The sequence below is a fragment of the Brachybacterium sp. Marseille-Q7125 genome, from assembly GCF_023062615.1.
In the GTDB taxonomy this organism is placed as follows: domain Bacteria; phylum Actinomycetota; class Actinomycetes; order Actinomycetales; family Dermabacteraceae; genus Brachybacterium.
In genome coordinates this window covers 1-88,820 of the sequence record NZ_JALLAL010000004.1, presented here as the reverse complement: position 1 = coordinate 88,820, position 88,820 = coordinate 1, and the positions used below count along the sequence as shown (strand labels likewise).

The 88,820-nt window shown below is 70.8% G+C and carries 76 protein-coding genes, 1 tRNA gene and 2 pseudogenes; 38 read left to right on the top strand and 41 right to left on the bottom strand.

Translation table 11 applies throughout. From position 1 onward, the window contains the following. Positions 1-326: 326 nt before the first annotated feature. From MU407_RS02400 to MU407_RS02390, 3 genes are all read right to left on the bottom strand, one after another. The gene (locus MU407_RS02400) at positions 327-3,335 is read right to left on the bottom strand and encodes a glycoside hydrolase family 2 TIM barrel-domain containing protein (RefSeq protein WP_246955010.1); all 3,009 of its coding nucleotides are present in this window, start codon (positions 3,333-3,335) and stop codon (positions 327-329) included. A 153-nt stretch (positions 3,336-3,488) separates the two neighbouring features. Next, the gene (locus tag MU407_RS02395; RefSeq protein ID WP_246955008.1) at positions 3,489-4,715 is read right to left on the bottom strand and encodes an ATP-binding protein; all 1,227 of its coding nucleotides are present in this window, start codon (positions 4,713-4,715) and stop codon (positions 3,489-3,491) included. Further along, positions 4,639-5,052 (bottom strand): ATP-binding protein, encoded by a 414-nt coding sequence (locus MU407_RS02390; RefSeq protein ID WP_246955006.1) that lies wholly within the window; start codon positions 5,050-5,052, stop codon positions 4,639-4,641. The genes MU407_RS02395 and MU407_RS02390 overlap by 77 nt, the downstream gene beginning before the upstream one ends. 148 nt (positions 5,053-5,200) lie before the next feature. Here MU407_RS02390 and MU407_RS02385 point away from each other — a divergent pair, with 148 nt between their 5' ends. After that, complete coding sequence (locus MU407_RS02385; protein WP_233190566.1) at positions 5,201-6,793, top strand: DUF3375 domain-containing protein; 1,593 nt, start codon at positions 5,201-5,203, stop codon at positions 6,791-6,793. Here MU407_RS02385 and MU407_RS02380 read toward each other — a convergent pair. Continuing rightward, positions 6,763-7,170 (bottom strand): MGMT family protein, encoded by a 408-nt coding sequence (locus MU407_RS02380; RefSeq protein WP_348647996.1) that lies wholly within the window; start codon positions 7,168-7,170, stop codon positions 6,763-6,765. The two genes, MU407_RS02385 and MU407_RS02380, sit on opposite strands and share 31 nt — an antisense overlap. A 114-nt stretch (positions 7,171-7,284) precedes the next feature. Then, complete coding sequence (locus MU407_RS02375) at positions 7,285-8,130, bottom strand: hypothetical protein (RefSeq protein ID WP_246955005.1); 846 nt, start codon at positions 8,128-8,130, stop codon at positions 7,285-7,287. Positions 8,131-8,295: 165 nt separating this feature from the next. On the opposite strand from MU407_RS02375, the gene MU407_RS02370 reads away from it, so the two are divergent. From MU407_RS02370 to MU407_RS02335, 8 genes and pseudogenes are all read left to right on the top strand, one after another. Further along, a complete protein-coding gene (locus MU407_RS02370; RefSeq protein ID WP_246955003.1) occupies positions 8,296-8,991 on the top strand; it encodes a DUF4194 domain-containing protein in 696 nt (231 codons plus the stop codon). Between the two features lie 183 nt (positions 8,992-9,174). Then, complete coding sequence (locus MU407_RS02365; RefSeq protein ID WP_246955001.1) at positions 9,175-10,230, top strand: ABC transporter substrate-binding protein; 1,056 nt, start codon at positions 9,175-9,177, stop codon at positions 10,228-10,230. Positions 10,231-10,233: 3 nt separating this feature from the next. Then, on the top strand, positions 10,234-11,232 hold the full coding sequence (locus MU407_RS02360; protein WP_246954999.1) for an iron ABC transporter permease: 999 nt from the start codon (positions 10,234-10,236) through the stop codon (positions 11,230-11,232). Further along, entirely contained in the window at positions 11,229-12,245 is a 1,017-nt protein-coding gene (locus MU407_RS02355) for an iron ABC transporter permease (RefSeq protein ID WP_246954997.1), read from the top strand. The genes MU407_RS02360 and MU407_RS02355 overlap by 4 nt, the downstream gene beginning before the upstream one ends. Before the next feature lie 4 nt (positions 12,246-12,249). Beyond that, positions 12,250-14,199: an SIP domain-containing protein gene (locus MU407_RS02350; RefSeq protein WP_246954993.1), complete on the top strand. Its 1,950-nt coding sequence runs from the start codon at positions 12,250-12,252 to the stop codon at positions 14,197-14,199. A gap of 127 nt (positions 14,200-14,326) precedes the next feature. Next, positions 14,327-14,734, top strand: a pseudogene (locus tag MU407_RS02345) (alcohol dehydrogenase catalytic domain-containing protein); the annotation flags it as partial. A gap of 1,046 nt (positions 14,735-15,780) precedes the next feature. Further along, on the top strand, positions 15,781-19,170 hold the full coding sequence (locus MU407_RS02340) for an ATP-binding protein (RefSeq protein ID WP_246954992.1): 3,390 nt from the start codon (positions 15,781-15,783) through the stop codon (positions 19,168-19,170). 166 nt (positions 19,171-19,336) lie between these two features. Then, positions 19,337-19,846 (top strand): hypothetical protein, encoded by a 510-nt coding sequence (locus tag MU407_RS02335; RefSeq protein WP_246954990.1) that lies wholly within the window; start codon positions 19,337-19,339, stop codon positions 19,844-19,846. Here the strand turns inward: MU407_RS02335 and MU407_RS02330 are convergent. Further along, positions 19,809-21,287 carry a phosphotransferase gene (locus tag MU407_RS02330; protein ID WP_246954988.1) on the bottom strand — a complete coding sequence of 493 codons (1,479 nt, stop codon included), beginning with the start codon at positions 21,285-21,287 and terminating at the stop codon, positions 19,809-19,811. The two genes, MU407_RS02335 and MU407_RS02330, sit on opposite strands and share 38 nt — an antisense overlap. A 54-nt stretch (positions 21,288-21,341) precedes the next feature. Here MU407_RS02330 and MU407_RS14435 point away from each other — a divergent pair, with 54 nt between their 5' ends. Beyond that, positions 21,342-23,324, top strand: a complete 1,983-nt coding sequence (locus MU407_RS14435; RefSeq protein WP_246954986.1) for a hypothetical protein — start codon at positions 21,342-21,344, stop codon at positions 23,322-23,324. 42 nt (positions 23,325-23,366) lie between these two features. Here the strand turns inward: MU407_RS14435 and MU407_RS02320 are convergent, their stop codons facing one another. The 6 genes from MU407_RS02320 to MU407_RS02295 all read right to left on the bottom strand — a co-directional run bounded on the left by MU407_RS02320 (position 23,367) and on the right by MU407_RS02295 (position 30,867). Next, positions 23,367-23,987 carry a LytR C-terminal domain-containing protein gene (locus MU407_RS02320; RefSeq protein WP_246954984.1) on the bottom strand — a complete coding sequence of 207 codons (621 nt, stop codon included), beginning with the start codon at positions 23,985-23,987 and terminating at the stop codon, positions 23,367-23,369. Between the two features lies 1 nt (position 23,988). After that, positions 23,989-25,398, bottom strand: a complete 1,410-nt coding sequence (locus MU407_RS02315) for a beta-N-acetylhexosaminidase (protein WP_246954982.1) — start codon at positions 25,396-25,398, stop codon at positions 23,989-23,991. Positions 25,399-25,620: 222 nt separating this feature from the next. Continuing rightward, positions 25,621-26,862 (bottom strand): peptidoglycan-binding protein, encoded by a 1,242-nt coding sequence (locus tag MU407_RS02310; RefSeq protein ID WP_246954979.1) that lies wholly within the window; start codon positions 26,860-26,862, stop codon positions 25,621-25,623. Between the two features lie 494 nt (positions 26,863-27,356). Further along, positions 27,357-27,433: transfer RNA gene (locus MU407_RS02305), tRNA-Pro, on the bottom strand. A 67-nt stretch (positions 27,434-27,500) separates the two neighbouring features. Continuing rightward, positions 27,501-28,451, bottom strand: a complete 951-nt coding sequence (locus MU407_RS02300) for a metallophosphoesterase (protein WP_102234842.1) — start codon at positions 28,449-28,451, stop codon at positions 27,501-27,503. Between the two features lies 1 nt (position 28,452). Continuing rightward, positions 28,453-30,867 carry a transglycosylase domain-containing protein gene (locus MU407_RS02295; RefSeq protein WP_246954976.1) on the bottom strand — a complete coding sequence of 805 codons (2,415 nt, stop codon included), beginning with the start codon at positions 30,865-30,867 and terminating at the stop codon, positions 28,453-28,455. Positions 30,868-31,162: 295 nt separating this feature from the next. On the opposite strand from MU407_RS02295, the gene MU407_RS02290 reads away from it, so the two are divergent. The 4 genes from MU407_RS02290 to MU407_RS02275 are packed head-to-tail and all read left to right on the top strand — an operon-like array spanning position 31,163 to position 33,034. After that, a complete protein-coding gene (locus MU407_RS02290; protein WP_246954974.1) occupies positions 31,163-31,483 on the top strand; it encodes a WhiB family transcriptional regulator in 321 nt (106 codons plus the stop codon). A 40-nt stretch (positions 31,484-31,523) separates the two neighbouring features. Further along, complete coding sequence (locus tag MU407_RS02285; RefSeq protein WP_348647997.1) at positions 31,524-31,685, top strand: DUF4177 domain-containing protein; 162 nt, start codon at positions 31,524-31,526, stop codon at positions 31,683-31,685. A 3-nt stretch (positions 31,686-31,688) separates the two neighbouring features. Next, positions 31,689-32,213, top strand: coding sequence for a RidA family protein (locus MU407_RS02280; protein WP_246954970.1), 525 nt, complete (start codon positions 31,689-31,691; stop codon positions 32,211-32,213). Positions 32,214-32,218: 5 nt separating this feature from the next. Next, positions 32,219-33,034: an MBL fold metallo-hydrolase gene (locus MU407_RS02275; RefSeq protein ID WP_246954968.1), complete on the top strand. Its 816-nt coding sequence runs from the start codon at positions 32,219-32,221 to the stop codon at positions 33,032-33,034. A gap of 83 nt (positions 33,035-33,117) precedes the next feature. Here MU407_RS02275 and MU407_RS02270 read toward each other — a convergent pair whose 3' ends face one another. Beyond that, positions 33,118-33,795: a Crp/Fnr family transcriptional regulator gene (locus tag MU407_RS02270; protein ID WP_102234837.1), complete on the bottom strand. Its 678-nt coding sequence runs from the start codon at positions 33,793-33,795 to the stop codon at positions 33,118-33,120. 157 nt (positions 33,796-33,952) lie between these two features. Here MU407_RS02270 and nth point away from each other — a divergent pair, with 157 nt between their 5' ends. The 4 genes from nth to MU407_RS02250 all read left to right on the top strand — a co-directional run bounded on the left by nth (position 33,953) and on the right by MU407_RS02250 (position 36,925). Further along, a complete protein-coding gene (gene nth / locus MU407_RS02265; RefSeq protein WP_246954966.1) occupies positions 33,953-34,645 on the top strand; it encodes an endonuclease III in 693 nt (230 codons plus the stop codon). Then, positions 34,642-35,337: a CoA pyrophosphatase gene (locus MU407_RS02260; protein WP_246954963.1), complete on the top strand. Its 696-nt coding sequence runs from the start codon at positions 34,642-34,644 to the stop codon at positions 35,335-35,337. The genes nth and MU407_RS02260 overlap by 4 nt, the downstream gene beginning before the upstream one ends. A 136-nt stretch (positions 35,338-35,473) precedes the next feature. Next, positions 35,474-35,860 (top strand): cold shock domain-containing protein, encoded by a 387-nt coding sequence (locus MU407_RS02255; RefSeq protein ID WP_102234836.1) that lies wholly within the window; start codon positions 35,474-35,476, stop codon positions 35,858-35,860. A 3-nt stretch (positions 35,861-35,863) separates the two neighbouring features. Beyond that, positions 35,864-36,925 carry a DUF3027 domain-containing protein gene (locus MU407_RS02250; RefSeq protein ID WP_102234835.1) on the top strand — a complete coding sequence of 354 codons (1,062 nt, stop codon included), beginning with the start codon at positions 35,864-35,866 and terminating at the stop codon, positions 36,923-36,925. A gap of 38 nt (positions 36,926-36,963) precedes the next feature. Here the strand turns inward: MU407_RS02250 and MU407_RS02245 are convergent, their stop codons facing one another. The 9 genes from MU407_RS02245 to MU407_RS02205 form a co-directional block, all read right to left on the bottom strand. Beyond that, on the bottom strand, positions 36,964-38,142 hold the full coding sequence (locus tag MU407_RS02245; protein WP_246954961.1) for a DNA polymerase III subunit delta': 1,179 nt from the start codon (positions 38,140-38,142) through the stop codon (positions 36,964-36,966). Beyond that, on the bottom strand, positions 38,139-38,870 hold the full coding sequence (tmk, locus tag MU407_RS02240) for a dTMP kinase (protein ID WP_246954959.1): 732 nt from the start codon (positions 38,868-38,870) through the stop codon (positions 38,139-38,141). The genes MU407_RS02245 and tmk overlap by 4 nt, the downstream gene beginning before the upstream one ends. Further along, entirely contained in the window at positions 38,867-39,916 is a 1,050-nt protein-coding gene (locus MU407_RS02235) for a Gfo/Idh/MocA family oxidoreductase (RefSeq protein ID WP_246954957.1), read from the bottom strand. The genes tmk and MU407_RS02235 overlap by 4 nt, the downstream gene beginning before the upstream one ends. A gap of 198 nt (positions 39,917-40,114) precedes the next feature. After that, entirely contained in the window at positions 40,115-40,981 is an 867-nt protein-coding gene (locus MU407_RS02230) for a carbohydrate ABC transporter permease (protein ID WP_102234831.1), read from the bottom strand. Continuing rightward, positions 40,978-42,141: a sugar ABC transporter permease gene (locus tag MU407_RS02225; RefSeq protein WP_246954956.1), complete on the bottom strand. Its 1,164-nt coding sequence runs from the start codon at positions 42,139-42,141 to the stop codon at positions 40,978-40,980. Before MU407_RS02225 ends, MU407_RS02230 begins: the two co-directional genes overlap by 4 nt. Then, positions 42,138-43,487, bottom strand: a complete 1,350-nt coding sequence (locus MU407_RS02220) for an ABC transporter substrate-binding protein (protein ID WP_246954954.1) — start codon at positions 43,485-43,487, stop codon at positions 42,138-42,140. The genes MU407_RS02225 and MU407_RS02220 overlap by 4 nt, the downstream gene beginning before the upstream one ends. Before the next feature lie 198 nt (positions 43,488-43,685). Then, a complete protein-coding gene (gene topA / locus MU407_RS02215; protein ID WP_246954952.1) occupies positions 43,686-46,394 on the bottom strand; it encodes a type I DNA topoisomerase in 2,709 nt (902 codons plus the stop codon). Positions 46,395-46,494: 100 nt separating this feature from the next. After that, positions 46,495-47,451: a phosphatase PAP2 family protein gene (locus MU407_RS02210; RefSeq protein ID WP_233190562.1), complete on the bottom strand. Its 957-nt coding sequence runs from the start codon at positions 47,449-47,451 to the stop codon at positions 46,495-46,497. Next, positions 47,448-49,112: a methyltransferase gene (locus tag MU407_RS02205; RefSeq protein WP_246954950.1), complete on the bottom strand. Its 1,665-nt coding sequence runs from the start codon at positions 49,110-49,112 to the stop codon at positions 47,448-47,450. Before MU407_RS02205 ends, MU407_RS02210 begins: the two co-directional genes overlap by 4 nt. A gap of 94 nt (positions 49,113-49,206) precedes the next feature. On the opposite strand from MU407_RS02205, the gene MU407_RS02200 reads away from it, so the two are divergent. Then, complete coding sequence (locus tag MU407_RS02200) at positions 49,207-51,663, top strand: DEAD/DEAH box helicase (RefSeq protein ID WP_246954948.1); 2,457 nt, start codon at positions 49,207-49,209, stop codon at positions 51,661-51,663. A 113-nt stretch (positions 51,664-51,776) separates the two neighbouring features. On the opposite strand, the gene MU407_RS02195 is transcribed toward MU407_RS02200, so the two are convergent. The 7 genes from MU407_RS02195 to MU407_RS02165 form a co-directional block, all read right to left on the bottom strand. Then, positions 51,777-52,115, bottom strand: coding sequence for an Rv3654c family TadE-like protein (locus MU407_RS02195; protein WP_102234826.1), 339 nt, complete (start codon positions 52,113-52,115; stop codon positions 51,777-51,779). Beyond that, complete coding sequence (locus tag MU407_RS02190) at positions 52,112-52,522, bottom strand: TadE family type IV pilus minor pilin (RefSeq protein ID WP_102234825.1); 411 nt, start codon at positions 52,520-52,522, stop codon at positions 52,112-52,114. The genes MU407_RS02195 and MU407_RS02190 overlap by 4 nt, the downstream gene beginning before the upstream one ends. Next, a complete protein-coding gene (locus tag MU407_RS02185; RefSeq protein WP_233190561.1) occupies positions 52,522-52,728 on the bottom strand; it encodes a DUF4244 domain-containing protein in 207 nt (68 codons plus the stop codon). The genes MU407_RS02190 and MU407_RS02185 overlap by 1 nt, the downstream gene beginning before the upstream one ends. A 159-nt stretch (positions 52,729-52,887) precedes the next feature. After that, a complete protein-coding gene (locus tag MU407_RS02180) occupies positions 52,888-53,973 on the bottom strand; it encodes a type II secretion system F family protein (protein WP_102234824.1) in 1,086 nt (361 codons plus the stop codon). After that, positions 53,970-55,175, bottom strand: coding sequence for a TadA family conjugal transfer-associated ATPase (locus MU407_RS02175; RefSeq protein ID WP_246954947.1), 1,206 nt, complete (start codon positions 55,173-55,175; stop codon positions 53,970-53,972). Before MU407_RS02175 ends, MU407_RS02180 begins: the two co-directional genes overlap by 4 nt. Further along, on the bottom strand, positions 55,172-56,401 hold the full coding sequence (locus MU407_RS02170) for a hypothetical protein (protein ID WP_246954946.1): 1,230 nt from the start codon (positions 56,399-56,401) through the stop codon (positions 55,172-55,174). Before MU407_RS02170 ends, MU407_RS02175 begins: the two co-directional genes overlap by 4 nt. Before the next feature lie 425 nt (positions 56,402-56,826). Further along, positions 56,827-57,627 (bottom strand): exodeoxyribonuclease III, encoded by an 801-nt coding sequence (locus tag MU407_RS02165; RefSeq protein WP_246954945.1) that lies wholly within the window; start codon positions 57,625-57,627, stop codon positions 56,827-56,829. Between the two features lie 73 nt (positions 57,628-57,700). On the opposite strand from MU407_RS02165, the gene MU407_RS02160 reads away from it, so the two are divergent. Both MU407_RS02160 and MU407_RS02155 read left to right on the top strand, forming a co-directional pair. Next, the gene (locus MU407_RS02160) at positions 57,701-58,555 is read left to right on the top strand and encodes an SDR family oxidoreductase (RefSeq protein ID WP_246954944.1); all 855 of its coding nucleotides are present in this window, start codon (positions 57,701-57,703) and stop codon (positions 58,553-58,555) included. 23 nt (positions 58,556-58,578) lie between these two features. Beyond that, positions 58,579-59,172, top strand: coding sequence for an orotate phosphoribosyltransferase (locus MU407_RS02155; RefSeq protein WP_246954943.1), 594 nt, complete (start codon positions 58,579-58,581; stop codon positions 59,170-59,172). A gap of 48 nt (positions 59,173-59,220) precedes the next feature. Here the strand turns inward: MU407_RS02155 and MU407_RS02150 are convergent, their stop codons facing one another. Further along, positions 59,221-60,153 carry a neutral zinc metallopeptidase gene (locus MU407_RS02150; protein WP_246954942.1) on the bottom strand — a complete coding sequence of 311 codons (933 nt, stop codon included), beginning with the start codon at positions 60,151-60,153 and terminating at the stop codon, positions 59,221-59,223. A 112-nt stretch (positions 60,154-60,265) separates the two neighbouring features. Between MU407_RS02150 and MU407_RS02145 the strand changes: the two genes are divergently transcribed. Further along, positions 60,266-60,934 (top strand): DedA family protein, encoded by a 669-nt coding sequence (locus MU407_RS02145; RefSeq protein WP_246954941.1) that lies wholly within the window; start codon positions 60,266-60,268, stop codon positions 60,932-60,934. Between the two features lie 77 nt (positions 60,935-61,011). Continuing rightward, positions 61,012-61,623 (top strand): TrmH family RNA methyltransferase, encoded by a 612-nt coding sequence (locus tag MU407_RS02140; RefSeq protein ID WP_246955015.1) that lies wholly within the window; start codon positions 61,012-61,014, stop codon positions 61,621-61,623. Here MU407_RS02140 and MU407_RS02135 read toward each other — a convergent pair. Then, a pseudogene (locus tag MU407_RS02135) lies at positions 61,621-61,716 on the bottom strand (IS5/IS1182 family transposase); the annotation flags it as partial. The gene MU407_RS02140 and the pseudogene MU407_RS02135 sit on opposite strands and share 3 nt — an antisense overlap. 214 nt (positions 61,717-61,930) lie before the next feature. On the opposite strand from MU407_RS02135, the gene fbaA reads away from it, so the two are divergent. Continuing rightward, positions 61,931-62,959 carry a class II fructose-bisphosphate aldolase gene (gene fbaA, locus MU407_RS02130; protein ID WP_246954940.1) on the top strand — a complete coding sequence of 343 codons (1,029 nt, stop codon included), beginning with the start codon at positions 61,931-61,933 and terminating at the stop codon, positions 62,957-62,959. 278 nt (positions 62,960-63,237) lie between these two features. Here fbaA and MU407_RS02125 read toward each other — a convergent pair whose 3' ends face one another. The 7 genes from MU407_RS02125 to MU407_RS02095 form a co-directional block, all read right to left on the bottom strand. Further along, positions 63,238-63,921, bottom strand: coding sequence for a hypothetical protein (locus MU407_RS02125; protein ID WP_246954939.1), 684 nt, complete (start codon positions 63,919-63,921; stop codon positions 63,238-63,240). Between the two features lie 693 nt (positions 63,922-64,614). Beyond that, entirely contained in the window at positions 64,615-64,932 is a 318-nt protein-coding gene (locus MU407_RS02120) for a DUF2516 family protein (RefSeq protein ID WP_246954938.1), read from the bottom strand. A 122-nt stretch (positions 64,933-65,054) separates the two neighbouring features. Beyond that, positions 65,055-66,533 (bottom strand): FUSC family protein, encoded by a 1,479-nt coding sequence (locus MU407_RS02115; RefSeq protein ID WP_246954937.1) that lies wholly within the window; start codon positions 66,531-66,533, stop codon positions 65,055-65,057. Continuing rightward, on the bottom strand, positions 66,530-66,955 hold the full coding sequence (locus tag MU407_RS02110) for a hypothetical protein (protein WP_233190559.1): 426 nt from the start codon (positions 66,953-66,955) through the stop codon (positions 66,530-66,532). Before MU407_RS02110 ends, MU407_RS02115 begins: the two co-directional genes overlap by 4 nt. A 203-nt stretch (positions 66,956-67,158) precedes the next feature. Continuing rightward, entirely contained in the window at positions 67,159-68,370 is a 1,212-nt protein-coding gene (locus tag MU407_RS02105; RefSeq protein WP_246954936.1) for a glycine cleavage T C-terminal barrel domain-containing protein, read from the bottom strand. Further along, a complete protein-coding gene (locus MU407_RS02100; RefSeq protein ID WP_102234812.1) occupies positions 68,363-68,980 on the bottom strand; it encodes an FABP family protein in 618 nt (205 codons plus the stop codon). Before MU407_RS02100 ends, MU407_RS02105 begins: the two co-directional genes overlap by 8 nt. Before the next feature lie 194 nt (positions 68,981-69,174). Next, positions 69,175-69,924, bottom strand: coding sequence for a hypothetical protein (locus MU407_RS02095; RefSeq protein WP_102234811.1), 750 nt, complete (start codon positions 69,922-69,924; stop codon positions 69,175-69,177). A 174-nt stretch (positions 69,925-70,098) separates the two neighbouring features. Here MU407_RS02095 and mshD point away from each other — a divergent pair, with 174 nt between their 5' ends. From mshD to MU407_RS02045, 10 genes are all read left to right on the top strand, one after another. Continuing rightward, entirely contained in the window at positions 70,099-71,118 is a 1,020-nt protein-coding gene (mshD, locus tag MU407_RS02090; RefSeq protein WP_246954933.1) for a mycothiol synthase, read from the top strand. A 3-nt stretch (positions 71,119-71,121) separates the two neighbouring features. Further along, on the top strand, positions 71,122-72,066 hold the full coding sequence (locus MU407_RS02085) for an NUDIX hydrolase (RefSeq protein ID WP_102234809.1): 945 nt from the start codon (positions 71,122-71,124) through the stop codon (positions 72,064-72,066). Positions 72,067-72,202: 136 nt separating this feature from the next. Further along, positions 72,203-72,616 (top strand): DUF4190 domain-containing protein, encoded by a 414-nt coding sequence (locus tag MU407_RS02080; RefSeq protein ID WP_246954931.1) that lies wholly within the window; start codon positions 72,203-72,205, stop codon positions 72,614-72,616. Between the two features lie 355 nt (positions 72,617-72,971). After that, a complete protein-coding gene (gene pstS, locus MU407_RS02075) occupies positions 72,972-74,144 on the top strand; it encodes a phosphate ABC transporter substrate-binding protein PstS (protein ID WP_246954929.1) in 1,173 nt (390 codons plus the stop codon). 169 nt (positions 74,145-74,313) lie between these two features. After that, positions 74,314-75,225, top strand: coding sequence for a phosphate ABC transporter permease subunit PstC (gene pstC, locus MU407_RS02070; RefSeq protein ID WP_246955012.1), 912 nt, complete (start codon positions 74,314-74,316; stop codon positions 75,223-75,225). Positions 75,226-75,238: 13 nt separating this feature from the next. Next, positions 75,239-76,405, top strand: a complete 1,167-nt coding sequence (pstA, locus tag MU407_RS02065; RefSeq protein ID WP_246954928.1) for a phosphate ABC transporter permease PstA — start codon at positions 75,239-75,241, stop codon at positions 76,403-76,405. A gap of 31 nt (positions 76,406-76,436) precedes the next feature. Next, entirely contained in the window at positions 76,437-77,222 is a 786-nt protein-coding gene (pstB, locus tag MU407_RS02060; protein WP_246954927.1) for a phosphate ABC transporter ATP-binding protein PstB, read from the top strand. A gap of 569 nt (positions 77,223-77,791) precedes the next feature. Further along, the gene (locus MU407_RS02055; protein WP_233190582.1) at positions 77,792-78,595 is read left to right on the top strand and encodes an ABC transporter ATP-binding protein; all 804 of its coding nucleotides are present in this window, start codon (positions 77,792-77,794) and stop codon (positions 78,593-78,595) included. Then, a complete protein-coding gene (locus MU407_RS02050) occupies positions 78,592-79,944 on the top strand; it encodes an FtsX-like permease family protein (RefSeq protein WP_102234804.1) in 1,353 nt (450 codons plus the stop codon). The genes MU407_RS02055 and MU407_RS02050 overlap by 4 nt, the downstream gene beginning before the upstream one ends. Positions 79,945-79,990: 46 nt before the next feature. Next, positions 79,991-80,317 carry a rhodanese-like domain-containing protein gene (locus MU407_RS02045; RefSeq protein WP_102234803.1) on the top strand — a complete coding sequence of 109 codons (327 nt, stop codon included), beginning with the start codon at positions 79,991-79,993 and terminating at the stop codon, positions 80,315-80,317. Between the two features lie 125 nt (positions 80,318-80,442). Here MU407_RS02045 and MU407_RS02040 read toward each other — a convergent pair whose 3' ends face one another. Further along, positions 80,443-81,372 carry a type II CAAX endopeptidase family protein gene (locus tag MU407_RS02040; protein WP_233190557.1) on the bottom strand — a complete coding sequence of 310 codons (930 nt, stop codon included), beginning with the start codon at positions 81,370-81,372 and terminating at the stop codon, positions 80,443-80,445. Positions 81,373-81,476: 104 nt separating this feature from the next. Here MU407_RS02040 and MU407_RS02035 point away from each other — a divergent pair, with 104 nt between their 5' ends. After that, positions 81,477-82,199 (top strand): SDR family oxidoreductase, encoded by a 723-nt coding sequence (locus MU407_RS02035; protein WP_102234802.1) that lies wholly within the window; start codon positions 81,477-81,479, stop codon positions 82,197-82,199. 116 nt (positions 82,200-82,315) lie between these two features. Here the strand turns inward: MU407_RS02035 and ppdK are convergent, their stop codons facing one another. Then, entirely contained in the window at positions 82,316-85,027 is a 2,712-nt protein-coding gene (gene ppdK / locus MU407_RS02030; protein ID WP_246954926.1) for a pyruvate, phosphate dikinase, read from the bottom strand. Positions 85,028-85,165: 138 nt separating this feature from the next. Further along, positions 85,166-86,572: an adenylosuccinate lyase gene (gene purB, locus MU407_RS02025; RefSeq protein ID WP_246954925.1), complete on the bottom strand. Its 1,407-nt coding sequence runs from the start codon at positions 86,570-86,572 to the stop codon at positions 85,166-85,168. Between the two features lie 180 nt (positions 86,573-86,752). Between purB and MU407_RS02020 the strand changes: the two genes are divergently transcribed. Genes MU407_RS02020 through MU407_RS02010 form a run of 3 tightly spaced genes read left to right on the top strand, consistent with a single transcriptional unit; the run spans position 86,753 to position 88,733 of the window. Next, positions 86,753-87,118, top strand: a complete 366-nt coding sequence (locus MU407_RS02020; protein ID WP_102234799.1) for a GntR family transcriptional regulator — start codon at positions 86,753-86,755, stop codon at positions 87,116-87,118. Continuing rightward, a complete protein-coding gene (locus MU407_RS02015) occupies positions 87,115-87,945 on the top strand; it encodes an ABC transporter ATP-binding protein (RefSeq protein WP_246954924.1) in 831 nt (276 codons plus the stop codon). The genes MU407_RS02020 and MU407_RS02015 overlap by 4 nt, the downstream gene beginning before the upstream one ends. After that, positions 87,942-88,733: a hypothetical protein gene (locus tag MU407_RS02010; protein ID WP_246954923.1), complete on the top strand. Its 792-nt coding sequence runs from the start codon at positions 87,942-87,944 to the stop codon at positions 88,731-88,733. Before MU407_RS02015 ends, MU407_RS02010 begins: the two co-directional genes overlap by 4 nt. The last annotated feature ends 87 nt before the right edge of the window (positions 88,734-88,820 follow it).

Sequence of the window (88,820 nt, the reverse complement as noted above, 5' to 3'; positions counted from 1 at the left end):
CAGCGGTCAACGCGTGTCTCTCGACCGGGCGGCAACACCCCCCGGACCATGAATGGCAGGGCAACAAAGCCATACCCGGCCGAGCGACCAGACCCCCGACCATCGGGGGTGCTCACACGGTAACGGGGCTGGCCCCAGGGGTCCTGCTGCGGCGGAGCCGGTGGCGGGCTCTGCCCCGCGCCGCCCCACTGTCCCTGCTGCTGCGGATCCGAACCGTATCCCTGCGTCATGTGTCCCCTACGTCCTATGCGTCCTCAGGCGCCCCGACGACGCCCGGACCCAGGGTATCGGTGATGTCCACTCACCCTGGGCCCGGGGCGCGCCGTTCAGGACTCGAGCGGCCGCAGGTGCACTCGGAACGTCTCCTCGCGGGCGCTCAGCACGTACTGCGGCAGCGGCTCGGGACCGCAGGCTGCCGAGCCCACGCCCTGCAGCGCCGCCGAAAGCGTCACCCAGGTCAGGCCATCGGGCGTGAGCGAGCCATCATGCGCCGCCCGATCCAGCTCCGCGGTGGACCACGGCCGGGCAAGGAATCCCAGCCCATAGGGCGCCGTGATCTCCAGGCCGCCGCTGCCGCCGCTCAGGGTGGCCCGCACGGTCCCGGCCCGATTGCCGTTCTCCTGCGGGAAAACGTAGGGCACCTGGAAGTCCGCCAGGCTCGCCGACCAGGAGCCGAAGGTGGTGCCACCACCGGTATCCGGGTACGACTCATGCGGGCCATACCCCTCCCAGGCCACCTGGTCGGGGGCCGCGGGTAGCGCGAAGGACCAGCCGATGCGCGGCAGCGGCAGCGACTCGGGCCAGAAATCCACCGGGGTAACGGTCACGGTGAGAGCCACGCCCTCCGCATCCCCGCGCCAACGCTCCACGACATCCGCCCCGAGCTTCGAGCCGTCCAGGCCCACGCGGGAGCGCACCACCAGCTCCTCACCCTCGGCGCCGATGCTTACCAGGCGCCGACGAGCGTGGTCCAGGCCGATCCGCTTCCAGCGCGCCTCCAGCGGGTAGCGGGTGCGGGCACGCTCGTTGTCCACCGGGGCGCGGTACAGGTCCACCCCGGCGTGCTGGATCTCCTGCTCGTCCAGGCCCACCAGGCGCCCCAGATCATCGAAGCGCGCGGCGCCCACCCTCCAGGTGCCATCGGCCTCCTGCTGCGGCGCGATGCCCGTCGGCGCATCCCCGGCCACTTGGACCGCCAGGCGCTGCGCATCCACGTGGTCGGCGCTGACCACCAGGTGCCCGGCCGGCACGGGGCCCTCGGCCTCGCGCGTCACCAGGCGCACCGTCGTCACCGCCCCGTCGTGCCCCGGCAGTGGAATCTCCGCGTCCTGGCCGGGGGCGATGGCGGGCAGGTCGAGCGCCTGCCAGGTGCGCTGCGCATCCACCGAGACTTCCGCTCGCAGATGGGTGAGGTCCCGGAAGGCGTACCGGTTGCCGATCCTCGCGCGGCCTGGCTGCACCTCAAGGCGCACCGGGGAGTAGTGGTGCTTGGCATCCAGCAGCGCGGGGGAGGGGGTGCGGTCCGGCAGCACCAGCCCGTCGGCCACGAAGTTCGAATCATGCAGCCGCTCGCCAAAATCCCCGCCGTAGCCGTAGATCTTCCGACCTTCGGCGTCGGTGGTCACTAGGCCGTGATCGATCCACTCCCAGATGAAGCCGCCGTGCAGCGCCGGGTAGCGTTCGGTGAGCTCCATGTACTCCTTGAGCGAGCCCGCGCCGTTGCCCATCGCATGCGCGTACTCGATCCACAAGAACGGCTTGTGCATCGCCGGCGGATCCGCGAAATGCCCCTCCGGGACATCCAGGGCGAACCCCCGCAGCATCCCCGACAGCTTCTCCTGGTACTCCGCGCTGAGCTTGCGCTGCCCGATCTGCTCGGACTCCTCGATCGTGGAATACATCAGCGAGAACACGTCCACGTACTCCGCGGCGTAATCCTGCTCGTAGATCACCGGGCGGGTGGGATCGGTGCGCCGCACCGCAGCGACCATCTTCTCGGTCACCGGCCCGGAGGCCGCCTCATTGCCGATCGACCACATGACGATCGAGGGATGGTTGCGGTCGCGGCGCACGAACCGCTCCGACCGCTCCACCAGCGACTCTTCGAACAGGGGATTGCGGGCCGGGCCCTCGGCGGCGCCCGTCGGATCCTCACCCCAGGTCGAATCGGCGTGGAAGCCGTGGGTCTCGAAATCGCCCTCGCAGATCACATACAGCCCCACCTCATCGCACACCTCGAGGAACCGCTGATGCGGCGGGTAGTGGGAGGTGCGCACGGCATTGAGGTTGTGCTGCTTCATGAGCGCCGCATCGAGATCCTGGTTCTCCACGTGCTGGGTGCGGCCCACCACGGAATCGACCTCGTGCCGGTTCACGCCGCGGAACACGATCCGCTCGCCGTTGACGCGGAAGATGTCCCCGTCCACCTCGACGCGGCGGAAGCCCAGCTTCAGCGTGACCGTCTCCGTCTCGGTCGCGACGGTCGCCTCATACAGGTGCGGCACCTCCGCCGACCACGGCTGGACCTGCCCGACCTCGAACGGCTCCTCCGCGGTGGGCTGTTCGATGCCGAGCGCCGGGATGGAGATGGTGGCGGGGACGGGCTGCCCGTCGGCCCCATAGGCCGTGGCTCGCACGGTGCCGTGCCCGGTCGCGGGATCGAAGTCCGCGTCGGTCACCAGGTCATGGATGCCGCCGGTGGGGCGCAGCAGCAGGTCCACGCTGCGGAAGATCCCGGACATCCACCACATGTCCTGGTCCTCGACGTAGGTGTTGACCGACCACTGCACCACCCGCACCTCCAGCAGGTGCTCGCCGGGTGCGCTCAGCGCCTCGGTGACGTCGAACTCCTGGGTGAGGCGCGAGCCGGAGGTCACGCCGATCTCCGCGCCGTCGATCCAGATCTTCGCCGCCGAGTCGACGCCCTGGAAGCGCAGCAGCAGCCGGGCACCGTCGGTGAGCGCCTCCGCCCAGTCCGCGGGCACCTCGAGGGTGCGTGAGTAGTGCCCGGTGGGGTTCTCATCGGGCACATGCGGGACATCCCGCGGGATCGGGTAGATGACGTTCGTGTACTGCGGGGCGCCATGACCCTGCAGCTGCCACAGGCCCGGCACCTGGATCGTCGTCTCCTCGCCGAGGTCCGCGCCATCGGCCCGGGTGCCGTAGCGGAAAGCCCAGGTGCCATCGAGGTTCAACGCGGGAGCACTCGAGTGCAGGTGGGCGCGGCCGGGCAGACGATTGCGGCCCGCCGGCAGCTCCTCCCACCAGATGTCCGGGGCGGCAGTGGGGGTCTCGGGGGCGGTGGTAGCGGGATGGGCGGGATGCGGGGTGCTCATCGGCGAGTCGTCTCCTGGTCTGGGCGGTGCAGGTCCTTGCGGCCCCGCTGCGTCGGGTGTCAGTCGCAGCGAAGGACCGAGGGGTCCGTGAACGTTCCCGACCCAGGGTACCCGGGACGGGGGGCGTGGAGCAGCATCCTGTGGGCCGACGTGCTACGCGGGGTTCGTCAGCCGGTATGCCCGGCGTCGGCTGCGGGCCGGCGCCGTAGCCCGCACGTTTCCTGACTCGATGAGCGCATTGAGGTCCTTGATGATGGCGCTATAGGAGCAGCCGAGGGCTTCGGTGATCTCTGCAGCCTTCACAGGTGTCTCATGGTCGAGCAGTGCGAGGATCTGCTGCTGCCGCGACGTCCGATTGATTGCTACAGCTGGAACGCTGCGATCAGGATCTGGCGAGATCGGCCGCTTCGGGGGAGTTTGATCGGTGTCAGGCGAGGCATGAGCGTCGGCTAGAACGTACGAGGCCCCTCTGCGGTCCCCGACTTTCCGTGCGAGTCCGCGCGCAACAAGGTTTGTGAGCTCCTTGGTGGCGTCAGCCGGATGTACGCCCCACCCTTGCAGCGTCTGATTCCGTACCGATGCCCCGGTGCGCAAGACAGCGAGAGCTTGCAGCTGAGGAGGCGTGAGGCCGCCCTCCCCCAGTGAGGTGACCCAATCGAGCGCCTCGTCGGTGAGCAGCGCGTGGTGGGGAACCGTCACCTCAACTTTGCGCAGCGTGACGTTGAAACGCGGGGGCGACATCCCTGCGGCATTCAGGGAGCGCATGATGGTGGGGATCCCAGAGCCGCGGTTCTCAGCGACGAACAGCGATGAATCGGACAGGCGAGTTTCCGACAGGAGTTTTGCCAGAAGCGCATTACGGCTCGATGAGACGTCGGGGGCGCCGAAGTCGTCGGGGTCGACGGGCCCGTAGAGCCCGCCGGGGCTACGGACCACCAAGCGGTCCGCGAAGAGCTCGACCTGCACCTGAGTTCCGCGAGACATCGGTGAGTAGTCGCGGTGCATAAGGGCGTTGACGACCAGTTCGCGGACCACCTCGATGGGGTACTCGAGTCGGTCTTCCCGGAGAGAACCCTGCATGACAGAGGCCCGGGTCATGCTGCGGGTCAGTGCCGAGATCGCCTCAGCAGCCATGAGGGGAAGCGGCCCGTCGATCGACCTGTTGTCGAGGAAGCGCTCGCCGGAAGGGCCGAGCTCTCCGGCCGCTGTCCCCGGATAGACGACAACGGAGACGAAGAGCTGCGGGAAGAACTGCTGCGGGTACTGGCCAAAGGTGAGGAGGCCTGCGAGCGTCGGGAACAGCTCACCGTCGCGTGAGGCGATGATCCCCCTCTCCTGATCGGATGAAGGAGCCGTGGTGCCGGCCTCGCGTCGAGACATAGCAGGGCTTGTCCTCGAGAGGGACTTCTGGCACATCGAACCGGACGATCCGATGCTTCCCGTCGATCACCTCGATGTCGATCTCTCCCCGCAAGGGTGGCACGAGATCTGTCGACGCCATCCGTGATAGCGCATCGCGCAGCGCCTCGACATCTGCGTCGACAGGCCGAAGGTCGTTGTCGATGTCAAGCAAGAGAGTTCCGCCTCGGGCGTTGGCGAAAGCGCTGAGGGTCTCAACCGTCGACTTGGGCAGCCCGCCTGCGGCAGCCTTGAGCTCCACACGTGTGGTCTCGACTCCGCGACGACGGAGGTCGTCGACCAACTCCTGGGTTTCCACGCTGCCCGCCTCTCATGCCACGTCTCATGGCACGCTCATATCATCTTTCTTCCCTATGCGTGTTATGAGCGTGTTATGAGTGTAATGAGCTGTGCCTCTCCTCTGGGGCCACTGTGGATAACTCATGCCGCCGGTAGACTCCCTCCCCGTGACCTCGCCCCTGGACCCCGGCCCGCCTGCGCGCCGCCGCGACGCCGTCGCCGCGCGCAAGGAGGACTATGAGCAGCTGCGCCGCGCCTCCACGTGGCGTCTGCTCGCGGCAACCAAGGCCCCGGCCGTGCTCGCGATCCTGCAGGCCGTGTTCCCCGCGGGGGACCGGCGCCTGCCCCGCAGCGAGCTCGTCGCCCGCGTGGGCACCCACCTGGCGCTTCTGCATGACACCGACGCCGAGCATGCCGACGCAGTGCATGCGGACGCAGGGCATCCCGGCACCGAGCACGCGGACGCCGAGCACCCCGGCGACCCCCGTGAGCAGCCGGGGCGCTCCGGCCGCACCGCCGCGGAGTACGTCGATGCCTGGGTGCGCGAGGGCTACCTGACCCGGCGCGATGACCCGCAGCGCACCGAGACCACCTTCGAGCCCTCCCCCGCGACGATCGATGCGATCCAGTTCATCGCCTCGCTGCAGGAGCACCGCCCCACGACCACCGAGTCCCGCCTAGCCCTGGTGATCCAGCAGTTCGAGCGCCTGGCCCAGGAGACCGAGACCGACCGGGATGTGCGGCTGGCGGATCTGCAGCGCCGCCGCGAACGCATCGAGCAGGAGATCCGCGACCTCGCCGAGGGGGAGCTGCTGCTGCCCTCCACCGAGGCGAGCCTGGACACCCTGCGCGACATCCTGCAGATCGCCTCCGAGCTCTCCGGCGACTTCCTGCAGTATCGCGAGGACCTGCGCGCCGTGGACCTGCACCTGCGCGAGCAGATCCTCTCCCCGGAGGGGTCGCGCGGCGACATCCTCGAACAGCTCCTGGCCGGTGATGACCTGCTGGGCCAGTCCACCGTCGGCCGCACCTTCACCGCGTTCTTCCGCATGCTCAACGACCCGGTGCAGACCCGCACCGCCCAGGAGCTCGTGGACCGCCTGCTCGACCGCGACTTCGCCCGCTCCCTGCGCCGCGAGGAGCGCGAGCGCCTCGCCAATGTTTTCAGCGACCTGTACGAACCGGCGCAGGAGGTGCTGGACGTCAAGACCGAGCTGTACCGCTCGCTCGCCCGCTTCGTCCGCTCCCAGGACTTCCGCCAGCACCGGGTGCTGCTCGAGGCACTGCAGGAGGCGCAGGGCCTCGCACTCGCCCAGAAGGACGAGGTGCCCACCCGCGCCCCGTTCCCCCTGAAGCTGGACCTCTCGCGCGTGCAGCTGTCCTCCGTCTCCCAGCACCGTCTGAAGGACCCCACCGACCCCGGCGCCCCCGCCGAGGCCGAAGTGCATGACGCCACCACCCTCAGCGTCGAGGTGCTGCAGGATCTTGTGCGCACCAACGACATCGACATCGCCGGCCTCACCGGGGACGTCAACGCCGTGCGCGGCCGCAGCGGCCAGGCCAGCATCGGCGAGGTTCTGCGCGAGCACCCGGCCAGCCAGGGGCTCGCAAGCGTGATCGGCCTGATGTTCCTCGCCACCCAGCATGCGCAGCGCCGCGAGGGCTCCACCGAAGTGGTGACCTGGCACGAGCTCGACGGCACCGACTACGCGGCGCTCGTGCCCACCTATTACTTTCTCGAGGACCTGCCGGCCGCGTGAGGGCCTGCGGACTCGGGGGCTGAGGGCTCCGTAAGCTGCTCCAGGCGCGGTCGCGCAGCCTCACGCAGCGCCGTGAGGTCCGCGCCGAACTCCGCCATCCGGCATCCGCGCCCGCTTGGTGCGACGACGATCCCTTCCGCGCGCCAGTGCGGCAGCGCTCGCTCCAGCAGCGGATGATCCCCTTGGTGGTTCGTCACCCGCCACCACGGGACCGACGAGCCCCACTCTCGCAGGATCCGCCCCACCAGGCGCGGCCCCACCCCGACGATCGCTCCGATCTCCCCGTAGGCGGCGACGCGGCCGGGCGGGATCGCCTCCACCACCCGCAGGACGCGTTCGACGGTGAGGTCATCCATCCGGGTGCGCGGCGTGCTCATCGGCCCAGTGTCCCGCACCGGCCCCATATCGCTCATCGGGCCTACGGCCCGCGGACAGCAGACGGCCCGGACACCGTGGGGTGCCCGGGCCGCCTGTGGTGCGGATCAGTCAGCTCAGCGACGCGGCTCGTTGCCGTCGACGCCGTGGCCGTCGCCGTCCTGCAGGTAGCCGTCGCGCTGACGGTCATCCTGCTGGAGGCCGTCCTGCTGGTAGCCATCCTGCTGGAGGCCGTCCTGCTGGTAGCCATCCTGCTGGAGGCCGTCCTGCTGGTAGGCGTCGTGGTCGCGGCGGTCGCCGGGGCGGCCGAAGCCCTCATCGGCGTTCGCGGTCACGGAGCCGCGCTGGCCGTGCTCCTCGTGGCCGGTCAGGCTGTCCTGCGCGGGATGGGCGGCACGGCGACCGTGGCCCTCGGCGCGCGGTGCATCGGAGTCCACCCGGTTCTGAGCGGGGACCTCATGGTCCAGGCCGTCCTGCTGGTAGCCATCACGCTGGTCGTAGCCATCGTGCTGCTGGTGCTCATCGAGCTGCTCGTGACGGCCGTGCTGCTCGTACCGCTGGTCGCGGTGCGCGCCGTCCGGATCCAGACGATCCGCCTCGGCGCGACGATCCTGCAGCGCGGTGCGCTCCTCATCCACGGAGGCGCGCTCGCGATCGACCTCGTTGCGCTGACGCTCCGCCGCCAGCTGCTCCTGCTCGGCCTCCTTGGCCTTGCGCTCGGCGTCCAGGCGAGCCCGATCGGCCTCGATCTCCTGCTCCCGCACGGCCAGGTCGCGCTCGGCGATCTGGTGCTCCTGCTGCTGGGTCTCATCGCGGATCTGGGCCGCCCGACGGCGGTCCTCCTCCTGCTGCTTGGCCTTCTTCTTCGACGCGGCGACGCCCGCGGCGATCAGTGCGATCACGAGCAGGACCACGATCACCACGACGATGATCAGGACCCACGGGTTGCGGGAAAGGTTCACGGCAATCTCCTCGGGGTAGAGAGACCGCACCGGCGGTGCGGAGTGATCCAGATTACAGGGATGATTCCATCATCTGTCGGCCCGTGGTGGGGAATTCGACGCGACATTGCCGCGCGGTGCGCCCCGTCGGCCGCACCGATCCCGCCGGTAAGGTATGAGGCCGTGATGAGCTCTGCCCCCACCTCCGAGGCCGTCGAGGACACCGCCGATACCACCGACCTCGAGGCCTCCATCCCGCAGCCAGCCCTCGTGGATGAGTCCCGCCGCGTGCTCGTGCACCTACTCCAGGGTCCCTTCCTTGACGGGCGCCGCGACGGCGGCCGCTACGCCCAGCTGCTGCGCGACCGCACCGCGATCGAAGCGCGCCTCGCGGACCTCTTCCTCGAGCTGATCATCGACGACGATGCCCAGGTCGCTTTCGTGCGTCAGAGCGAGGAGGACCCCGACGCCCCCAAGCTGTTGCGCCGCCTGACCGGCATGAACCGTCTGGACTCGGTGCTGCTGCTCGTGTTGCGCCAGATGCTGCTCACCCAGTCCTCCCGCGGCCAGCGCACCGTCGTCTCCGAGGCGGAGATCCAGCAGGCGCTGGCCGCCTACCGCCGCACCACCTCCACCGACGAAGCCGGCTTCGCCAAGGAGGTGCGCGCCTCGATCACGAAGATCCAGCGTGCCGGGCTGCTGGACGAACAGGGCGATGACTACGAGGTCTCCCCGGTGCTGCGCCTCATGATCGGACCGGACACTGCGCGGGAGTTCATCGCCCTGTACCGGCAGGCCGGGGTCGACGGGCTCGAGGACCCTCGAGACGCCGAGGATCCGGAGGGTGCGGACAGCGAGGACGGGGCGGCCTTGACCGACTGATCCTCGGGGTGATCTGAGACGCATTCCCGTCGGGGTGCGGGGGCTGTGACCGGCACGCTTGTCCGGAGGGTCCGTGTCGGAGGCCGCGACGACCCTCTCGGCAATTGAGTAACACGAGTGTTGCGTAATAAGGTTAGGCTCGCCTTACCCCTGGACCGGGGGTACCGAGAGAAGGATCGCCCCATGTCGAGCTCGTTCACGCGCCGCTCCGTCGTGCTCACCGCCCTCGCGCTGCCTGCCCTCGCCGCCTGCAGCGGCGGCGACGTCGCCGGCACCGGCGCCTCCGATGCGGGCGGCAGCTCCGCCGCTGCCGACGCCTTCCCGGCGACCGTCGAGCATCTCTACGGCACCACCGAGAGCGCCGCGGAGCCCACCCGCATCGCGACCGTCTCCTGGGTCAACGCCGACACCGTCCTCGCGCTGGACATCGTGCCCGTCGGCCTGCCGCTGGTCGAGTGGGGCGGCAACGACAACCAGTCCACCGACTGGATTGACGCGAAGCTCGAGGAGCTCGGCGCCTCCTGGGGCGGCGAGAACGCCCCGACCACCTACTCCGAGGCCGACGGCGTCAACACCGACGAGATCGCCGCGCTGACCCCGGACCTGATCATCGCCGCCTACTCCGGCCTCACCGAGGAGGAGTACGCGACCCTCAGCAAGATCGCCCCCACCATCGGCCCGCTCGCCGCGAACTACACCGCCTCCTGGGAGGAGGTGCTGACCGCCGTCGGCACCGCCACCGGCCGCAGCGACGCCGCCGCCGAGCTCGCCGAGCAGCTCACCGCCGACCTCGCCGCCGTCGGCGAGGAGAACCCGGCCGTGGCCGGGTCGACCTTCATCGCCGCGAGCCTGTCCACCACGGACCACACCATCTCGATCTACTCCGGCGGCGACACCCGCCCGCGCTTTTTCACCGCGCTCGGCATGACCCAGGCCGAGGTCGTCACCGAGAACACCGCCGACGAGAACACCTTCTACTTCGACTGGTCCGCCGAGCGCGGCGACGAGCTCGTCTCCGACGTCCTGTACACCTGGGCCGCCGCAGGCGACACCGTCGAGACCTTCCAGGACGATCCGCTGTTCGCGCAGATCCCCGCGGTCGCCAGCGGCGCCCTCGTCCTCACCCCCGATGACCACCAGACCCTCTCGATCTCCGCGGCGAGCGTGCTGAGCCTGCCCTGGGCGCTCGAGAACGTGGTCCCTTCCGTGATCGAGGCCGCGCAGACGGCCCAGGCCTGAGCGGTGCCCTCCCGGCCCACCCTGCTCGCGACCGCCGGGGCTCTCGTGGCCCTGGCGGTCGCCTGCGTGCTCTCCCTGCTGGTGGGCGCCCGCACCGTCCCCCTCGACGCGGTTTGGCAGGCCGTGCTCGCCTTCGACCCGGGCAGCGCCGATCACGTAGTCCTCGCCAGCCGCCTGCAGCGCACCCTCGCCGGGCTCGCCGTCGGCGTGGCCTTGGCGCTCGCCGGCGCGGGGCTGCAGGGCATGACCCGCAACCCGCTGGCCGATCCCGGGATCCTCGGACTGAACTCGGGCGCGGCCGCGGCCGTGGCCACCGGCGTCTACCTCTTCTCCTTCTCGAGCGTCACCCAGTTCGTGGCGGCGGGCTTCATGGGCGCGGCCCTCGCGGCCGTGCTCGTCTACGCCCTGGCCGCCGCGAGCCGCACCGGCGCCACCCCGGTCACCCTCGCGATCGCCGGCGCCGCCGTCACCGCAGGCCTCGGCTCCCTCGTCCACGCCCTCGTGATCCTCGACCAGGGGGCGCTGGACAGGATGCGGCTGTGGCAGGTGGGCACCCTCGGCGCCCGCGACCTCGGGGACCTCGCGGCCGTCGCGCCCGCCCTCCTGATCGGGGCCCTGATCGTGCTCGGCGCCGCCCCGTCCCTGAACGCCCTCGCCCTCGGCGACGACGCCGCCGCCGGGCTCGGCGTCCACGTGGGCCGCACCCGGGTCGTGCTCGGCGTCGGCATCGTGCTGCTGGTCGGGGCGGCGGTCTCCCTCGCCGGACCGGTCGGCTTCCTCGGCCTCGTGGTCCCTCACGCGGTGCGCCTGCTCGTCGGGTCGGACCACCGCCGCCTGCTGCCGCTCTCGCTGCTGCTCGGACCCGTGGTGCTGCTGCTGGCCGATGTGGTCGGCCGCGTCATCGCCCCGCCCGCCGAGGTGCAGGTCGGCGTGATGACCGCGCTGCTCGGCGTGCCCGTCTTCCTCGTGCTGATCCGGACCCGGAAGCGGGTGGCCCTGTGACCTCGCGCCGCCTCCTCCTCCCGCTGCTGCTGGTCCTGGCCGTGGCGGGCCTCCTCACCGCCCGGGTGCTGCTGGGCACCCCCTTCGTCTACGCCGACCTCGCTGTGCGGGCCGTGCTCGGCGAGCAGATCCCCGGCGTCTCCTTCATCGTGATGGACGACCGCCTGCCTGCCGCGGTCGTCGGCGCCCTCGCCGGGGCGGCGCTGGGCCTATCCGGCACCGTCTTCCAGACCCTGCTGCGCAACCCCCTGGCCAGCCCCGACGTGATCGGCGTGACCCTCGGTTCCTCCGCCGCCGCGGTGCTGGCGATGGCCGTGCTGGACGCCCAGGGCATGGCGCTGTTCTGGTGGACGCTGCTGGGCGGCCTCGGCACCGCGCTGCTGGTGCTGTGGGTGGCGCGGGTGCACCGACCCGGCGGTCCGGGGGCCGGCGGCGCCGGGGCGGTCGACGACCGCTTCGTGCTGGTGGGCCTCGGGGTCGCCGCTGGCTTCACGGCAGTGATCCAGTACCTGCTCAGCCGGATGGAGTCCCAGCAGGCGGGGGATGCGATGCACTGGCTGGTCGGCTCCGTCGCCGGCGCCACCTGGCCGCGCGCCGCCGTGCTGGCCGGCTCTCTGGTGGTGCTCGTACCACTGCTCGCCGGGCTGGTGGGCAGGCTGCGGATCCTGCAGCTGGGGGACGAGACCGCCACCAGCCTCGGCCTGCCCGTGCCCGCCACCCGCATCGCGCTGGTGATCGTGGGGGTGCTGCTGAGCTCCTTCACCGTCGCGGTCGCCGGCCCGCTCGCCTTCGTCGCCTTCCTCGCGGGACCTCTCGCGCGGATGATCGCGGGCCGGCCCAGCTTCCTCCTCGCGGCGCTGCTCGGCGCCGTGCTCGTGCTCGCGGCCGACGTCGCGGGCCAGAACCTCTTCGGCCGGCACGAGATGCCGGCCGGCGTCATCACCGGAGCGCTCGGGGCGCCGTTCCTGCTGTGGATGCTCGTGCGCTCGAAGACCTCCGGAAGTGGAAGGTGATCCCGTGGCCCATCTGACCGCCCGGAACCTGCAGCTCGCCTACGAGCGGCGCGTCGTCGTCGAGGACCTCGACCTGACCCTCCCCGAGGGGAAGGTGACGATGATCGTCGGCGCGAACGGCTCGGGGAAGTCGACCCTGCTGCGGGGCCTGTCGCGCCTGCTGCCGCCCCGTCAGGGGTCGGTGCTGCTGGACGGCGCCGACATCCACTCCCTGCGCGGCAAGGAGCTCGCCCGCCGGCTCGGCCTGCTACCGCAGTCCCCGCTCGCGCCCGACGGGGTGACCGTGCGGGAGCTGGTCACCCGCGGCCGCTACCCTCACCAAGGCCTGTTCCCGCAGTGGAGCGACGAGGACGAGCAGGCGGTCGCCGAGGCGCTGGCACTGACCCGCACCGACGAGCTCGAGGGCCGTCTGCTCGACGAGCTCTCCGGCGGGCAGCGCCAGCGGGTGTGGATCGCCATGGCGCTCGCCCAGCGCACCGAGGTGCTGTTGCTGGACGAGCCGACCACCTATCTCGACGTCACCCACCAGCTCGAGGTGCTCGACGTGGTCAGCGAGCTGAACCGCACCCGCGGCACCACCGTCGCGATCGTGCTGCACGACCTCCAGCTCGCCGCCCGCTACGCCGATCATCTCGTCGCCGTGCATCGCGGCACCGTCCACTGCCAGGGCGCCCCGGCCGACGTGATCACCTCGGCCATGGTCAAGGAGGTCTTCGCCCTCAACGCCCTGATCGCCCCCGACCCGGTCACCGGCACCCCGATGGTGCTGCCGCTGGGCCGGGAGACCGCCCCCGACGCCGTCGCCTCCCGGGGCGCCGACGGCACCGACCCCGAATCCGCACGCCAGGCCGACGCCGGAACCGCCCCCGGCACGGCCGACGAGTCCGAGGAGGACCCCATGCCCGTCGCCACCGACCAGCACCGCACCGCCGCCCGCGCCTCGGAGGAGCCCGTGCTGGTCCCCGCGCTCGAGGGGAGTCCGCAGCTGGCCTTCACCCTCACGGTCGGCGCCCGCACCATGGTGGGCGAGAACCTCGTGCGCCTGACCCTGACCAGCCCCGAGTTGCGCCACCTCGGCGTGGGCGGGCCGCTGCTGGACGTGCGCATCAAGCTGATCATCCCGGGCCCCGAGGCGAGCGCGGACCACTTCGCCGCGCTGCGCCCCGACGCCGTCTCCGACCCCGACGCCTTCGCGGGCTGGTACCGCGACTGGCTGCAGGTCGACACCGCCGAGCGCGGCTGGATGCGCACCTACTCGATCCGCGAGATGCGCGGCGCGGGCCATCCCGGGAACCTGGGGGAGGACCCCGAGCTGGATATCGACATGGTCCTGCACCTCGAGGAGCCCGTCGTCCCCGGCTCCGGGGTCGCGGCCCGCTGGGCGGCCGCCGCCGAGGTGGGCGACACGATCACGATGCTCGGCCCGAACCGCCGCCTCGTCGGCCCCGACTACGGCGGGATCGAGTTCCGTCCCGGCACCGCCCGGCGCCTGCTGTTGGCCGGGGACGAGACGGCCCTGCCCGCGATCTGCGCGATCCTCGAGACGCTCCCCGCCGGCTTCACCGGCCACGCCTTCATCGAGGTGCCCGACGCCCGGGACAAGCAGCGCGTCCTCTCCCGATCCGACGTGGAGCTGACCTGGCTCGCCCGCGGCGACGCCCCGCACGGCACGCTGCTGGTCCCCGCGGTGCGGCGCCTCCTGGACGAGCGGCCGGAGCTGTGCCAGGACTGCTCCGTCGGCGTGCCTGCCGAGCCGGGCGAGTTCGAGGAGGTCGACATCGACCAGACGATCCTGTGGGAGACCACCGAGGGGCACGGCCCCTTCTACGCGTGGCTCGCCGGGGAGGCCGGGGTGATCACCACCCTGCGCCGCCACCTGGTCAAGGAGCTCGGCGTGGACCGCAAGCAGGTGAGCTTCATGGGCTACTGGCGCAAGGGGCGTGTCGAAGGCTGATCGACGTGCTGCGAGGGACGAGCGGGAGGAGATCAGCGGGTGGGCGGAGCCTGATCGACGTGCTGCGAGGGACGAGCGGGAGGAGATCAGCAGGAAGGCGCAGCCTGAGCCTGACACACTTGTCACCATGCGCGCCGTCGTCATCGAGAAGTTCGGTCTCCGTCCTGAGGTCCGCGACCTCTCCGCCCCGTCGGCTCCGCCGGGCGGCGTGGTGCTGGACGTGGAGGCGACGGGGCTGTGCCGCTCGGACCATCACGCCTTCGCCGGTCATGACGACTCGGTGACGCTCCCGCGCGTGCCCGGGCACGAGATGGTCGGCCGCGTCGCTGCGCTCGGGGAGGGCGTCCGGGCGGTGCGGGTCGGGGACCGGGTGACCACCCCCTTCGTCGAGGGATGCGGGCGCTGCCGCTGGTGCCGCCAGGGCGCCGCCCAGATCTGCCCGGACCAGACCCAGCCCGGCTTCACCCACGACGGCTCCTGGGCTGAGCAGGTCGTGATCCGCGCCGCCGACCACAACCTCGTGCCCGTCGGCGAGGGCGACGCGGACGGTCTGCGAGCCCTGGGGCGTTATCACGCGCAGTCGAGCATTCTCGCGGCCTGGTGAGTTGTTGGCCGACATGATGCCGATGTGTACATCTCCCCAGGATTCCATCGGGCCCATGTTCAATCGCCGACGTCACATATGTTTACCCGATCCCCTTATTGCTGCAGTTATTGAACGCAGAGCTTGCTAGCTTTTCTTCGGGTCGCCGCAAATGCGTCCGACTCGATTTTTCGGATGCGTACGACGTGCCTGTGACCCGGACGGCTTACCTCTGACCCCTCGCGGTGTCCTCATATGGGGGAGGGAATCGGCAGGCCATGGGGAGTGCTCCCCATGGAGGCTGGGCACCCTGGTGGGCACACTGAGCCCGGTTGGTGTGGTTCACGGCAGGTCGCCGCGAGCCGTCGAGGGGTGGAGGCACATGTTTGTAGACAGAGACGAACGGCCGCTGGGGCGGAGCCCATGGCGCACTGTGGTACCTGCAGGCGTCGTTCTCTTCCTGACCCTTACAGTCGGCTGCGCGCCGACAGCACCCGATGAGCGCAGTCCGACGCCGGACCCAGCGCTGCCGACCGGCACACCTGCGGAGGGGACCCTACTCCCGGAAGGCACCTCCGATATCGAGCTCACTGTGGGGGAGACGGTACAGGTGCGGTTGCCGGACGGCTCCGTCGGTGTCGGAGACCACTGGGGAGTTCTCGACACGTCGGATCCCTCGGTGGTGCGAGCCGACGTCGCGATTGGTAGCTCAGTGATCGGTTCACAGCCCAACCGCAGCGATGGCGGCACCGAACCGGTACAACAATTCGCCATCGAAGTGACGGGGCTCGAACCGGGAACGTCAACGGTCACAGTGCTGTACTGCACGCGAACCCGAGAGGTCAGCAAAGACTGCGATCAGTCACAGGGGACACTCGAGGGGCCGGTGGAACCTGTGGAGCTCAGCGTCACCGTGCGTTGAGCTGGTGATCATCGTCAGCGCTCGGGCGTGCCCTGGAAGCAGTATGCGTCGACGGTGACACCGGTACCCTGTCGGGGTGGAAAACGACGCGAGCACCCTCGACCTGCCTGGCATGACCGCCCCGGAGCAGGGATCCGATGCCCCCGCCGTCACGGACCCCGATCATCCGCACCCCGGCCAGTGGCGGCTCACCCATGTGCAGATCTCCAACTGGGGCACCTTCCACGGCACGCATGACCTGGACATCTCCACCAAGGGTTTCTTCCTCACTGGCGGTCCCGGCACCGGCAAGTCCACGCTTCTGGACGCGATCAGCGCGCTGCTGACCCCGCCGCGCACGCTCCAGTTCAATGCCGCCGCCTCCGACGCCGGCCCCCAGCGCTCGAAGTACCGCCGCACCGTCGCGAGCTACGTGCGCGGCGCCTGGGCCATGCACTACGACCCCGCCACCGGCGAGTTCAGCCAGGAGGTGCTGCGGGAGAAGACCACCCTGTCGGTCATCACCCTGCGCTATGGCGACGGCCAGGGCGGCACCGTGCAGCTGTCCCGCCTGCTGCTGCTGCACGCCGGGCATGCCGCCGACTCCGATGTGCGCTCCCTGTACGTCATCTCCCGCACCCCGCTGGACGTCACCGACCTGCGCCCCTTCGTCTCCACCCAGATCGAAGGCAAGGCCCTGGAGGCCGCGCACCCCGGCACCGAGACCTTCCGGCAGTTCCGGGAGTACCGGGCCGCGTTCTGCCAGGTGCTCGGGATCCCCGACGAGAAGGCCCTCGGGCTGCTGCACAAGATCCAGTCCGCCAAGGAGCTCGGGGACATCAACGCCCTGCTGCGCGACTACATGCTCGACCAGCCGCGCACCTTCGAGCTGGCCGACCAGGCGCTCGCGAACTTTCACAACCTCTCCGAGGTCCACGAAGCCCTCGTCACCGCCCGGGAGCAGCGCGACCTGCTGCGCGGATTGCGCCGCGACCACGACGACTGGAAGGCCATGCGCGAACGCGGCGGCGAGCTCGTGGACCGCCGTGAAGACATCGACGTATTCGCCGCTCAGCACCTCGTGCGCCTGCTGGGGGAGGAGACCGAGCGGCTCCAGCTCGAGCGCGACCGCCTGAGCGCCCAGCAGCGCCGCCTCACCCAGGACGTCAACGAGGCCCGCGCGGACCTCGCCCAGCTCAAGGAGCAGCGCCGCCGCGCCGGCGGCGGTGAGATCGACGACTGGAAGCAGCAGATCGCGGGCCTGGAGGTGGAGCGCGAGCGCCGCCGCGAGCGCGCCACCGAGTTCTCTGCCCAGCTGGCCACCGTGGAGCTGCGCACCCCCGCCGGTGAGGACATGTTCCTGGCCCTCCAACGGGAAGTCGCCGCCCTGCGGGAGACCCTCGAGACCGAGGAGAAGGGCTCCGATGCCTCCCGCTGGGAGGCCGAAGCTGCTGTGCGTGAGCTTGAGGCCCGCCTGGCACGCACCCGTGAGGAGCTCGCCTCCCTCACCCGCCGTGCCTCCAACCTCCATAGCGAGGACGTGGCGCTGCGCGACCACATCGCCGCCGAAGTGGGCATCGCCCCGACCGAGCTGCCCTTCGCCGCCGAACTGCTGCAGGTCCGCTCCGGGGAGGAGGAGTGGACCGCCGCCGCCGAGCAGGCGCTGCGGGGGCTCGCCCGGTCGATCCTCGTGCCCGACCGTGTGTACCGGCAGGTCGCGCAGGTCATCGACCGCACCAAGCTGCGTCGGCGCATCTCCTACAACCGCATCAATACCGACCTGCGCCGCCCCGCCAAGTCCGTGGACCCCCGCTCCCTGGCCGCGAAGCTCGAGGTCAAGGACGGAGAGTTCCACGCCTGGCTGACCGGCGAGATCGCTTCCCGCATGGACTACACGTGCGCGGAGAGCCTCGAGGAGTTCACCTCCCTCACCCGCGCCGTGCTGCGCTCCGGGCAGATCAAGCACTCCGCCTCCCGGCACGAGAAGAACGCCGACAACCGCATCAACGACCGCTCCCAGTGGGTGCTGGGCTTCGACAATCGTGCCAAGCGCACCGTGTTCGAGCAGGAGCGTACCCGCGCTGAGCAGGCCCTGTTCGAGGCCCAGGCCCGCCGCAAGGACGTCGAGACCGAGCGTCAGCGGCGCCGCGAGCGCCTCTACGCCCTGCAGGGCATTAGCACCGTCACGTGGGATGACATCGATGCCGCCTCAGTGGCGCGGCGCATCGCGAACCTGCGCGACATGGTGCGCGCCGCCGAGGACGGCTCCGCAGCGCTGACCGAGCTGGCCCGCCAGATCGAGGACGTCGAGCGCTCGATCGCCGAGAGCGACGAAGAGCTGCTGGAGGTGGTGCGCTCCGCTGGCAAGCTCGGCGAACAGGCCGAGCGTGCCGAGGAGCGCCTGGCCGCAGCCCGCGAGCGCGTGGCCGACTCCGAGCTCGCCCCCGAGGTGGAGGAGGAGCTCGCCGAACGCTTCGCCGCGATCGCCCCCACCCTCGTGCTCGGCACCATCGACCAGGTCACCAAGGACGCCTCCGCCACGCTGGATGCCGAGCTGATGGACCTCACCCGTCGGACCTCCCGTGCCGAGGAAGACATGCGCACCGCCATGCGGGAGTTCTCCCGCCGCTGGCCCGCCCAGGCCGGGGACACCACCCCCACCCTGGATGCCGCCGGGGACTACCTGTCGATCCTGCAGCGCATCGAGGAGGAGAAGCTGCCGGAGGTTGAGGACCGCTTCTTCGAGTTCTTCACCGGCAACACCCTGGGGGATGTGCAGGCGCTCGCCACCGCGATCGCCCGCGAGCCCGCCGAGATCAAGAAGCGCCTGCAGCGCATCAACGCCCTGCTCGCCCAGGTGGAGTTCCACGCCGGACGCTACCTGCAGCTGTCCATGCGGCCCGTGCACCTCGCGGCGTTGGACGAGTTCAAGCAGGCCCTCGAGGCGGCCGTCGCGGACACCGCGCTGAACGACATCTCCCGCGACCGGGAGCTGGCCGAGCAGCGCTTCGTGTCCCTGCGCCACCTCATGGATCTCATCGGCGCGGCCCGTACCCGCGAGGACCAGGTATCCCGCGTCATCCTCGATGTGCGCCGCCACGTCCACTTCCACGCCGAGGAGGTCGACGAGACCGGCGCCGTGGTCCACGCCCACGAATCCGGTGGCCCGCTCTCGGGTGGCCAGAACGAACGCCTGACCACCTTCTGCCTCGCCGCGGCGCTGCGCTACCAGTTGGCCGGCACCGGCCAGGAGGTCCCGCGATACGCCCCGATCATCATCGACGAGGCCTTCTCCAAGGGCGCCGGGAAGTTCATCACCGCCGCCATGGAGTCCTTCCGCCACTTCGGCTTCCAGGTCATCCTCGCCAACCCCGGCAAGAACCCGCAGGCCCTGGCGCCGTTCATCGGCGGCGTGGGCGTGGTCTCGATCGCCCAGGACCGCTACTCGCAGGTGGCGCCGGTGAAGTTCGTGCCCGTCCCCGAGTGAGCGGGCCCCACCGTCGGGCCTTGCCTCACCGGGACGTGGGGCCGATGGGGAGTTCTCCCCATCGGCAGCATCCACCGAGCTCGCTAGCCTGGTCGCCGACCGTGCTGGTCCCACGGTCACGAAGGACGGTGCGACCCTCGCGGTCGAGGGCGGAAGGAGCCAGGCTGTGACAGCTCTTCCCCGCCGCACTGAGGACACCATCCCCACGCAGGATGAGACCCACGCGCGTATCCGCGATCTGCTCGCCGACGTCGCCGAGGTGCTGCTAGACGTCCAGCCCGCCCTGCACCGTTTCGTCGATCACCAGCCCGAGCGCGACCGCCCCTCCGGCGGCTCCTGGCACGGACTGCAGACCCACTGCCACGTCAGCGCCCTGCTGGCCGCCGAGGGCGACCCCGAACCCGGCGAGCACGTGACCGATGAGCTGCTCGGCGCAGTCGCACGGTTCGCCGACGCCCACGCCATGGACCACCGGTCCTCTCAGGACGCGGTCGGGGTACGCGGCGCGACCTGGACCAGTATCGACGGGGACCTGCTGGAGGTCCAGGTGGGGGTGCGGGTGCTGCTGCGCGCGGTGAGCGCCCCGTTCCTGCCCGGCTCCCTCGCGGTGCCGACGACCACCAGCCCCGTCAGCGCGATCAGTCCGCTGACCCCGCCTCCGCGGCTCGTGCGCTGATCCGCTCGAGCGCCCCCAGCGGGATCGGCAGCCAGTCCGGCCGGTTCCGTGACTCGTACAGCGCCTCGTACACCGCCTTGTCCGCCTCGAGCGCCGCCAGCAGCACCAGCAGCGAGGTCTGCTCCTGCCGGGCCGCGGGGTCGGCACCGGTCACATAGCCCTCGAGGAACGCCTCGCGGGCGGCCTGCGCCCACGCTGTGGCATCCGTGCCGTGGTCGAGCGCGACCGCCCCGGCCACATAGTCCAGGCTGCGCAGCATGCCGGCGACGTCCCGCAGCGGCGTATCGGGCAGGTTCCGCTGGGTGAGGGGCCGCAGCGGCTCACCCTCGAAGTCCAGCAGCACCCAGCCGCGGCCCGGCACCTGCAGCACCTGCCCCAGGTGCAGATCACCGTGGATGCGCTGCATCGACGGCCAGCTCGCTTCCGCCGCATCCTGCAGCAGGGCCTCGAGCGCCGCGCGATGCTCCGCGACCTGCGGCACCTCCGCGGCCACCGTCTCGAGGCGCTCACGCATCTGGGCGAGCATGTCGCTGACATCCTCGGCCCCCGACTCCGCCGTGCCCAGCACGTGGGCCAGATCGTGATGCACCTCGGCGACCGTGCGCCCCAGCTCTCGGGCCGGGCCGGTGAAGTCCTCGCCCGTCCGGGCCAGCTGCAGCGCCACCCGCCAGGCATCCTCCACCCCCGGCAGGAACTCCTGGGCGAACAGCGCATGGGTGCGCAGCTGCCCGTGGCGCAGTGTCGCCGAGCCCAACATCGCGGGCACCCGCGTGCTGCCCACCGCACTGAGGGCCCCCTGCAGCAGCACATCGGGATTCTCCCCATCCTGCAGCACCCGGAACAGCTTGACGATCAGCGGCGATGCCCCGTCGGTCTCCACGATCATCGAGGAGTTGGACTGCTCTCCGGCCAGCAGACGCGAGCGCATGCGCCGTCCGAGCGGCAGCGGGGCCGACGGGTCCGTGCGATGTACGGCCAGCGACAGACCCGGCCCCAGCGCCCCCTCGCCGCCGACCAGCGGCGCCACCAGCGCTGCGCGGCCGTCCGTGTCCCGGCAGGCATCATCGGCGCGCAGCGGACCCCCGGGCACGGCGATGACTCCCACCTCGGAGCCGTCCTCCCGCGGCGGGGCCGGTGCATCGGGATGCCGCAGCACGAGCGGCACCTGGTAGAGCGCGCTGGACCCGCCCTCCAGCTGCACCTCGACCACCAGCTCGATCACCACGTGATCAGGGGCCACCCGCAGCGGCGCCCAGCCCGCCACCAGGACCGTCGGCGCACCGGCCCCCTTGTGGGCGTACCAGCGCTGCAGCGGCATCCACGCTGCGAGGTGATCGGTCAGCAGATCCAGCACGTCGGCGAAGTCCGGCAGCGCCGAGACATCCAGATCGGTGGCCGGCGGCGGGCTCGGCGGGGTGGAGGCGGGAGCAGTGGCGTCCATGCGCCCCACTGTACGGACCCCGCCGGGTTCCGGCGCGGCGGCTAGGCTGACCGGGTGCCTGAGCAGACTCCGCGACCCCTCGCGCGCGTGCGTTCCATCGCCCGCGTGCGCGTTGTGGACCGCATGCACCGGGTCGCCGCGGCGCTGGCGGTGCTGATGCTCGCGGCGGTCACCGCCCTGCCTGCCTCCGCCCTGGGCGAGGATGGGCCGTTCGAGCTGCCGCTCGCGGCGGAGACCGTGGCCATGACCCCCGGCGCAGTCACCCGCATCCCCCTGCTGTCCCTGGTCACTGACGACGCGGCGGAGGACCTCGATGCGGAGACCGCCCAGCTGACCATCCCCGCTGAGCTCGACGCCCCCACCCGGGAGCTCATGACGCTCGGCGATGACGCCACCACCCTGGCCATCGGCGGGGAGGGCACCTGGAGCGTGCAGGGCCATGAGCTGATCTTCACCCCGGAACAGGACGGCACGAACCCCAGCACCCCGATCGCCCTGACCATCGGCTCGGTCCACGGCAGCCGCTCCCTGCCGGGCACCCTCACCCCCGAGCTGCTGGAGCTGACCGAGGTCGCCTCGCGCGGCGCCGCGGACGCCCCGACCGCGATCGACCTGGAGGTCGACGTGCCGCCGGGCGGAGCGGTGCGGCTTGAGCTCGAGGGCCTGCCGGCCGGTTCCACCGTGCAGTCCGACGGCAGCCGCGCGACCGTCCCCGACCAGGGCATCTGGCAGCTCTCCGAGGACGGCACGACGATCAACCACACCCCCTTCACCCCCGGGCCGGGTCGCCAGCCGGACCCCATCCGCTACATCGTGGAGGACGCCGACGGGATCCCGCGTGCCGCCGGCCGCGTCACCCTCACCGTCCCGATCATCTCCGATCTGCACTGGTCCGCCCCCTTCGGAGAGGACATCCTGTTCGTCGTCGGCCAGGCGCAGCAGCACGTGGACCCCAGCACGCTGCGCCTGCAGCCTCTCGGTGGCCCGACCGTCACGCAGATGAACGAGGACGGCACCCGCGTACAGGTCGACGCGGAGGGCACCTGGGAGCTGGACCGCAAGGAGGCCACCGTCCGCTTCACCCCCCTGGACGAGAACGCGCGCGTCACCGCGCCGATGGGGATCGTCGGCGCCGACGAGGAGGGCAACAGCTCCGCCATCGCCCTGCTGAGCACCGCCTACCCCGTGCTCATGGACCGCACCCAGGCCGCTGCACCCGGCGAGGAGGTCACCTTCGACCTCTCCTCGGGAGTGCGTGATGTGCGCACCGACTCCTTCCACTTCGACCGGGAAACCCTCCCCGATGGCGCCGTGATCGCCGAGGGCGGCCGGGAGCTGCACATCGACGGGGAGGGCACCTGGCAGATCGACATCGAGGGCCGGGCGCTGCGGATGATCCCCGAGCCCGGGGTCGTCGGGCCCACGCATCGGGTGGGGATCCTGGCCAGCGGCGTATATGCCGCGAACCCCGTGCGCGCCGAAGCACAGGTGATCTTCACCGATGTGGTCGCGACGCTGCGCGATGACGAGGGTCGAACTGCGCCCGGGTCGCCGGTCACCGTGGATGTGCTCAGCAACGACACCGCGGGCTCGAGCGCGCAGCCGCTGCAGCCGGAGACCGTGCAGATCGCCTCGCTCGCAGCCACCAACATCGCCGAGCTCGACGACGGTGCCGGGCAGCGCCTGGTCATCCCCGGTGAAGGGGCGTTCACGGTGTCGCCGAACGGTGCGGTGACCTTCGAACCGGTCGAGGGGTTCACCGGGCGCACCACCCCCATCACCTATCTGGTGCGGGACAGCGCGGAGATCCCGGTGAGCGCCTCGCTGGTGGTGGATGTTGATCCCGAGCTGCTGGGCAGCGAGAGCTCCGGTTCGGAGGTCTCCGGCATCAACAGTCTGCTGGTGGGCCTGCTGCCCTCCGCCCCGGGCACCGCCCGCCTGTTCGGCACCATCGTCATGCTGCTGGTGTTCGGCGGGGCGGTGTCGCTGGCGATCGGCGTGCGGATGGAGACCGACCGCCGTGACTGGGAAGACTGAGCCGAGACGGGGACTGCGCCGACGCGGGGGATCGAGCCGGGCTCAGCAGCCCTCGGGGATCGCGACCGGCTCCTTGAGCGCGGCAGCGGCCTTCTTCGCCGCGGCCAGCTCCCGGTAGCCATCTCCCAGCAGGACCTCCACCGTCGCGCCCTCGGCCTTCTCGTCAAGCTTGAGCTCCGGGGTCACATCACCGGCCCGGAACTGGGCGGCCACCGCCGCTGCCGCGAGGTATCCCTCGGGGCCGTGCACGATGGTCACCGCCCCGGAGGCGCTGCCGGTGTTCCCGGGCTTATCGGTCGTGAAGCCGCGCTCGCCGAGCTCCTCGGTGACCGAGCCGGCGAGTCCGGAGCGGCTCGTGCCGTTGAGGACTCGCACCGTCACGTCAGCAGGGTCCGCCGGAGTGTCACCCTCCTGGGGGCAGACCAGCGCAGAATCCTCAGCGGTGGGGGAGGCGCCCACCGCGATCTCGCCCGGGTCTTCGGAGGGGCGGCGGAACTCGCCGAAGGCGTAGACCCCCACGAGCACCAGGGCGATCGCGAGCGCGGAGAACACCACCAGCTGCGTCACCCGCAGCCGCCGAGTGCGGCGCAGACGCTGGTCACGACGCCGAACATCGTCGGCGGATCGCCCATAGGGGTGGGCGTCCCGATGCGAGGAGCTCATCTCAGTCCAGCGGGCGGTACCGGATGCCGAAGGCGTCCAGGCGCGGCAGGTGGGCACGCAGCCGCTCGAGGAACTCCTCGTAGCTCTGCTGCGGGGAGCCCCAGGCTCGCTCCGCCACCGCACACATGCGCGGGAACGCCATGTACTGGACATCCTCCGCCGTGGGCAGGTATTCGCTCCACAGCTGACCCTGCAGGCCCAGCACGAGCTTCTGCTCATCATCGCTCAGCGGCTGGGGCGCGAAGTCCGTGGTGTAGATGTCCTTGAGCGTGGTCAGCCCGCCGATCGCCAGCGGTTCACCCTCCGGATCCGCCTGGTAGTGGTCCAGGTACAGGTGCTCATTGTTGGCGATGATGGTCTGGAAACCGCGCTCGGTGGAGGTCTTCAGGCCGTTGCCGTGACGCCAGTTCATGATGACGATGCCGTCCGGCAGCGGGGAGTCCAGCACCTCGTCCCAGGCGATGACCTTCTTGCCCTGCTCGCGCAGCACATCGGTGGCGAACTGGGTGAAGCGCCCCTGGATCTCGGAGACTCGGGTCATGCCCCACTCGTTCATGCGGGCACGGGCCTCGCTGGACCGCTCCCACTCCACGCGCGGGCACTCATCGCCGCCGATATGGAAGTACGGGGCGGGAAAGATCTCGCTGACCTGCGTGAGCACATCCCGCAGGAAGTCGAAGACCTGATCAGAGACCCCGAGCACGTGATCGGAGATGCCCCAGACCTCGCGCACCCCCACCTGACGCTCCGGGACGTTCCCCAGCTCCGGGTAGGCGGCGATCGCGGCCTGCATATGGCCCGGCAGATCCACCTCCGGCACGATCATCACGCCGCGGCGGCGGGCGTACTCCACGAGGTCCTTCAGCTCCTGCTGGGTGTAGGAGCCGCCGTGGCGCACCCCGTCGAACTCCCAGCTGTCCTCGTCCTCGCTCATATGGCCGACGAGGGTCTGCTCGCGCCAGCCGCCGACCTCGGTCAGCCGCGGGTAGCCCTTGATCTCGACCCGCCAGCCCTGGTCATCGGTCAGATGCAGGTGCAGGACGTTCAGGCGGTGCAGCGCCATCGCGTCGATCATCTTCTCGATCTCGGGGATCGCCATGAAGTGGCGCGAGACATCCAGGTGCATGCCGCGCCAGGCGTACTTCGGCTGGTCCGAGATGGTCACGCAGGGGATCGAGCCATGGGCGTCCGCGACGATCTGCGCGAAGGTGTTGCGGCCATCGGCCAGCGCCGCCTCGCTGCCCGCGCTCAGCGCAGCACCCCGTGGGGAGATCGACAGGCTGTACTCCGCCGGCGCTAGATCCTCGTTCACACCCACCGACAGCTCCGCCCAGGGGTCGGAGGTCTCCCAGACGCCCTCGGACCAGACGACGGAGCGGGGGAGGGGAACGAGGGCGATCGGATCAGGCATCAGTCTCTCCTGGGAACTGAGATCGGACGGATGTCTCCAGTCTGCCACGCCACTCAGGGCCGGACGTGCCGTCCCGGGGATGGACGAGGGCCCGGTCGGCGATACCGACCGGGCCCTCCACGTCGTCCTGCTCCTTCCCGGTGACGCGTCAGCGTCGAGCAGGTCGCCGTGGTCTGTGGTGTCTCCGGTGTATCAGCCGCGCAGGCGGGCCGGAGGCGAAACTCAGCGGTAGGTGACGAAGAAGTGCGGCTCGTTCCAGATCTGACGCTCGGACACGCCGTTCATCAGCGGGGCCGAGTCGATGAAGGTGTTGCCGCTGACATAGATCCCGATATGCCCGTAGTCGTTGCCGGAGAAGACCACGAGGTCTCCGGCCTGCGCCTCGGACTTGGGGATCACCCGGCCGTTGAAGGCGTAGCCCTTGGCATTCCGGCGGGGAATGGAGAAACCGGCGTCGTTGTACGCGCGGTACACCATCCCGGAGCAGTCCATACCGCCGCCGGGGGTCGTGCCACCCCAGGTGTAGCGGGAGCCGATGAGGTTGCGCGCCGCCGCGACGATCGCCTGACCGTCGAAGGACGACGGCGAGGACGGGCGGGAGCCCGACCGGCTGGAGCCGCTGCCGATGCGAGTGTTGCTGTCCAGAGCGCGCCAGGTCTCGGGGCCCACGACGGCGTCCACGCCGATGCCGGCGGCGGACTGCAGGGAGCGGACCGCGGACGCGGTGCCGCGGCCGAATACGCCGTCCACGGCGATGCTGGCGCCGCGCTGGTTGAGCTTGCTCTGCAGGGTGCGCACGGCATCCCCGCGGCTGCCCGGGCGCAGCTTGGGCTGCCCGGACGTGCTCGGGGTGCGGGGGGTCGAGGTGGACCCGCCGCCGATGCGGGCGTTGCCATCGAGCGCCCGCCACGTCTTGGGACCCACAACGGCGTCCACGCCGATGCCGGCGGCGGACTGCAGGGAGCGGACTGCAGACTCGGTGGCGCGGCCGAACACGCCGTCCACGGCGATGCTGGCGCCGCGCTGGTTGAGCTTGCTCTGCAGGGTGCGCACGGCCTGCCCGCGGCTGCCCGGGCGCAGCTTCGGCTGCGTGGAGGAGCTCGAGGAGCGGGTGCTCGGAGCGGACGATCCGGTCAGCGCGTTCCAGGTCCGCGGACCCACCACGCCGTCCACGCCGATGCGGGCGCTGCTCTGGTGGGAGCGCACGGCCCGGAGGGTGGCGCTGCCGAACACGCCGTCCACCGCGATGTTCGCGCCGGCGCTGTTGAGCTGCTTCTGCAGGTAGGTCACGGCGGCGCCACGGGAGCCGTAGCGCAGCTTGAGGGACACGAACTGAGAGGGGGCGGCGGCAGTGGGGGAGGCCGGAGCGGCGGAACGGCTGCCGATGGTCGTGGCAACCGGAGCCTGGGCCTGGGCGGACGGGGAGCCGACCACCGCGCCGGTGGTGGCGACGGCACCGATCACGGCGACGCCTCCCATCCCTCGGGCGGCGGGGGCGGCGAGCCCTCGGTAGTCGATGACAGCTGGGCCGGGCGCGCGGTGTGTACCCCGTGGTGCAGTGCGGAACATGATGCTCGGTGTCGCTTTCTCCGGCGCCTCGCTGTGGAAAGACGCGACGCGCGCATCCGTGCTCCTGCGCCCGTCACCCAGGGAAGTGGAGGAAGCGACCGAGGCGGTGACGGGGAAGGCGGCGACTCGGCGGATACCCCGATGGAGCTGGGGCACCGCGACTCACTGTAGGGGGGTATCCCGAAGGGCCCCTAGGGGCATTTGCCGTCCACGGGCCACGATTTGACCGAAGTTTTACTCCTAGAGGTCATTTCGCGGCGCGTCATCATCGACATATGAATGACGGCATGGTAGTTACATCGATGTTATTTCGGGGGCCATAAGGCGCCGCTGAGGAGTCCGCAGATGACGAAGGGCCCCGATCTGCTGTTGCAGATCGAGGCCCTCGATGGTCGGGGTGACAGGATTTGAACCTGCGACCTTACCGTCCCGAACGGCACGCGCTACCAAGCTGCGCCACACCCCGGGTGGGGAACCTGAACGGCTCACCGAGGAGCGATCCTAGCAGGATCCCCGGGGCGGCACCGACCCGATCACGGGGCCGAGGGGCGCAACGTGAGCAACGTCGCCTCCGGTGGTGTCATCAGGCGATAGTTCGAGTACGGGCTCGCCCCCATCCCGGCGCTCACGTGCAGGGGGACGCCCCGCCAGCGCGTCAGCCCGCGGGCCTGCGCCCGGGGCAGATCGCAGTTGGTGACGATCGCCCCGATGCCGGGCAGGCGCAGCTGTCCGCCATGGGTGTGCCCGGCCAGCATCAGATCCGCGCCATCGGCCACGAAGGCATCCAGCACCCGGCGGTACGGCGCGTGCGCCACGCCCAGGTGCAGCACGGCCCTGGGCTCGCGCGCGGACGCCGCAGCGTCCTCGGGCCCCGGGCCCGTCTTCGGCGCGGGCATCTCATCGCGCTCCAGGTGCGGATCATCCACCCCCACCAGGGTCACCTCGAGCTCATCCAGCACCAGGCGCGCACGGGTATTGGTCAGGTCCTTCCATCCATGCTCAGTCAGGCGCGCGGCGAGCTGATCGGTGGGCAGATCCGGCTCGGTGCGCTCGGTGAAGCCCTTCGGGCGCGGATCGCGCAACAGGTAGCGCGCCGGGTTCTTCGGCATCGGGGAGAACATGTCATTCGAGCCCATGACGAAGGCCCCGGGCCGACGCAGCAGCGGCGCGAGCGCCTCGGCGAGGACCGGCACCGCGGCGGCGGAGGCGATGTTGTCCCCGGTGTCGATCACCAGATCCGGCTGCAGCGTGGACAGGTGGGTGAGGAAATCCAGCTTGCGGCGCTGATCGGGCAGCAGATGGATATCGCTGATGTGGAGCAGTCGCAGCGGGCGGGCGCCGGGCGGCAGGATCCGCAGCTCTGCCTCACGCAGGGTGAAACGGTGGATCTCCACGTGGCGCGCCCAGACATGCGCCGCCGCGGCGGCGGTCAGGCCCAGCGCGCCGAGCGCAGCACCGGCTCCGACGGCGGGGTGGCGGCGCATATCAGCCCTGCCCGGAGGACTGGATGATCACGACCGTCTCGCCGTCGGACAGGCGCGTGCCCGCAGCGGGTTCGGTGCGGATCACGAAGCCGTCGCTCACGGTGTCGCTGGCCTCCTGCCGCACCTCGGGGCGCAGCCCCGCGGCTTCCGTCGCCGCGGTGGCCTCCTGGATCCGCATGCCCGCCACCTGCGGGACGACGCCCGGCTGCGCGGCCTCGCCCGCTGCGTTGTCCGTGGCTGCGGGAGCGGACGGGAACGGCTTGGCCGGGAGGTCGCGATGCACGTTCGTCATGTATTCCTGCCAGGTGGGCAGGGAGACGGTGTTGCCCCACACCTGGCCGCTCTGGAGCACCTGACCATCCACAGGGAAGCCCCCGGGGCGGATGTTGCTCTGCGGATGCCCGAACCACACGGCGGTGGACATCTGCCGGGTGAAGCCCACGTACCAGGTGTGGAACTGGGACCCGGAGGTACCAGTCTTGCCGCCGGCCGCATGGCCTTCGATGACGCGGCCCTTGCCTGTGGCCCGCGGATCCTCCAGGTCCTGCTGCAACACGTAGGCCATGGTGTCGGCGACCTTCTTATCGACCGCCTGGTGGCACTGCGCCCCGGTGATCTCCATCGGCTCCCCGTCACGGTCCATCACTTCAGTGATCGCCTGGGGGCGGCAGTAGGTGCCCTCCGCCGCGTAGGTCGCGTAGGCCGCGGCCATGTCCAGCGCGGAGATCCGCAGCTCGCCGAGCACCACCACGGAGGGCGCCAGCTCGGTCTTGTAGACGTCCTCGATGGACATCTCCCACGTGGCGGGGTCATAGGGGTTGAACGTCGCCGGGACCACACCGATGTTCCGGGCCGTCTCCGCGATATCGCACAGATCCAGCTGACGGGCCATGTTCGCGTAGGAGGTGTTGATCGAGAACTTCGTGGAGTCCAGGACGGACATCTGGGGTTGCAGCGTCACCGAGACGGCGTTGTCGGGGTCGTACCCGGGGCTCTCCCGCCACGCCCCGCTGGGTAGGCAGCGAGCGGGGAAGTTCGGCATCTTCTCGCGGCGGGTGCTCACCGTGTCAGCGATGCTGCGACCGCTCTCCAGCCAGGCCTGTAGCACGAAGGGCTTGAAGGTCGAGCCCACCGGGAAGCCGCTGGAGCCGCCGAGCTCCTGCGGCACGTTGTAGTTGATCGCAGTCTCACCGGGCTTGATGTCCTGGTGCGGGTTGAACGTCCGGTTCTGCGCCATCGTGAGGATCTTGCCGCTGCCGGGCTCGACGGTGACAATCGAATGGCCGAAGCCGCTGGGCGAGTCGCCCGGCAGCTTGCGCTGCAGGATGTCCACCGCCTGCTTCTGGATCGCCGGATCCAGCGTGGTGCGGATGGTCAGGCCACCGCCGTACAGCAGCTTGCGCCGCTCCTCATAGGTGGGAGCGAACGCCGGGTCGTTCAGCAGGGAGCGCGTGACGTAGTCGCAGAAGAAGCCGCTGGTGCCCGCGTCCGCGCAGCCTGCGCGGACGTTCTGGACCTTCAGCATGTCCTTCACGTTCTGGGAGGTGTACTTCTCGTGCTCCTCCTCGGTGATGTAGCCCTCGCGGAGCATGTCGGAGAGCACCTCGTTGCGGCGCTTCTTGCCGGCCTCGGGGTGGTTCACCGGGTCGTACTGGTTGGGGCCGTTGGTGATGCCCGCCAGTAGCGCGGCCTCACCGGGGTTCAGATCCTTGGCGCTCTTGGAGAAGTAATGGCGCGCACCGGTCTCCACCCCGTACTGCGAGGGCCCGAACTGGGCGACGTTGAGGTAGGCGTTGAGGATCTCGTCCTTGGACCATTTCTTCTCCAGGGAGATCGCGAGCTTGGCCTCGCGCAGCTTGCGCCCATAGGTCTGCTCGGTCGCCGCCAGCTGCGCATCCTGGTCCCCGCGCTGGACCGCATCCATCAGCAGCGCGTTCTTCACGTACTGCTGGGTGAGGGTGGAGCCGCCCTGGGTGGCGCCACCGGCCGCATTGGACGCGAAGGCGCGGGCCATGCCCTTGGGGTCCACCCCGCCGTGCTCATAGAAGCGGCGGTCCTCGACGGCGATCACCGCGTGCTGCATGTGCGGCGAGATCTCCTCCAGCGGCACCATGATGCGGTTCTCGGTGTAGAACGTCGCCAGCAGCGACCCATCGGCCGCTTCGATCCGGCTGGCCTCGTTCAGCGGCTCCACCTCGAGCTCGCTGGGGTAGGCCTCGAACAGGTCCACGCCGTCCTTGGCCACCGCCGAGGTGGCCGAGACCGCCGGCAGGAAGAACGCCGCCAGCAGCACACCGGCCAGCGCGGACACCGCGAGCATGCCCAGCAGCAGGTAGAGCGTCTGTGCCAGCGCGACGGGCAGTGAGCGTGCACCGGTCGCGGAGCCGGTGCCGGGCCCGAGGTTCGAGGAAGCCATGGGATCAATGTACGCAGCAGTCCTGCCAGCGGCCATGAGGCGTGCCACGCCCCCGCGGAATCTTCACCAGATAGCAACGCTGGTCATGCTTTCCATGGCCACGCAGTGCTGTCCGTCGCCATGCGGCAGCGTCGTGCGGTGCTGGCGGAGGCTGTCGGCGCATTGAATCCGTTAGCACGTCGAGGCTCCCGATGTGGGGAGATCCGCGGCGTTTTGCACTGTGGCAGTGCTCTCTTTACAGTGGACAGCGATGCCGCGGGTCACCGTCGACCCGCCGTAAGGGGAAAGGGACCAGATGACCATCGTGGGAACCTCCATCGATGCCGACTCCAGCTGGGCCACGCGAGGGGCGTGCGTCTCGATGGATCCAGACCACTTCTTCGTCCAGGGGACCGAGCAGAACGCCGTCAAAGCCGCCTGCACCAGCTGCCCCGTGCGCACTGAGTGCTTGGCCGACGCCCTGGACAACCGGGTGGACTACGGCGTGTGGGGCGGCATGACCGAGCGTGAACGTCGTCGGCTGCTGCGCCGCAACCCCGACGTCACCGACTGGCGGGCGGCGCTCACGGAGGCCTCCCGTCAGGTGGTCGGCGCCGGGGCGCGATCCGGCGCATGATGTCCCCTCCGCGCGGCGGTAGGCTCCTGTCATGAGCACTGTGACCCGTTGGGAGTATCTGACCGTCCCCCTGCTGATCCACGCGACCAAGCAGATCCTCGACAACTACGGCGATGAGGGCTGGGAGCTTGTCCAGGTGGTGCCGGGCCCGAACCCGGAGAACCTGGTCGCCTACCTCAAGCGTCCCCGCAGCGAGGCCTGAACGATGAGCGAGCAGAGCACCGAGACCACTCCCGCGCCCCAGCATTCCGCCAGCCCGCGCACCCGCGCGCGACTGACCGAGCTCGGGCTGAGCCTGCCCACCGTCGCCGCGCCCGTGGCGTCCTATGTTCCGGCCGTGCTCAGCGGCTCCCACGTCCACACCTCCGGGCAGCTGCCCTTCGTGGACGGCGAGCTGCCGCAGCGCGGCAAGGTCGGCGCCGAGGTGACCGAGGAGCAGGCGAAGCAGCTGGCCGCCACGTGCTGCCTCAACGCCCTGGCGGCGATCGAGGCACTGATCGGAGACCTGGACCGCATCGCCAAGGTCGTCAAGCTGACGGGCTATGTGGCCTCCGCCCCGGATTTCACCGCCCAGCCCGGTGTCATCAACGGCGCCAGCGAACTGCTGGGCAGCCTGTTCGGTTCTGCCGGGCAGCATGCTCGCTCCGCCGTGGGTGTCGCGGTGCTGCCGCTGGACTCGCCCGTAGAGGTGGACCTCCTGGTCGAGCTGCACACCCCGCTGACCCCCTGAGCGCCGTGCCGGAGGAGCCGCTGCGGGACCCCGAGGCCCCGCCGGTCGAGCTGATCGCGGTCCGGGCCGACAACCCCGGGCCGATGACGCTCACGGGGACCGTCTCCTATGTCGTCCGCGACGATGACGACTCCTGGGTGGTGGACCCCGGCCCCCGGGACCCCGAGCACCTGGCCGAGCTGCTGCTGTGCTGCGAGGGCACCCATCCCCGTGGGGTTCTGGTCACCCACCATCACGAGGACCACGCCGCCGGAGCGGCGGCGCTCGCCCGCCGACTCGGAGCACGCAGCGGCCACACGGTGCCGCTATGGGCCGCCGATCAGCAGCGGGTCGCGGGATCCGATCCGCTGCCCTCCCAGCTGATCGGCGCGCACGGCGCCGTCGGCCACATCATCCACACCCCCGGGCACACCGCTGACTCCGTGTGCGTGCTGCTCGACGGCGGGCGCCTGCTCAGCGGCGACACCTTGCTCGGCGGCTCCTCCACCGTGCTGATCCCTGAGCACGGGGGCTCGGTCGCGGAGCATCTGCAGAGCCTCGCGATCCTGCGCGCCATGACGATCGACGGGCGCATCGGTTCGATCCACCCCGGCCACGGGCCCGCGATCGAGGGCCCGCACGAGGTGGTCGAGGTGCTCGAACAGCAGATCGCCCACCGCCGCGAGCGGATCGACCAGGTGCGCCGGGCCCGTTCCGCCGGCGTGCTGACCCTGGACCGTCTGCTGCGCGTCGTCTACGGGCCGGACCTCGCCGAGGAGCTGCATGAGCCCGCCCGCCACACGCTGCGGGCGATCCTCGCGCACCTGACCGAGGGTGGCTGAGCACCCGTCGGCCGCTCCTGAACCCTAGGCAACGAAACGCCCCCGTCGAGACAGCTCGGCGGGGGCGTTCTGATCGGGCAGGGTCAGCGTGCGCGGCGGCGCAGACGCTCCACGTCCAGGATCAGCACGGCGCGGGCCTCCAGGCGGATCCAGCCGCGCGAGGCGAAGTCCGCCAGAGCCTTGTTCACGGTCTCGCGGGAGGCGCCCACCAGCTGGGCCAGCTCCTCCTGGGTGAGGCCGTGAGCCACCATCACGCCGTCATCGGTCTGGCGGCCGAAGCGCTGTGCCAGGTCCAGCACGTTCTTGGCCACGCGGCCGGGGACGTCGGCGAACACCAGATCCGCGAGGGACTCGTTGGTCTTGCGCAGACGCCGGGCGAGCGAGGCCAGCAGGTGACGGGCCACCTCGGGGCGCTGGGCCAGGACCCGGTACAGATCCTGCTGGCTCAGCGAGTACAGGGTCGACTCGGCCACCACGGTGGCGGTCGCATTGCGCGGGGCCGGATCGAACAGGGACAGCTCGCCGAGGGTCTCGCCGGGGCCCAGGACCGCCAGCAGATTCTCGCGCCCATCCCCGGAGGCATGGCCCACCTTCACCTTGCCCGAGCCGATGATGAACAGCCGATCCCCCGGATCACCCTCCCGGAAGATCACCGCGCTGCGGTGGTAGTCCTCCTGCTTCATCGACGCCAGCACGGCCTGCTTGCCGTCCTCGTCGAGCGCGGCGAACAGGGGCGACGACCGTACGATGTTCTCGTCCACGGAACCTCCTGGATGCGGGGCCCCGATGCGCGGGGCCGTGTGCGGTGCGGCTGTGACCGGGACCACCGCACCCGGTGGTGACGATCACATGATGGAAGCACCCTACCGCGCCTGGGCCCCGATCACCCGCGACTGCCCGCCCGGAAGGAGCATCGGCATGTCCGAGACCGCCGCCCGTGAGCCCGCGCGCCGCGCCGGTGCCGCCGCCGATCCTGCGGAGGTGGCGCGCCGCCTCGCCGCGGAGCATCCGGACGCCCGCACCGAGCTGGACCATCACGATGCCTTCGAACTCCTGGTCGCGACGGTCCTGTCCGCCCAGACCACCGATGTGCGCGTCAACCAGGTGACCCCCGAGCTGTTCTCCCGCTGGCCGGGCCCCGCCGCACTCGCCGGTGCCGAGGAGGGCGACGTCGCTGCGGTGCTGCGGCCGCTCGGGATGGGACCTACGCGGGCCCGGCGCGTGATCGGCCTCGCCCGCGGTCTCCTGACCGCGCACGACGGGCAGGTGCCCGATGACCAGACGGCCCTCGAAGCCCTGCCCGGGGTGGGCCGCAAGACCGCCCATGTGGTGCGCGGCGCCTGGTTCGGCCACTCGCTGCTCGCGGTGGACACCCACGTCGGCCGCCTCGCCCGGCGCCTGGGCTGGAGCGAACGCACCGATCCGCGGCACGTGGAGCAGGACGTCACGCAGCGCCTGCAGGCCCGGGGCACCGGCGCCGACGCCGAGAACCTCACGGTGCTGGGGCTGCGGCTGATCCTGCACGGGCGTCGCGTGTGCGCAGCCCGCGCGCCGCGCTGCGGCACCTGCGTGCTCGCGGATCTCTGCCCGAGCGCGGGGGAGCAGGCGTGAGGCGGGCGCAGCCCCCCGTCGGCCCCGATACGGTGCCCGCTTACCTGCACCCCCTGGCCACCCGGGCCGCCCGCGGGGAGGTACTGCTGGATCGGGCAGGCACGCGAGAGCAGCTGCCACCCGCGCGCGACGTGCGGCGCAGCGCCGTGCTGATCCACCTCGCGGGAGAGTCCGCAGCGCACGCGCATCTGCTGCTCGAGGAGCGCGGGCATCAGCTGCGCTCCCAGCCGGGCCAGTTCGCCCTGCCCGGCGGTGGCGTCGAGCCGGACGATCACGACGTGGTGCACACGGCGTTGCGGGAAGCGCAGGAGGAGACGGGGCTCGACCCATCGGACGCCAAGGTGCTGGGGGCCTTCGCGCCGATCCCCATGCCGTGGCGTGCGCAGGAGGTCACGCCCGTGCTCAGCTGGTCCCCGCAGATCCCGACGCTCGGCCCGCATGACCCGGTCGAGGTGGAACGCCTGGTGTGGGCGCCGCTGGTGGGCGGGGCGTCCCTGACCGACCCGGCGCGGCATGCGCGCGGGCGACTGGACGGCCGGGACGTGGGGCCGGTGTTCGACCTGCCCGGCGATGCGTTCATCTGGGGTTTCACCGCGATGATCCTCGAGCAGGTGCTCGCCGGGGTGGGGCTCGAGGTGGTCGGCGGGAACGTGCCGCTGCGGGACATCCCACCCGGTCGTCGACGCCGCTGAGCAGGATCGACGGAGGGCGCGCGGTGGTGCCCATCACCTCCCCTCCGAGGGCCCGCCGCGGCGTGGGGACCGCACGATAGACTCACCCGATGCCGGGAGCCCCCGGCCCCGCAGCAGATAAAGGAATGGGATCCAGGTGCCACGCGGCAAGGTGAAGTTCTACGACGCCGAGAAGGGCTTCGGCTTCATCCTCGACGAGGAGGACGGCCAGAGCGTCTACGTGCACGCCACGAACCTCCCCGACGGGGTGACCACGCTGCGTCCGGGCACGCGCGTGGACTTCGACATGGTCGACGGTCGGCGCGGCCCCCAGGTGCTGTCCCTGCAGCTGGTGGACCCGGTGCCCTCGATCTCCCGTGCCCGCCGCGCCAAGCCCGAGGACATGGCCGGCATGGTCGAGGACCTCATCCGTCTGCTGGATGACGCCTCCAACGGGCTGCGCAAGGGCCGCTACCCCGACCGCGGGCACTCCCAGAAGATCGCCACCGTGCTGCGCGCCGTCGCGGACAACTTCGAGGCCTGAGACATGACGTCACCGTCCACCACCACGCGCCGCCGCACCGCCCGGCCCAAGCTCGACCAGATCGCCGCGGAGGCCGTGGAGCTGGCCCGCGAGGCGCTCGCGGAGGTCACCGAGCCCGGCCAGGTTGGTGAGCATCTGCGCGCCGAGGCGAGCGCTGACCGGCTGGTCACGCACGTCTTCGAATGCACCATGCCCGGGTATCGCGGCTGGTCGTGGGTGGTGGTGCTGGCCCGCGCGCCCCGCGCGAAGGTCGCGACGGTGGCGGAGACCGCGCTGCTGCCGGGCGAGGACGCGATCCTCGCCCCCGAGTGGGAGCCCTGGTCGGAGCGTCTGCGCCCCGATGATGTGGGGGTCGATGACCTCCTGCCCTACCGCGAATATGACCCGCGGCTCGAGCACGGCTATGAGTCCACCGGCGAAGAGGACGAGGATCGCGTAGCTCAGTGGGAGCTGGGCCTGGGGCGCGTGCGCGTGCTATCCCCGGAGGGGCGCGGCGACGCCGCCGAACGCTGGCTCGAGGGCGACTTCGGCCCCCGGCCCACCTCACGTCGCGGCCGCAAGGGCACCGTCCCCGCGCACTGCACCAGCTGCGGATTCTTCACCCAGCTCGCCGGGTCGCTGCGCGGACAGTTCGGCGTGTGCACCAATGAGTGGTCCCCGGCCGATGGGCGCGTGGTCCACCTGCAGTATGGTTGCGGGGCGCACTCCGAGACCGGGCGCGAGGAATCCATGGGCCGCGAGATCCCCCGCAGCGAGGGCGTGATCGTGGACGAGCTGGAGGTGGAGTTCCAGCAGAAACCCGCGGCGCAGGATCAGCCGACCGAGCCCGCGGCGGACGATGCCAAGGCAGAGGGCGCTGAGCCTGGGCAGGCTGAGCAGCCCGCTGCGCAGGAGCAGCCGCCTGCATCCGCGGAGCTCCCGGAGGCGGATTCCCCCGAGGACACCACCGAGACGCCCGCCCATCAGGACGAGAAGTCGAAGACCGCGGAGAAGAAGCCTGCGGGCGGCGCGGAGGACAGCGGGGCCGAGTCGGCTGACGGCGCGGACACCCCGGGCGTGGTCTGAGACCCGGGCTTCGGCGCAGCAGTCCTGCCGCGTTCATCTCAGCGCAGCGAGATTGCGATCCGCGCCAGCAGCGCCTCGATCGCCAGCAGCGGCGGGACGTTCCCAGCGATGCGCTCGCGCGCGGTCTGCACCCCATCCAGCAGCCCCAGTGTGACTCGGCCATCCCCGGCCCGGGCCGCCTGATCGATCTCCGGCTCGACCTCGAGGTTCACAAGCTCACCGCCGGTGCCGAGCTGCCGACCCAGCACATCGCGCAGCACCGAATGCGCATCCAGCAGGTAGCGGTCCAGCACATCGCGCACCAGACGGGTCTGGCGACGCTTGGCATCATCCTCGAGCTGCTTGAGCTGGCTGCGTAGCGCCGGCGGCACCTTCCCGTCCTCGATCCCCGCGGAGCGCAGGAACCGCTCCCGCTCTTCCGCAGCGACCTGGTCGGCGTGCTCCTTCGCCTCCGCGGTCGCGCGGTCCACGAGTTCCTGCGCGGCGAGCACCGCCTGCCCCGCCGAGCGCAGCCCCAGCAGTGTGCGGGCGGACTGCTCGCGCGCCGCGAGCGCCCCCTCCTGGGTGGCGTAGCGCAGCGCGAGCCCGATATGCCCCTGCGCGGCCCGGGCCGCCCGCAGCGCCAGCTGCTCCTCTACCCCGTCGCGGCGACGCAGCAGCTCAGCCACCACATCGGCCCCCGGGACCGTGAGGGTCACCAGGCGGCAGCGGGAACGGATCGTGGGGGCCAGATCCTCCGCCGACGGGGCGCACAGCATCCACACCGTCGACGGCGGCGGCTCCTCGATCGACTTCAGCAGCACGTTGAAGGTGCCCGGGCTCATGCGGTCCGCGTCTTCGACGATCAGCACCCGATGCCGACCCGTCGCAGGGGCGCGCTGCGCGGTCATCACCAGCGCTCGCACCTCCTCCTTCGCGATCGACAGCTTGTCGGTCGCGACCACGGTGACATCCGGGTGCGTGCCCGCCAGCACGGTGCGGCAGGCCGCGCAGGCCCCGCAGCCGGTTCGGTGCTCGCACTGCAGCGTGGCGGCGAAGGCCCGCGCGGCGGTGGAGCGGCCGGAACCGGGCGGCCCGGTGACCAGCCACGCCTGGGCGAGCGACCCCTCCGGGGAGGCGGCCCGTCGGAACTGCGCGACCGCCGCCTCCTGGCCCACCACATCGGCCCACACCCCCTCGAGGGGCGGGGCCGGGTGGGTGGTGGTCCCCGTGCTCATTCCTCGTCCCGGTGGCGCGGCGGCTCCGCGGGCTCGAAGGTGGGGTCGAACAGGGCCAGCACCTCGGCGACGCCCTCGAGCACCTGGGCGTGCACCTCCTCGCGCGGTAGCGTCCCATCGATCACCCGGAACCTTCCGGGGTCCCTCCGGGCGAGCTCGAGGAACTCCTCGCGCACCGCCTCATGGAACTCCAGGCCCGCCTCCTCGAGGCGGTCGCGGCCCTCCGGGCTGCGGCGCTCATCGAGTGTGCGCGGCGGTACATCCAGCAGGATCGTCCGATGCGGCAGCAGCCCACCCACCGCCCAGTGCGACAGCGAGCCGATGTCCTCGGGCTCCAGATCCCGCCCGGCGCCCTGGTAGGCGATCGAGGAATCCAGGTAGCGGTCCGAGAGCACGAGGCCGCCGCGCGAGAGGTGGGGGCGCACGACGGTGGCGATGTGATGGGCGCGGTCCGCCGCGTACATCAGCGCTTCGGCGCGCGCATCCACATGCTCGCCATGCAGCAGCAGCTCGCGGATCGCTTCCCCGAGCAGCGTGCCGCCGGGCTCGCGGGTGGTGAGGATCAGATCCTCGGCAACGGAGCGTTCGGTGACCAGGTGATCGTGCAACATCTGCATCTGCGTGGTCTTGCCGGCGCCGTCCCCGCCTTCGAAGGAGATGAACACGCCCCGACGCGGCGGATGCGCGGCCGGGGCGCGCAGCGTGAACGTGGTCTCGTGCGGGCTCATGCCGCCTCCTCCCCGGGGTACACGACGCGAAGGGCGGCGCGGGCCTGATCCATCGTGCGCATCACCGACAGGGTGTCCTCCCAGCGCATGAGTGGTGATTCGAGATCCCCGGCACTGATCCGGCGCGCCGCCTCTGCGATCTCATAGGCCATGCCGTCCCCGAGACCCGCCGGATGCGAGACGGTCGCGCTGCGCCCATCGAGCAGCGTCACGGTGAGATCACCGGGGGCGTAGAACGGCTGAGGGCCCCCGAGTTGGGCGCGGCCCTGCGTGCCCGTGACCACCGCGGTGTTCGCGGTCTGCGCGTGCAGCGTGGTGGCCAGCCGCGCGACGCCCCCGCGGGTGCCGCGCGCGGTGAGCGCCGCGTACGCATCCACGCCGAGCTCTGTGCGCTCGCCGGTGACCTGCAGGTCCGTGAGGTCGCCGAGGATCATCTGGGCAAAGGAGATCGGGTACACGCCCAGGTCCAGCAGCGCGCCGCCGCCCAGCGCCGGATCATGCAGGCGATGCGTCGGATCCATCGGGAACGCCTGCCCGTGATCGGCGGCGACCTCCACGATCTCGCCCAGCACACCCTCGGCGATGACCTGGCGCAGCACGTCGTACTGCGGCAGGAAGCGCGACCACATCGCCTCCATCGCCAGCACCCCGCGCTCGCGCGCCAGGTCCAGCAGCTCCCGGCTCTGCGTCTCGTTCAGCGTGAAAGCCTTCTCCACCAGTACCGGTACCCCCGCCTCGAGCACCGGCCGGGCCAGGTCCCGATGCTGGGCGTGCGGGGAGGCGATGTACACCGCATCGATGCCGCCTGCGGCGAGCATGTCCCAGACCGCATCGAAGGGGCGCTCGATGCCGTGCTTCTCAGCGAAGGCCGCAGCCCGCTCGGCGGAGCGGGAGACCACCGAGACCACGCGGGAGACCGTCGCCCGATGCATCGTGGCGGTGAACTGATCGGCGATATGCCCCGGGGAGATCACCCCCCAGCGCAGGCCCGGCGCTGTCGCCGGATCCGGGATCGTCGTGGCGGGCAGGACGAGGGGCGCTGTCATGTCAGACGGCTCCTCGCGCGGGTCAACGCTCGGGGTCATGCCTCCAATCTACCCAGCGCCCCCGACACCGGGGCGGCGTCGGGGGCGCTGTGCAGAAGGTTCCGCGGGGAGCGGAATCGTGGGGCGGGGAAGGCTGGGGCCTTAACCCTCTGCTCGATTGGTTGATCTCCTACCGCTCGCAAGCTCGCAGTACGTCGATCAACCCTTGACGGAACCCGCCGTCATGCCGCGCACCAGGAAGTTCTGCAGCGCAAAGAACACGATCAGCGGGATCAGCATCGACATGAACGCGCCCGCGGTCAGCAGCTCCGCGCCCTGACCCTGCGTGCCCAGCAGCTGCTGCAGCGCCACGATGATCGTGGTGTTCGAGCCGCCGCCCAGGAACAGACGGGCGATGAGCAGGTCGTTCCACACCCACAGGAACTGCAGCGTCGCGAACGCGGCGATCGCCGGGGCGGACATCGGCGCCACCAGACGCCAGAACGTCTGGTAGTGCGTGGCGCCGTCGATCTTCGCGGACTCGATCACCGAGTACGGCAGACCGCTCATGTAGTTGCGCAGGATGTAGATCGCCAGCGGCATGCCGAAGCCCGTGTGCAGCAGCCACACGGCCACGAACTGTCCCGAGATCCCCAGGCCGCGCGGGCCCAGCAGGTTCAGCAGCGGCTGGAACGCCACCTGGATCGGCACCACCATCAGCGCCACCACCAGCAGGAAGAACAGCTCCTTGGCGGGGAACTTGATGAAGGTGAAGGCGTAGGCGGCAAAGGCCGCGAACATGATCGGCAGCACCGTCGCCGGCACCGCCACCACCACCGAGTTCAGCAGCGTCCCACCCACCGGGGTGTTCTCGAACAGCCGCTGGTAATTATCCAGCGTCCACGAGGCCTCGAACGGATTCAGCAGCGCCGACCACCAGCCGGAGGTCGCTGCATCGGTGCGTGAACGGAAGCTCGTGACCAGCATCCCGAAGGTGGGCAGCGTCCACAGGATCGCCAGCACCACCATCACCACGATCGCCACCGGGGAGCGGCGACGACCGTCCTTCATGCGTCCGACGCTCATCGCTCCTCCTCCAGCTTGCGGTACGAATGGATCTGGTAGAACACCACCGGCATCACCAGCAGCAGCAGTACGACGACCACCGCGGAGGCATGCCCGGCGTTCTGCTCGGTGAACAGCTTGCGGAAGAACAGGTTCGCGATCACGTCGGTGCTGTTGCGGCCATTGGTCATCACGTACACGATGTCGAAGACCTTCAGCACGACGATCAGCACGGTGATGAACACCGCCAGCACCGCCGCGCGCACCTGCGGGAAGATGATCTGCCAGAAGATCCGGAACTCGCCCGCGCCGTCGATCCGCCCGGCCTCCACGGTGTCCTCCGGCACGGCCTTGATCGCCGAGCTCAGCAGCACCATCGCGAAACCTGTCTGCAGCCAGATCAAGATCACCATCAGCAGCAGAGAGTTCAGGCGGAAGTCGCTCATCTGCAGCCAGGTCTGCGGCTCACCGCCGAGCCCCACCACGATGGCGTTGAGCAGACCGGTCTGCTCCGCCCCGGGGGAGCTGTAGGCATAGACCAGACCCCAGATCGTCGAGGCGCCCACGAAGCTGATCGCCATCGGCAGGAAGATGAAGGACTTTGCCGCCTTCTCCCCGGAGGCGGAGAGCTTGTCCGCCAGCACCGCGACCAGCAGACCGAACGCCACGGTGATGATCGGCACCACCAGCACCCACAGCAGGTTGTTCGTCAGCGCCGTCCAGAACCCCTTCGAGGCGAAGATCTCCTGGTAGTTGCGCATCCCCACCCAGGCGGTGGAGTTCTTGTTCGCGAAGGAGTACACGACGGTCTGCACCGTCGGATACACCAGCATCAACCCGATCAGAGAGAACCCCGGCAGCAGGAAGGCGTAGGGGATCAACCCGCGCGCGAACCGGGCGGGCAGACCCTCGATCGCCATGTTCAAGAACCAGAAGAAGACGATCGCTCCGCCGATTCCCACCACCAGGCCCAGCAGGCCGATGAGGATCTGGGAGTGGAAGAACACCTTCGGGTACCACGCGAAGGCGAGGAAGATCGTGCACATCAGGTAGATCGTGCCGATCGCGCCGGCTGCGCCCAGCAGCAGGCGGCCGGGCCGGGCACCGGTGCCCGATGGTGCGGCGGAGCCCGCCTCCGTGCTGGAGGCGGGCTCCTGAACAGCTGTGCTGCCCTCACTCACGCCGGCCACGACTCCTCGACGGCGTCCAGGGCCTCCTGGGAGGTCTTCTCGTCGCCGATCCACTCGTTCATCGCGGTCCAGAAGGAGCCGCCGCCCACCTCACCAGGCATGAGATCCGAGCCGTCGAAGCGGAACACCGCCGCCTCGGAGGCGATCTCCGCCACCTGGCGGGTGATCTCGTCGCTGTAGAGGGAGGTGTCGAAGGTCTGGTGGGGGCTCAGCCAGCCACCGGCCTCGGCCCACTCGGCACCGAAGTCCGCGGAGGTGATGAACTCCATGACCTTCTTGGCCTCATCGTCCTCCTTGTTGAACAGGGCTGCGAGGTCGCCGCCGCCCATGATCGGGTTGCCCTCGGAGTAGCCGCCCTCCCACTGCGGGAGTGCGAACACGCCCACCAGGTTGTCCATATCGGCCTGGATCTCTTCGGGCAGGAAGCCGGTGACGAAGTTGCCCTGACGGTGCAGCATCGCCCGCGGCTCCTCCTCGAACAGCGGCAGAATCGCCTCGGAGAACGCGGTGTTCAGGATGGTCTGGGAGCCGCCCAGCACATTCCCCTCGCCCTTGAGCAGTTCGCCCAGCGCGTCCAGGGACTCCAGGATCTGCGGGTCGTTGAAGGGGATCTCGTGCTTGGTCCACTGGTCGTAGACGTCCGGGCCGTGCATGCGCAGCACGAACTCCTCGAGCCAGTCGGTGCCCACCCAGCCGGTGGCCTGATCGGCGTTCCATGCATCGGACCAGGGGGCGATCCCGCTGTCCTTGATCTCGTCGCCGATCTTCATGAGCTCCTGGAAAGTGGCCGGCTCAGCGTTCCAGCCGCCCTCCTCATAGGCCTTGATGGGGTACCAGACCAGGGACTTCACGGCCAGACGCATCGGGGCGCCGTAGATCGTGCCGTCCTCCGCGGTCGCGGACTCCAGGAACCCGGCGATCAGCGTGGACTTCAGGCCCTCCACGTCCAGGTAGTCCTCGATCGGGGCGATGTGCCCCTCCTGCGCCATCTGCAGCAGCGCACCCGGCTGCGGGAACAGCGCGATATCCGGGGCGTCCCCCGCACCGGCGCGGGTGCGGATGGTGTTCACGAAGTCCTGGTCGGAGGTGTACTCGACGGTGATACCGGATTCCTCGGAGAACGACTTCAGTGCGGCGTTGAAGCCCTCGGCCTCCACACCACCGAAGTTGCCGAGGATGGTGACGGTGCCATCACCGGCGTTGCCGCCAGCGGAGCCACCGCCGCCGCCGTCACCGCCGCCGCCCTCATTCGGGTTCTGCAGGCATCCGGCCAGACCGACAGCAGTGGCGGCCGCAGCGCCGCCCAGCATCGCGCGCCGGGTGGGATTCATTCGCATGGAAATGCTCCTCGCATCGTCTCTGATGAATGGGGTTACCTGCACTCTAACCCTCCGCGCAGGGCCTTCCGGCAACAGGTGACGTACGCCCGGGTCCGATAGAGAAACGTTGTGCCTCCGTGACATCCGACCATTTCGCGGGTTGGCCGCGCGGGTGATCAGCGCGTGACGCTCGCACTCAGCTGGTGGCGTTGGCGTTCAGCTGCTTTTGGTGCTGCTGCGGCGCCGCGTGCTGGTGCGCCGTGCGGGCTTCTTCGCGGGTCCCTTGGCGCGCTTCTCCGCCAGCTTGTCCACCGCGATCTGCTCGGTGATGTCCTCGATCCGCTCGGTGGAGCGCAGCGAGACGTTCGTGGTGCCGTCGGTGATGTACGGGCCGAAGCGGCCGTCCTTGATGACGATGGGCTTGCCCGAGGTGGGATCCGTGCCCAGCTCCTTCAGCGGTGGCTTCGCCGCGGCCCGACCGCGACGCTTTGGCTCCGCGTAGATCTTCAGCGCCTCCTCGAGGGTGATCGTGAAGATCTGCTCCTCGCTGGTCAGGGACCGCGAGTCGGTGCCCTTCTTGAGGTAGGGGCCGTAACGCCCGTTCTGCGCAGTGATCTCGGTGCCGTCGGCGTCGGTGCCCACCACGCGCGGCAGGCTCAGCAGCTTCAGGGCGTCCTCGAGCGTCACCGTCGAGAGCTCCATGGACTTCAGCAGCGAGGCCGTGCGGGGTTTGGGCTGCTTGGTCTTCGGCAGCGGCTTGCCGCTGTCGTCAGTGGCCTCAGGCAGCACCTCGGTGACGTAGGGGCCGTAGCGCCCGTCCTTGGCGACGATGTCGTGGCCGGTGGCCGGGTCGGTGCCCAGCACCTTCCCGTCGTCCTTCGCCCGCTCCAGCAGCTCCTTCGCCCGCTCGACGTCCAGCTCATCGGGCGCCACATCATCGGCGACGTTCGCGCGCTGCGGATCCGCCCCCTCGATCAGCTCACCGTTGGCATCGCGGGCGGGACGCTCGAGGTAGGCGCCGTAGCGGCCCACCCGCAGGCTGATCCCTTCGCCGATATCGATCGAGTTGATGGCCCGGGCGTCGATCTCCCCGAGGTCATCGACCATGGGCTTCAGGCCGATGGGGCCCTCGCTGCCATCGCCGCGGTAGAACTCCTCGAGGTACTCGGCGCGCCCCAGCTCACCGCGCGCCATATGGTCGAGCCTCTGCTCCATCTGCGCGGTGAAGTCATAGTCGATGAAGGTGCCGAAATGCTCCTCCAGCAGGCGCACCACCGCGAACGCCGTCCACGAGGGCACCAGCGCCGTGCCGCGGCGCAACACGTACCCGCGGTCCTGAATGGTCGCGACGGTGGACGCGTAGGTGGAGGGGCGGCCGATGCCGCGCTCCTCGAGGGCCCGCACGAGCGAGGCCTCGGTGTAGCGGGGCGGCGGGGTAGTGGTGTGCCCGTCAGGCGCCAGCTCCCGGGTGTCCAGCTGCTGGCCCTCGCTCATCTGCGGCAGACGCTTGTCGCCGCGCTCGTCCTCGCCGTAGCGGGTGGCATCCCGTCCCTCCTCATAGGCGGCGAGGAAGCCCCGGAACGTGATGACGGTGCCGGAGGCGCGGAACGTCGCGGTGCGCTCGTTGCGCGTAAGGGTCAGCTCCACCGAGGAGGTGGTGCCCTTCGCATCGGCCATCTGGGAGGCGATAGTGCGCTTCCAGATCAGCTCGTACAGGCGAAACTCGTCCCCGGAGAGCTTCCCGGCCACCTCGGCGGGGGTGCGGAAATGATCCCCCGCGGGGCGGATCGCCTCATGCGCCTCCTGCGCGGCCTGGGACTTGTTCTGGTAGTAGCGGGGCTTCTCGGGCACGAACTGGGAGCCGTACAGCTCCGCGGCTTGCGCCCGGGAGGCCCGGATCGCCTCACCGGAGAGCGTCACCGAGTCGGTACGCATATACGTGATGTAGCCGTTCTCGTACAGCGACTGCGCCACCCGCATCGCCTGGCGGGCGCCGAGGTGCAGCTTCCGGCTCGCCTCCTGCTGCAGGGAGGAGGTGGTGAAGGGGGCGGCGGGCCGACGGGTGTACGGCTTGGACTCCAGGCCCGTGACCGTCGCGGGGGCGTCCTCGAGCGCGGTCACAAGCTCACGGGTCGACGCCTCGGTGAGCACCGTCGCGTTCTTCGCCTTGGGCTTGAGGGTGCCGTCGTCGGCGAAATCCGAGCCGGTGGCCACCCGGGAGCCATCCACCGTGGCGATGCGGGCGGTGAAGGCGGGGGCATCGGCGCCCGACGCCGGTTCGGCGGCAAACGTGCCGGTCACGTCCCAATAGTCGGCGGGCACGAAGGCCATGCGCTCCCGCTCACGCTCGACCACGAGGCGGGTCGCGACCGACTGCACGCGGCCCGCCGACAGGCTGGGCTTGATCTTGCGCCACAGCACGGGGGAGAGCTCGAAGCCCACCAGGCGATCCAGGATCCGACGGGTCTCCTGCGCATCCACCAGGTGGGTGTCGATGTCGCGGGTGGTGCGCAGCGCCTCGGCAATGGCGTCCTTGGTGATCTCGTGGAAGACCATGCGCTTGACCGGCAGGGACTTCTTGGGCTTCAGCGTCTCCAGCAGATGCCAGGCGATCGCCTCACCCTCGCGGTCCTCATCCGTGGCGAGGTAGAGGGTGTCGGCCTCTTTGAGGGCCTTCTTCAGCTCCGCGACGGTCTTCTTCTTATCGGGGCTGACCACGTAGTACGGGTCGAAACCGGAGTCGACGTCCACCCCGAACTTGCCGTAGGGGCCCTTCTTCATGTCGGCGGGCAGGTCACGGGGGACGGGGATGTCGCGGATATGCCCCACCGAGGCGAGGACCGTGTAGTCATCCCCCAGGTAGCGCGCGATCGTGCGAGCCTTCGCGGGGGACTCGACGATCACCAGATGCCGTCCACCAGTCACGGTGCGTGTTCCTTCCTCGCCGCGCTCAGCGCGGCCCATCAGCTGCGGCCGGGTGCCGCCAGATCACCAGCCGGCCGGGGTGCCCCCGTGCGGCGTCTGCTCACGGTACACGGTCAGCGGGTGCTCGCCGCAGGGACGTCGGCGTGCGCAGGGCGAGCACGAGCGCGAGCCACACCGCGGTGCCGCCACCGATCAGCGCCGTCATGGCATCCACGGCCGCGAGCTGCTGGCTGGGATCATCCAGGTCCAGCGGCAGGCCGAGCCCGATGAACCGCACGACGCCGAGCCCCAGCGCGGCGAGCCCGACAAGGCCCATGAGCACGGTCACGGCGACCTCGAGGACGGTGGTGCGGTCCCTTCCGATGAGCCGCCGTCGGGCCGGGGCGGAGCCGCCCCGGCGCAGGCGCGCACGGGTCACCAGCCCATCCATAGCGAGAGCGAGGAACGTCCAGGCGGCGGCGACGGTGATCGCGCCGATCACGTCACTGGGCCGATGCCAGCCCAGCACGAGGGTGCCGATCCCGGCGGCGAGCGTCCACGCAGCCCCGAGCGGCGCGAGCAGGATCCGGACCCGCCCAGCGGCGAGGACCAGCGCGATCATGGCTGTCGCCGCGAGAGTGGTGTGCCCGGAGGGGAAGGAGTTCGGGGTCACCTCGATGCCCGGGGCGAGGGCCTCGCGGGTGACCACGAGGTGCTTGAGCACCTGGGTGGTGAGGTTCGCACCGAGCACCGCGACACCGAGCGGCAGCAGCAGGGCGGTGCGCCGCCGGATCAGCACCAGCAGCGCCGTGAGCCCCAGCAGCGCGGCGATGACGGGCAGACTCACGGTCTGCACCGCCGCCGGTGCCACCTGCGACAGCAGCCCGTCGTGCTGTGCAGCGCCGGAGAGGATCAGCTGGTCCAGCCGCTGTCCGCTCGGGGTGCCGACCGCGAGACGGGCCAGGGCCATCACGGCGGCGGCGCACAGAACAGCGGCCAGCAGGGACAGCAGCGGCCGGGCGAGGCTCGGGATGCGCGCGGTGGGGCGGGCCGACGGATGCCCGGCGGCCTCGCTCACAGGGTCACCATGCCGGTGATCAGCAGCTCGCGGATCTGGGGCAGAAGCTGGGCCTGGGCGGCGTCCGCATCGGCGTCGGTCAGCGCGCACACCGCTCCGATCACCTGCCCCAGGGTGAGGGTGCCGTCCAGGGCGCCGACGGTCGCGGCGAGCAGCTGGTCCGCGGGGACGGTGCGGGCGAGCCCCGCGCCCTGCACCAGCTCGATGAGCATCGGATCGAACTGCCCGGGAGTGAGGTGGCGGCGCTCGACGACGTCCTCGGCGCGGATGAGGCGGGAGGCCAGCAGCTCCTCATCGCTCAGCGTCGCAAGACGGGCGATCATGTCCTGCCCGGCAGCGAGGTGGGTGGCGAGCGTGCCGCTGCCGGTGCCGGGCACGGTCTCGGTGCGCAGCACGCCACGGCGCGCGGGGGCGGTGTGAGCGCCGGAACGGGCGGTGGGCTGGTCCGCGGACGGGGTAGGGGACTGGGAGTCCTCGGGTCGGTGGAGCAGCAGGTAACCGAAGCCGATGCGCGTCACGTTCCGGGCGGCGAAGTCCTCGAGCCAGGCGGTGATGAGCTCCGCCCAGCGCAGGTCGCGGTCGGTGATACCACCGTCGCGCGCCCAGGTCTCCGCGTACTGGGCAGGGTCCTCGCTCTCGCGCTGGACCACCCACGCATCCACCCCGTCGGCGAGGGCGTGCTGCAGCCAGGCGGTGGGGTGGGCGAAGGGGTCTTCGACGTCGGTGATCTCCCAGTTGCCGAGCATGACGGCGCGCCCGCCGGGGGCCAGGTGGCCGGGCAGGTCCTGCAGCAGCTCGGCCAGCAGCGTGTCCCCGGCGCGGCCGCCATCGCGGTAGGTCCAGGCCCCGGAGGCGTCCTCATCGGCTGTGCGCGGGGTGATGACGAACGGGGGATTGGAGACGATGAGGTCGAAGCGCTCCCCGGCTACAGGCTCGAGCAGCGAGCCGTGCCGCAGGTCGAGGTCGATGCCGTTCAGTGCCGCGGTGAAGGCCGCGTCGGCGAGGGCCCGCTCGGAGAGGTCGGTGGCGGTGACGTGCTTGGCGTGCCGGGAGGCGTGCAGCGCCTGGATGCCGCCGCCGCAGCCCAGATCCAGCACCCGAGTGCTGGGCGTGCGCGGGGTGAGGCGGGCGAGGGTCAGGGAGGCGCCGCCCACGCCGAGCACATGCTCGGGGTGCAGTGCCGCGCCGGTGGCGAGCTCGGAGAGATCCGAGGCGATCCACCAGGTGATCTCCCCGGCATCATCCGTGGCGGAGTAGGGGGAGAGGTCCAGCAGGGGGTGGACGAGCTGGTTCCCGTCGGCCCCGGGGATGGGGCTGGTGCGCGTAGACCCTGTGCCGTCCGAGAGCGGGCCGAGGCGCACGAGCCCGAGCTGCGCGGCGCCCTCGACGCCGAGCTGAGGCAGGGCGGCCTCGACCGCGGGGCGGGGGAGGGCGACCCCGAGGGTGAAGAGCTGCGCGAGCACCGCCGCGGGATCGGTGCTGGTGGCGAGGATCCGCCGGGCGGGCACGGGGTTCTCCCGGCGCAGCGCTCCGAGCGCCACCTCGCCCAGCAGCTCCTCGATCCGTTCGCTCGTGAAACGCGCAGCGGTGAGGTCCGCCCGCAGGGCCGTGATCTGCGTGGGCAGCACGCGTGGGGGAGCGGGAGGCGTGTGGGTGGGCATGGCTACGATTGTGCCCCAGCCGACCGGGCCCGATTGGGTGGCCCGGCAGGGGAGATGTGCAGGCTCTGTGGGAGTCTGCGCGGGATGGAGGGCCATGCGCGCTGGTGCAGCACGCGACCTCCTGACCGAGCTCTCGGCTCCGCTCACGCGTCGCGGCTGCCTCACCCATATCGAGGAGCGGCCCCGGCGGGCGGGCCGGCAGGGCAGCTTCCCCGAGTGGACCGATCCGCGGCTGGTGGAGGCGCTTGCCGGGCGGGGGATCACCGCCCCGTGGATCCACCAGGAGCAGGCGGCCCGCCTCGCCCACGATGGGCAGGACGTTGTCATCGCGACCGCCACCGCCTCCGGGAAGTCGCTTGGTTACCAGCTGCCGGCCCTGACCGCGATTGGGGCGCGGGAGCTGGACATCCGGGCGCCGCGCGCCACCGCCCTGTACCTCGCGCCCACCAAGGCGCTGGCCGCCGACCAGCTGACGAACCTTCAGGCCCTCGCCGATCAGGCGGGGCTGCGGGATGTGCGCGCGGCCGTGTACGACGGCGATACCCCCACCGAGCAGCGGCGCTGGATCCGCCGCCACGGCACCTTCGTGCTCACCAACCCGGACATGCTGCATTTCGGGATCCTGCCCGGGCATGAGCAGTGGGCGCATTTCCTGCGCGCCCTGCGGTACATCGTGGTCGATGAGTGCCACACGTATCGCGGCGTGTTCGGCAGTCATGTGGCGATGGTGCTGCGGCGCCTGCGGAGGGTGGCGGCGCACTATCGGGCCGAGCCCACGGTCGTGCTGGCCTCGGCGACCACCGCGAACCCGGAGATCTCCGCGAGCAGGCTGATCGGCCGGGACGTCGTCGCCGTGACCGAGGATGGATCCCCGCGGGCCGGGCTCACCATCGGCCTGTGGGAACCGGGCACTTTGGCGCGCGTGGACGGTCGCGGGGACCCCGCGGCCTGGGAAGAACCCGATGGGGACGGGGGCGCCCCAGCTGTGGATGCGGATGCCCCGGCTGGGGACGAGGAGGCCCCGGCCCGACGTGAGGACCCCGTGCGCCGCGCGGCGACCACCGAGGCGGCGGGCCTGCTCGCAGACCTCGTGCAGCGGGATGTGCAGGCTCTCGTGTTCACCCGCTCCCGCCGCGGCGCCGAGCTCGTGGCCTCCGGAGCGCGGCGCCTGCTGGAGCAGAAGGCGCAGCAGACCGACGGGCCGGGCCTCGTGGAGCGGGCCAGCCGGATCGCCGCCTACCGCGGCGGCTACCTGGCGCGGGAACGCCGGGCCCTTGAAGATTCGCTGCGCTCGGGGGAGCTGCGGGCCCTCGCCTCCACCAATGCGCTCGAGCTCGGCATCGACATCGCGGGTCTGGACGCGGTGGTCGTGGCCGGCTGGCCTGGTACGCGGGCGTCGCTGTGGCAGCAGTTCGGCCGCGCCGGGCGCTCCCAGGAAGCCGATGCCGGGGCGCTCGCACTGTTCGTCGCACGAGAGGACCCACTGGACACGTACGTCGTCCATCACCCGGAGTCGCTGTTCGGCGTCGAGGTGGAGGCCGCCGTGTTCGATCCCGCGAACCCGTACGTCATGACCCCGCACCTGTGCGCGGCCGCCTCGGAGCTCGCTATTCGCGATGGGGAGGAGGAGATCTTCGGGCCCACCGCGCGGGAACTGCTGACGACGCTCGCGCGGCGCGGGGTGCTGCGGGCTCGCGCGAGCGGCTGGTACTGGACGCTCAGCGAATCCGCGCATGACCTCACCGATCTGCGCGGCAGTGGTGGCGAGCCGGTGCGGATCGTCGAGCAGGCCACCGGCAGCCTGCTGGGCACTGTCGATGCGGCGAGCGCCCACACGCAGGTTCACGACGGCGCGGTGTATATCCATCAGGGCCGCAGCTTCGTGGTGGACCACCTGGATGTGGACCAGGCCGTCGCCTTCGTGCACCGCGAGGACCCCCTGCACTCCACGCATCCGCAGTCCGCCTCGACCCTGCGGATCCGCCAGGTGGAGCGGGAGGCGCCCTGGAAGGACGGGGTGCGCCTGTGCTTTGGGACCGTGGAGGTCACCGACCAGGTCACCGGCTACCAGGTGCGCGACGTGTACACGCAGGCGGTCCTGGCCCAGCATCCCCTGGACCTGCCGCCGCGCACTCTCACCACCAAGGCCGTGTGGTGGACGCTGCCGCGCGAGCTCACCGAGGGAGCGGGGATCGATGCGGAGGAGCTGCCCGGGGCGCTGCACGCCGCCGAGCATGCCGCGATCTCGATGCTGCCGCTGCTGGCCACATGCGACCGCTGGGACATCGGCGGACTCTCCGCCGCGCATCACGAGGACACCGAGGCACCGACGATCTTCGTGTACGACGGGGCACCCGGCGGCGCGGGCTTCGCTGAACGCGGGGCCGACGACGCCGCCGCGTGGGTGCGCGCTACGGCCGACATGATCGCCGCCTGCCCCTGCGCCGCCGGCTGCCCCGCCTGCGTGGTCTCCCCGAAATGCGGCAACGGCAATGAGCCGCTGTCCAAGCCGGGCGCTGCGACACTGCTCGGGCTGCTGCGTCAGGAGTGAGGGGTGCGGGGCTCGCTGGCAGCAGCTTCTCGCGCTCGTCCCCGCCGCCGCGGCGGCGCACAACCGTACGCAGGCTCCTTGCGGTGCATCACAAGCAGGGCCTCGCCGCGATCTCACGGCAGCTCCTCCGGTCCGGGTCCGGCGCGGGCGCGGGCGCTCGCCGGGGGCAGCGGCAGGGAACCTGCCCGGACCTCCACCGTGACGAGCACATCCCAGCCGCGGCGCTCGCAGGACGTGAGGCGTGCATCGTTGCGCTGTGCGACCTCCGCGGCGACCGCGCAGGGATGTGCGTTCGCGGCGGCGAGCGCATCTGCTCCGGCGAGGGCCGCGAGGTCTGCGGCGGTGCCCGCTTGCTCCTGGGCGAGCAGTCCGCCGCCCAGCAGCGCCATCGCCCCCACCATCACGCTCGCGGTCCCCGTCCAGGCGAGGACCGATGCGGCTCCGGTGCTCATGGGCCACCTCCGGCCTGTGTGTCCGCACCCAGCAGGGTCGGCTCGAGGCGGGCCTCCGCATCGGCGTCGAGCTGCCAGCTGGCCCCCGAGAGAGGTCCTGGCCCGGCCTGCAGGGTGCGGGTGACCTCCACGTGCACCCAGGTGTCAGCGCGCGTGATGCTCACCGCGGTGCCCTGCCCGCCGATCCGCTGCGCGACCGCGACCGCCGCAGCCTCATCCTCCCCACGCGCGAGCTCCCTCGCGGCGCCGCGGGCCGCGGATTCCAGGCGCACCTGGGTAGCAAGGCCCGCCCCGGCCAGGATCAGCACCACCACCATCGTCACCACCACGGGCAGCACGATCGCCGTTTCCGCGGTGGCGGAGCCCCGGTCATCCCGCAGGAGGGATGACCGGGCGCACCGCGGCATCACTGCCCCTTGGACAGGGCAGAGGTGATGATGCCCATCAGCAGCTCGCGCACCTCACCGGAGGCCAGCAGTGCCACCAGCACGGCGGCGAAACCGCAGGCTGCGAGCACCGTGATGGCGTACTCAGCGGTGGAGGCGCCGGTCTGGTCGTGCAGCACGCGGTGCACAGCCCGGCGCATCCGGATCATCGTGAGGGTCATGGTCATCTCTCCTTCGGGGTAAGGACGGCAGGTGCCGTCCGGTGGCGCAGCACCCACACGGAAGCGCTGCAGGGGTACCGGGAGGACGGGTGTCCGCCCGGGGTGGCAGCCGCAGCTGCCGCACGCCGCCTGCGTCGGCGGCGCATCCGGAGCGAGCTCCGGGAGTCAGGGGACGGCGGCGCCGGGGGAGAGCGTGCCGCCGAGCAGGGAGATCACGGTCGGGATGATCCCGAGCGCCACGAACGCCGGCAGGAGCGTCAGCCCTGTCGGCAGCACCAGCCGCACCGCCAGCTGCGCGGCGCGCACCTCCGCGTCCCGGGCCCGGCCCCGCCGACCATCCCGGGCGGCCGAGCGCAGCACCCTCGAGAGGTCCGCGCCGGTGCCCTCGGCGAGCACGGCGCTGCGTCCTAGGGCGGCCAGCTGCGTCGGGAGCGCACGCGCGGCACGTTCGGCACCCAGTCCGGAATGGAGTCCGGAGGCGAAACGCTCCAGCGCCTCACGGTCTGCGCTGGTCGGCAGCGCCTGGGCCACCGCTTGCGCGGCGCTCGCAAGCGGCAGCCCGGCCTCGAGCGCGCCCGCCACGAGCTCCAGCAGCACCGATCCGTCGAGCCCCACGGGCGCGGGCGGGTCCGCCGCGCGAAGCATCCGATGCATCCACCACCAGCCGGCGACAGTCAGAGCCAGGCCTACGGCGCCCAGCAGGTGCCCACCGGGCGTGCTGAGCAGCAGGTGCAGAGGATCCCCGCCCAGCAGCGCCCCGAGCGCAAGCCCGCCAAGCGGCAGCACCAGCAGGATCCGGGCCGTGGACCGCGGACCGGCGAACGCGCTGCGCCGCGCCAGGGCCGCGTCATGCAGATCCCGCAGTGCCTCGGCGAGATGCTCGAGCATCACCGCGGTGGGTGCCCCGGTGCGCTCACACACCGCGAGTGCCGTCCCGAGCGAGCGCACCATCGCCGTGGCGTGCAACCGCCCAGCCCCGGGCCGTCGCGGATCCGCCCCGGCAGCCCCGGCCCGAGCCAGATCCGCGAGGTCCCCCGGGGGCGCGGAGCGGCCCACTGCCGCCCAGGCCTGCCGGATCGTGGAGCCGGAGGCGAGGACCGTGGCCAGCTGCTCCACCGCCCGCGCCACCTCGAGCGGACCTGCCCGATGCCGCCGCCCCGCCCCCGAGACCTGCGGCCCCGGGGCGTGGCGGCTCGGTGGGGCGAGCACCCACAGCAGCATCAGCAGCGCCGCGATCAGCAGAACTGTCATGCCACGGCCCTCCGATGCCCCGCCGAGGGCCCCGTGACGGGGGTTGGGGCATGCAGCCACCGCGAGAGATCCCCCGCGGCGGGTCCTTCCAGCAGAGCGCCCCCGCGCACCTCGAGAGCGGTGCGCGCGTGCAGCGTCCCATCGGCCACGCGGACCAGCAGGGCGATCTCCTGCACCGCGCGGACCCCGGCCTCGCGCCCCAGGTGGATCACGACCTTGAGGGCGCTGGCCACCTGCGCGGCCAGCGCCTGCCGGTCCAGTCCGCCGAGCGCTCCCAGTGCTTCCAGGCGTGCCGGAACATCTGCGGCGGTGTTCGCATGCACGGTGCCGCAGCCGCCCTCATGTCCGGTGTTCAGCGCCTGCAGCAGCTCCCGGATCTCCCCGCCACGGCATTCGCCCAGCACGATCCGGTCCGGGCGCATCCGCAGGCTCTGCCGCACGAGCGTGGCGAGTTCCACCGCGCCGACGCCCTCGCTGTTGGCGTGCCGTGACTGCAGATGCACCACATGCGGATGTTCCACCTGCAGCTCGAGCACATCCTCGACCACGACGATCCGCTCAGCGGGCGTCACCTCCCGCAGCATCGCCGCCAGCAGCGTGGACTTCCCCGTCCCTGTGCCGCCGGTGACCAGGAACGGGATCCGTGCGGCGACCACCTGCTCGAGCACCGCGCGCAGCGTCGGGCTGATCGCCCCCAGGCGCACCAGATCCCCCAGGTCCAGGCGCTGCCGCCCCGGCACCCGCAGGGAGAGGATCGCCCCGCCCGGGGACAGTGGCGGCAGCACCGCGTGGAAACGGATCCCGGAGGGCAGGTGCGCATCGGCCCACGGCACCGCATCATCCAGGCGCCGACCCCCAGCGGTCGCGAGCCGCACCGCCAGGTCCCGCGCCGCCTCCGCATCCAGGCGTAGCTCGGTGCGGTGCAGCCCGCTGGAATCGTCGACCCATACCGTGCCGTCATCGTTGACCAGCAGATCGGTGACCTCCGGGCCGAGCAGCCCCTGCAAGGGGCCGAGCCCGTCGACGTGATCGCGCAGCTGCGCGGTCAGCTCGAGCATCGCCGCGGCCCCGAGCACCCGTCCCTGCTCGCGCAGCACCCGCACCACGCGCGGCACATCCACCACCCCCGGGTGGCGCACCAGATCCTCCCGCACGACCTCCACCAGATCGGTGAGGTCCTCCTCGCCCGCTGCCGGGCTCATGCCGGGATCTCCTCAGCCAGGGCATCCAGCAGCTCCCGAGCCGCCCGATCCGCGCCGCGGCGACGTACATCCAGCAGCGGCACCACCGCCGGGGAGAAATCCCGAAAGCTCGCCGCAAGCGGCAGCGCGAGATCCTCGGCGACATCGCGGGCATCCAGCGGGCCGCGCCGCCGCACCACCAGGTGCGCGAGCCCCACCGGCAGAGCCCAGTCGCGCAGCCGCCGGGCGGCCGCCCGCACCGCATGGTCATCGGCTCGGCTCACCAGCAGCAGCGCATCCAGATGCTCGTGCGCGCTGGGCACGAGCTCCGGCGCGAGATCCACCACCACGGTGCCATCGAGCGCTGCCAGAGCTGACAGCGCCCGCGGTAGCATCACGTCCTGCGCGCCGGGGCCATCGCCCGCCCCGAGCAGCCGCACCTCGTCAATGACCGGCAGGTTCTCCCGCAGCGCCGCCCCGTCCTCCGGGCCCAGCGTCTCGATCTCCGCCCACGTGGCACCCTCCCCGTCGGGCGCCTCCACCAACAGATCCAGGCCCCCGCCGCGCGGATCAGCGTCCACCAGCGTGACGGTGCCGTGCCGGCGTGCCGCCCCCGCGAGCCGCGCCGCGAACGATGAGGCGCCCGCACCACCACAGCCGGCGACGACACCGAGCATGAGCGCCCGGCTGCGCGGCCGCGTGAGGTCCGCCAGCAGGGACAGCAGCTGTTCGGACTCCGCGGGCAGACGCAGCACCGCGAGTGCCCCGAGGGCGAGCGCTGCGCTCCACGTTGAGGACGCGACCTCTTCCTGCGCGGTGACGATGAGCACCGGGGTGCGTGGCGGCAGGGGAGCAGTCAGCGGCAGCGCGCTCGCCGCGACGACCAGGAGTGCACACCCCGAGAGATCGGATTCTGGCGCGAGCTGCGCTCCCGCCGCGGAGACGTGGTCACGGATCTGCGCGGCAAGCGGCCCGTCGGCCCCGATGCATGCCACCCGTGCCGCACTGTGCGCGGTGCGGTCTCGCCCGGTGGGGAATACCGACGGGGGCCGCGTGGGAGCGGAGCCGGTGCGCGAGGTTGCGCGCAGCAGCCCCAGGCGCGGTGCGCTGCCCGATCGTGCCGTGCTGTTCGGTTCTGCGGTGCCGTCCGGTCCCGCGGTGCCGACCGGGGCGGTTTCGCTGTCACGTGCAGGGCCGGCGCCGCGGCGGCTCGTCTTCGCCTGATGCGTCGTGATGGTGCTGGTCATGGCGCCAGCGTGACGAGATCACGGCGAGCGCACCAGGGAGGGGGTGCCGATTGTGGATGAACCCCCGTTGTGGAGGAAAGGTCGCGGGACCCAAGTCCTTGCCACCCCCTCCAGGAAGGCGTAGTGTGATCTGCACAACGACGAAGTACCCCATCGGAACCCACGTACGACTGGTCCCCGCAACGGACCGGCTGTGAGCCGCCGAAAGCGGCACCGCAGCCAGATCACGTGTACGCCTGATCCCGATGACCAGGTCTCGTCGGGGAGCGGCGCCGCGATTCATCGCGACGCCGCTCTTTCGTGTGCGCACCTCGTGCGGCGGTGATGACCAGGGGGCGTGCGGCACCCCGACAGCTCTGCCGCCCCGTGCCCTACAGCTTCAGAGCGCGCTACAGCTCCAGAGCGCGCTACAGCTTCAGCGCGCCTTACAGCTCCAGGTCCACCACCACGGGCGCATGATCGGATGCGCCCTTGCCCTTGCGCTCCTCCCGGTCGATGAACGTGCCGCGCACCGCTTGCTGCACCGTGGGCGAGCCCAGCACGAAATCGATCCGCATCCCCTCCCTCTTCGGGAAGCGCAGCGCCTGGTAATCCCAGTACGTGTACACCCCGGGCCCCGGATGCTCAGGCCGCACCACATCGGCGTACCCCGCCTCCACGACGGCCCGGAACGCCGCCCGCTCCGGCTCGGACACGTGGGTCTTGCCCTCGAAGAACTCCATCGACCACACGTCCTCATCCTGCGGCGCCACATTGAAGTCCCCCACCAGCGCCACCCGGGCCGACGGATCCTCCGCGAGCTCCCGCGCCCCCTCCGCGCGTAGCGCCTCCAGCCAGCGCAGCTTGTACGGGTAGTGCGGATGCTCCAGCTCCCTGCCATTGGGCACATACAGCGACCAGACCCGCAGGCCATCACCCACAACCCCGGACAGCGCCCGCGCCTCGATGACACCGCTGTCATCCTCCGGCCACGTCGGCACCCCTGGCAGCTCGCGTCGCACATCCGTAAGCCCCACCCGGGAGATCAGCCCCACGCCGTTCCACTGATTGAGCCCGTGCACCGCCACCTCATAGCCCGCCGCCGCGAACGGGGCCAGATCCAGCTGCTGGGGCTTCGCCTTGATCTCCTGCAGCGCCAGCACGTCCACCTCATGCCGGTCCAGGAAACCGATGACGCGGTCCATACGGGCTCGCAGGGAATTGATGTTCCAGGTCGCAATGCGCATGAGCTCGATCCTACGGGCCCGGTGCAGCGCCCATCGGACCCCGCCCGGATAGTGCCGGTCGTATGCTTCGGCCATGGCACGCGCGCTGGTCACCGGCTCCACCTCCGGGCTGGGGCTCGAATTCGCCTGGCAGCTCGCCGGCACCGGGCATGATCTCGTGTTGGTCTCGCGGGATGACGCGCGACTGCGGGCCGTCGCCGAGCAGATCCGTGACGTCCACGACGTCACCGTCGAGGTGCTGAGCGCCGATCTCTCGGATCGCGAGCAGCTCGACCGCGTCGCCACCCGCCTCACCGACCCCGTGGACCGGGTGGACCTGCTGGTCAACAACGCCGGCTACGGGCTGCGCGGCGGCTTCCTCGAGATCGGCATCGAGGACCACGAAGCCCAGATGGACACCCTCATGCGAGCCGTCCTGGTGCTCTCCCACGCCGCCGCCCGCACCATGGTCCAGCGCCGCTGCGGCGCCATTCTCAACGTCTCCTCCCTGGCCGGCTACACCACCGCCGGGCCCTACGCTGCCTCCAAAAGCTGGGTCACCGTGTTCACCGAATCTCTCGCCATGGAGCTGAAGGGCACCGGCGTCACCGCCACCGCGCTGCTGCCCGGCTTCGTGCAGACTGAATTCCATGAGCGGGCGAGCATGAACATGGAGGGTCTGCCCCGGGTGACCTGGCAGAAAGCCCCCTATGTGGTGGAGCAGGCACTCAAGGACACCGCCAAGGGGGCGGTGCTGTCGATCCCGTCGGTCAAGTACCGCACCGCAGGGGAGGTCTCCCGCATCGCCCCGCGTCCCCTCGTGCGGGCCCTCACCTCCCCGAACTGGTACCGACGCCTCCAGGCCCGCACGGTGCACCGCTCCCGCCGCCACGCCTCCCGTCGAGAGCTGAAGGCCCCCTGGCAGCGCGAGGACGAGCCGGACGCCTGAGGCGCTGCATTACCCTGGCGACCATGTCGAACGCCCCCGCCTCGCAGACCCTCTCCTCCGATGCCGCCCGGGAGCGGCTGCGCGAGCTGATCCGTGATCTCGCCGTGGTGCGCGGCCACGTCATCCTCTCCTCCGGCCAGGAAGCGGATCACTACGTGGATCTGCGCCGCATCACCCTCCACCACGAGGCCGCCCCGCTGGTCGGCCGCGTCATGCTGGACCTGTTCGACCGCGAAGGACTCCTTAACGGGGTTCAGGCCGTGGGCGGGCTGACCCTCGGCGCCGACCCCGTGGCCACCTCGATCCTGCACGCCTCCGCCGCTGATCCGCGCACCACCGGGCTTGACGCCTTCGTGGTGCGCAAGGCCGCGAAGGCCCACGGCCTGCAGCGTCGGATCGAAGGGCCCGACGTCACCGGTCGACGCGTGATCGCCGTGGAGGACACCTCGACCACCGGCGGCAGCGTGCTCACCGCCTGCGAGGCGCTCACCGAAGCGGGGGCCGATATTGCTGCGGTCGCTGTGATCGTCCATCGCTCTGACGCCTCCCGTGAGGCCGTCGAGCAGGCGGGCTACCGCTACCTCGCCGCCTACGACATCAGCGAACTGGAGATCTGACCAGCGCGCCTCGGCGCGGCGCCTACCCTCAGACCTGATCCACGGAGCTCAGACCTGATCCACGGAGAAGGTGTCGCACGCCTTGACCGTGCCCTCCTCATAGCCGGTGGTGAACCAGTGGCGGCGCTGCTCGGAGGAGCCGTGCGTCCACGTATCCGGGCGCGCCTCCCCACCGGAGACCTCACCCTGGATGTGGTCATCGCCCACCGCGCTCGCCGCCGACAGCGCTGAGTCGATGTCTTCCTTGGTTAGCGGCTGCAGCATCGCCTGCCCCTGATCATCCGTGGTGGAGGTGGCGTGATGTGCCCACACGCCCGCGTAGCAGTCCGCTTGCAGCTCCAGCCGCACCCCATCGGACTGCTCACCGGTGGCCTCCCGGTCGATTCTCTGCATCGTCCCGGCCCGGTACTGGATGTGGTGCCCGTACTCGTGGGCGACGACGTACATCTTCGCCAGCTGCCCACCATCGGCACCCAGCTGACCGCTCAGGGCATCGAAGAACGTGACATCCACGTAGATGGTCTGGTCGGCCGGGCAGTAGAAGGGGCCGACGTCCGAGGTGGCGCCACCACAGCCGGTCTGCACGCCCTGCTCGAAGATGACCCCCGAGGGGTAGTCGAAGTCGATGCCCGCCTCCGGGGCGAGGCTCTCCCACAGCGAATCCGCGGACTCGATCGTGGCCTGCACCAGGCAGTCGTCGTGCTCATTCGCATCGGCACCGGTCTGGCAGTGCTCCAGGCCCTCACCCTCCTGCGCCTGCGGGGCCGGAGCCGGCTGCGGCCCGCCACCCAGCAGATCCAGCGGGTTGCCGCCCAGCAGCGTGAAGATGAGGATGACCACCAGCAGCACGCAGCCGCCGGCGCCGCCGATCTTTAGGCCACCGCCACCGGGCAGGCCTCCACCGCGCGGACGGAAACCGCCCCCGCCACCGGAGGCTGAGACGTTGTCGGAGCGGATCTCCGCATTCGGGTTGAAGGTCATGCGCACAGGGTAGACCGCGGGCGTGTCCCAGGTCACCGCTGTAACCGGGAGGACGGGGTGGGTGGTAGCGTCCCGATGCCGCAGCGCCCCGCCGCAGCGCAAGGGAGAGAGCATGAACATCGTCGACTGGGCCGTGCAGATCATGGGTGACCTCGGGCCGCTCGGGGTGTTCCTGCTGATCCTGCTGGAGAACGTGTTCCCGCCGATCCCCTCCGAGGTGGTGCTGCCGCTCGCGGGCGTGGACGCCGGGCGCGGCGGCAGCTCCTTCGTGCTGATGCTGCTCGCGTCCGTGGCCGGCAGCGTGGCAGGGGCGTGGCTGCTGTACGGGATCGGCCGGGCGCTCGGGCCCGAGCGGCTGCGGCGCCTGGTGATCCGTCTGCCGCTGATCCACGTCGAGGACTACGACTCCTCGGTGCAGTTCATGGAGCGGCACGGCAGCAAGGCGATCTTCTTCGGCCGCATGGTGCCCGGGGTGCGCTCGCTGATCTCCATCCCCGCGGGGCTGTATGCCATGCCGATCGGGATGTTCACGCTGCTCACGGCGCTCGGCAGCGCCATCTGGAACACCCTGTTCATCACCCTCGGGTTCTTCCTCGGGGACAACTGGACGGCGATCGAGCCGTGGACGAACATCATCTCCACGGTCGTGTACGTGCTGCTGGGGATCGCGATCATCTGGTTCATCGTCAAGCTGGTGCTGCGCGACCGGCGGCGTCGCGCACAGGGGCTGCCCGACCCGGATGCGGAGCACATGGACGAGCTCGAGCGGAGGCAGCAGTGAGCAGCGCGGCAGCGGGCCGGGGAGAGGGCACGGGCCGAGAAGCAGGCGCGGGCCGGGAGACGAGCGCGGGCCGGGAGATCGGCGTCGGCCCCCATCCCGAGCCCTGGCCGGACGACCCCCGCCTGGACCCCGAGCTGCTCGCCCACGGCGACCGCCGCAACGTCCAGGACCGCTACCGGTACTGGCGACGCGACGCGATCATCGCCGAGCTCGACACCCGTCGGCACCCCCTGCACGTCGCGATCGAGAATCTTGAGCACGATGCGAACATCGGCTCCATCGTCCGCACCGCCAACGCCATGAACGTCGGCGCCTTCCACATCATCGGACGCCGCCGCTGGAACCGCCGCGGCGCCATGGTCACCGACCGCTACCAGCACGAGATCCACCACCCCGACGCCGCGCACTTCCTGGCCTGGGCGCGCGAGCAGGGCAGGCCCGTTGTCGCGCTCGACATCGTGCCCGGCGCACAGCCCATCGAACACACCACCCTGCCGCGCGACGCCGTGCTCGTGGTGGGGCAGGAAGGCCCCGGACTCAGCCCCGAGATCCTCGACGCCGCGGACCTCACCGTCGGCATCACCCAGTTCGGCTCCACCCGCTCCATCAACGTCGCGGCCGCCGCAGCGATCGCCCTGCACACCTGGGTGGTGCAGCACGCGGACATCCCGGAGGGGCCGCTGGCCTGAGTGCGGACGCCCTCGTCGTCCGCACCAACGAGCCGGGAGCAACGGCTCGATCAATCCCCACTGGGCGTCGGACAACATGCCTTGCCAGCTCATCCGCCCACCGACACACCAAGGACCACCACAAGGTTAGAAGACACGCCCCTAGCGCACCGCTGGGCCAGGACCTCAGGCAGGGGTGCAGCGGTCGCCGATGTGGGAGGATGGTGGAGGATGATCGACCCCGACGACGGTGCCTCACCGAGTAGTCGGTGCGGTGCGCGTGACACGGGTCGCCCCTGACCGTTTTTCCACGAAGGAGACACGCCCGATGGCTGTTGTGAACCCGGACCAGTACAACGAGATGATCGACCGCGCGAAGGCCGGCAAGTTCGCCTACCCCGCGGTGAACGTCTCGAGCTCCCAGACCGCGATCGCGGCGCTGCGCGGCTTCGCCGAGGCGAACTCCGACGGCATCATCCAGGTGTCCTTCGGCGGCGCCGAGTACCTCTCCGGCTCCACCGTCAAGGACCGCGTGGCCGGCTCCCTGGCCCTGGCCGAGTTCGTCCACGCCGTGGCGAAGAACTACCCGATCAACGTGGCGCTGCACACCGACCACTGCGCCAAGGAAGTCCTGCCCACCTGGGTGGAGCCCCTGATCGAGTGGGACCTCGAGAACCGCGTGAAGAAGGGCCTGGACCCGATCTTCCAGTCGCACATGTGGGACGGCTCCGCCGTGCCGGTCGATGAGAACCTCGAGATCGCCGAGCGTCTGCTCGAGAAGTCCGTCGAGGCCAAGAAGATCCTCGAGATCGAGGTCGGCGTCGTGGGCGGCGAGGAGGACGGCGTCAAGGCCGACGTCTCCAACGACAAGCTGTTCTCCACCGTCGAGGACGGCGTGAAGACCGCCGAGAAGCTTGGCCTGGGCGAGCGCGGCCGCTACCTGACCGCCCTCACCTTCGGCAACGTGCACGGCGTCTACAAGCCCGGCAACGTCAAGCTCACCCCCTCGATCCTGCTGGACATCCAGAAGGCCGTCGGGGAGAAGTACGGCAAGGACATGCCGTTCGACCTCGTGATGCACGGCGGCTCCGGCTCCACCCTCGAGGAGATCCGCGAGGCTGTGGACAACGGCGTCATCAAGATGAACATCGACACCGACACCCAGTACGCCTTCACCCGCCCCGTGGTCTCGCACATGTTCGAGAACTACGACGGCGTGCTCAAGGTCGACGGCGAGGTGGGCAACAAGAAGGCCTACGACCCGCGCGCCTGGGGCAAGAAGGCCGAGGCCGGCATGGCCGCTCGCGTGGTCGAGGCCTGCGAGAACCTCCGCTCCGCCGGCACCCACCAGGGCTGAGCCGAGCGCACGGCGCCGGGGCCTGAGCTGCCCGTGAGCTGAGAAGCCCGGGCGCCTGAGCGCACCGGAAGCGCCTGTTCGCACGAAGCGCCCGTCCTGCCTGTGCGGGGCGGGCGCTTCTGCGTGCGCAGACCCGGCCCAAATGCGCAAATGTCGGATCCGGTGGCATGTTCGTGCCGGGCATGCCACCGGATCTGACATTTGCAGGGTGTGGTCGCTGCGGGGTGGGGCTGCGGCCGGGCGGCAGGGGCAGGCCCGCCGTCGGCAGGGGCCGCGGCTCAAGCAGCTCGGCGCTGGGCCCGTGCGCTCACGTTGCGACCCGACGCACTTCGGCGCCGAGCGGCGTGCTCTCGGGCACGCACCGCTCCCGGGGATAGCGCCCCGTCGGCCCAGCGACTGCGCGCGGGGACGTTCCCGCCCCGGGCGAGCATGGTGCGGCGCAGCGCAACCAAGAAACGCTCGGGCTGCGCGAGGTCCCCGGCGTTGAGCCTGCGAAAGGCCCAGCCCGCCGACTCCAGGGAGTCTTGTCGGGCGTGGTCCTCGCGCCACACGTCCTGCTCACGGTGCCAGTCGCCGTCATACTCGATCGCGACCTGCAGGTCCTCGTAGGCCAGGTCCAGCCGGCGCGGCCGGCCGGTGTCCGGGTCCGTGACCGGCAGGTTGATCGTCGGCTCCGGGAACCCGGCCCGCGTCAGCAGCAGACGGGTGTGCGTCTCACCGGGGGACTCGACGCCCGCCCGAGCATCATCCAGCGCCGTGAGGAGCCGACGCCCACCGCGGCGCCCCAGGTACGGCTCCAGGCGATCGCGCAACTCTTCTCGCGTGAGATGCCCGAATGGCGCCGTCGGCCCCAGCACATGGTCCAGCGCGACCACCACATCCTCGTGCGGCAGCAGCAGCGCGAGCTCGAGCAGCATCTGGCCGGGGGCGGAGATGCGCAGCCCGTCTCGGGTGCGAGACATGTGATCCAGTGTCCGATGCACCGTGACACGAGGACCGGCTGAGGCATTCTCCCCTGGGGCAACAGTGCAGTGCAGGTGAGGGATGCACAGGTCCGGGGCCCCCGCAGGCGTGGAGCGCGCGAGGTCGGCGTCGCTCCCGCGCAGTGCTGCTGGACCCGGGGACCGGAACAGCGTGGTGCGCTCATGCCCGGCGCTCCACGTGGTGCGCAGAAGGGAGATGCCGCCGTCGGTATGCCAGGGCAAGGGAATCCCGTAGAGCGCAGCCGCCGTCGTGTGACTGATGACTGCACCGGGGATGACCTGTTCCTGCAGGACGCGGCAGACGTCCTCGAGGTGCGCGGGGGATACGCGGGGCGTGTGGAAACCGGGAAAGATGCGCACGAATGACGTGGTCAGGCGCCGACTGGAGATTCCCATCGCGATCCAGCGCTCTCGGTGCAGGAGCGCTCCGTGGAGAATTGGAGTACGGCGCATGCCCGGATAGTGCCGGACGCGGCGCACACCGTGCAGCGGGTACAGGCGAGTTGTGGATGACGGGCCGTTGTGGAGGATAGGTCGTGGGGTCCACGCCGCCGCGCATGCCCGGTGCCGCTGCAAATGTGAGGTGCCGTGGCATGTTCGGCACCGGCATGCCTCGGGATCTCACATTTGCGGGGTAGGGCCGACGGGGCTGGGCGGGTCAGCGCCCGGGTGTCAGTAGCGGCGGCCCTGGGCGCGGCCCATGACGTGCTTGAGCGCAGGCAGCACGTCGGCCAGGAAGATCCCGGCAATGATGATCCCGGCCAGCATGAACAGCATCGACCCGCCGCGACCCACGGGGTAGGGCAGCGACAAAAAGCCCAACAGCACGGCCACGCCGGTGAGGATTCCCCAGAAGGTCTTGGTGCGCTTGCCTGCGGCGATATAGGCGTCGGGCCGGAAGCGCAGCGCGTTGATCAGCGCCCAGATCTCCACGGCCAGCAGCGCGAGGGACAGCACGACGAAGATCCACATCTGGATGAGGGCGATCATCGGGCCAGGATACGGAACCGAGCTGGACGCCCGACGCTGCGCCGCGCCCCGCCGCCTCGGCACTGCCGCCGCGCTCCGACTCCCGCTCAGCCGCGCCCCGACGCCGCGCCCCGGCACCCCGCTCAGCTGTGGCGGCTGGGGTCGGAGCGGTCGGTGATCAGCAGCTCGATCGCCTCGGTGGTCGCGGGCGGTTCGAGCGCGCGCATCTCCTGGGTCAGCGGTCGCGGCCCGATCGCATCGCCGTCGGCCGCGACCACGAGGCTGGGCAGGAAGCGCTTGGCCTCCGCCGCGGTGAGCCCCGTGGCCTGCAGCAGGTCGATCGCGAGCGAGCGCAGCTGGATCGTGAGCGTCACGCCTTCGAAGTGGCCGGCCCGACCGGGACGCAGCCCCTCGTCGTTGCGCAGCAGCATCTCCGGCGTGAGGTAGGAGCTGAACAGCCGCAGCCGGCGCCGTGCCTCGGTGAAGTCCACGTCCCGGTGGGACACGGCGTTGCTGAGCTCGGTGACGGCATCGCGGGCCGCGAGCAGCGCATCGGCCAGGGTGGAGTGTGCATCCCCGCCCACGGCCTCGAGGAACTCCACCTCGCGCCGGGCGATCATCCGCATGTTCCGCATCGCCCGGTCAGAGCCGATCAGCAGGTGCGCCAGGCGCCCCACATCATCGGCATGCCGCAGCCCGGAGGGGGAGAATGTCGCCATCTCGTTGGCGACGTCGTTGGCGAGCTTCCACTGGTCGGTGTATTTCTGGGAGACGTTGCGCAGCGCCCGCAGCGCCGCCCGCGCCACCGCGTTCTCGCCGCTGCGGGCGGCGAGAGCGAGGGAGGCCAGGCAGTCCTCGAGCTCTCGGTAGAACGCCTTCGCGGCGCGGGACTGCAGACGCCGCGGATCCCCGGACAGCAGCAGGTGCACGATGATCGCCACGCTCACCCCGGTCAGCGCATCCAGCACCCGCCCCCCGGGCGTCATCTCGGGCGTGACCGGCATGATCATCACCAGCAGCGACTGGATGGAGACTTGGAAGCCGAACAGCACCGAGGAGTCGATGAACCGCGCGAGCATCCCCGCGACGAGAATGGTGACAAGGATCTGCCAGGTCCCGGAGCCGATGACGCCGCGCGCCAGCTCGCCCAGCAGCACCCCCACCATCACCCCGAAGGCCATGTCCACGACCTTGCGCATCTTCTTCTCGATGCCGAAGCCGATGATGATGAACGCGACGATCGAGGAGAAGAACGGGTGCTCGTGGCCCCACACGAGCCCGGAGACGAAATAGGCGAGCGCCGCAGCGAGCGCCGCCCGGAGCACGGTCAGCGCATCATTGCGACCGCGCCCCAGCCCGTCCCAGAACCAGGTGCGCACCGCGGCGCGGGCCCGGTCCGGCAGCGGGATCGGGGCGGTCACGGTGGGGGTGGGGCCGGTCGACGTGCCGCCGGTGGCCGACGTAGCGCTGCCGCCGGTGAGCGGTGACCCCGCGGGCGTCGAGCCCGTGGGCGTCGATCCCGTGGAGGTGGAGTCTGCGGGAGGCGCTCCGTCCGGGGATGATGCATCGGCTGACGCGCCCGCTGGCGTCGGGATCGGGTCGGTGGGTGTGGGGCTGCTCATGGCGTCACCGGGTCCTCGAGCCGCATCTGCAGCAGATCCTCCAGGCGGAAGGTGTCTCCGTCCCGCGCCCCGCGTCCCACCACGAGCGGGGCGGGGCTCGGCTCCGGATCGGCGCCGCGCAGACGATTCAGCAGCCCGCCGTCCACTCGCATCACGTAGTACCGGCCCTCGGCATCCACCGCGAGAGTGCGATCGTGCTTGAGGTACCAGCCGTGCAGGGAGGTGCGGATGGTGCCGGAGCCACGGAAGGGTCGAGCGCGCAGCGGCCGAGCCGGGATCCCGGCGGCCTCGAACTGCGCAGCAGCCTCGCGGATCATCGCCGTGGCCTGCTCATGCTCCTGCTCGCGTGCGGCCTTGAGTGCCTGCTCCTTGGCGGCGAACACCTCATGGCGCTTGCGGGTCCACTCCTCGCCCTCGCTCATCATCACTCCATCATCCCAGGCGCACGGCGGAAGGGAAGAGAGCGCGGGAGAAGGAGAAGTGAGAGAAAGGGGGAGAGGGATAGAAGGGGGAGCGGGCGAAAGGGGAGCGGAGGAAGCGCCCGACGGGGGCCGTGCACTCGGACGCCTGCCCACCGCGGATGCTCCGCATGCTTTCCACCGCGGATGCTCCGCATGCTGCGTGCTCAGAGCCGCGCGGTGGTGGGCCGCTTGCCGTGGTCGCGCGGCAGCACGATCGGCTCCTGCGCGGCATCGACGAACGCTACCCGTCCGTCCCCACGGGCCGTGCTGACCCCGCCTGCTCCGTCAGTCCCGTCTGCGTCGTCGCTCTCCGCGCCCTCGAGGGCGACGCTCACGCTGAGCGGCACGCCCACGGGCACCGCCCGCTTGACCACGGCCAGCGCGATCGGCCCGAGGTCCGCGTGGATCGCCGAGCTCGTGACGGTGCCGACGACCTTCCCGTCGGCCCCTCCCATGCGCACCGTGGAACCGGCCGGCACCGGCACATCCTGCGAGCCGTCCAGGTGCAGCATCACCAGGCGGCGCGGCGGCTGCCCCAGGTTCATGACCTTCGCGACGGTCTCCTGGCCGCGGTAGCAGCCCTTGGCGGTGTGCACGGTCCGACGCAGCAGATCCAGCTCATGCGGGATGCTGCGCTCATCGACCTCGCGGGCGAAGCGGGCCCGATGCGCCGCGATCCGCAGCGCCTCCCACGACCCCATCCCGGCCAGCAGCTCACCGGTCCACGGCAGCGCCGCCAGTGCGTCAGCATCCAGCACGGTCAGCACCTGCGGGGCGACGTCCTCGGGGTCGGGCCCGTAGGCCACCCCGCCGGGCGCGACCTCCGGCCACGGCTCGGACCACACCGCCACCGGCTCCGGCAGCGCGAGGGCTGCGTCTCCGGACGTCGCCTTCGCCACCGACGCCCCCGACGGCCCGGCGAGCACCTCGTCGGCAGGCCGCACCGCGCCCAGCACCCGCAGGTCATCGCGATCGGTCAGCTCCACGCGGGCCGCGAAGCGCATCATCTCCAGGTAGCGGCGCAGGCCCGCGCGCGCCCCCGCATCGGTGATCAGCAGCAGCGACTCCTCGCCGGTCACCACCACGGCGGCCAGGTGCTCCACGCGCCCCTGCGGGCTCAGCACCGCCAGCGACGCGGAGGAGCCGACGGGCCGATCGGTGAGCACCTGGGACGTCGTGGTGGTGATCCAGCTGCGCGCATCGGCGCCGCGCACCTCCAGCAGCTCCAGCTGCGCGAGATCCACGACGGCGCGGCCGGCCAGCAGGCGGCGCTGCTCGCGCAGCGGCGCACCGTAGTGCACGGGGACGGCCGCATCCGGGCCCTCGCCGAGCACAGCACCGCTCATGACGAGGGGACGATGGGGGTTCTCAGGCACGGTCGAGCTCCACAGAGAGGTAGGGGGCGAGCTCCCCGTCGGCGCCGGGGCGTTCCCACAGCCACATCAGCCGCCCGGAGATGTACCCGATCATGCGGGTGCCCGCGATGGCGCCGCGCTCACCGAGCGCGAGCTGGATGCGGGGGCCGCGGGCCTCGCCCTGCCAGATCTCCTCCGCCGCCACGGTCGAGGAATCGGAGCTCTCCCCGCTGCGCTGCAGCTGCGCGCTGAGCGCATACGAGAGCTGGCTGGCCGCGGAACCGGGCTTGGCTGCACGTGCGGCCTGCTCATCCTGGCCGGGCAGCAGATCGCCGACGCGCAGCACGCCGGACTCCCGGTGCAGCAGACTGCGCTCACCGGTGCCGCCGGCGGGGGAGTGGGAGCGGGCGAAAGCGCTGTCGGGCGGCAGCGGGGCTGGCGCATCCACGCGATAGGTGCGGCAGGACCAGGCCAGCGTGCCGTCCTCCTGCGGGGTGCACGTGAGCTGCTGCTCGATGCGCACGGAGGCATCGTCACCGTCGTGCAGGGCACCGATGCCCTCCCAGCTGCCGACCAGCCAGGCCAGGGGGTACAGCGACGGTGGGAGCGAGGTGTCCAGCGTGATGGGCATGGACGGAACCCCCGGCTCAGTTGTTGAACAGGCGGGCGATCACCAGGGCGGCGAACGCGAGCGTGGCCACGCCGACGAGGACGACTAGGGTGAGGAAGAAGATCGAGAGAGCGGACATGCCCGCCAGTCTACCGGCCCGCACCGGGTGCTGAGGCCTCATGCGGACCCCACGTGCGTGACGGCCGCGCGACCGTTCAGGGAAGCTGGCTCACCACGAGCAGCGCCACCACCCCGACGGTCGCCACGGGCGCCGCCGCCACGGCGAGCGAGGGCACCGCCTCCCGGGCCACGAGCGTGGAGCCCAGCAGCTGCTGCGCCGCCGCCGCGGCGATCGCGCTGACCGCCCCGATGCCGGAGGCCAGCAGCAGCTCCAACCCCAACAGCTGCATCAGCAGCACCGCGGTGAGCGCTGCACCCATCACTGCGGACAGCAGGAACTGCACGAGCGTGGGGACCGGCGCGGTTCTCAGCAGCAGCGTGGACACCAAGCCCAGGGCGATCGCAGTCAGCAGCGCCGTCCGATCCTGGGCGAGCGCGAGGTGCTGGGCGAGAACCCAGCTGGCCCCCAGGCCAGCCATGAGCGCGCCCGACACCGTTCCGGTCAGGGAAAAGGTGAGCTCCTCCCGCTGCGGGCGGACCATCTGATGCACGAAGGCGCCGAAGATCCCCAGCGCGCACACCATGAGAATCCCGGAGATGGGTTCGATGCGCTCCGGGGCCAGCAGGATCGTCACCGCGGCGAGCACTCCGGTGCCGCTCACCACCCAGCGGGTCCCGCGCGGTGAGGGCAGCTCCAGCAACGCCGGCCAGCCGATCCCCAGCAGGATCGCGGTCAGCGACACCGCACCGACCATGAGCGCGGGAGAGGCCGGCCCCGTGAGCGTGACCAGGGCCAGCAGCAGCGCCAGGGCGGCCCCCAGGGGCGTGCGCTCGGGAGCTCTCACAGGGCCTCGCTCGCAGTCGATCGGATGAACTGGACAGGCGCCGGACCGCAGGGCCGAGGGGGCCGCGGCGGGCGCTACAGTTGCAGTCTACGAGCGTCCGCAGGCGGGGACCGAATCTCTTCGTCGGGTCCCACCGGCCCGGATGCGCTTCACCTCCCCGTCCGGAAGGACCGCATGATCATCACCGACGCCCTCACGCCCGCCCGGCGCGAGACGGTCCGTGCGCTCGCCGAGCGGGCCCGCCTGCACGACGGCATCGGCCCCCTCGATGAGGCCGCGCTGCTGGCCCTGGATGATCCCACCGTCGGCGCCACCCACCTGCTGGTGGAGGCGGGCGCGACGGGCACGCAGACGGGTGCGGATGGCACAGAGGCGGCCGATGGGGATGACGCCGACGCTGACCTGCACGGATATGCGAGCGTTCTGGCCGACGGGACGATCCAGGGGATGGTGGATCCGCAGCATCGGCGGCGCGGACACGGCAGCGCCCTGCTGGAGGCCGCGCTCGAGGCCACGGCCTCCCCAGCGGTGTGGGCTCACGGGGCCCTCGCCGCAGCTCTCGCACTGCTAACCTCCCGGGGTCTCGTGCCCACGCGCGACCTGCTGACCATGCGCCGCCCGCTGGACGCTGAGCATCCCGTGCCCGCGATCCCGGCGGTGCGCGATGCGCAGGTGCAGCTCGGCACGATCGACCTGCCGCGCGAGCTCGAACGCTGGGTGGAGGTCAACGCCCTGGCCTTCGCGGACCACCCCGAACAGGGGGCGCTCACCGCCGAGGACTTCACGCGCCGCACCGCGCAGGACTGGTTCGATGCGGCCGATGTGCACGTCGCACGGCGCGAGGAGAAGATGATCGGCTTCGTGTGGATCAAGCGTGAGCAGCCGGGCCCGGACGCGGGTCCCGCGCAGTCCGACGATGCGCAGCCCGGCGACGCACAGCCTGGCGACGCGCCGCCCCTTGACGCACAGCCCAGCGACGCCGAGGTGTATGTCGTCGCGACCGACCCGGCTGAGCAGGGCCGCGGCATCGCCGGCGCTCTGCTCACGACCGCGCTGCACCGCCTGCAGGACCAGGGCGTGCCCGCTGTAGAGCTGTATGTCGAGGCGGACGCCACCGCCGCGGTGGGCCTGTATGAGCGCTGGGGCTTCACGGTCTCCGGGCGGGATGTGCAACTGCGACCGGAGAGGGTCTGAGGGATGCGCGTCGCTCCCGGGAACCCACCGCCCGTCCTCGCCGCCGGCGCCCTGGCCTGGCGAGAGAAGGACGATGCGCTGCAGGTGCTGCTCGTGCACCGCCCCCGCTACGACGACTGGTCGATTCCCAAGGGGAAGCTCGACAAGAACGAGACCTTCCCCGCCGCGGCGGTGCGCGAGGTGCAGGAGGAGACCGGGTACCGGGTGCGGCTGCATCGGCCCCTGCCGGCGTCGGTGTATCTGATGCCCGATGGGCGCACCAAGATCGTGCAGTACTGGACGGCGACGGTGCGGGCCAAGACCGCCCCGGGTCCGCAGGACGCCGGGGAGATCGACACGGTCCGCTGGGTGAGCCTGGAGGAGGCCGCGCAGCTGGTCACCCGGCAGGGCGACCAGGTGCTGCTGGAGACCCTGCGGCGCTACCTCGCGGCCGATGAGCTCGAGACCGCGACCATCATCGTGCAGCGCCACGGCGCAGCGGTCTCTCGCTCCAAGTGGCGCAAGGGCGAGAAGACCCGCCCGCTGAACTCGAAGGGGAAGAAGCAGGCCAAGGCACTGCCGCCGCTGCTGGACGCCTTCGACCCCGCGACCGTGGTCTCCAGCCCCTGGCAGCGCTGCCGCGCCACCGTGGAGCCGCTCGCGGACATCGAGGGGCTGAAGGTGCGCACCAAGGATGAGCTGACCGAGGCAGGGCACAAGGAGCATCCCTCGCGCACGGCCGCGGTGATGGAGCGGGTGCTGCGCGAGGCCCGGCCCGTGGTGGTGTGCACGCATCGGCCCGTGCTGCCCACGGTGATCGAGGCCGTGCGCGGTCTGGCCGATCCCGGGGCCGCCCTCGAGCTGCCGCGGGAGGATCCTTTCCTCGCGGCGGGGGAAGCGCTGCTGCTGCACACCGCCGAGGAGGGCCGCGTGGTGGCGATCGAACGGCACCTGCCGAACATCGGCTGACGATCGAGCATCGGCTGACGCTCGAGCATCGGCTGCCCCGCGAGCAGCGGCTGATGAGCACGCATCGACGGACCAGCGAGCGTCGGCTGATAATGGGGCGCCTGGAGGCCAGGGCACGAGCATCGAGGGGATCCGCATGACCGATCAGAACCAGGGGTACCACCCGCAGAGCGCGGAGTCCTTCGCGCCGGAGTTCTCCTCCGCGCAGCCGTACCCGCAGCAGGAGCCGTACCCGCAGCAGCAGCAGCCGTACCCGCAGTATCAGTCGTACCCGCAGCACCAGGCCCCGGGAGGCGACGGCGTCTCCTCGGCAATGGGGATCGTGGGCCTCGTCATGGGGATTCTGTCGCTGACGCTGTGCGGCGGGCTCACCGCGCCGCTCGGGCTGATCTTCTCGATCATCGGGCTGCAGCAGGCCAAGCGCTCCGGTACGGGCAGGGGACTGTCGATCGCGGGGCTGGTCACCTCGATCGTCGGTATGGCGGTGCTGATGTTCACAATCCTCTACGTCGTCGCGTATTTCGGGCTGATCGCATCCGTCTCCGTATGACCCGGGGCCCGGCGCTGCTCCCACGCCGCCGTCGAACCGGTCCCGCACCGCCGACGACCCCGTCCCGCGCCGCCGCCGCGCCCTCCCCGCGCCTGCCCGCGCCGCTGCCGTATCAGTGCCGCGCCGCGGTGGCGCGCATCACCGGAAAACGCCCCATCGGCCCCCGTGATGATTTCGTGACCGCTTTTGTGACCTGATCGTTTTGCAGGTCTGACCTGCGGATTTGATGTTACTGGCGCCGAGTTCACCTGCCGTTCATGTAAGCACGGTCCGGCCGTCATCTGCCCTCCCTAGCTTCTCTGGCGTCAGACCTCCGCAGGACTCCCCGGGCCTCAGTGCCCCGAAAGGACTCGCAGTGAACGTTCGCAAGAACAAGCTCGTCTCTCTCGCCGCGCTCGGCCTCGCCGGCGGCCTCGCCCTGACCGCCTGCGGCGGCGGTGGTGACAACGGTGGCGGCGGCACCGGCAACGGTGGCGGCTCCGACAACGGTGGTGCGGGCGCCGCGGCCGGTGCCTACGGTGAGCTGACCGGGTCCATCAAGGGCTCCGGCGCCTCCTCCATGCAGGCCGCGCAGACCGCGTGGACCGAGACCTTCAACGGCATGGTCTCCGGGGAGGGTGGCAGCGCCTCCGTCTCCTACAACGCCATCGGCTCCGGCGACGGCCGCGCCGAGTTCCTCAACGGCGACACCCAGTTCGCGGGCACCGACGCGCCCCTGGATGAGGAGGAGCTCGCCCAGTCCGCTGACGTCTGCAACGGCGGCCAGGCCTTCAACCTCCCGGTCTACATCTCCCCGATCGCCGTGGCCTACAACCTGCCCGGTGTGGAGGAGCTGAACCTCACCCCCGCGAACATCGCCAAGATCTTCGACGGCAAGATCACCAAGTGGAACGACGAGGCGATCGCCAAGGACAACCCCGACGCGGACCTGCCCGACACCCAGATCATCCCGGTGCACCGCTCGGATGACTCCGGCACCACCGAGAACTTCACCGAGTACCTCGAGAAGGCCGCTGGCGACGACTGGAGCTACGGCACCTTCGAGACCTGGGACGCCGACGGCCCCTCCGTGGACGGCCAGCAGTCCGGTGACGGCACCTCCGGTGTGAAGGGCGTCATCGAGGGCACCGAGGGCACCATCGGCTACCTCGACGCCTCCCAGGCGGTCGAGCTGGGCATCGCCAAGGTCGAGGTCGGCGGCGAGTTCCTCGAGTACTCCCCCGAGGCCGCGGCCAAGGTCGTCGAGGTCTCCCCGCGCGCCGAGGGCCGTGAGGACAACGACATCGTCGTGGAGCTGGCCCGTGACACCGAGGAGGCCGGCGCCTACCCGATCGTGCTGATCTCCTACGTGGCGATGTGCGACTCCTACGCGGACGCCGAGCAGGGCGAGACTGTGAAGGCGTACGTGTCCTACATGCTCTCCGAGCAGGGCCAGCAGACCGCTGCCGAGAACGCGGGCTCCGCCCCGATCTCCGACGCGCTGCGTGGGGATGCGCAGTCTGCTGTGGACGCCGTCTCCGCTGGCTGACACCATCACCGCTGATACGCACCGAGGGCAACCTCGATGAGGGGGATACCGTCGGGCCCGATGCCGGGCCCGACGGTATCCCTGCGTCATCCCTGAACCATCCCGAGAGAGGTCGGATGTGAGCACGACGGACACGGACCGCACGGTCCAGGAGCCCCCCAAGCCGGACATGGTGGGCGGCGCCCGGATGGGCGACAAGGTCTTCTCCGGCCTCAGCGTGGGCTCGGGCCTGCTGATCTTCGCGACGCTGGCCGCAGTGGGCTACTTCCTGCTGCAGGAAGCGTTTCCCGCGATCATGGTCAGCACCGAGCTCAAGGGCAGTGAGGGCAAGTTCTCCCTCATCAAGACCGCGATCCCGCTGGTCTTCGGCACCATCCTCAGCTCCATCCTGGCGCTGCTGATCGCCGTGCCGATTGCGGTGGGCGTGGCGCTGTTCATCTCCCACTTCGCGCCCCGCCGCCTGGCCGGCCCCATCGGCTACATGATGGACCTGCTGGCCGCGGTGCCCTCGGTCGTCTTCGGTCTGTGGGGCGGCCTGTGGCTGGTGCCCCGCCTGGAGCCGCTGTTCCTCTTCCTCAACGAGTACCTGGGCTTCATCCCGCTGTTCGGCGGGCCGGTCACCCCGCCCATGCGAAACATGGCCACCGCCTCCGTCGTGCTCGCCGTGATGATTCTGCCGATCATCACCGCGGTCTCCCGCGAGGTGTTCCTGCAGACTCCGCGCCTGCAGGAGGAGGCAGCGCTCGCGCTCGGCGCCACCCGCTGGGAGGTCATCAAGACCGTCGTGCTGCCCTTCGGCCGCTCCGGCGTGGTGGCCGCCTCGATGCTGGGCCTGGGCCGTGCGCTCGGCGAGACCATGGCCGTGTTGATGATCATGTCCCCCGGTATGGCCGTGAACCTGAACATCCTGGTCTCCACGCAGCACTCCACGATCGCCTCGTACATCGCCCGCAAACAGGCCGAGGCCGGTCCGGATGAGATGGCGCTGCTGATCTTCACCGGCCTGGTGCTGTTCGTCCTCACGTTCCTGATCAACGCGCTGGCACGCCTGATCGTCGCCAAGACCGGCACGAAGGCCTGAGGGGAGTACTGAGATGTCCGTCTCCACCACTGAGACCCGCGCACCGTCGGTGAGCACCGACGAGCGCCGCCTGCCCTGGACGCACATGCTGCTGACCGCTGCTGCGGCGCTGCTGCTGGCGATCCTCATCCTGTTCGTCGCGGACGCCTTCAGCGTCTTCTCGGCGATGATCCTCGGGTTCTTCCTGCACGTGATCATCGGCTACATCTACTCGCGCCTGCGGGAAGGGCCCCGCTGGGCCAAGGACCGCGTGGTCACCACGCTCGTCATCGGCGCTTTCGCGGTGGCCATGTTCCCGCTGCTGTCGCTGCTGTGGGAGGTCTTCTCCCGTGGCGTCCCGCGCGTCATCGGCGCGCATCCGGAGCCCTTCGCCTTCTGGAACCGGCCGATGTCCGGTGTCATCGGCGGAGCGGACGCCGGCGGCGTATGGCACGCCATCGTCGGCACCCTGCTGATCACCCTGTGGGCCTCGCTCATCTCGATCCCCGTGGGTCTGCTGACCTCCGTGTTCCTCGTGGAGTACGCGCGGGAAGGCTGGAAGCGCACCCTGGGCAAGGGCGTGACGTTCCTGGTGGACGTCATGACCGGCATCCCCTCGATCGTCGCCGGTCTGTTCGGCCTGGCGCTGTTCCTGGCGATCCTGCCCGATGACCAGTCCGGCACCCGCATCGGCGTGATGGGTGCGATCGCCCTGTCGCTGCTGATGATCCCCACCGTGGTCCGTTCGAGCGAGGAGATGCTGCGTCTGGTCCCGATGGAGCTGCGCGAGGCGGCCTACGCCCTGGGCGTGCCCAAGTGGCTGACCATCATCCGCGTGGTGCTGCGCACCTCGATCGCGGGCCTGGCCACTTCGGTGACGCTCGCGATCGCCCGCGTGATCGGCGAGACCGCGCCGCTGCTGCTGACCGTCGGCATGACTACCAGCGTGAACTACAACGTGTTCAAGGGGCAGATGGCCACCCTGCCGACGTTCATCATGGACCAGTACCGCAAGGGCAGCGCGGTGTGCCGCAACGATACGGTCTCCGATACATACACCGGCGAGGTCTACCAGTGCGTGACCTCGGCGAACATCGACCGCGCCTGGGCGGCAGCGCTGACGCTGATCCTCATCGTCATGCTGCTGAACCTCATCGCCCGCGTGATCAGCCACTACTTCTCCCCGAAGATGAGCCGCTGAGCCGGCCGTCCCAGCACCGAAAGGACCTTCGATGGCAGCTCCGATGCCCATCAACGTCGAGAACCTCAACATCTACTACGGGGACTTCCTGGCGGTCGAGGACGTCAACGTCCAGATCCACCCGCGCTCGGTCACCGCGCTGATCGGCCCCTCCGGCTGCGGCAAGTCCACCTTCCTGCGCACTCTGAACCGTATGCACGAGGTCATCCCCGGCGCGTACGCGAAGGGCCTGGTGGAGGTCGACGGCCGTAACATCTACGGCTCCGGTATCGACCCGGTGAACGTGCGCCGCCGCGTCGGCATGGTGTTCCAGAAGCCCAACCCGTTCCCCACCATGTCGATCCGGGACAACGTGCTGGCGGGTGTGAAGCTCAACAGCACCCGCATGTCCAAGGCGGACCAGGAGGAGCTCATGGAGACTTCCCTGCGTGGCGCGAACCTGTGGGACGAGGTCAAGGACCGCCTGGACAAGCCGGGCCTGGGCCTCTCGGGCGGTCAGCAGCAGCGCCTGTGCATCGCCCGCACCATCGCGGTCAAGCCCGAGGTGGTCCTCATGGACGAGCCGTGCTCGGCGCTGGACCCGATCTCCACGCTCGCGATCGAGGATCTGATCCACGAGCTCAAGGAGCAGTACACGATCGTGATTGTGACTCACAACATGCAGCAGGCCTCGCGGGTGTCCGACCGCACCGGGTTCTTCAACATCGCCGGGACCGGCAAGCCGGGGCATCTCATCGAGATCGACGACACCGAGAAGATGTTCACCAACCCCAGCAACAAGGAGACCGAGGACTACATCTCCGGCCGCTTCGGGTGATCGTGCTGGCGCTGCGGCGCATCACCTGCAGCGCCTGACGTGACCTGGCGGCCCCTGACCCGATCCGGCTACGTTTCCGTGGGAATACCCCTGCTATTCCCACTAGAACGTAGCCGGATCGCGTTGTGCGGGCTGTGCTCCGCGTGGGGCCCGATCGGAAGGGCGGGCAGGGCAGCGGCTGGGGCGGTGGCGCGCCCCACAGGGCAGGGATGAGGAGGCCGACGGGGCGGGTCCGACTGGGGGATGACACCGCCGACGCAGGATGATGCCGCGGGCCGACGCGCCAGGCCCGGGCCCGGCGAGATGGTGGGGCCATGAACACCGCACCTCTGCTTTCTCACTCCTCGGCCCGCCCCGAAGCAGGCGCACACCCGAGCGCCTCCGCCTCGCAGCCCGCGGGAGCTGTGCATCCCACGTCCACTGCGCACCTCGGGTCCGCCGCGGTGCCGGCCGCTGCGCAGCCTGCTGCCGCCTCGGCGCCCGCTGCTGTGCACCCTGCGCACGCCGCGGCACAGCCCGTCGGCGCTGCGACCCAGCATCCCGCTGCCGCCCCGGCCCCCATCGGGCTCGTGCCGGTCCTTGCTGGGCGCGCGCTCACCAAGGTCTACGGCGGCGACGGTGCCAGCACCACCGCGCTGGACGGCGTGGACCTCGACATCGCCGCGGCGGACTCCCTCGCCGTCATGGGCCCTTCCGGCTGCGGCAAGACCACGCTGCTGCACACCCTCGCCGGGATCCTTCAGCCCACCTCCGGCACCGTTCTGCACGACGGCACCGACCTCGCCTCCCTCAGCGACCACCGCCGCACCCGCCTGCGCCGCAGCGCCTTCGGCTTCGTGTTCCAGGACGGCCAGCTGCTGCCCGAGCTCACCGCGCTCGAGAACGTGATCCTGCCGCGCATGCTCGGCGGCACCTCGCGTCGCGCCGCGACGAAGGAGGCGCGTGCCTGGCTGGACCGCCTGGGACTGGCGGGCATGCACGATCGTCGACCCACCCAGCTGTCCGGTGGGCAGGCGCAGCGCGTCGCGATCGCCCGCGCCCTCGCCGGCCGCCCGTCGGTCGTGTTCGCGGATGAGCCCACGGGGGCCCTCGACCAGGCCACCGGGCATTCCGTGCTCGATGTGCTGGTCAGCTCCTGCCACGACAGCGGCGCGGCGCTCGTCATGGTCACGCATGACCCGCAGGTCGCGGCCGTATGCCGCCGCACCGTCGCGATGCGCGATGGGCGGATCGCCCAGGAGTTCGTGCGGCCCGACGCGGAGGTGCAGCGCGGCCCCGTCGGACACGCCCCTGTCGGCCCTGCCACGGCTCAGACCGGTATGGCCCCCGTCGGCCCTGGCACCACCGTCCACCCCACCGAGGTGACCCGATGAACGCCCTGCTCACAGCCGCCCCATTGTTGCTGCGCCGTCGCGGCGCTCTCGCCGACATCCTGCCGATCATCGCGTTCGCCGCCGCCACCGCGATCCTCGCGACCGTCCTCGGCGGTACCGCCGCGTTCATCGGCCGCCTCCCCGAGGGCGGGCAGATCCCGCGCACCGGCGAGGGCTCGATCATCGGCCTCCTCGTGCTGTGCGCGGTCGTCGCCTGCGTGCTGCTGGTCCCGAGCGCCATGGGCCTCGGCGGCTCTGCGGCGCGGCTGTCCCTCGCTCGCCGGGAGAAAGACCTGGCCACGACCCGTCTGATCGGCGGCACCAGCGCGCAGGTCGGCGGAATCGCCGTGCTCGACGTCGCCGCGCAGGCGCTGCTGGGCAGCATCGTGGGCATCGTCCTGCACATCCTGGTCAGCCCGCCGCTGTCGCGCCTGGACTTCGGGATCGCGCCCTTCACCACCGCGGACCTGCTCATGCCCTGGTGGGCATACCCGCTGCTCGTGCTCGGGGTGGTGGTGCTGGCCTCCGGCTCCGCTGCGATCTCCCTGACCGGCGTGGTCCTCAGCCCCCTGGGCGTGGCCCGAGACTCCCGCGTGGTGCGCATGAGCGTCATCCGCGTGCTCGTCTGGGGTGCCGCGGTGCTCGGTTTCCTCGTGTTCTCCCAGGTGGGCGGGGCACTGTTCGGTGACGTGGCCGACGGGGGGTTCGTCATCGTGGTCACCGTCGTGTTCGTCGGCGCGATCGTGGCGGGCCTGAACGTCGTCGGCCCCTTCGTCGTGTGGATCACCGCGCGGCTCCTCGCCCGCCTCGCCCCGAGCCCGGCGCTGCTGGTGGGAGCCCGGCGCCTGGCCGCCGACCCGCGGGCCGGCTGGCGCGCCGTCTCCGGCATCACCTTCGCCCTGGTCATCGCCGGGTTCCTGACGGTCCTGTCGCTGCTGTCCGAGCCCACCACCCCGGAAGAGGCGATGATGACCACGGCGCTTGCGACCGGTGGCGTGCTGACCCTGGGGATCGCCGCGGTGCTCGCCGCCGTCTCCACCGGCGTCACCCAGACCGCGCGCGTGATCGACCAGGCGCCCGTGCTGCGCAGTCAGCACATCGCAGGTGCTCAGGTGCCGCAGCTGCACCGCGCCCGCATCGCCGAGATCTCGGTGCCCGTCGTGCTCAGCACGGTGCTTGCGATCCTAACCTCCGCCATGGTGGTCGCGGCGCTCGGGTTCAACACCGCGAACCCTGCCGCAGCCGTGCAGTACCTCGCGAGCGTGGTCGGGGCGTATGCGCTGGTGATCGGCGCAGTGCTGGTGGCTTCGCCGCTCGTGCGCCGCTACGCGCTGCGACCGGTGGGATGAGGCAAGCGGGGCCGCGGTCGCTGGGCGGCGTGCGTACCCTGGGGGTATGGACATTCCCTCCGTGACCCCCAAGGACGTGCCGGACGGCGCGCATCTGCTGGATGTGCGCGAGCAGCAGGAATGGGACGCCGGGCATGCGCCGGGCGCCCAGCACCTGCCCGCCAGCACCCTGCTGCAGAACCTCGACCAGCTGCCCGAGGACGATGCGGACCTGTACATCATCTGCCGCTCCGGTGGCCGCAGCCGCCAGGTCACCCAGTGGCTGAACGGCAACGGCTTCGACGCGATCGACGTGTCCGGCGGTATGGGCGCGTGGATCGAGGACGGTCTGCCGCTGGAGTCCGACGGGGACGGCGAGCCCTACGTCCTGTGACGGCGGCGGGGCCCCTCGGCCCTCCCGACCCGTCTGCCCCGTCGGGCGCGCCCCGTCAGCCCATCGGGTGCGCCCTGTCTGCCCCGTCGGGCCAACCGAGAGAACGGGCGCCCGGCGCCCGCTGATCACAGCGGCAGCACATCGCGCAGCAGCGCGTACCCCACGAACGCCACGACATCCAGCAGGGTGTGGGCGATGACCAGCGGCAGGGTGCGCCCGGTGCGTCGGAACCACTCCCCGAACAGCAGCCCCATCACGAGGTTCGCAAGCCCCGGGCCGATGCCCTGATACGTGTGGTACGCCCCGCGCAGCACCGCCGAGGCGATGATGATGCGCCGGGGCGTCCACCCGATCGCCTCGAGGCGCCGGTACAGGTAGCCCACCACCACGACCTCTTCGAGCAGCGCGTTCTTCAGCGCGTGGAGGATCAGCACCGGCACCGTCCACCAGTACGTGTCCAGCGCCGCGGGGATCACCTCCACGGTCAGCCCGAGGGCGCGCCCGGTGTAGTAGATCGCCAGGCCCGGGATGCCGATCCCGGCCGTGATGAACACCCCGTGCAGCAGGTCGCGGGCGGGCCGGTCCGCGGCGAGCCCCAGATCCGCGAGCGCCTGCCGCAGCGACCCCGCGGTGAGCGTGACCAGCAGGATCACGAGCGCCACGGGCATGAGCGTGAACGTGATCGACAGCAGCTGCTGCAGCAGATCCCACCAGGGGCTGGGGTCGCGGGAAGGATTCAGCGCCGTGGATTGCCCCTTCAGCGGCCCCGCCGCGAGGGCCTGCAGCAGTGCGAGCAGCGAATACACGGCGCTGCGCCCCAGCGACAGCGCGAGCACGATCACCACTTCGGCGCCCAGCAGGCGTCGGTTCGGGGTGGGGGAGGTGCTGGTCGGGAGGCTCGCGTCGGCCTGGCCTCGGGAGCCGGCGTCGGCCCGGTCCCGGGAATCGGCGTCCATGCCGCGGCTCGCGTCGGCGCCGGTGGCCGGGGTGCTGCCGGCGCTGTCGGCTGGCGGGACGGCGGCGGGGCCAGAGCCGGGAGGTTCGGGGGTGCGCACCTCCCCATGGTCCCATCCACCGCGGGTCCCATCGCGAAGTCCCCTCCCGGGTCCCATCGCATGCCCCCATCGCGGGGCCGACGGGGGCGTGCCAGACTCGAGGCATGAGCATCACCGACGCTGATCCCGTGCCCACGACCCGTCGACCCGCCGTTCTCATCACCGGTGCGAGCCGCGGCATCGGCCGAGCGATCGCCGATGAGCTCGCCGCTGACCATCACCTCATCTTGGGCGGGCGCGATGCGGATATGCTCGCTGATCTCGCCTCAGCGTTCCCCTCAGCCGAACCTTTCGCCGCGGACCTCACGGATGTGGACGCCTTGGGCCGGGCGGTTGCGGCCCTGGAGCTGCCGGAGGGCCTTGCCGGGGTGGTGCACTCTGCAGGAATCCTGGTCAGCGGCACCGTCGAGGATCTGTCGGCGGGGGAGTGGACGCGGTCCTTCGCCGTCAACGTGGTGGCGGTCGCGGAGCTGACGCGCCTGCTGCTTCCGGCGCTGCGGCAGGCCCGCGGGACCGTCGTGACCATCAACTCCGGCTCCGGCTTCCGGGCCGGATCCGGGGGTGGCGCGTACTCGGCCTCGAAGTTCGCGCTGCGGGCGTTCACAGACGCACTGCGGATCGAGGAGCATGAGCACGGGGTGCGCGTCAGCTCCTTGCACCCCGGTCGGGTTGCCACCGATATGCAGCGTGAACTGCGCTCTTTTGAGCGTGGCGAGTACCGTGAGGACGACTACATGAAGCCCGCGACGGTCGCGGTGACCGTGGGGCTCGCGCTGCGCCTGCCGCCCGACGCCAGCATCGACACCCTTTCCGTGCGCCCGCGCTGAGGCGGAGCGCCGCCTTCTCGCCGCTTCGCACTTTTCCGGGCATGTTCGGGCCGCGGATGCCTGGAAAAGCGCGGAGCGCGTGATGAAGGGAGCTGGGCGGGCGCCCGCGCCACGTCTCAGTGCTGCGGGGTGAACTCCTCCTCGAGCAGGGCTGCGCGGCCGGCTTCGAGCCGGGCCACGGGCACGCGGAACGGGGAGCAGGAGACGTAGTCCAGGCCCGCCCAGTGGAAGAAGTGGATCGATGCCGGGTCGCCGCCGTGCTCGCCGCACACGCCCACCTTCAGGCCCGGCCGGGTGGAGCGGCCGCGCTCGGTGCCGATCCGCACCAGCTCGCCCACCCCGAACTGATCCAGCGACTCGAACGGACTGATCAGCAGGATCCCGCGGTCGCGGTAGGTGAAGAAGAACCCGGCCTCCACGTCGTCGCGGCTGAAGCCCCACGTGGTCTGCGTGAGGTCGTTCGTGCCGAAGGAGAAGAACTCGGCTTCCTGCGCGATCTCGTCGGCCCGCAGCGCCGCCCGCGGCAGCTCGATCATGGTGCCGATGGTGGTGGTGAGGTCCTGGCCGCTTTCGCGCCGCACGTCATCGCGCACCGCCAGCAGCTCCTGTTTGATCTCCCGCACCTCCCGCACGGAGCTGACCAGCGGGATCATGATCTCCACTCGCGGCGCCCCGCCGTCGGCGAGCGCGAGTGCCTCCGCTTCGAGGATCGCGCGGACCTGCATGCCGTACAGCCCCGGGATCGACAGACCCAGCCGCACACCGCGCAGCCCCAGCATCGGGTTCTGCTCGTGCAGGCGACGCACCGCATCCAGCAGCCGCAGATCATGCTCGGTGGCGCCCTCGTGCTCCTCCGCGCGGGCGATCCGCACCGACAGCTCGGTGATATCCGGCAGGAACTCGTGCAACGGCGGATCCAGCAGACGGATCGTCACCGGCCGCTCGCCCATCTCCTGCATGAGCGCGAGGAAGTCCCCGCGCTGCAGCGGCAGCAGCGCATCGAGCGCCACCTGCCGCTCCCCGGGGGTGGCAGCGAGGATGAGGGCCTCTACGAGGGGCCGACGGTCCCCGAGGAACATGTGCTCGGTGCGGGCCAGGCCGATGCCCTCGGCGCCCATGTCGCGGGCTCGCGCCGCATCTTCGGGGGTGTCGGCGTTGGCGCGCACCCGCAGGCGCCGCACCCGGTCCGCGACCCCCATCAGCAGGTGCACCGCCTGCACAAGCTCCCCGGCCTCCCCGGCGGCGGCCTGCTCCACGGTCACCTCACCGCTGAGGTACCGCGCCACATCGGAGGGCTCGACCGGCTGCGCCCCGAGGAACACCTCCCCGGTGGTGCCATCGATGGAGATCTCATCGCCCCGTCGGGCCGCGATCTCCCCGTTCAGGCGGATCACTCCGTCGGCCTCGTCGACCTCGAGGGCCTCCACCCCCACCACGCAGGTGCGGCCGAGCCCGCGCGCCACCACAGCGGCGTGGCTGGTGCGGCCGCCGCGGGCGGTCAGCACCCCGGCGGCGGCGATCATGCCGGCCAGGTCGTCGGGGTTGGTCTCGCGACGCACCAGGATCGCGGGGGTGCCGTCCCACTGGGCGGCTTCGGCCTCTTCGTTCGTGAAGGCCAGGGGACCGACGGCCGCTCCGGGGGAGGCGTTCATGCCGCGGGCGATGGCCCGTCGGCCGGGATCCGGGGCGAAGTGCGGGAACATCAGCCGCGTCAGCTCCGCGCCGGACACCCTGGTCAGAGCTTCCTCCGCGCTGATCGTGCCCTCCTCGACGAGGGTTGCGGCGATGCGGAACGCCGCGGCGGCGGTGCGTTTGCCCACCCGGGTCTGCAGCATCCACAGGGTCCCGGACTCGACGGTGAACTCGATATCGCACAGGTCCCGGTAGTGCTCCTCGAGCTGCTCCATGATGCCGCTGAGCTGGGCATACACCTCCGGCATGACCTGTTCGAGCTCGGGGAGGGAGCGGGTGTTGCGGATCCCGGCGACCACGTCCTCGCCCTGCGCGCGCACCAGGAAGTCGCCGTAGATGCCGGGGGCGCCGGTGGCGGGGTCGCGCGTGAAGCCGACGCCGGTCGCGGAGTCCTCATCGAGGTTGCCGAACACCATCGCGCCGATGTTCACCGCGGTGCCGGACTCATGCGAGATCCGCTCGGCGTTGCGGAACACGATCGCGCGCGGCGCGTTCCAGGAGCGGAACACCGCGAGCATCGACCGATGCAGCTGCTCGTGCGGATCCTGCGGGAAATCCGCCCCGGTCTCGCGGCGGATGATCGCCTTGAACTCCTCGACCACGCGCTCCATGTCCGCGGCCGACAGCTCCACGTCGGTGGCCACGCCGCGCTCGGCCTTCTGGCGGTCCAGGACCTCCTCGAAGAGGTCCGCGTCGATGTCCTGCACGGTGCGGCCGAACATCTGCAGCAGCCGCCGGTAGGAGTCCATCGCGAACCGCTCATCGCCGCCGGCCATCGCGGCAAGCCCGTGCACCGTCTCATCGTTCAGCCCGACGTTCAGCACCGTCTCCATCATCCCGGGCATGGAGCGCGCGGCCCCGGAGCGCACGGACACCAGCAGCGGCTCGTGCGGGTCGCCGAAGCGGCGGCCGATGGACTCTTCCACGCCGATGAGCTGCTCGCGGATCTGCTCGGCGAGTCCCGCGGGAATGTCCCCGTGGTGCATGAAGTAGCGGCAGGCCTCGGTGGTGATGGTGAAGCCCGGCGGGACCGGCAGCCCCATCCGAGTCATCTCCGCCAGGTTCGCGCCCTTGCCGCCGAGCAGGTCCTTCTGCTCCATCGAGCCGGCGCTGAAGGGGTAGACGTACGTGGTCATCGCGGTGAGCCTCCTTGTGCCCGGGCCGACGGCGGCGTCGGCTGCCCGTCCTCGTCGACGGTGGGCTGTGGGGTCATCGTGCCTCGCCTCCACCGGTCGCGCCGGGGACCTTCGGCGGAGTCTCGAGCGCGCCCGCGCTCAGCCCTCCAGGTGCCGCAGCAGCTCGGCGGCGCAGCCGGTGTATGTCGCGGGCGTGAGGGCCAGCAGCCGCTCGCGCTCCGCCTCGGGCAGCCCGAGCGAGCCGATGAACTCGCGCATCGCGGGCCCGTCCACGCGCTGGCCGCGGGTGAGATCCTTGAGCCGCTCGTACGGGTTCTCCATGCCCTCGACGCCCTGCACACCGAGGGTCCGCATGACCGACTGCACCGCTTCGCCGAGCACCTCCCAGTTCCCATCGAGGTCCGCGGCCATGGCGTCGGCATCCACGTCCAAGCCCGCGAGACCCTTGCGCAGATTAGAGATGGCCAGCAGCGAATGCCCGAGCGCCGGGCCGATGTTGCGCTGCGTCGTGGAGTCGGTGAGGTCGCGCTGCAGGCGCGAGGTGACCAGCGTCTGGCTGAGCGAATCCAGCAGCGCCCCGGAGATCTCGAGGTTCGCCTCGGCGTTCTCGAAGCGGATGGGGTTCACCTTGTGCGGCATGGTTGAGGAGCCGGTGCCGCCCTGCGCGGACAGCCGCTGCCGGAAGTACCCCAGCGAGATGTAGGTCCACACATCGGTGGCGAAGTTGTGCAGGATCCGCCCGGCGCGAGCGATGTCCGCGTACACCTCGGCCTGCCAGTCGTGCGATTCGATCTGCGTGGTCAGCGGGTTCCAGGTGAGCCCCAGGTGCTCCACGAAGGTCCGCGAGATCTGCTCCCAGTCGGTGTCCGGCACGGAGATGGCGTGTGCGGCGTAGGTGCCGGTCGCGCCGTTGATCTTGCCGAGCATCTCATCGGCGGTGATCCGACGGGCCTGGCGGCGCAGCCGATGCACGAACACCGCCAACTCCTTGCCGAGCGTGGTGGGGGTGGCCGGCTGGCCGTGGGTGCGCGAGAGCATCGGCACCTCAGCGGTGGCGCGGGCGAGCTCGGCAAGCTCGGCGATGAGCGCCTCGTAGGCTGGCAGCCACACCTCGTGCACAGCGCCGCGGATCATCAGCGCGTAGGAGAGGTTGTTGATGTCCTCGCTGGTGCAGTAGATGTGCACCACCTCGGCGAGCGGCTCAAGCGAGGTGCCAGCGAGCCGACGCTTGATGTAGTACTCCACGGCCTTGACGTCGTGGACGGTCTCACGCTCGATCTCGGCGTGCTCGGCGATCCCCTCAGCGCCGAAGTCCTCGGGGATGGCGCGCAGCAAGGTGCGCTCGGCGTCGGTGAGGTCGCGCAGACCGGGGATCGCCCCGGAATCCAGCAGGTGGATCATCCACTCGGTCTCCACCACCAGGCGGGAGCGGTTCAGCGCGGCCTCGGAGAGGTGGTCGACGAGCGGGGAGACCTGGGCGCGGTAGCGGCCGTCCAGGGGCGTGAGGGCGATCGGGGGAGTGATATCGGCGAAAGGCTGCGGCATGAGGCCCATTGTCCCTCACGGCCGGTGCTGTCTGGCCCCCACGGTCGATGCTCCGTGGCCCGCACGGCTAATGCTGCCCGCAGCCCCCGTCGGCCCCGGGGCGCCGTCCCGCGCAAGTCCCTCTTGCGCCCACCCCACCCCTATGGTTCACTACTCATGTAACTAACCGAGGAGGAGGGCATGGAGTTCACGAGCGACGCCCCGATCTACGTGCAGATCGCTGAGCAGATCCGCGCGCAGATCCTCACCGGGGACCTCGCCTCCGGCGACCAGATCATGTCCACCACCCAGTACGCGACCACCTACCGCATCAACCCCGCCACGGCGAACAAGGCCTTCGGGCAGCTGGTCCAGGAGGGCCTGATCGAAAAGCGCCGCGGACTGGGCATGTTCGTCACCGAGCAGGCCGCGGACCTCCTGCGTGACGAGGGCCGACGGGCCTACCGCGAACAGGTCCTCGCCCCCGCGCTCGAACGCGGCCGGGCCCTGGGCCTCACCCCTGAGCAGATCCGCGACCTCGCCCTGAGCATTCTGGAGGAGTCATGAGCACCCGCCCTGACCGCATGCCGAACCCGTTGGCCGGACCGGCCAGTGCCCGGTTGGAGGACGTCACCTACCGCTACCGCCGCGGCACGACGGCGCTGCAGAACCTCACGCTCGCGCTGCGGCCCGGCGTGATCACCGGCCTGCTGGGCCGCAACGGCTCCGGCAAGACCACCCTCGCCATGCTGCTCGCAGGCCAGAACCGCGCCACCAGCGGTCGCGTCCTCGTCGACGAGGCGTCCGTGTGGGAGGACACCGAGCGCATGGCCGCAGTCGCGCTCGTCTCCTCCGAGACCCGCGTGTTCGCCGACTACCGGCTGCGCGACACCCTCGAGCTGTGGGCCGAAACCCGCCCCACCTGGGATCAGGGTCTTGCCGATCGGCTGCTCGAGCAGTGGAAGCTCGACCCCGCGAAGGACCGGCCCGAGAGCCTCTCGCGCGGCCAGCTCTCCGCCTTCTCCGCCGTCCTCGGGCTTGCCTCCCGGGCACCGCTGACCATCTTCGACGAGGTGCATCTGGGGATGGATGCGGTGGTGCGTCGCCAGTTCACCACCGAGCTGCTCGCCGACTACGCCGAGCATCCGCGCACCATCGTGCTGTCCAGCCACCTCATCGAGGAAGTCTCTGACCTGCTGGAGGACGTGATCCTGCTGCACGAGGGGCGCCTGCTGGATGCCGGGGAGGCCGATGCGGTCCGTGCCCGCCACGCCGATCCCGCGACCCCGGAGCGGCTCCCGGACCTGACCGATGTGCTGATCCGCCTGACCGAGACCGAGCCGACGGGCCAGAGCGCCCCGCATGCCCCGACCACCCCGAAGGAGCTGTCATGACCACGCATCACACCCTGCGCAGCCTTCCGCGCGAGCACAGCGGGCTGTTCCTCATCGGCCTGATCGTCGTGGCCGCCGCGCACACGATCGGCCTGCTGCTGCCCGTGCTCCTCCCACGCCTGATGACCCTCGGCGTGGACATCGAGGTCACCGGCAACCCCGCACAGTGGGGCCTCGGGGAGGGCGGCATGCGCGGCTGGGGCGCGGCGCTGCCGCTGATCCACGCCGCCATGATCTGCGCCCTCGTCTACGGGGTCATCACCGCGTGCATGAGCCGCGTGAGCGTGAGCGCGGGCCTCACCCGCCGCGCCACCTGGCGCGAATCCGCCCGGTACCTCGCCGGCACCGCCGTGGTGCTGTGGGTGCTCGTGCTGCTCGCCGTGCTCGTGGCCCTCGCCCTGAACCCCGCGCCGCAGCTGCTGGAGGGGTCGATGCACCCGCTCGTGCAGCTCATCCCCGCCGCGGTGAAGATCCCGGCCGGTGCCGCACTCGGCTACCTGGTCGGCATGGCGTTCATGCGCTTCCACTGGATCGTGGGCGTCGTGGCCTGCGTGGGTCTCGTGACGCTGCTGACCTCGCTTCCGATCAGCGTCCAGCTCACGCCCTCGAGCATCACCGAGATGGTGGTTGTGACGGTGGGTGCGGTGCTCCTGGCGGTGGCCGCGGCCGCGGCGGCACGGGGGGTGGACGGCTCGGTGCCGGGCGATCCGGGAGCGGGGTCTTATACACATCTGACGCTGCCGGCGGAACCCCCTGTGGTGGATTTCGTGGGCTGCGGGATAATATAAAAAAAAAAAAAGAACAAAGAAATCTAGTATACAGACGGAGTGAAAATATATGATGCACAGCGCAATCTCATCTTAAGCTATTCAACG

Excerpts from the sequence above, each read along its gene's own strand:
- MU407_RS02190 (WP_102234825.1), bottom strand. The coding sequence starts at position 52,522 with ATGCCGCGGTGCGCCCGGTCATCCCTCCTGCGGGATGACCGGGGCTCC.
- MU407_RS02235 (WP_246954957.1), bottom strand. The coding sequence starts at position 39,916 with ATGACAGCGCCCCTCGTCCTGCCCGCCACGACGATCCCGGATCCGGCG.
- MU407_RS02300 (WP_102234842.1), bottom strand. The coding sequence starts at position 28,451 with ATGCGCCGCCACCCCGCCGTCGGAGCCGGTGCTGCGCTCGGCGCGCTG.
- MU407_RS02330 (WP_246954988.1), bottom strand. The coding sequence starts at position 21,287 with ATGGACGCCACTGCTCCCGCCTCCACCCCGCCGAGCCCGCCGCCGGCC.
- tmk (WP_246954959.1), bottom strand. The coding sequence starts at position 38,870 with ATGAGCCCGCACGAGACCACGTTCACGCTGCGCGCCCCGGCCGCGCAT.
- MU407_RS02370 (WP_246955003.1), top strand. The coding sequence starts at position 8,296 with ATGAGCTCTGCCCCCACCTCCGAGGCCGTCGAGGACACCGCCGATACC.
- MU407_RS02080 (WP_246954931.1), top strand. The coding sequence starts at position 72,203 with ATGACCGATCAGAACCAGGGGTACCACCCGCAGAGCGCGGAGTCCTTC.
- MU407_RS02400 (WP_246955010.1), bottom strand. The coding sequence starts at position 3,335 with ATGAGCACCCCGCATCCCGCCCATCCCGCTACCACCGCCCCCGAGACC.
- MU407_RS02175 (WP_246954947.1), bottom strand. The coding sequence starts at position 55,175 with ATGAGCCCGGCAGCGGGCGAGGAGGACCTCACCGATCTGGTGGAGGTC.
- MU407_RS02020 (WP_102234799.1), top strand. The coding sequence starts at position 86,753 with ATGGAGTTCACGAGCGACGCCCCGATCTACGTGCAGATCGCTGAGCAG.
- nth (WP_246954966.1), top strand. The coding sequence starts at position 33,953 with ATGTCCGAGACCGCCGCCCGTGAGCCCGCGCGCCGCGCCGGTGCCGCC.
- pstC (WP_246955012.1), top strand. The coding sequence starts at position 74,314 with ATGGTGGGCGGCGCCCGGATGGGCGACAAGGTCTTCTCCGGCCTCAGC.
- MU407_RS02125 (WP_246954939.1), bottom strand. The coding sequence starts at position 63,921 with ATGTCTCGCACCCGAGACGGGCTGCGCATCTCCGCCCCCGGCCAGATG.
- MU407_RS02250 (WP_102234835.1), top strand. The coding sequence starts at position 35,864 with ATGACGTCACCGTCCACCACCACGCGCCGCCGCACCGCCCGGCCCAAG.
- fbaA (WP_246954940.1), top strand. The coding sequence starts at position 61,931 with ATGGCTGTTGTGAACCCGGACCAGTACAACGAGATGATCGACCGCGCG.
- MU407_RS02220 (WP_246954954.1), bottom strand. The coding sequence starts at position 43,487 with ATGCGAATGAATCCCACCCGGCGCGCGATGCTGGGCGGCGCTGCGGCC.
- MU407_RS02180 (WP_102234824.1), bottom strand. The coding sequence starts at position 53,973 with ATGACAGTTCTGCTGATCGCGGCGCTGCTGATGCTGCTGTGGGTGCTC.
- MU407_RS02185 (WP_233190561.1), bottom strand. The coding sequence starts at position 52,728 with ATGACCATGACCCTCACGATGATCCGGATGCGCCGGGCTGTGCACCGC.
- purB (WP_246954925.1), bottom strand. The coding sequence starts at position 86,572 with ATGCCGCAGCCTTTCGCCGATATCACTCCCCCGATCGCCCTCACGCCC.
- MU407_RS02280 (WP_246954970.1), top strand. The coding sequence starts at position 31,689 with ATGAGCGAGCAGAGCACCGAGACCACTCCCGCGCCCCAGCATTCCGCC.
- MU407_RS02245 (WP_246954961.1), bottom strand. The coding sequence starts at position 38,142 with ATGAGCACGGGGACCACCACCCACCCGGCCCCGCCCCTCGAGGGGGTG.
- MU407_RS02110 (WP_233190559.1), bottom strand. The coding sequence starts at position 66,955 with ATGAGCGAGGGCGAGGAGTGGACCCGCAAGCGCCATGAGGTGTTCGCC.
- MU407_RS02295 (WP_246954976.1), bottom strand. The coding sequence starts at position 30,867 with ATGGCTTCCTCGAACCTCGGGCCCGGCACCGGCTCCGCGACCGGTGCA.
- MU407_RS02155 (WP_246954943.1), top strand. The coding sequence starts at position 58,579 with ATGTCGAACGCCCCCGCCTCGCAGACCCTCTCCTCCGATGCCGCCCGG.
- MU407_RS02365 (WP_246955001.1), top strand. The coding sequence starts at position 9,175 with ATGTCGAGCTCGTTCACGCGCCGCTCCGTCGTGCTCACCGCCCTCGCG.
- MU407_RS02150 (WP_246954942.1), bottom strand. The coding sequence starts at position 60,153 with ATGACCTTCAACCCGAATGCGGAGATCCGCTCCGACAACGTCTCAGCC.
- pstB (WP_246954927.1), top strand. The coding sequence starts at position 76,437 with ATGGCAGCTCCGATGCCCATCAACGTCGAGAACCTCAACATCTACTAC.
- MU407_RS02205 (WP_246954950.1), bottom strand. The coding sequence starts at position 49,112 with ATGCCCACCCACACGCCTCCCGCTCCCCCACGCGTGCTGCCCACGCAG.
- MU407_RS02145 (WP_246954941.1), top strand. The coding sequence starts at position 60,266 with ATGAACATCGTCGACTGGGCCGTGCAGATCATGGGTGACCTCGGGCCG.
- MU407_RS02320 (WP_246954984.1), bottom strand. The coding sequence starts at position 23,987 with ATGAGCTCCTCGCATCGGGACGCCCACCCCTATGGGCGATCCGCCGAC.
- MU407_RS02050 (WP_102234804.1), top strand. The coding sequence starts at position 78,592 with ATGAACGCCCTGCTCACAGCCGCCCCATTGTTGCTGCGCCGTCGCGGC.
- MU407_RS02230 (WP_102234831.1), bottom strand. The coding sequence starts at position 40,981 with ATGAGCGTCGGACGCATGAAGGACGGTCGTCGCCGCTCCCCGGTGGCG.
- MU407_RS02165 (WP_246954945.1), bottom strand. The coding sequence starts at position 57,627 with ATGCGCATTGCGACCTGGAACATCAATTCCCTGCGAGCCCGTATGGAC.
- MU407_RS02315 (WP_246954982.1), bottom strand. The coding sequence starts at position 25,398 with ATGCCTGATCCGATCGCCCTCGTTCCCCTCCCCCGCTCCGTCGTCTGG.
- MU407_RS02290 (WP_246954974.1), top strand. The coding sequence starts at position 31,163 with ATGACCATCGTGGGAACCTCCATCGATGCCGACTCCAGCTGGGCCACG.
- MU407_RS02045 (WP_102234803.1), top strand. The coding sequence starts at position 79,991 with ATGGACATTCCCTCCGTGACCCCCAAGGACGTGCCGGACGGCGCGCAT.
- mshD (WP_246954933.1), top strand. The coding sequence starts at position 70,099 with ATGATCATCACCGACGCCCTCACGCCCGCCCGGCGCGAGACGGTCCGT.
- MU407_RS02115 (WP_246954937.1), bottom strand. The coding sequence starts at position 66,533 with ATGAGCAGCCCCACACCCACCGACCCGATCCCGACGCCAGCGGGCGCG.
- MU407_RS02085 (WP_102234809.1), top strand. The coding sequence starts at position 71,122 with ATGCGCGTCGCTCCCGGGAACCCACCGCCCGTCCTCGCCGCCGGCGCC.
- MU407_RS02120 (WP_246954938.1), bottom strand. The coding sequence starts at position 64,932 with ATGATCGCCCTCATCCAGATGTGGATCTTCGTCGTGCTGTCCCTCGCG.
- MU407_RS02380 (WP_348647996.1), bottom strand. The coding sequence starts at position 7,170 with ATGAGCACGCCGCGCACCCGGATGGATGACCTCACCGTCGAACGCGTC.
- MU407_RS02195 (WP_102234826.1), bottom strand. The coding sequence starts at position 52,115 with ATGAGCACCGGAGCCGCATCGGTCCTCGCCTGGACGGGGACCGCGAGC.
- MU407_RS02015 (WP_246954924.1), top strand. The coding sequence starts at position 87,115 with ATGAGCACCCGCCCTGACCGCATGCCGAACCCGTTGGCCGGACCGGCC.
- MU407_RS02035 (WP_102234802.1), top strand. The coding sequence starts at position 81,477 with ATGAGCATCACCGACGCTGATCCCGTGCCCACGACCCGTCGACCCGCC.
- MU407_RS02170 (WP_246954946.1), bottom strand. The coding sequence starts at position 56,401 with ATGACCAGCACCATCACGACGCATCAGGCGAAGACGAGCCGCCGCGGC.
- ppdK (WP_246954926.1), bottom strand. The coding sequence starts at position 85,027 with ATGACCACGTACGTCTACCCCTTCAGCGCCGGCTCGATGGAGCAGAAG.
- MU407_RS02100 (WP_102234812.1), bottom strand. The coding sequence starts at position 68,980 with ATGCCCATCACGCTGGACACCTCGCTCCCACCGTCGCTGTACCCCCTG.
- MU407_RS02010 (WP_246954923.1), top strand. The coding sequence starts at position 87,942 with ATGACCACGCATCACACCCTGCGCAGCCTTCCGCGCGAGCACAGCGGG.
- MU407_RS02200 (WP_246954948.1), top strand. The coding sequence starts at position 49,207 with ATGCGCGCTGGTGCAGCACGCGACCTCCTGACCGAGCTCTCGGCTCCG.
- MU407_RS02395 (WP_246955008.1), bottom strand. The coding sequence starts at position 4,715 with ATGTCTCGACGCGAGGCCGGCACCACGGCTCCTTCATCCGATCAGGAG.
- pstA (WP_246954928.1), top strand. The coding sequence starts at position 75,239 with ATGTCCGTCTCCACCACTGAGACCCGCGCACCGTCGGTGAGCACCGAC.
- MU407_RS02160 (WP_246954944.1), top strand. The coding sequence starts at position 57,701 with ATGGCACGCGCGCTGGTCACCGGCTCCACCTCCGGGCTGGGGCTCGAA.